The sequence below is a fragment of the Agrococcus sp. SGAir0287 genome, assembly GCF_005484985.1.
Classification (GTDB): Bacteria; Actinomycetota; Actinomycetes; order Actinomycetales; family Microbacteriaceae; genus Agrococcus.
In genome coordinates this window covers 57,672-170,156 of record NZ_CP027942.1, presented here as the reverse complement: position 1 = coordinate 170,156, position 112,485 = coordinate 57,672, and the positions used below count along the sequence as shown (strand labels likewise).

At 73.2% G+C, this 112,485-nt stretch carries 109 protein-coding genes (1 of these 109 cut by a window edge); 59 read left to right on the top strand and 50 right to left on the bottom strand.

The features are described from left to right. From C1N71_RS00800 to C1N71_RS00790, 3 genes are all read right to left on the bottom strand, one after another. Positions 1 to 533, bottom strand: partial view of an NAD-dependent succinate-semialdehyde dehydrogenase gene (locus C1N71_RS00800; protein ID WP_137754669.1) — the start only. It extends 952 nt beyond the left edge of the window; the window shows 533 of its 1,485 coding nt (coding positions 1–533); it begins with the start codon at positions 531 to 533; its stop codon lies beyond the left edge, outside the window. Next, on the bottom strand, positions 530 to 1,828 hold the full coding sequence (locus tag C1N71_RS00795) for an aminotransferase family protein (protein ID WP_137754668.1): 1,299 nt from the start codon (positions 1,826 to 1,828) through the stop codon (positions 530 to 532). The genes C1N71_RS00800 and C1N71_RS00795 overlap by 4 nt, the downstream gene beginning before the upstream one ends. Before the next feature lie 115 nt (positions 1,829 to 1,943). Further along, complete coding sequence (locus tag C1N71_RS00790; protein ID WP_175414037.1) at positions 1,944 to 2,834, bottom strand: LysR family transcriptional regulator; 891 nt, start codon at positions 2,832 to 2,834, stop codon at positions 1,944 to 1,946. A gap of 144 nt (positions 2,835 to 2,978) precedes the next feature. On the opposite strand from C1N71_RS00790, the gene C1N71_RS00785 reads away from it, so the two are divergent. Further along, positions 2,979 to 4,472, top strand: coding sequence for an amino acid permease (locus C1N71_RS00785; RefSeq protein WP_137754666.1), 1,494 nt, complete (start codon positions 2,979 to 2,981; stop codon positions 4,470 to 4,472). 66 nt (positions 4,473 to 4,538) lie between these two features. Here the strand turns inward: C1N71_RS00785 and C1N71_RS00780 are convergent, their stop codons facing one another. Then, positions 4,539 to 5,747 carry a cysteine desulfurase-like protein gene (locus tag C1N71_RS00780; RefSeq protein ID WP_137754665.1) on the bottom strand — a complete coding sequence of 403 codons (1,209 nt, stop codon included), beginning with the start codon at positions 5,745 to 5,747 and terminating at the stop codon, positions 4,539 to 4,541. A gap of 459 nt (positions 5,748 to 6,206) precedes the next feature. Between C1N71_RS00780 and C1N71_RS00775 the strand changes: the two genes are divergently transcribed. After that, complete coding sequence (locus C1N71_RS00775; protein WP_175414036.1) at positions 6,207 to 7,550, top strand: HNH endonuclease signature motif containing protein; 1,344 nt, start codon at positions 6,207 to 6,209, stop codon at positions 7,548 to 7,550. 526 nt (positions 7,551 to 8,076) lie between these two features. Here C1N71_RS00775 and C1N71_RS00770 read toward each other — a convergent pair. Then, on the bottom strand, positions 8,077 to 9,960 hold the full coding sequence (locus tag C1N71_RS00770) for a glycogen debranching N-terminal domain-containing protein (RefSeq protein ID WP_254678047.1): 1,884 nt from the start codon (positions 9,958 to 9,960) through the stop codon (positions 8,077 to 8,079). 153 nt (positions 9,961 to 10,113) lie between these two features. On the opposite strand from C1N71_RS00770, the gene C1N71_RS00765 reads away from it, so the two are divergent. The 4 genes from C1N71_RS00765 to C1N71_RS15190 are packed head-to-tail and all read left to right on the top strand — an operon-like array spanning position 10,114 to position 14,334. Beyond that, entirely contained in the window at positions 10,114 to 11,103 is a 990-nt protein-coding gene (locus C1N71_RS00765; RefSeq protein ID WP_175414035.1) for a LacI family DNA-binding transcriptional regulator, read from the top strand. Beyond that, complete coding sequence (locus tag C1N71_RS00760) at positions 11,100 to 12,335, top strand: sugar ABC transporter substrate-binding protein (RefSeq protein ID WP_137754662.1); 1,236 nt, start codon at positions 11,100 to 11,102, stop codon at positions 12,333 to 12,335. The genes C1N71_RS00765 and C1N71_RS00760 overlap by 4 nt, the downstream gene beginning before the upstream one ends. 2 nt (positions 12,336 to 12,337) lie before the next feature. Then, positions 12,338 to 13,504 carry a carbohydrate ABC transporter permease gene (locus tag C1N71_RS15195; RefSeq protein WP_137754661.1) on the top strand — a complete coding sequence of 389 codons (1,167 nt, stop codon included), beginning with the start codon at positions 12,338 to 12,340 and terminating at the stop codon, positions 13,502 to 13,504. Then, complete coding sequence (locus C1N71_RS15190; protein WP_137754660.1) at positions 13,501 to 14,334, top strand: carbohydrate ABC transporter permease; 834 nt, start codon at positions 13,501 to 13,503, stop codon at positions 14,332 to 14,334. Before C1N71_RS15195 ends, C1N71_RS15190 begins: the two co-directional genes overlap by 4 nt. Before the next feature lie 668 nt (positions 14,335 to 15,002). Here the strand turns inward: C1N71_RS15190 and C1N71_RS00745 are convergent. Further along, positions 15,003 to 15,314, bottom strand: coding sequence for a hypothetical protein (locus C1N71_RS00745; RefSeq protein WP_137754659.1), 312 nt, complete (start codon positions 15,312 to 15,314; stop codon positions 15,003 to 15,005). A gap of 111 nt (positions 15,315 to 15,425) precedes the next feature. Next, positions 15,426 to 17,378: a BCCT family transporter gene (locus tag C1N71_RS00740; protein ID WP_137754658.1), complete on the bottom strand. Its 1,953-nt coding sequence runs from the start codon at positions 17,376 to 17,378 to the stop codon at positions 15,426 to 15,428. Positions 17,379 to 17,591: 213 nt separating this feature from the next. On the opposite strand from C1N71_RS00740, the gene nhaA reads away from it, so the two are divergent. Continuing rightward, positions 17,592 to 18,845: a Na+/H+ antiporter NhaA gene (gene nhaA, locus C1N71_RS00735; RefSeq protein WP_137754657.1), complete on the top strand. Its 1,254-nt coding sequence runs from the start codon at positions 17,592 to 17,594 to the stop codon at positions 18,843 to 18,845. Between the two features lie 18 nt (positions 18,846 to 18,863). Here nhaA and C1N71_RS00730 read toward each other — a convergent pair whose 3' ends face one another. From C1N71_RS00730 to C1N71_RS00680, 11 genes are all read right to left on the bottom strand, one after another. Continuing rightward, a complete protein-coding gene (locus tag C1N71_RS00730) occupies positions 18,864 to 20,294 on the bottom strand; it encodes a xylulokinase (protein ID WP_137754656.1) in 1,431 nt (476 codons plus the stop codon). After that, entirely contained in the window at positions 20,291 to 20,983 is a 693-nt protein-coding gene (locus tag C1N71_RS00725) for a GntR family transcriptional regulator (protein ID WP_217496015.1), read from the bottom strand. Before C1N71_RS00725 ends, C1N71_RS00730 begins: the two co-directional genes overlap by 4 nt. 23 nt (positions 20,984 to 21,006) lie before the next feature. Beyond that, entirely contained in the window at positions 21,007 to 22,209 is a 1,203-nt protein-coding gene (locus tag C1N71_RS00720) for a CaiB/BaiF CoA transferase family protein (RefSeq protein ID WP_137754654.1), read from the bottom strand. A gap of 33 nt (positions 22,210 to 22,242) precedes the next feature. Next, on the bottom strand, positions 22,243 to 23,931 hold the full coding sequence (locus C1N71_RS00715) for a thiamine pyrophosphate-binding protein (RefSeq protein ID WP_137754653.1): 1,689 nt from the start codon (positions 23,929 to 23,931) through the stop codon (positions 22,243 to 22,245). Positions 23,932 to 23,945: 14 nt separating this feature from the next. Continuing rightward, a complete protein-coding gene (locus C1N71_RS00710) occupies positions 23,946 to 24,956 on the bottom strand; it encodes a MaoC family dehydratase (protein ID WP_137754652.1) in 1,011 nt (336 codons plus the stop codon). Next, positions 24,953 to 26,302, bottom strand: coding sequence for an MFS transporter (locus C1N71_RS00705; RefSeq protein WP_137754651.1), 1,350 nt, complete (start codon positions 26,300 to 26,302; stop codon positions 24,953 to 24,955). Before C1N71_RS00705 ends, C1N71_RS00710 begins: the two co-directional genes overlap by 4 nt. 121 nt (positions 26,303 to 26,423) lie before the next feature. Then, on the bottom strand, positions 26,424 to 27,392 hold the full coding sequence (locus C1N71_RS00700; RefSeq protein WP_217496014.1) for a MaoC family dehydratase: 969 nt from the start codon (positions 27,390 to 27,392) through the stop codon (positions 26,424 to 26,426). Between the two features lie 107 nt (positions 27,393 to 27,499). Next, positions 27,500 to 28,468, bottom strand: coding sequence for an agmatinase (speB, locus tag C1N71_RS00695; RefSeq protein WP_137754650.1), 969 nt, complete (start codon positions 28,466 to 28,468; stop codon positions 27,500 to 27,502). Then, positions 28,465 to 30,138: a thiamine pyrophosphate-binding protein gene (locus tag C1N71_RS00690; protein WP_137754649.1), complete on the bottom strand. Its 1,674-nt coding sequence runs from the start codon at positions 30,136 to 30,138 to the stop codon at positions 28,465 to 28,467. Before C1N71_RS00690 ends, speB begins: the two co-directional genes overlap by 4 nt. Continuing rightward, the gene (locus tag C1N71_RS00685; RefSeq protein WP_137754648.1) at positions 30,135 to 31,808 is read right to left on the bottom strand and encodes an amidohydrolase; all 1,674 of its coding nucleotides are present in this window, start codon (positions 31,806 to 31,808) and stop codon (positions 30,135 to 30,137) included. Before C1N71_RS00685 ends, C1N71_RS00690 begins: the two co-directional genes overlap by 4 nt. Then, positions 31,805 to 33,133, bottom strand: a complete 1,329-nt coding sequence (locus C1N71_RS00680; RefSeq protein WP_137754647.1) for an MFS transporter — start codon at positions 33,131 to 33,133, stop codon at positions 31,805 to 31,807. Before C1N71_RS00680 ends, C1N71_RS00685 begins: the two co-directional genes overlap by 4 nt. Before the next feature lie 212 nt (positions 33,134 to 33,345). On the opposite strand from C1N71_RS00680, the gene C1N71_RS00675 reads away from it, so the two are divergent. Both C1N71_RS00675 and C1N71_RS00670 read left to right on the top strand, forming a co-directional pair. After that, complete coding sequence (locus tag C1N71_RS00675; protein WP_137754646.1) at positions 33,346 to 34,239, top strand: Lrp/AsnC family transcriptional regulator; 894 nt, start codon at positions 33,346 to 33,348, stop codon at positions 34,237 to 34,239. Positions 34,240 to 34,581: 342 nt separating this feature from the next. Then, positions 34,582 to 35,967 (top strand): extracellular solute-binding protein, encoded by a 1,386-nt coding sequence (locus C1N71_RS00670; RefSeq protein ID WP_137754645.1) that lies wholly within the window; start codon positions 34,582 to 34,584, stop codon positions 35,965 to 35,967. Between the two features lie 59 nt (positions 35,968 to 36,026). Here C1N71_RS00670 and C1N71_RS00665 read toward each other — a convergent pair whose 3' ends face one another. The 3 genes from C1N71_RS00665 to C1N71_RS00655 form a co-directional block, all read right to left on the bottom strand. Then, on the bottom strand, positions 36,027 to 36,503 hold the full coding sequence (locus C1N71_RS00665) for a pyridoxamine 5'-phosphate oxidase family protein (RefSeq protein WP_137754644.1): 477 nt from the start codon (positions 36,501 to 36,503) through the stop codon (positions 36,027 to 36,029). Between the two features lie 151 nt (positions 36,504 to 36,654). Beyond that, a complete protein-coding gene (locus tag C1N71_RS00660; protein ID WP_137754643.1) occupies positions 36,655 to 37,200 on the bottom strand; it encodes a TetR/AcrR family transcriptional regulator in 546 nt (181 codons plus the stop codon). A gap of 149 nt (positions 37,201 to 37,349) precedes the next feature. Next, a complete protein-coding gene (locus C1N71_RS00655) occupies positions 37,350 to 41,153 on the bottom strand; it encodes a DUF7507 domain-containing protein (RefSeq protein WP_137754642.1) in 3,804 nt (1,267 codons plus the stop codon). A 240-nt stretch (positions 41,154 to 41,393) separates the two neighbouring features. Here C1N71_RS00655 and C1N71_RS00650 point away from each other — a divergent pair, with 240 nt between their 5' ends. From C1N71_RS00650 to C1N71_RS00635, 4 genes are all read left to right on the top strand, one after another. Continuing rightward, entirely contained in the window at positions 41,394 to 42,122 is a 729-nt protein-coding gene (locus tag C1N71_RS00650) for a hypothetical protein (protein ID WP_137754641.1), read from the top strand. Next, on the top strand, positions 42,119 to 42,334 hold the full coding sequence (locus tag C1N71_RS00645; protein WP_137754640.1) for a DUF2945 domain-containing protein: 216 nt from the start codon (positions 42,119 to 42,121) through the stop codon (positions 42,332 to 42,334). Before C1N71_RS00650 ends, C1N71_RS00645 begins: the two co-directional genes overlap by 4 nt. A gap of 149 nt (positions 42,335 to 42,483) precedes the next feature. Next, a complete protein-coding gene (locus C1N71_RS00640; RefSeq protein WP_137754639.1) occupies positions 42,484 to 43,284 on the top strand; it encodes an SDR family NAD(P)-dependent oxidoreductase in 801 nt (266 codons plus the stop codon). Between the two features lie 119 nt (positions 43,285 to 43,403). Next, positions 43,404 to 43,994, top strand: coding sequence for a helix-turn-helix transcriptional regulator (locus C1N71_RS00635; protein ID WP_137754638.1), 591 nt, complete (start codon positions 43,404 to 43,406; stop codon positions 43,992 to 43,994). A gap of 19 nt (positions 43,995 to 44,013) precedes the next feature. Here the strand turns inward: C1N71_RS00635 and C1N71_RS00630 are convergent, their stop codons facing one another. Genes C1N71_RS00630 through C1N71_RS00620 form a run of 3 tightly spaced genes read right to left on the bottom strand, consistent with a single transcriptional unit; the run spans position 44,014 to position 47,080 of the window. Beyond that, positions 44,014 to 44,691, bottom strand: coding sequence for a glycosyltransferase (locus C1N71_RS00630; RefSeq protein WP_175414033.1), 678 nt, complete (start codon positions 44,689 to 44,691; stop codon positions 44,014 to 44,016). Between the two features lie 11 nt (positions 44,692 to 44,702). Further along, positions 44,703 to 46,019, bottom strand: coding sequence for a bifunctional PIG-L family deacetylase/class I SAM-dependent methyltransferase (locus C1N71_RS00625; protein ID WP_137754636.1), 1,317 nt, complete (start codon positions 46,017 to 46,019; stop codon positions 44,703 to 44,705). After that, the gene (locus C1N71_RS00620) at positions 46,019 to 47,080 is read right to left on the bottom strand and encodes an acyl-CoA dehydrogenase family protein (protein WP_137754635.1); all 1,062 of its coding nucleotides are present in this window, start codon (positions 47,078 to 47,080) and stop codon (positions 46,019 to 46,021) included. The genes C1N71_RS00625 and C1N71_RS00620 overlap by 1 nt, the downstream gene beginning before the upstream one ends. 162 nt (positions 47,081 to 47,242) lie before the next feature. Between C1N71_RS00620 and C1N71_RS00615 the strand changes: the two genes are divergently transcribed. Genes C1N71_RS00615 through C1N71_RS00605 form a run of 3 tightly spaced genes read left to right on the top strand, consistent with a single transcriptional unit; the run spans position 47,243 to position 51,086 of the window. Continuing rightward, entirely contained in the window at positions 47,243 to 48,136 is an 894-nt protein-coding gene (locus C1N71_RS00615; protein ID WP_137754634.1) for an SDR family oxidoreductase, read from the top strand. Next, positions 48,133 to 50,001, top strand: coding sequence for a glycoside hydrolase family 15 protein (locus C1N71_RS00610; protein WP_441297104.1), 1,869 nt, complete (start codon positions 48,133 to 48,135; stop codon positions 49,999 to 50,001). The genes C1N71_RS00615 and C1N71_RS00610 overlap by 4 nt, the downstream gene beginning before the upstream one ends. Further along, entirely contained in the window at positions 50,001 to 51,086 is a 1,086-nt protein-coding gene (locus C1N71_RS00605; RefSeq protein ID WP_137754633.1) for a hypothetical protein, read from the top strand. Before C1N71_RS00610 ends, C1N71_RS00605 begins: the two co-directional genes overlap by 1 nt. Positions 51,087 to 51,242: 156 nt before the next feature. Here C1N71_RS00605 and C1N71_RS00600 read toward each other — a convergent pair whose 3' ends face one another. The 3 genes from C1N71_RS00600 to C1N71_RS00590 all read right to left on the bottom strand — a co-directional run bounded on the left by C1N71_RS00600 (position 51,243) and on the right by C1N71_RS00590 (position 54,510). Further along, a complete protein-coding gene (locus C1N71_RS00600) occupies positions 51,243 to 52,109 on the bottom strand; it encodes an SDR family oxidoreductase (protein ID WP_254678046.1) in 867 nt (288 codons plus the stop codon). 653 nt (positions 52,110 to 52,762) lie between these two features. Further along, on the bottom strand, positions 52,763 to 54,166 hold the full coding sequence (locus C1N71_RS00595) for a glutamyl-tRNA reductase (RefSeq protein ID WP_137754632.1): 1,404 nt from the start codon (positions 54,164 to 54,166) through the stop codon (positions 52,763 to 52,765). Between the two features lie 152 nt (positions 54,167 to 54,318). Next, on the bottom strand, positions 54,319 to 54,510 hold the full coding sequence (locus tag C1N71_RS00590) for a CsbD family protein (RefSeq protein ID WP_137754631.1): 192 nt from the start codon (positions 54,508 to 54,510) through the stop codon (positions 54,319 to 54,321). A 442-nt stretch (positions 54,511 to 54,952) separates the two neighbouring features. On the opposite strand from C1N71_RS00590, the gene C1N71_RS00585 reads away from it, so the two are divergent. From C1N71_RS00585 to hemG, 13 genes are all read left to right on the top strand, one after another. Beyond that, positions 54,953 to 55,372 (top strand): Asp23/Gls24 family envelope stress response protein, encoded by a 420-nt coding sequence (locus C1N71_RS00585; RefSeq protein ID WP_137754630.1) that lies wholly within the window; start codon positions 54,953 to 54,955, stop codon positions 55,370 to 55,372. Further along, positions 55,369 to 55,557 carry a hypothetical protein gene (locus tag C1N71_RS00580; protein WP_137754629.1) on the top strand — a complete coding sequence of 63 codons (189 nt, stop codon included), beginning with the start codon at positions 55,369 to 55,371 and terminating at the stop codon, positions 55,555 to 55,557. The genes C1N71_RS00585 and C1N71_RS00580 overlap by 4 nt, the downstream gene beginning before the upstream one ends. Then, positions 55,554 to 55,859 (top strand): hypothetical protein, encoded by a 306-nt coding sequence (locus C1N71_RS00575; RefSeq protein WP_137754628.1) that lies wholly within the window; start codon positions 55,554 to 55,556, stop codon positions 55,857 to 55,859. The genes C1N71_RS00580 and C1N71_RS00575 overlap by 4 nt, the downstream gene beginning before the upstream one ends. After that, entirely contained in the window at positions 55,856 to 56,398 is a 543-nt protein-coding gene (locus C1N71_RS00570) for a hypothetical protein (RefSeq protein ID WP_137754627.1), read from the top strand. Before C1N71_RS00575 ends, C1N71_RS00570 begins: the two co-directional genes overlap by 4 nt. Next, complete coding sequence (locus tag C1N71_RS00565) at positions 56,395 to 56,997, top strand: hypothetical protein (RefSeq protein ID WP_137754626.1); 603 nt, start codon at positions 56,395 to 56,397, stop codon at positions 56,995 to 56,997. The genes C1N71_RS00570 and C1N71_RS00565 overlap by 4 nt, the downstream gene beginning before the upstream one ends. A gap of 80 nt (positions 56,998 to 57,077) precedes the next feature. Further along, positions 57,078 to 57,269, top strand: a complete 192-nt coding sequence (locus tag C1N71_RS00560; protein WP_137754625.1) for a CsbD family protein — start codon at positions 57,078 to 57,080, stop codon at positions 57,267 to 57,269. A 130-nt stretch (positions 57,270 to 57,399) separates the two neighbouring features. Continuing rightward, positions 57,400 to 57,792 (top strand): hypothetical protein, encoded by a 393-nt coding sequence (locus C1N71_RS00555; RefSeq protein WP_137754624.1) that lies wholly within the window; start codon positions 57,400 to 57,402, stop codon positions 57,790 to 57,792. Positions 57,793 to 57,826: 34 nt separating this feature from the next. Next, positions 57,827 to 58,072, top strand: coding sequence for a hypothetical protein (locus C1N71_RS00550; RefSeq protein ID WP_137754623.1), 246 nt, complete (start codon positions 57,827 to 57,829; stop codon positions 58,070 to 58,072). A 79-nt stretch (positions 58,073 to 58,151) separates the two neighbouring features. Beyond that, positions 58,152 to 58,703 carry an RNA polymerase sigma factor gene (locus tag C1N71_RS00545; protein ID WP_137754622.1) on the top strand — a complete coding sequence of 184 codons (552 nt, stop codon included), beginning with the start codon at positions 58,152 to 58,154 and terminating at the stop codon, positions 58,701 to 58,703. Further along, positions 58,700 to 59,524 (top strand): Asp23/Gls24 family envelope stress response protein, encoded by an 825-nt coding sequence (locus C1N71_RS00540; protein ID WP_137754621.1) that lies wholly within the window; start codon positions 58,700 to 58,702, stop codon positions 59,522 to 59,524. Before C1N71_RS00545 ends, C1N71_RS00540 begins: the two co-directional genes overlap by 4 nt. After that, entirely contained in the window at positions 59,521 to 59,820 is a 300-nt protein-coding gene (locus C1N71_RS00535; RefSeq protein ID WP_137754620.1) for a hypothetical protein, read from the top strand. Before C1N71_RS00540 ends, C1N71_RS00535 begins: the two co-directional genes overlap by 4 nt. A gap of 130 nt (positions 59,821 to 59,950) precedes the next feature. Next, positions 59,951 to 61,048: a uroporphyrinogen decarboxylase gene (hemE, locus tag C1N71_RS00530; protein WP_137754619.1), complete on the top strand. Its 1,098-nt coding sequence runs from the start codon at positions 59,951 to 59,953 to the stop codon at positions 61,046 to 61,048. Beyond that, complete coding sequence (gene hemG, locus C1N71_RS00525) at positions 61,045 to 62,523, top strand: protoporphyrinogen oxidase (protein ID WP_137754618.1); 1,479 nt, start codon at positions 61,045 to 61,047, stop codon at positions 62,521 to 62,523. The genes hemE and hemG overlap by 4 nt, the downstream gene beginning before the upstream one ends. Positions 62,524 to 62,533: 10 nt before the next feature. Here the strand turns inward: hemG and C1N71_RS00520 are convergent, their stop codons facing one another. Beyond that, positions 62,534 to 63,001, bottom strand: a complete 468-nt coding sequence (locus C1N71_RS00520; RefSeq protein WP_137754617.1) for a MarR family winged helix-turn-helix transcriptional regulator — start codon at positions 62,999 to 63,001, stop codon at positions 62,534 to 62,536. A gap of 237 nt (positions 63,002 to 63,238) precedes the next feature. Between C1N71_RS00520 and C1N71_RS00515 the strand changes: the two genes are divergently transcribed. From C1N71_RS00515 to C1N71_RS00495, 5 genes are all read left to right on the top strand, one after another. After that, positions 63,239 to 63,802, top strand: coding sequence for a MarR family winged helix-turn-helix transcriptional regulator (locus C1N71_RS00515; RefSeq protein WP_254678045.1), 564 nt, complete (start codon positions 63,239 to 63,241; stop codon positions 63,800 to 63,802). A 73-nt stretch (positions 63,803 to 63,875) separates the two neighbouring features. After that, positions 63,876 to 64,607, top strand: a complete 732-nt coding sequence (gene hemQ, locus C1N71_RS00510) for a hydrogen peroxide-dependent heme synthase (protein ID WP_254678044.1) — start codon at positions 63,876 to 63,878, stop codon at positions 64,605 to 64,607. Positions 64,608 to 64,687: 80 nt separating this feature from the next. After that, positions 64,688 to 65,932 (top strand): ferrochelatase, encoded by a 1,245-nt coding sequence (locus C1N71_RS00505; RefSeq protein ID WP_137757120.1) that lies wholly within the window; start codon positions 64,688 to 64,690, stop codon positions 65,930 to 65,932. Next, positions 65,929 to 66,855 carry a hydroxymethylbilane synthase gene (hemC, locus tag C1N71_RS00500; protein ID WP_254678043.1) on the top strand — a complete coding sequence of 309 codons (927 nt, stop codon included), beginning with the start codon at positions 65,929 to 65,931 and terminating at the stop codon, positions 66,853 to 66,855. The genes C1N71_RS00505 and hemC overlap by 4 nt, the downstream gene beginning before the upstream one ends. Continuing rightward, on the top strand, positions 66,852 to 67,601 hold the full coding sequence (locus tag C1N71_RS00495) for a uroporphyrinogen-III synthase (protein ID WP_137754615.1): 750 nt from the start codon (positions 66,852 to 66,854) through the stop codon (positions 67,599 to 67,601). The genes hemC and C1N71_RS00495 overlap by 4 nt, the downstream gene beginning before the upstream one ends. Positions 67,602 to 67,728: 127 nt before the next feature. Here C1N71_RS00495 and C1N71_RS00490 read toward each other — a convergent pair whose 3' ends face one another. Beyond that, positions 67,729 to 68,769 (bottom strand): Lrp/AsnC family transcriptional regulator, encoded by a 1,041-nt coding sequence (locus tag C1N71_RS00490; RefSeq protein ID WP_137754614.1) that lies wholly within the window; start codon positions 68,767 to 68,769, stop codon positions 67,729 to 67,731. A 168-nt stretch (positions 68,770 to 68,937) separates the two neighbouring features. On the opposite strand from C1N71_RS00490, the gene C1N71_RS00485 reads away from it, so the two are divergent. The 6 genes from C1N71_RS00485 to C1N71_RS00465 are packed head-to-tail and all read left to right on the top strand — an operon-like array spanning position 68,938 to position 75,187. Continuing rightward, entirely contained in the window at positions 68,938 to 69,837 is a 900-nt protein-coding gene (locus tag C1N71_RS00485; RefSeq protein WP_137754613.1) for a polysaccharide deacetylase family protein, read from the top strand. Positions 69,838 to 69,866: 29 nt separating this feature from the next. Further along, a complete protein-coding gene (locus C1N71_RS00480; RefSeq protein ID WP_137754612.1) occupies positions 69,867 to 71,180 on the top strand; it encodes an MFS transporter in 1,314 nt (437 codons plus the stop codon). Further along, positions 71,180 to 71,965 (top strand): SDR family NAD(P)-dependent oxidoreductase, encoded by a 786-nt coding sequence (locus C1N71_RS00475; RefSeq protein ID WP_137754611.1) that lies wholly within the window; start codon positions 71,180 to 71,182, stop codon positions 71,963 to 71,965. The genes C1N71_RS00480 and C1N71_RS00475 overlap by 1 nt, the downstream gene beginning before the upstream one ends. After that, entirely contained in the window at positions 71,962 to 72,969 is a 1,008-nt protein-coding gene (locus C1N71_RS15110; protein WP_217496013.1) for a ketopantoate reductase family protein, read from the top strand. The genes C1N71_RS00475 and C1N71_RS15110 overlap by 4 nt, the downstream gene beginning before the upstream one ends. Further along, positions 72,966 to 74,123 carry a M20 family metallopeptidase gene (locus C1N71_RS15105; protein ID WP_217496012.1) on the top strand — a complete coding sequence of 386 codons (1,158 nt, stop codon included), beginning with the start codon at positions 72,966 to 72,968 and terminating at the stop codon, positions 74,121 to 74,123. Before C1N71_RS15110 ends, C1N71_RS15105 begins: the two co-directional genes overlap by 4 nt. Beyond that, complete coding sequence (locus C1N71_RS00465) at positions 74,120 to 75,187, top strand: oxidoreductase (protein WP_137754610.1); 1,068 nt, start codon at positions 74,120 to 74,122, stop codon at positions 75,185 to 75,187. Before C1N71_RS15105 ends, C1N71_RS00465 begins: the two co-directional genes overlap by 4 nt. 90 nt (positions 75,188 to 75,277) lie before the next feature. On the opposite strand, the gene C1N71_RS00460 is transcribed toward C1N71_RS00465, so the two are convergent. From C1N71_RS00460 to C1N71_RS00440, 5 genes are all read right to left on the bottom strand, one after another. Then, positions 75,278 to 76,045 (bottom strand): NAD(P)-dependent oxidoreductase, encoded by a 768-nt coding sequence (locus C1N71_RS00460; protein ID WP_137754609.1) that lies wholly within the window; start codon positions 76,043 to 76,045, stop codon positions 75,278 to 75,280. Between the two features lie 34 nt (positions 76,046 to 76,079). Continuing rightward, the gene (locus tag C1N71_RS00455) at positions 76,080 to 76,319 is read right to left on the bottom strand and encodes a hypothetical protein (protein WP_137754608.1); all 240 of its coding nucleotides are present in this window, start codon (positions 76,317 to 76,319) and stop codon (positions 76,080 to 76,082) included. Positions 76,320 to 76,330: 11 nt separating this feature from the next. Then, entirely contained in the window at positions 76,331 to 77,677 is a 1,347-nt protein-coding gene (locus tag C1N71_RS00450; protein WP_137754607.1) for a TRAP transporter large permease subunit, read from the bottom strand. Between the two features lie 198 nt (positions 77,678 to 77,875). Then, on the bottom strand, positions 77,876 to 78,631 hold the full coding sequence (locus C1N71_RS00445) for an IclR family transcriptional regulator (protein ID WP_137754606.1): 756 nt from the start codon (positions 78,629 to 78,631) through the stop codon (positions 77,876 to 77,878). Positions 78,632 to 78,687: 56 nt separating this feature from the next. After that, positions 78,688 to 79,269, bottom strand: coding sequence for a methyltransferase (locus C1N71_RS00440; RefSeq protein ID WP_137754605.1), 582 nt, complete (start codon positions 79,267 to 79,269; stop codon positions 78,688 to 78,690). Positions 79,270 to 79,662: 393 nt separating this feature from the next. Here C1N71_RS00440 and C1N71_RS00435 point away from each other — a divergent pair, with 393 nt between their 5' ends. From C1N71_RS00435 to C1N71_RS14825, 9 genes are all read left to right on the top strand, one after another. Continuing rightward, entirely contained in the window at positions 79,663 to 81,252 is a 1,590-nt protein-coding gene (locus tag C1N71_RS00435) for a peptide ABC transporter substrate-binding protein (protein WP_137754604.1), read from the top strand. A gap of 109 nt (positions 81,253 to 81,361) precedes the next feature. Then, entirely contained in the window at positions 81,362 to 82,807 is a 1,446-nt protein-coding gene (locus tag C1N71_RS00430) for a M14 family zinc carboxypeptidase (protein ID WP_137754603.1), read from the top strand. Next, positions 82,804 to 83,727 (top strand): ABC transporter permease, encoded by a 924-nt coding sequence (locus tag C1N71_RS00425; protein WP_137754602.1) that lies wholly within the window; start codon positions 82,804 to 82,806, stop codon positions 83,725 to 83,727. The genes C1N71_RS00430 and C1N71_RS00425 overlap by 4 nt, the downstream gene beginning before the upstream one ends. Next, a complete protein-coding gene (locus C1N71_RS00420; protein WP_137754601.1) occupies positions 83,724 to 84,617 on the top strand; it encodes an ABC transporter permease in 894 nt (297 codons plus the stop codon). The genes C1N71_RS00425 and C1N71_RS00420 overlap by 4 nt, the downstream gene beginning before the upstream one ends. Beyond that, on the top strand, positions 84,614 to 86,128 hold the full coding sequence (locus C1N71_RS00415; protein ID WP_137754600.1) for a serine hydrolase domain-containing protein: 1,515 nt from the start codon (positions 84,614 to 84,616) through the stop codon (positions 86,126 to 86,128). Before C1N71_RS00420 ends, C1N71_RS00415 begins: the two co-directional genes overlap by 4 nt. Then, positions 86,125 to 86,742, top strand: a complete 618-nt coding sequence (locus C1N71_RS00410; protein WP_137754599.1) for a GbsR/MarR family transcriptional regulator — start codon at positions 86,125 to 86,127, stop codon at positions 86,740 to 86,742. The genes C1N71_RS00415 and C1N71_RS00410 overlap by 4 nt, the downstream gene beginning before the upstream one ends. Next, positions 86,739 to 88,352 carry an ABC transporter ATP-binding protein gene (locus C1N71_RS00405; protein WP_175414032.1) on the top strand — a complete coding sequence of 538 codons (1,614 nt, stop codon included), beginning with the start codon at positions 86,739 to 86,741 and terminating at the stop codon, positions 88,350 to 88,352. The genes C1N71_RS00410 and C1N71_RS00405 overlap by 4 nt, the downstream gene beginning before the upstream one ends. Before the next feature lie 12 nt (positions 88,353 to 88,364). Further along, positions 88,365 to 89,216, top strand: coding sequence for a phosphotransferase family protein (locus C1N71_RS00400; RefSeq protein ID WP_137754598.1), 852 nt, complete (start codon positions 88,365 to 88,367; stop codon positions 89,214 to 89,216). After that, on the top strand, positions 89,119 to 89,877 hold the full coding sequence (locus C1N71_RS14825) for an FAD-dependent monooxygenase (protein ID WP_368074133.1): 759 nt from the start codon (positions 89,119 to 89,121) through the stop codon (positions 89,875 to 89,877). The genes C1N71_RS00400 and C1N71_RS14825 overlap by 98 nt, the downstream gene beginning before the upstream one ends. Positions 89,878 to 89,896: 19 nt before the next feature. On the opposite strand, the gene C1N71_RS00395 is transcribed toward C1N71_RS14825, so the two are convergent. The 3 genes from C1N71_RS00395 to C1N71_RS00390 all read right to left on the bottom strand — a co-directional run bounded on the left by C1N71_RS00395 (position 89,897) and on the right by C1N71_RS00390 (position 90,811). Beyond that, positions 89,897 to 90,217, bottom strand: a complete 321-nt coding sequence (locus tag C1N71_RS00395) for a hypothetical protein (protein WP_137754597.1) — start codon at positions 90,215 to 90,217, stop codon at positions 89,897 to 89,899. Between the two features lie 146 nt (positions 90,218 to 90,363). Further along, positions 90,364 to 90,591: a hypothetical protein gene (locus C1N71_RS14820; RefSeq protein ID WP_175414024.1), complete on the bottom strand. Its 228-nt coding sequence runs from the start codon at positions 90,589 to 90,591 to the stop codon at positions 90,364 to 90,366. After that, positions 90,485 to 90,811 (bottom strand): glutaredoxin domain-containing protein, encoded by a 327-nt coding sequence (locus C1N71_RS00390; RefSeq protein WP_137754596.1) that lies wholly within the window; start codon positions 90,809 to 90,811, stop codon positions 90,485 to 90,487. The genes C1N71_RS14820 and C1N71_RS00390 overlap by 107 nt, the downstream gene beginning before the upstream one ends. 255 nt (positions 90,812 to 91,066) lie before the next feature. Here C1N71_RS00390 and C1N71_RS00385 point away from each other — a divergent pair, with 255 nt between their 5' ends. From C1N71_RS00385 to C1N71_RS00375, 3 genes are read left to right on the top strand one after another with little or no spacing between them, the layout of a single operon-like run. Further along, complete coding sequence (locus C1N71_RS00385) at positions 91,067 to 92,053, top strand: LacI family DNA-binding transcriptional regulator (RefSeq protein WP_137754595.1); 987 nt, start codon at positions 91,067 to 91,069, stop codon at positions 92,051 to 92,053. A 25-nt stretch (positions 92,054 to 92,078) separates the two neighbouring features. Next, positions 92,079 to 92,540, top strand: coding sequence for an RpiB/LacA/LacB family sugar-phosphate isomerase (locus tag C1N71_RS00380; RefSeq protein WP_137754594.1), 462 nt, complete (start codon positions 92,079 to 92,081; stop codon positions 92,538 to 92,540). A 40-nt stretch (positions 92,541 to 92,580) separates the two neighbouring features. Then, a complete protein-coding gene (locus tag C1N71_RS00375; protein WP_137754593.1) occupies positions 92,581 to 93,906 on the top strand; it encodes an MFS transporter in 1,326 nt (441 codons plus the stop codon). Between the two features lie 67 nt (positions 93,907 to 93,973). Here the strand turns inward: C1N71_RS00375 and C1N71_RS00370 are convergent, their stop codons facing one another. Genes C1N71_RS00370 through C1N71_RS00360 form a run of 3 tightly spaced genes read right to left on the bottom strand, consistent with a single transcriptional unit; the run spans position 93,974 to position 96,005 of the window. Beyond that, complete coding sequence (locus tag C1N71_RS00370; RefSeq protein WP_137754592.1) at positions 93,974 to 94,891, bottom strand: SRPBCC family protein; 918 nt, start codon at positions 94,889 to 94,891, stop codon at positions 93,974 to 93,976. Then, the gene (locus tag C1N71_RS00365; RefSeq protein ID WP_137754591.1) at positions 94,888 to 95,262 is read right to left on the bottom strand and encodes an ArsR/SmtB family transcription factor; all 375 of its coding nucleotides are present in this window, start codon (positions 95,260 to 95,262) and stop codon (positions 94,888 to 94,890) included. Before C1N71_RS00365 ends, C1N71_RS00370 begins: the two co-directional genes overlap by 4 nt. 47 nt (positions 95,263 to 95,309) lie before the next feature. Next, the gene (locus C1N71_RS00360) at positions 95,310 to 96,005 is read right to left on the bottom strand and encodes a helix-turn-helix transcriptional regulator (protein ID WP_137754590.1); all 696 of its coding nucleotides are present in this window, start codon (positions 96,003 to 96,005) and stop codon (positions 95,310 to 95,312) included. Between the two features lie 220 nt (positions 96,006 to 96,225). On the opposite strand from C1N71_RS00360, the gene C1N71_RS00355 reads away from it, so the two are divergent. Further along, positions 96,226 to 98,136, top strand: a complete 1,911-nt coding sequence (locus tag C1N71_RS00355) for an RNA polymerase sigma factor (RefSeq protein WP_137754589.1) — start codon at positions 96,226 to 96,228, stop codon at positions 98,134 to 98,136. Positions 98,137 to 98,187: 51 nt separating this feature from the next. On the opposite strand, the gene C1N71_RS00350 is transcribed toward C1N71_RS00355, so the two are convergent. Further along, complete coding sequence (locus C1N71_RS00350) at positions 98,188 to 98,466, bottom strand: hypothetical protein (RefSeq protein ID WP_137754588.1); 279 nt, start codon at positions 98,464 to 98,466, stop codon at positions 98,188 to 98,190. Positions 98,467 to 98,660: 194 nt separating this feature from the next. On the opposite strand from C1N71_RS00350, the gene C1N71_RS00345 reads away from it, so the two are divergent. From C1N71_RS00345 to C1N71_RS00320, 6 genes are all read left to right on the top strand, one after another. After that, positions 98,661 to 99,482, top strand: a complete 822-nt coding sequence (locus C1N71_RS00345; protein ID WP_137754587.1) for a DUF4397 domain-containing protein — start codon at positions 98,661 to 98,663, stop codon at positions 99,480 to 99,482. 93 nt (positions 99,483 to 99,575) lie between these two features. After that, positions 99,576 to 100,271 carry a class F sortase gene (locus C1N71_RS00340; protein WP_137754586.1) on the top strand — a complete coding sequence of 232 codons (696 nt, stop codon included), beginning with the start codon at positions 99,576 to 99,578 and terminating at the stop codon, positions 100,269 to 100,271. A 19-nt stretch (positions 100,272 to 100,290) separates the two neighbouring features. Then, positions 100,291 to 100,866, top strand: a complete 576-nt coding sequence (locus C1N71_RS00335; protein WP_254678042.1) for an RNA polymerase sigma factor — start codon at positions 100,291 to 100,293, stop codon at positions 100,864 to 100,866. Then, the gene (locus C1N71_RS00330) at positions 100,847 to 101,605 is read left to right on the top strand and encodes an anti-sigma factor (protein WP_137754585.1); all 759 of its coding nucleotides are present in this window, start codon (positions 100,847 to 100,849) and stop codon (positions 101,603 to 101,605) included. The genes C1N71_RS00335 and C1N71_RS00330 overlap by 20 nt, the downstream gene beginning before the upstream one ends. A gap of 62 nt (positions 101,606 to 101,667) precedes the next feature. Further along, on the top strand, positions 101,668 to 102,153 hold the full coding sequence (locus tag C1N71_RS00325; RefSeq protein WP_137754584.1) for a hypothetical protein: 486 nt from the start codon (positions 101,668 to 101,670) through the stop codon (positions 102,151 to 102,153). Between the two features lie 46 nt (positions 102,154 to 102,199). Beyond that, the gene (locus tag C1N71_RS00320) at positions 102,200 to 103,021 is read left to right on the top strand and encodes a phosphatase PAP2 family protein (protein ID WP_254678041.1); all 822 of its coding nucleotides are present in this window, start codon (positions 102,200 to 102,202) and stop codon (positions 103,019 to 103,021) included. Here C1N71_RS00320 and C1N71_RS00315 read toward each other — a convergent pair whose 3' ends face one another. The 9 genes from C1N71_RS00315 to C1N71_RS00275 form a co-directional block, all read right to left on the bottom strand. Next, positions 103,022 to 104,116 carry a C45 family autoproteolytic acyltransferase/hydolase gene (locus C1N71_RS00315; protein ID WP_137754582.1) on the bottom strand — a complete coding sequence of 365 codons (1,095 nt, stop codon included), beginning with the start codon at positions 104,114 to 104,116 and terminating at the stop codon, positions 103,022 to 103,024. Between the two features lie 188 nt (positions 104,117 to 104,304). Continuing rightward, positions 104,305 to 105,396, bottom strand: coding sequence for a C45 family autoproteolytic acyltransferase/hydolase (locus C1N71_RS00310; RefSeq protein ID WP_175414030.1), 1,092 nt, complete (start codon positions 105,394 to 105,396; stop codon positions 104,305 to 104,307). Beyond that, the gene (locus tag C1N71_RS00305; protein ID WP_137754580.1) at positions 105,393 to 106,133 is read right to left on the bottom strand and encodes an FMN-binding negative transcriptional regulator; all 741 of its coding nucleotides are present in this window, start codon (positions 106,131 to 106,133) and stop codon (positions 105,393 to 105,395) included. The genes C1N71_RS00310 and C1N71_RS00305 overlap by 4 nt, the downstream gene beginning before the upstream one ends. 1 nt (position 106,134) lies before the next feature. Continuing rightward, positions 106,135 to 107,205 (bottom strand): P1 family peptidase, encoded by a 1,071-nt coding sequence (locus tag C1N71_RS00300; protein ID WP_137754579.1) that lies wholly within the window; start codon positions 107,203 to 107,205, stop codon positions 106,135 to 106,137. After that, a complete protein-coding gene (locus C1N71_RS00295; RefSeq protein ID WP_137754578.1) occupies positions 107,202 to 107,933 on the bottom strand; it encodes an ABC transporter ATP-binding protein in 732 nt (243 codons plus the stop codon). Before C1N71_RS00295 ends, C1N71_RS00300 begins: the two co-directional genes overlap by 4 nt. Further along, a complete protein-coding gene (locus C1N71_RS00290; protein WP_137754577.1) occupies positions 107,930 to 108,835 on the bottom strand; it encodes an ABC transporter ATP-binding protein in 906 nt (301 codons plus the stop codon). Before C1N71_RS00290 ends, C1N71_RS00295 begins: the two co-directional genes overlap by 4 nt. Further along, positions 108,832 to 109,704, bottom strand: a complete 873-nt coding sequence (locus C1N71_RS00285) for an ABC transporter permease (protein WP_254678040.1) — start codon at positions 109,702 to 109,704, stop codon at positions 108,832 to 108,834. The genes C1N71_RS00290 and C1N71_RS00285 overlap by 4 nt, the downstream gene beginning before the upstream one ends. Then, the gene (locus tag C1N71_RS00280) at positions 109,701 to 110,666 is read right to left on the bottom strand and encodes an ABC transporter permease (protein WP_137754576.1); all 966 of its coding nucleotides are present in this window, start codon (positions 110,664 to 110,666) and stop codon (positions 109,701 to 109,703) included. The genes C1N71_RS00285 and C1N71_RS00280 overlap by 4 nt, the downstream gene beginning before the upstream one ends. A gap of 1 nt (position 110,667) precedes the next feature. Continuing rightward, positions 110,668 to 112,275, bottom strand: coding sequence for an ABC transporter substrate-binding protein (locus C1N71_RS00275; protein ID WP_137754575.1), 1,608 nt, complete (start codon positions 112,273 to 112,275; stop codon positions 110,668 to 110,670). Positions 112,276 to 112,485 lie beyond the last annotated feature (210 nt).

Genomic DNA, 112,485 nt, shown 5'->3' with positions numbered 1-112,485 from the left:
GCGGGCGCGATCTTGCGGGTGGCCATGGCGAGGGGGAAGTTCCACGGCGTGATGAGCACCGAGAGGCCCACGGGGCTGCGGCGCGTGATGATCTGCGCCCCGCCGTTCGGCGACTCGCGGTAGTCGCCGCGGGGACGGACGGCCTCCTCGGCGTACCAGCGCACGAAGTCGGCGCCGTACTGCACCTCGCCGTAGGCCTCGGCGAGCGGCTTGCCCATCTCGCGCACGATGAGGTGCGCGAGGTCGTCGCGGTGCGCGATCAGCAGGTCGTACCAGGCGTGCAGCACGTCGGCGCGCTGCCGCGGCGTCGTGCGCGCCCACGAGCGGCCCGCGGCGTCGGCGGTGCCGACGGCGGCGAGCGCGGCCGACGCATCCTGGTCGGCGACGGTCGCGATCGTCTCGCCGGTCGCGGGATCGGCGACGGCGATGCCGGTGCTCGGCAGCCCGAGGCCGGCGATGACGCGGTCGGCGCGGGCGATGCGCTCGGGGTCGCCGGCGAGCAGCTCGCGGCGGGTGGTGTCTGCGATGGTCATCGGTTGCCTTCCTGGATGATCGCGTGCTCGATGGCGGCGACGAACGAGACGAGCTCCTCGTCGGCGATGATGAACGGCGGGCTCAGCTGCAGCGTGTTGCCGCGCAGCGGGCGCGAGATGAAGCCGAGGTCGACGAGCGCGTCGGTGACGCGCACCGCGTCGAGCTCGGGCGCGAGCTCGACGCCACCGAGGAGGCCGGCGACGCGCACGTCGACGACCCCCGCCTGCCGCGCGGCGAGGCCGTCGAGCTGCTGCCGCAGCACCGCCTCGAGCTCGCCGACGCGGGCGACGAGCCCGTCGCGCTCGAGCACGTCGAGGTGGGCGAGCGCGACGGCGGACGCCGTGGCGTGGCCCGCGTAGGTGACCCCGTGGCGGAAGATCGGCGTCTCGACCGAGTCGACGTAGAACGGCTCCCAGATCCTCGGGCTCACGAGCACGCCGCCGAGCGGGGCGTAGCCGGAGGTGACGCCCTTCGCGAAGGTCACGAGGTCGGGCTCGACGCCGTAGCGCTGGGCGGCGAACATCGTGCCGGTGCGGCCGAAGCCCGTGATGACCTCGTCGAGCACGAGCAGGATGTCGTGCTCGCGGCACAGTCGCTGCAGGCCCTCGAGGTAGCCGGGAGCGGGCGGGTGGACGCCTCCGGTGCCCTGGACGGGCTCGGTGACGATCGCGGCGATGCGCTCGGGGCCGAGCTCGAGGATCGTGCGCTCGACGTCGGCGAGATCGTGCTGCGCGACGCGCGCGGTCTCGGGCACGAGCGAGTCGGACCCGTAGCCCTCGCGGTTGAAGGGGAGGCCCGCGATGCTCGTGCCGAAGGCGTGGAGGCCGTGGTACGACAGGTCGCGGCTCAGCACGATCGTCTTCTCGGCGCGGCCCTCGCGCTGCCAGTGGCGGCGGGCGAGCTTCGCGGCGACGTCGATCGAGTCGGAGCCGCCGGAGTTGAGGATGACCTTCGCACGCTCCATGGGGGCGATGGCCGCGAGCCGCTCGCCGAGCGCGATGGCCTTGTCGTTCGCGTACCGCGCGAACACGTGGTACGTCTCGAGCCTGCGCATCTGGTCGTACGCCGCCTGCGCGAGCTCGGGATGCGCGTGCCCGACGTTGGCGTGCCAGAGGCCCGCGGTGCCGTCGAAGAGCCGCTGGCCCTCGGTCGTCACGACGTAGGCGCCCTCGCCGCGGTCGATGACGAGCTGCCTGCCGAGCACGGTGGGCATGTGGGCCTGGGCGGACCAGAGGGCGGGGCCGTCGAGCACGGCACCGGCGTCGCTGCTGGTCGTGGGATCGGTGAGGGTCATGGTCGGCCACCTCCGTCGGCTCGTCCGCGCTCGGGCGCGCGGCATGCCTTCACGGTAGGGGCGACGCATCGGTCACGCAAAGCGACCGATACCGACCAGCGACCGTCGGTTCTGCTTACGCTTCGAACTCGCCGATCGCCGCGCGCACCGCATCCCTGATCGCGACGAGCGCGGGATGCGCCTCCGCACCCGAGCGCACGAGGAAGAGGATGCCGCGATCGCCCGAGGGCAGCGCGTCGCTCCAGACCGCGTCGCTCGCCGCCTCCCGCACCACCAGGTCGGGCACGAACGCGGCCGCGAGCCCCGCCTCCGCCATGCGCAGGTGGAAGAGGATGTCGCTCGACACGTGCGCGATCCGCGGCTCGAAGCCCTGCTCGCGGCACACGCGCAGCGCCCACTGCCGCGACGCCGCGCCCACGGGCTCGAGCACCCACGGCACCTCGCGCAACGCCGCGAGGTCGGCGGCGTCGGTGCCGGCCGGGAGGTAGCCGCGCACGCGATCCGACGTCAGGGGCGTCGCGTGGATGCCGTCGGCCTCCGGCACCTCGGTGCCCGGGAAGGCGTCGGTGAGCACGGCGTCGACCTGCCTCGCGGCGAGCCGCACGGCCGCCTCCTCGGGCACGTGCAGCTCGACGTGCACCTCGAGGTGCGGGGCGTCGACCGCGAGCCGGCGCAGCGCGAGCGGCAGCACGCTGCGCGCGATCGACGCGAACGCGGCGATGGTGACGACGCCGCGCGGCTCGCGCTGCGACCTCGCGAGGTCGGCCTCCGCGCGCTCGACCGCCGCGAGGATGGCCTCGGTGCTGCGCACGAGCTCGATGCCGGCCGCCGTGAGGCCGACGGTGCGTCCGCGACGCTCGAGCAGCGGCACGCCCACCTCGCGCTCGAGCACCGACAGCTGCTGCGACACCGCCGAGTGGCTGTACTGCAGCTCGCGCGCGGCGGCGGTGATGCCACCGTGCAGCTGCACCGCGCGCAGGATGACGAGGCGCGGGAGGTCGAGCATGGTTGCAGCGTAGATCCGTCGGCGCAGCCGACGCATCCCGGTCGGGAATCCTGGGCCCTACGTCATCGAACCGACATGCGCCCATGCATACGATGAGCAATCGCTGAGAGCGATGTCGCTCGTTCCCGCGTCAGAAGGAGCACCGTGGCCACGGATCCAACCACCGACCGCCCGCTCGGATCACGCGGCGACGCCGCCGCCGTCGCCGGTGGCGAGCCGCTGCCCACGAAGCGGCTGCGCACGCGCCACGTCACGATGATCACGCTCGGCGGCATCATCGGCGCGAGCCTCTTCGTCGGCTCGGCGAACATCATCCGCGAGACCGGCCCCGCCGCGATGCTGTCCTACCTCATCGGCGGCCTCCTCGTCTTCCTCGCCATGCGCATGCTCGGCGAGATGGCGGCGGCGCGCCCCGCGGTCGGCTCGTTCATGGAGTACGCCCGCGTCGGTCTCGGCGACTGGGCTGCGTACGTCGTCGGCTGGCTCTACTGGTACTTCTGGGTCGGCGTCATCGCCTACGAGGCGGTCGTCGGCGGCGGCATGGTGCACGCGTGGTTCCCCGCGATCCCGGCATGGCTCGCATCCCTCGTGCTGCTGGCGATCTTCGTCACGACGAACCTCATCTCGCTGCGCTCGTTCGGCGAGACCGAGTTCTGGCTCGCGAGCATCAAGGTCGTCGCGATCGTCGTCTTCCTCGTCGCCGGCGTGCTCTTCGCGCTCGGCCTGTGGCCGGGCGCCACGATGTCGGTGGGCAATCTGTGGGAGCACGGCGGCTTCATGCCGAACGGCTTCGGCGTCGTGCTGACGTCGGTCGCGCTCGTGCTCTTCTCGTACTTCGGCACCGAGATCGCCGTCATGGCGGCGGCGGAGTCGGAGGATCCGGCGAAGGGCATCAAGCAGGCGGCCAAGACCGTGATCTGGCGCGTCATGCTCTTCTACGTCGGCGCGATCCTCGTGATCGTGACGGTCGTGCCGTGGGACGAGCTGCCCTCGCCCGACGTCATCGCCCCGTTCAGCTACGTCTTCGACCTGTTCGGCGTGCCGGGCGCGGAGACGATCATGCAGCTCGTCATCTTCACCGCCGTCATCTCGGTGCTGAACTCGGGCACGTACTCGGCCTCGCGCATGTTCGCGGCGCTCGCGGAGCAGGGCCTCGCGCCGCGCGCCGTCGCGAAGCGGTCGCGCCGCGGCGTGCCGGTGCTCGCGGTCGTCGCCTCGACGATCGGCGGCCTCGTCGCGACGCTCGTGAACTTCCTCGCGCCGTCGTCGGGCATCTACGAGTTCATCATGAACTCCACGGGCCTCGTCGCCCTGTTCGTGTACGTCTTCATCGCGGTGACGCAGTGGCGGCTGCGGTCGCGCATGACGGCCGAGGAGCGCGAGGGCCTGCAGCTGAAGGTGTGGCTGTTCCCGTGGCTCAACGTCGTGCTCATAGCGGCGGCGATCGGCATCGTCGGCATCATGCTGCTGTCCGACTCGGGTCGCGTGCAGGTGCTGACGAGCGTCATCGCCGCGGGTGCGCTCGTGCTGTTCTGGCCGCTCGTGCGCCGCGGGCTGCAGCGTCGCCGCGCGGCGGGCATCCCCGACGGCGAGCGGGTGCCGGTGGAGGCGGCGGAGTCGGCGGCCGAGCAGCGGTAGGGCCGGGTCGGTTCGCGCATCGGCGCGGCCGGCGCCGGCGCCGACGCTCGCGTCAGCGGGTGCCGCTCAACGACCGAGGAACTCCGCGAGGCCCTCGAGCAGACGGTCGACGTCGCGATCGTCGACGTAGGGCGCGAGCCCGGCGCGCAGCGCCTCGTCGCCGGGCAGCGCGAGGCGGCGGAACGGCTCGAGCGCGTAGAACGAGCCCGAGGGAGCGGCGACGTCGCGGTCCGCGAGGTGCTGCGCGGCCTCCGCCGTCGAGCGGCCGGGCAGGGTGACGAGGAGCGTCGGGGTGCGATCGCTCGCCCGCGAGTGCAGCACGACGTCGTCGCCGAACGCGGTGAGCTCGCGCTCGATGCGCTCGCGCAGCCGAGTCTCGTGCGCATCGATCGCGTGCAGGCCGTCGCTGATGCGGTCGCGGCGGTGCGCGTGCGGCGTCGGCGACAGGCTCGCGAGCACGTCGACCGCGGCCGTCGCGCCGGCGAGCACCTCGTAGGGCAGCGTGCCGAGCTCGAACCGCTCGGGCACGGCATCCGACGAGGGCGCGAGCTTGTCGGGATGGATGGTGTCGAGCAGCGCGGGATCCGCGGCGAGCACGCCGCAGTGCGGGCCGAGCAGCTTGTACGGCGAGCACACGAGCAGGTCGGCGCCGAGCTCGGCGACGTCGATCGGCGCGTGCGCCGCGAGATGGACGGCGTCGACGTGCACGAGCGCGCCCAGGGCGTGCGCCGCATCCGCGATCGCGCGTACCGGCGGCTTCGTGCCGAGCACGTTCGAGGCGCCCGTGATGGCGACGAGGCGGGTGCGCTCGGTGAGCTGCGCCCTGGCGGCGTCGACGTCGACCTCGGCGGTCGCGGGGTCGAAGTCGATCCAGCGCACCGTCGCGCCCACCGACTCCGCCGCGATGATCCAGGGCCGCACGTTCGCGTCGTGGTCGAGGCGCGACACGACGACCTCGTCGCCGGCTCGCCACGTCTTCGCGAGCGCCCGCGCGAGGTCGAAGGTGAGCTGCGTCGCGCTGCGTCCGTGGACGATGCCGGTCGGCGGCACGCCCAGCAGGTCTGCGTACGCCTGGCGGAACGCCGTCACGGCGTCGTCGGCGGCGCGGGCGGAGGCCACCTGGCGCCCGCGGTTCGACAGCGGCCCCGTGAGGGTGTCGGCGATCGCGGCGCCGACCTCGCGCGGCGTCTGCGTGCCGCCTGGCCCGTCGAAGTGCGCGATGCCGGATGCGAGGGACGGGAAGCGCTCGCGGAAGGCGGCGACGTCGAAGTCCATGGGGCGTCCTCTCGGGAGCGGGTGCCTCCATCATGCTGCGGGCGCACCCGCTGCACGTGGCGCGCCCCGGCACGCTCGCTGCCCCCGGATCCGCGCAGCGAGCCTCGAAAGGAGCACCCGACCCCGCGGGCGCGGCCGCCCCACCCCCGCGGCCGCTCTCCCCGAACCGCTCCGTGAGGTGCGCCCCTCGGGACGCTCGTTCCTCAGGACCCGCGCAGCGAGCCTCGAAAGGAGCAGCCGACCCTCCCCACGCGGCCGCCCGACCCACGCGGCCACCCTCCCCGAACCGCTCCCTGGGGTGCGCCCTTCAAGACGCTCGCTGCGCTCGCACCTCAGGACCCGCGAAGCGCGCCTCCCCAACCGCTCCCTGAGGTGCGAGCGCAGCGAGCCTCGAAGGGTGCACGACACCTGCCCCGCCATGTCGGTGGTCGCTGGCAAAGTCGGGTCATGGAGCAGGCGATGGAGCGAGAGCCGCAGGGCGTCGACCCCTCCGCGCTCGACGCCATCCAGGCCAACGCGCTGTCGCAGCTCGCCGCGGTCGACGCCGGCGTGCAGGCGCTCGAGGCGCATCGGATGCGGCTGCTCGCGGCTCTCGGGCACCTCGCGATCGAGCGCGCGGGAGGGCGCAGCGAGCGCACCGCGATGGAGGTCCGCGCCGTCGCAGCCGAGATCGGCGCGCTGTCCCGCGTCTCCGACGGCACCGTCGAACGGCAGATCGCCGATGCGATGGCGCTGGTCGACGGCTGGCCGCTCGTGCTCGACGCCTTCGCGACGGGCCGCATCGGCCGCGGCCACGTGCGCGCGATCGTCGAGGCGGGCGGCGTGCTGGCGTCGTCCGACGTCCCCGCCGAGGCCCGCACCGACTACGAGACGCAGATGGTCGCGCTCGCCGAGACGACGACGCCGACTCGGCTCGCGAAGGCCGCCCGGGTCGCGGCCGACGCGCACGTGCCCCAGCCGCTCGTCGAGCGGCACGCCCGCGCGCGCGACGACCGCCACGTGCGCGTCACGCCCGCCGACGACGGCATGGCGCACCTCTACGCCTACCTGCCCGCCGTGCTCGCGCAGGGCATCGATCACCGTCTCCGCCACGGCTCGCGGGCCAAGCCGAAGGACGACCCGCGCACCGTCGACCAGTGGCGCGCCGACGCGCTGTGCGAGCTGCTGCTGACCGGGCACGGTGCCGAGCGCGCGGCCGACGGCGCCGACCTCGACGCCACGGCAGGACTGCTCGCGGGCATCAGACCCGTCGTGCAGGTCACCGTGCCCGTCACGACGATCACCGGCGCCGCCGATGCGCCCGGCGTGCTCGACGGCGCCCAGCCCGTCGACCCCGAGACGGCACGCCTGCTCGCGGGCGTCGCCGCCACATGGGAGCGCCTGCTCACCGACCCGGTCGGCGGCACGGTCGTCGAGGTCGACACCTACGCACCCACGGCGGCGCAGCGGCGACTGCTGCGGGCGCGCGACGGTCGATGCCGCTTCCCGGGATGCGGCGCGGCTGCCCGCGACGACGACGTCGATCACACGATCGCGTGGGAGGAGGGCGGCACGACGTCGCTCGGCAACCTCGCCCACCTCTGCCGCCGCCACCACACGCTCAAGCACGCGACGGCCTGGACGGTGCGGCAGCCTGCAGCCGGCGAGCTGCGGTGGCGGTCGCCCCTCGGACACGTCTACGTCGATCGACCACCCCCGGCCGGCGCGTCGTTCGCCGAGCTGCGGCGAACCCTACGCGACGAGGCGCTGGCGCGCGACCCGTGGGGCGAGGAGACGGCGCCGCAGGACGGCATGCCGTTCTGACGGTCGTCGAGCGCTTCGGCGCCTGACCTCCGCGCGCCGCCCACGGGTCGGCTCCTTTCGAGGCTCGCTGCGCGAGTCCTGAGGAGCGAGCGCAGCGAGCGTCTCGAAGGGCGCACCTCAAGGAGCGGTCATGTGGATCGGCCGATCGGCGATCTCACCAACCTCTGGTCGGGCTCCTTTCGAGGCTCGCTGCGCGGGTCCTGAGGAGCGAGCGCAGCGAGCGTCTCGAAGGGCGCACCTCAAGGAGCGGTCATGTGGATCGGCCGATCGGCGGTCCCTCCGACCTCTGGTCGGGGCTCCTTTCGAGGCTCGCTGCGCTCGCACCTCAAGGAGCGGTCATGGGTGCGTCCCTCAGCGCGGCCTCGACCCTGACCGGGCGCCATGACTCCAGACGCTCCCCTCCCACCGCTCCCTGAGGTGCGAGCGGAGCGAGCCTCGAAGGGTGCACCCCCGTGCATCGCGGACGCGACGTCGACCCACGCTCATGCCCGCCGCAAGGTTGCCAGGTCGTCCGCCGACCGCACCCTCAGCCCGCGAGCGCCCTCGCCACCGGCACGACGGCCGCCGCGCTCCACGCCTGCGGGCGGCAGGATGCGGGGTAGGCGATCGGGGCGGCGAGGTCGTCGCCCGAGAAGAGCTCGGGCATGCGCCACGCGAACGCCTCGGCTGCGTCGAGCAGCCGGGTCGCGAGCGCCGCCGCCTCCGAGCGCAGCCCGGCGCGCAGCATCCCCTCGACCACGACGCCCGTGTCGTGCGGCCACACCGAGCCGCAGTGGTACGACAACGGCCAGTAGCCGCCCTCGTCGGTCGCCATCGTGCGCAGACCCCAGCGCGAGGCCATCTCGGGTGCCACGAGCTGCGCGGCGAGCAGCGCCTCCTCCTCGCGCGTGAGGATGCCGGTGCCGATGCACTGCCCCATGTTCGATGTGCGTGCGTCCACCGGTCGGCCCTCGCCATCGAGCGCGATCGCGAGGAAGCGCGTGCCGTCGCGCTCGACCCAGAAGCGGTCGCGGAAGCGCACGGCGAGGTCGGCGGCCCACACGCGCCACGCGTCGCCCGCACCCGTGCCGTCGAGCGCGTCGAGCAGGTCGGCGCCGAGCACGGCGGCCTCGTACGCCTGCGCCTGCACCTCGGCGAGCGCGATCGGGCCGTCGGCGATGGAGCCGTCGTGGAAGCGGATGGAGTCGCCCGAGTCCTTCCAGCCCTGGTTCGCGAGGCCCGTGCCGAGCTCGTCGCGGTAGTGCAGGAATCCCGTGCCCGCCGGGTCGCCGTGGTCGCGCATCCACGTCAGCGCCGCCTCGAGCTCGGCGCGCAGCGTGCGCACGTCGTCGAGCGACACGGCACCGGCCTCGAGCGCGCGCCCGAGCAGCACGACCCACAGCGGCGTCGCGTCGACGGTGCCGTAGTAGACGGGCGGCAGCACGATGCCCTCGCCGGGCATCGTGAACACGCCGTCGCGGATCTCGTGCAGGATCTTGCCCGGCTGCTCGGCCGACGCCGCATCGTCGCGCGCGCCCTGCAGGCGCGCGAGCGCTCGCAGGGTGCCGAGGGCGAGCCCGCGATCGACCGGCAGCAGCAGCCGGGCGGCGATGAGGGTGTCGCGGCCGAAGAGCGTCAGGAACCACGGCGCGCCGGCGGCGAGGAAGGGCTCGTCGCCGAGCCCCGGCCGCGTCATCGCGAGCGCGTCGAGGTCGGCGAGCGCGTGGGCCGCCCAGCGGTCGAGTCGAGCGTCGCCCGTCGTCGGCACGCGCTCGAGCACCGCCGCCCCGGCGTACGGCGCGACGACCTGGCCTTCGTCCGACACGCGCAGGCGCAGCGCGACCTCGGCGGATCCGCCCGCCGGCACGTGCACGGGCCAGGTCAGGGAGACCGTGCGACCCAGCACCGCGACATCGGCTCCGGATGCGTCGAGCTCGAGACGCCGGCCCTCGTGCGTCGCGACGACGAGTCCCGCGCGCTCCTCGATCGCGGGCGCCTCGGACCCGAGCACCCCCGACTTCACCGCCTGCAGGTCCTGCGCGTCGACGCGCACGACGAACGTCACGGTCGTGTCGAGCGCGGCGTCGAGCGCGTTCGCGATCGCGACGTGCTCGTCGAGCGCGCCAGCGCCGACGACGCGCCGCCGGTCGATCCGCACGCGGGGATCGGGCGTCGGGCCGTCATCGATGCCGCGCGCGACGCTCGTGAAGAGCGCCTCGGACGCCGTCGCCGTCGCGCCGATCGGCTCGGGCACCTCGCCGCCGACCTCGATGCGGAGCTCGTCGACGACGCGCGCGTCGGCGTGGAAGACGCCGTGGATGGGCATGGCGCCGAGGTCTCCGGTCGGCGACGACCAGACCTGCGTGGGGGCGCGGAGCACGACGAGCTCCTCGTGCAGCAACGGCTGCCTGCCGTGGGTGCTCGCGGTCACCGTCGACCTCCGTCATCCAAGTAGGGGTGGCGTGCCCCGCCACCGTACGCTACCGTCTTGGAACGATCAAATGGATCGATCGAATCCGCGCCGGGCGACGGCGCGGACCCGATGCACGAGGAGGTGCGCGAGGTGCGAGCGACGCTGAGCGACGTGGCCGCGAAGGCCGGCGTCTCGCGGCAGACCGTGTCGAACGCGCTCAACACCCCGCGCATCGTGCACCCCGCCACCCTCGAGCGCGTCATGGAGGCCGTCGCCGAGCTCGGCTACTCCCCCAACCTGCACGCGCGGCGCCTGCGCACCTCGTCCGCCCGCACGATCGGCGTGCGCCTCGAGCCCGTGCACGACGGCATCCACGGCGTGCTGCTCGACCGCTTCCTGCACGCCGTCACCGAGCAGGCCGCGGACCTCGACCGCCACGTGCTCGTCTTCACCGCCGACGGCCCCGACGACGAGGTCGCGCGCATCCGCTCGCTGTCGCAGCGCAGCCTCGCCGACGCGTTCATCCTCACCTCCACCGACCACCGCGACGCTCGCGTCGCCGCGCTCGTCGAGGCAGGCATCCCGTTCGTCGCCTTCGGGCGCTCGTGGGACGCCGACGGCCCCGACCACGCCTGGGTCGACGTCGACGGGCGCGCCGGCACGCGCGAGGCCACCGAGGCGTGCCTCGCCGTCGGCGAGCGCGTCGCCTTCCTCGGCTGGCCGACCGGCTCGGGCGCCGGCGACGAGCGTCGCGCCGGATGGCGCGAGGCGATGGACGTCGCGGGCCTCGCCACCGACCTCGACCGCGCCGTCACCGACGACCCCGGCGAGGCGCAGGAGGCCGCGAGCGAGCTGCTCGCCGCCGGCGCGACCGCGATCGTGTGCGCCTCCGACACCCTCGCCCTCGGTGCGATCGGCGCCCTCGCGCGCGCCGACGCATCCGTGCCGGTCGTCGGCTTCGACGACACCGGCGTCGCCGCCGGACTCGGCTTCTCGAGCGTCGACCAGAGTCTCGGCGACGTCGCGGCCGCGGTGCTGTCGCTGCTGCACGGCGACGCCGACCACCGACTCGTGACCCCGCGCCTGCATCGGCGCGCACATCCCCGCTGGGGGCTCCCAGCACAGCGAACGGCCTCGGCCGATGGGAAGGAAGCATCATGACGGATCGCAGGAGGCAGCGCCGAGCGCTGCAGGTCGCAGGCGTCGCGGGCGTCGCCGCGCTCGCCCTGGCGGGCTGCTCGGGTGGCGGCGGCGGAGGCGGCGACGACGCCGGCACGCTGCAGGTGCTCATCGGCTCGTCCGGCGACGCCGAGACGAACGCCGTGCAGGCGGCCGTCGACGCGTGGAGCGAGGAGTCGGGCGTCGACGTCGAGGTCGTCGCGGCCTCCGACCTCGGCCAGGAGCTCGCGCAGGGCTTCGCCGGCGACATCCCCCCGGACCTCTTCTACATGTCGTGGGACCAGTTCCAGACGTACGCGGCCGACGAGTACCTCGAGCCGTACGCCTCGAACCTCGACAACGCCGGCGACTTCTACCCGGCGCTCGTCGACACGTTCACCTACGACGGCGACTTCATCTGCGACCCGAAGGACTTCTCGACCCTCGGCCTCGTGATCAACACCGACCTGTGGGCGGCCGCCGGGCTCACCGACGCCGACATCCCCACCGACTGGGACCAGCTGGCCTCCGTCGCGCAGCGGCTCACGACCGGCGGCACCGTCGGCCTCTCGATGGGCGCGGAGTACGCGCGCGTCGGCGTCTTCATGGAGCAGGCCGGCGGCGGCCTCGTCACCGACGACGAGGTCACGGCCGACAGCCCCGAGAACGTCGAGGCGCTCACCTACCTGCAGGGCCTGCTGACCTCCGGCTCGCTCGCATGGCCCGCCGACCTCGGCGCCGGCTGGGGCGGCGAGGCCTTCGGCAACGGCCAGGCCGCGATGGTCATCGAGGGTCCGTGGATCGCGGGCGCGCTCGAGAACGACTTCCCCGACGTGAGCTACCAGGTCGCGGAGCTGCCGAGCGGCCCGGGCGGCCAGGGCACCTTCACGTTCTCGAACTGCTGGGGCATCCCCGAGGGCTCCGACACGGCCGACGACGCGACGAGCCTCGTCGAGTTCCTGACGAGCGACGAGCAGCAGCTCGCCTTCTCGGACGCGTTCGGCGTCATCCCCTCGACGGAGTCGGCCGCCGCGACGTACGCGGAGACCTACCCCGAGAACGCGGCGTTCGTCGCCGGTGCCGAGTACGCCGTGAGCCCGATCGCCTTCCCGGGCGCCTCGGAGGTCGTCGGCGAGTTCAACACCGTCGTGCCGACCCTCGCGACCGCCGACCCGCAGGCGATCCTCACGCAGCTGCAGGGGCAGCTCGAGGACGCCTACGCAGAGGCGCAGTAGCCATGGCCGAGCGTGCTCCCGCGACGACGCGGGTGCGTCGCCGCGGGAGCACGCGCGGCGGCGAGACCCGAGCGGGGTGGCTGTTCGTCTCCCCGGCGATCGTCGTCGTCGGCGTCTTCCTCGTCGCGCCCATCCTGCTCGCGCTGTGGGTGTCGTTCACCGACTGGAACGGCCGCAACTCGCCGCTGTTCAACGACCGCGTCGACGTCGTCGGGCTCGACAACTACGCGGCGATCACGACCGACGACCGCCTCACGCGCGACCTCTTCGGTCGCGCGCTGCGCAACAACCTCTTCTACGTCCTGCTCGTCGTGCCGTTGCAGACGGCGCTCGCGCTGTTCCTCGCGGTGCAGGTCAACCGGCGGCTGCTGAAGGCGAAGGGCTTCTTCCGCACCGCCTTCTACTTCCCGTCGGTCACGTCGTCGATCGCGATCACGGGCGTCTTCCTCTTCCTCTTCCAGGCGTCCGGCGCCGTCAACGCGGTGCTCGCCTGGCTGCAGATCGACGGACCGAACTGGATGGCCGACCCGAACGGCGTCGTGCACCTCGCGCTCGGCGCAGTCGGCATCGGACAGCCCGCCGGATGGGGCGATCCCGGCTTCCTCGGGGTGAGCGCGTGGGAGTGGATCGCGGGCCCGTCGGTGGCCCAGTGCGTGCTCATCGCCCTCGCGGTCTTCACGACCTCCGGCACGTTCATGCTGCTCTTCCTCGCCGGCCTGCAGTCGATCAGCGGCGAGGTCGGGGAGGCGGCGATCATGGACGGGGCGAACGCCCGCCAGTCGTTCTTCCAGGTCACGCTGCCGATGCTGCGACCCGTGCTCTTCACGGTGCTGACGCTCGGCCTCATCGGCACCTGGCAGGTCTTCGACCAGGTGTACCTGACGCGCGGCACGCCCGCGGCAGCCACGCTCACGAGCCCCGCGTACATGGCGTACGACCAGGCGTTCAGCGAGAACGAGCCGGGCATCGCCGCCGCGATCGCCTTCGTGCTCTTCCTCATCATCATCGTGTTCTCGCTGCTGCAGCGGCTCGTGCTCAGCGAGCGCGACGAGCCCTGGCGGCCGCTGCGGCGACGCGGCCGCCGCACGATCACCGACGCCGACGGCGGCGTCGCGCAGGGCACCGCCCGCCTCCAGGCGGGCTCGACCCAGAAGGGGACGGGCGCATGAGGCAGCGATTCACCGCAGGGCTCGTCGCTGGCTACGTCGTGCTCATCCTGCTGGCCGTCGCCTACCTCTATCCCTTCCTGATCTCGGTCGCGTCGTCGTTCAAGACCGATCAGGAGGCGGTGGCGGAGCCGCTGTCGCTCATCCCGCAGACGCCGACGTTCACTGCGTACGAACGGCTCTTCACGGGCACCGACATCGGCCTGTGGGGCGTGAACTCCGTCATCGTCACGCTGTGCGTCACCCTCGGGCGAGTCTTCTTCTGCTCGCTCGCCGGCTACGCGCTCTCGCGACTGCGATTCCGGGGGCGCAGCGTCGTCTTCGCGGGCTTCATCGCCGTCATGGCCGTGCCGTCGGTCGTGCTCATGGTGCCGCGCTTCCTCGTGCTGAAGGAGCTCGGCCTCTACGACACCTACGGCGGCATGATCATCCCGCTCATCGTCGACGCCGCCGGCATCTTCATCATGAAGCAGTTCTTCGACTCGATCCCGGCCTCGATCGAGGAGGCGGCGCGCATCGACGGCGCCGGCGTGTTCCGCACCTTCTGGTCGGTGACGCTGCCGATGGCGGCGCCGGCGCTCATCACGCTCACGATCCTGTCGTTCCAGGGATCGTGGAACGAGTTCGCGCACTTCGTCATCTCGAGGCAGAGCCCCGAGCTGAACACGCTGACGACGGGCGTCGCGTCGCTCGTGTCCGGACAGCTCGGCTCCGGCAGCCAGTTCCCCCTGAAGCTCGCCGCCGCCGTGCTCATGACGATCCCCGTCGCGATCGTGTTCTTCATCTTCCAGCGGCGCATCATGTCGACGACGGAGGGTGCGGAGAAGGGCTGAGCGCTCGCCGACGCGCGACCCCTTCGAGGCTCGCTGCGAGCGCGCCCCCGCAACCGCCCGGTGAGGTGCGAGCGCAGCGAGCCTCGAAGCGAGCCCACCCGACGCGCGCCCCCACAACCGCTCGGTGAGGTGCGAGCGCAGCGAGCCTCGAAGCGAGCCCACCCGACGCGCGCCCCCCGCAACCGCTCGGTGAGGTGCGAGCGCAACGAGCCTCGAAGCGAGCCCACCCGACGAGCGCGCCCCCGCAACCACGCGGTGAGGTGCGAGCGCAGCGAGCCCCGAAGCGAGCCCACCCGACGAGCGCGCCCCCACAACCGCTCGGCGAGGAGCGAGCGCAACGAGCCCCGAAGCGAGCCCACCCGACGAGCGCGCCCCCGCAACCACGCGGTGAGGTGCGAGCGCAGCGAGCCCCGAAGCGAGCCCACCCGACGAGCGCGCCCCCACAACCGCTCGGCGAGGTGCGAGCGCAGCGAGCCCCGAAGCGAGCCCACCCGACGAGCGCGCCCCCGCAACCGCTCGGTGAGGTGCGAGCGCAGCGAGCCTCGAAGCGAGCCCGCCCGACGAGCGCGCCCCCGCAACCGCTCGGTGAGGTGCGAGCGCAGCGAGCCTCGAAGCGAGCCCGCCCACGACCCCTCACCGCAGCGACCGGGACTCCGGCGCGCGACGCGTCAGGCGCGACGCGTCAGCACCACGAACGCGACGATCGCGAGCGCCGCGGCCGCGGCGATGCTCGGCAGCAGCCATGGCCGGTCGGCGTGCGCGTCGGCGAACCGCTCGCCCATCGCGGGGTGCACGGGATCGTCGGTCGTCACCGGCGCGTCGTCGCCGCGCCCGTCGTCGTCGAGGTCGCCTTCGGGCCAGTCATCGTCGGAGTGCGGCGACGGCGGCTCCGAGGGCACCTCGGCCTCGAAGTCGTCGCGCTCGGTGCTCGAAGCCTGCTCGGTGCTCGAAGCCTGCTCGTGGATCCCGTCCTGCGGCATGACGACCCTCCTCCCGGCGCGCCTCGCGCCGGGTCCGACCTTCTCCCATCGAGTCCGAGCGCTCACAGGGCATCGACAGCGCGGAGTCGATCCGCTAGTGGCTCAGGAGCGCTACGCCCCCGGCCGGGTCGCCGACGAGCCGTCGTCCGACGCCGCCTCCGACGCCTCGTGGTCGACCGCGGCCTGCGAGGCCTGGAACTCCGGGGTGTCGAAGACCTCGTCGGCGATCGGATCCTGCGCGAGACGCTCCTCGACCAGCTGCGCGACGCCGTCGGCGTCGACGTCGACGGCCGCCGACGGGACGGGGTGCAGCGCGACGAGCACGCCCTCCCCGTCGCCGGCGCCCGCGATCGGCGCGCTCGGCGCCGTGAGCCCCGCGAACGTCGACGACACCTCGCGCCGACGGCGGAAGAGGCCGCGCCGCTCGGTGCCCGCGGCGGCCGCGGCCTCGGCGAGCGCCTCCGGCGACAGCTCGGAGGCCGACGCGACGCGAGCGCGGACGTACCGCGGCGTCGCGGCGACCTCGAAGTGGAACGCCTTCAGCAGCGCGACGCATGCGAGCACCATGATGATCGAGAACGGCACCGCCGTCGCGATCGAGGCCGTCTGCAGCGCAGTGAGCGCCTCCGACCCGCCGACGACGAGCAGCACGCCGGCCGTCGTCGCCATGATCGCGACCCACAGCAGGCGCGTGAGGCGGGGCGTCGTGGTGGCGCCGCCCGTGGCGAGGATGTCGACGACGAGCGCGCCCGAGTCGGCCGAGGTCACGAAGAAGAACACGATGATGAGGATCGCGAGCACGCTCGTCGCCTCGGCGAAGGGGAGCGTCGCGAGCAGGTGGAAGAGCGACGTGTTCGTGTCGACCGCGCCGTCGACGAGCAGGTCGCCGACCTCGAGCTGCCGCAGGATCGCGGAGTCGCCGAAGATCGAGAACCAGAGGATGCCGATGATCGTGGGCGCGAGGAGCACGCCGAACACGAACTGACGGATGGTGCGGCCGCGCGAGATGCGCGCGATGAACATGCCCACGAACGGAGCCCAGCTCATCCACCAGCCCCAGTAGAAGATCGTCCATCCGCCGGCCCAGCCGTCGTTCGCGAGGGGCCACGTCTCGAGCGAGAGGCTCGGCAACGCCGCGATGTACGAGCCGGTGTTCGCGACCATCGACTGCAGGATGACGAGCGTCGGACCCAGCAGCAGCACGAAGACCGCGAGCAGCGCCGCGAGCGACATGTTGATGTTCGACAGCCACTTGAGGCCCCTGTCGAGGCCCGAGACCACCGAGAACGCGGCGAGGGCGGAGACGCCGGCGATGAGGGCGATCGAGAGCTGCGCATTCGCCTGGAACCATCCGAGGAACTCGAACCCGGCCATGATCTGCTGCACGCCGAGTCCGAGCGACGTCGCGACGCCGAACATCGTGCCGACGATCGCCACGACGTCGATCGTGTGACCCATCCAGCCCTCGACGCGCTGGCGACCGAGCATCGGCTCGAGCAGCCAGCGGATCGACAGCGGCCGACCGCGCCGGAACGTCATGTACGCGAGGCCGAGGCCGACCACGACGTAGATCGCCCAGGCGTGGAGTCCCCAGTGGTAGAGCGTGAGGTCCATCGCGAGGCGACCGGCGGCATCCGTGCCCGGCTCGACGCCCGCGTTCTCGGGCGGCGTCGTCATGTGCGACAGCGGCTCGGCGACCGAGTAGAAGACGAGCCCGATGCCCATGCCGGCCGAGAAGAGCATCGTGAACCACGAGACGGTCGAGAACTCGGGCTCCTCGTCGTCGCGGCCGAGCCGGATGCTGCCGATGCGCGACAGGCCGACGTAGAGCGCGAACAGCACGAAGCCCGTCGCGGCGAGGATGTACCACCAGCCCACGCCGTTCGTGATGGCCGTGTTGAGCACCGTGAAGGCGTCGCCGCCCGTGCCCGCGTAGACGATCGCGAAGATCGTGAGGCCCGCGATGAGGATGACGGCCGGGATGAAGACCGGCTTCTTCAGCTGCGCCCACACCTCCTTCGGCGACCAGTCGCGAGCGAGCTGCGAGACCTGATGCTCGGCCATGCGGCGAGTTCCTCCTGCGGTGTCGAGGGCGACGCGACGCGACCATCGTCGCGGGCGTGCGTCGGGGACCCTCCACGGTATCCATGGCAGGCGCATCGCCGCCTGGTCGGAGGGGATCGAGGACGCTCCGGTAGGATTCGTCGCGGTGCGCCGGGAAGCCTGGTCGGCTCGCCGCGACGCGTGTCGTGGCGGACGTCGACCGAAGGACACCACATGCGCACGCGCCTGCACGCCGTGACCTCCTCCCTCCGCCAGGAGACGACGAGCGGCATCCTCCTCCTCATCGCTGCGGCCGCCGCGCTCGTCTGGGCGAACTCGCCGTGGCGCGACGGCTACCAGGGGCTCTCCGAGACCGTCGCGGGGCCGACCGCGCTGCATCTCGACCTGTCCCTCTCGACCTGGGCGGCCGACGGACTGCTCGCGATCTTCTTCTTCGTCGTCGGCGTCGAGCTGAAGCACGAGATCGTCGCCGGCAGCCTGCGGCGCCTGCGCGAGGCGGCCGTGCCCGTCCTCGCCGCGATCGGCGGCATGGCCGTGCCCGCCGTCATCTTCACCGTCGTCGTGCTCGTGGCCGGCGACGAGGCCGCGCTGCCCGGCTGGGCGATCCCGACCGCGACCGACATCGCGTTCGCCCTCGCGATCCTCGCCGTGTTCGGGCGCGGGCTGCCCGTGCCGCTGCGCACCTTCCTGCTCACGCTCGCCGTCGTCGACGACCTGCTGGCCATCACGGTCATCGCCGTGTTCTACACCGCGGCGATCGACGTCGTCACGCTCGTCCTCGCGCTGCTGGCCGTCGCGGCGTTCGGCGTGCTCGTGCGCATGGCCTGGGCGCACTGGTGGCTGCTGCTGCCCGTCGCCGCGGTGGCGTGGTGGCTCACGCACGAGTCCGGCGTGCACGCCACGGTGGCGGGCGTCGCGCTCGGCGCGATGGTGCCGGCCTCGCGCATCCACGGCGAGCGCGAGCCGCGAACCCTGCGCTACGAGCACCTCGTGCGACCGGTGTCGACGGCGATCGCGCTGCCGATCTTCGCCTTCTTCGCCGCAGGCGTCTCGATCGAGGGCGACGTCTTCGCCGTGCTCGGCCAGCCCGTCGCCGTGGCGATCGTCGCCGGCCTCATCCTCGGCAAGCTCGTCGGCGTGCTCGGGGTCACCACGATCGTCACGACGGTGACGCCGCTGCGTCTGCCCGACGGCATCGGCATCCGCGACCTGCGTCCGATCGCGCTGCTGACGGCGATCGGCTTCACGGTCTCGCTGCTCATCTCCGAGCTGTCGTTCGCCGACGACGGGCGCACGGACGCCGCGAAGCTCGCGATCCTCGTCGCCTCGGGCGTGAGCGCCGTGCTCGCCGCCGCCGAGCTGCGGTGGGATGCGGCGAAGGCACGGAAGCGCGACATGAACGAGGACGGCGTGCCCGACCGGCCGTGGCCGCTCATCGGCTCGAAGGAGGCCGGCGACGCGCACTGACCGCGCGGCCGCCCGTCGCTACCGGGCGGCCTGCGCGATCGCGTCTCGCACGTCGATCCACGACCGATGGATGCGGTCGTAGGCATCCACCTCGCCGGAGTCGGGCTCGACGACGCGCAGTGCGATGCCGAGACGCTCGCGGGCCTCGTCCAGGTCGGCCACGAGGCCCGCTCCGACCAGCGCCAACCCTGCGGCGCCCGCGAGGGTGACGTCAGGATCGGCGGCCACGAGCACTCGTCTGCCGAGGAGCGCTGCACGCATCCGCACGACGTGCTCCGAACGCGTGGAGCCGCCAGCGAGGATCACCGGCAGCGACCTCTGAGGGTCGAGCAGGTCGACGCCTTCCCGCACGACGTGCGCCGCGCCCTCCTGCGCGGCGCGCAGCACCTCGGCCGCGCCGTGCTCCGGGCGCTGACCGACGACCGCGCCCGCGTCGTCCGACCGCCACCGCGGAAATCGCGTACCGGACATGCCGGGCACCACATGGAGCCCTCCGGCCCCCGGAGGCACTGCACGGAGCGCCGCCTCGTCCACGGCGCCGACCAGCGCGCGCCAGCGCGCGACCGCGCCGCCGGTCATCCCCGTCGCGCCTCCTGCGACCCAGCGATCGGCGACCAGCGCGGGGTTCAGCACCGCTCCAGGCGGCGCCTCGGGGATGGCTCCGATGACGCGTCCGAGCACGTCGGTCGTGCCCGCGACGTCGACGATCGCATCCGAGCGCGCGCCCAGCAGGATCCCGATGCCGGCAGAGCCGTCGGGGCTGCCCGACACGATGGGCGTGCCCTCGGCGAGCCTGCATCGCACCGCGGCGTGCGCAGAGAGGGATGCGACGACCGCATGGGGCGGCGCGAGCGCTGGCATCCAGGCCCGCGGCACGCGTGCGGCCTCGAGCGAGGCGGGGGACCAGGCACGATGTGCGACGTCGAGGGCGAGCGTGTAGGCCGCGTCGACGAGGTCCATGCCGACGTGCCCCGAGAGCCTCGCGACGAGGAGGTCCTTCGGACCGAGCACGGTCGCGACCGCACCGTCGCAACCGTCGTCGACGAGGCTCGCGGCCAGGGCCAGCCCGCCGCCGACGACGGTGGGGCGGCCCGCGCGCGAGAGGAGCTCCCCGCGCGCGACATCGTCGAGTCGCAGCAACGCCTCGACGCCGCGCGCGTCCGACCAGGAGCCGGCGGGCACGACGGGGCGCAGCGCCTCGTCGACGGCGACCGCGCCGATGTGCGCTGCGATCGCCAACGCCGCGGGGCGCGCGTCGACCTCGAGTGCCGCGATGGCGCGCTCGACGTCGGATTGCAGCGCATCGGGGTCGTAGGTGGCGCCGCCGACGTCGTCGGCGCGAGCGACCCGCACCGAGCGCAGCACTCCTTCCCCCGAGGAGACGAGCGCGGCGCGGACCGCCGAGGTGCCGACGTCGACGGCGACGACGGCGCGATCGAGTCCGCTCACTCCGCGTCGATCCGCAGCAGCAGCGGGAAGCTCGGCAGCGTCCACCCGTGCGTGAACTCCACGGGCTCGTCGGCGTCGGAGTAGGTCGTGCGCATGCCGCGCAGCACCGCACCCCCGGGCTCGACGCGAAGCAGCGCGGCCTCCGCCTCGCCGAGCAGCTCGGCCGTCATCGACTGATCCGCCCATCGCAGGCGCACGCCGTGCCGCTCGGCGAGCGTGCGGTAGAGCGAACCGTCCACCAACGGCTCGCGGGAGAGACTCGGTGCCACGTACGACGGGACCCACGCGTCCTGCAGCGCCGCGGGAATGCCGTCGACGCGACGCACCCGTGTCAGCCGGTGCACGGGGTCGCCGGGCTCGAGCGCGAGCGCCTCGGCGACGTCGTCCGGCGCCTCGACGAGCTCGAACCGGACGATCTCGGCGTCGACCACCACGTCGGCGTCCGCGAGCTCAGCGGCGAACGACCGCAGGCGATCGAGGTGCCGACCTTGGCGCGAGTGCTCGCGGACGAAGGTGCCGGAGCCGTGCTTGCGCACGATGACCTCCTCCGATGCGAGCAGATCGAGCGCCTGCCGCACGGTCATGCGGCTGACCCCGTATCGCTTCGCAAGGTCCTGCTCGCTCGGCAGCCGCGTGCCGGGCCCGAGCGCACCCGAGCTGATCTGCTCGACGATGTCCGCGTGGATCACCGAGTACCTCGGCGCTCGGTGCATCAGATCGCGCCCTCCGCTCGCAGCCGCTCGACGTCGTCGGCCGACATCCCGAGGATGCCACGGTAGACGTGGTCGTTGTCCTCGCCCACGCGCGGCGGCGCCTTGCGGATGGTCGGCGGCGACTTCTCCATGTGAATGGGATTCGCCGGCATCCTGATCGTGCCGAGCTCGGGATGCTCGGCCTCGACGATCATGCCGCGCGCCGCGATCTGCGGCGATGCGGCGACCTCGGCGATCGACGCGACCTTCGCGTAGGGCACGCCGGCGTGGTCGAGCGCCGTCGCGATCTCGGCGCACGTGCGCGTACCGGCCCACGACTGGATGACGCTCTCGAGGTGCTCCTGCTGGGCCAGCCGGCCCTCGACGGTGCGGAACCGCTCGTCGTCCGCGAGATCCTGCCGTCCCATGACCGCGCACAGTCGCGGGAACAGCGACGCCGTCCCGGCCTGGATGTAGATCGGCCCGTCGGCCGCCTCGTACACGTTGACGGGCGCGGTCAGCAGGTCCCGCGAGCCGGATCTCGGCAGCTCGAGACCGAGCATGAGCTCGGCGATCAGCCGCGTCCCGAGCGCGGAGAACATGGTGTCGTACGAGGCGACGTCCACCAGCTGCCCCTCGCCCGTGCGCTCGCGATGCGCGAGAGCCGCCATCGCGCCGATGGCGCCCTGGTAGCCCGTCGTGTAGTCCGCGATGTACGTCCCCGACAGCGTCGGCTTGCCGTCAGGCTCGCCGGTGACGCTCATGAGTCCGGACGACGCCTGCGAGATGGCGTCGAACAGCGCGCGACGCGAGTCGGGCCCCGTCTGCCCGAATCCCGAGATCGACACGAGGATGACGTCCTCGTTCAGGGCTCGCATCCGCTCGTAGCCCAGCCCCATCGCCTCCATCGTGCCGGGGCGATAGTTCTCGATGACGACGTCCGCCCAGCGCACGAGGTCCTCGAGGATGCCGAGCGCCTCCGGGTGCCTCGTGTCGAGGGATGCCGCGTGCTTGTTGCGGTGGTACAGGAACATGTAGATGCTCTCGCCCTGCCAGTAGGGCCCGTGGTGGCGCGAGTCCTCGCCGGTCGGGCGCTCGACCTTGACGACCTCGGCCCCGAAGTCCCCCAGGATCTGCGCGCACAGCGGCCCCGCGATGAACCTCGACAGATCGAGCACCTTGACACCCTCGAGCGGGCCCGTAGCCTCTCCTGCGGTCTCCATCGAACGCACTCCTTCGTCTCTCGCCTGGTCCGGTCAGCTGTCGTGCGGCATGAAGGCCGGATAGGTCCACGCGTCGGCTGCACGGTCGAGCACGACGTCGACGAGCGTCGGCCGGCCGGACGCGAAGCCGTCTCGCACGGCGACGACGAGCGCCTCGACGTCCGTGACCCGCACGGCATCCAATCCCATCCCACGCGCGACCTGCGCGAAGTCCACGTCGAGGAAGTCGACCCCGATCGTGCGGCCGTCGAAGTGCAGCACCTGCTCCTGGCGGATGTTCCCGTACGACGAGTCGTTGAGCACGACGACGACGACGGGACCGCCGGCGCGCGCGAGCGTCTCGAGCTCGCCGAGGCTCATGCCGAGGGAACCGTCGCCGATGAGCGCCAGCACCGGACGCGATGCGTCGTCGACGACGGACGCGATGGCGGCGGGCAAGGCGAAGCCCATGTTGCCGAAGCCGACGGGCTTGATGTAGCGGTATGGCTTCGACATCTCCCACAGGTACGACCACACGCCTGGGTTGCCCGCATCCGGGATGAGGACGGCGTCGGTCGGCGTCACCTCGCGCAGCGCGCGGACGACGACGGCAGGCGACACCGCGCCCGGGTTCGCGGGCGCGAGGTCCTCGGACATGGCCCACCAGTCGCGCTCGGCCTGCTGCAGCTCGTCGATCCACGACTCGCGCGCCGCGCGAGCCGATGCCGCCTCGTCCGCGGTCGCGGCGACGAGATCCCGAGCGAAGGCGGCGAGGTCGCCGACGACGCCGGTGGTGACCTCGGCGTAGTAGCGCCCGATCATGGCCGGGTCCACGTCGACCTGCACCACCTCCGGCAGCTGCCGCCGCCACCGCGTCGTGGACACGGCGTTCAGGCTGTTGCCGAGTGCGAGCACGAGATCAGCGTCGCCGATGACGCGGGTCGAGAGGTTCGTGCCCATCCGGCTCAGGGCGCCGAACACGAGCGGGTGCGTCGTCGGCACGGCGCCCATGCCGTTGAACGTCGTGATGACGGGGATCGCGAGCGCCTCCGCGAGCGCGAGCACATCCTGAGACGCCTGCGCGCGGTTGGCGCCGTTGCCGACCCAGATGACGGGCCGCTGGGCGGCGAGGACCCGTGCGGCGACCTCCGCGATGCGATCCGGAGCGGCGACGGGTCGCGAGGCGACCCACGAACGCAGCGGATGCGTCGTCGGCACCTCCGGAGCATCGAACGTCTGCTCGATCGTGTCGCGTGCGAAGTCGAGATGGACGGGACCGGGGTTGCCCGTCATCGCGTTCACGTACGCCTCGGCCATCGCCTGGGTGATGCTCGTCTGATGCGCCACGAGCCGCGACCACTTCGTGAACGGCTTGAAGATCTCGACGTGGTCGGCGTTCTGCGCGTCGTCCTTGTGGATGTTCTCGCCATTGTTGTTGCAGGTGATGATGAACGCGGGGCTGGAGTCGCGGAAAGCGCCACCGACGCCCGTCAGCAGGTTCGTCGCACCGGGTCCCGTGGTCGCGATCGCGACCGCAGGTCGACCGGTCAGGCGGCCGTAGGCGTCCGCCATCACCGCCGCCGCGTTCTCGTGGCGCGTGTGCACCATCTCGATGCTCGGGCTGTCGATGATGGCGTCGGTGATCGCGAGCGTCTGCCCGCCGACCACGCCGAACACCTTCTCGATGCCCAGCGACTCGAGCATCTGCACGACGAGCTTCCCGCCCGTGATCTGATTCGTCATCTCCGTCTTCCTGTTCACTGCTCGGTCTCGGTCGAGACGCTGCTCTCAGATGGTGCGGCGGCGCTCGCCCATCCAGCGGCGCTCAGGGCACCATCGGCCCTGCGCACCCACACCTGCATCTGCACGCGGCCGTCCTCGACGGACGTCACGACGCCGCGCACCCGGATGGGCTCGTGCACGTCGACGGTCTTGAGGAACTTCACGCGCAGCCATCCGCCCGCGAGGAATCCCGTGCCGAACTCGCGCGTGAGCAGCTCGGCGATCGCGGCGAACTGCTGCTGGCCCTGCACGATCGGCACGCGCATCCCGGCCGCCCTCGCCAGATCGAGGTCGTTGTGGATGTTCCGCACGTACTCGCCGATGCGCGAGAACACGGCGGCCTGCTCGGTCGTGAACGTCTTCTCCAGCGCGGGCAGCACCTGGCCGGGTGCTGGACAGGATGCGTCGAGACCAGGAGCGTCGTCCGCCACCTCGCCCGTCACCCGCTCGTCCACCGCGGTCGGCGTCGCGCTGCCGCGCCCGGCGACGTCGCCTGGCCGAGTTCGCAGGATCTCGACGCCGCGGTGGCGCAGGATGCTGCGACCGTCTGCGCCGGTCGCGCTCGCCTCCATGACGACGTAGCCCTGACCCCGTCGCTCGTACGCCTCGGTGTAGGTGCCGGACAGCGTCACCTCCTCGTCGAGGTAGGCGGGCGAGTCGAACCACAGCTGCTCCTCCGTGTGCAGCCCGACGACGCGGCTCGCCGCGTAGACCGTGGTGAAGAGCTGCACGAGGTCGTTCCCGAGCAGCGACGCGTGAGCGATGCGACGCCCACCGAAGGGGCTCGCTCGCAGGTGCCAGTCGTGATGGTCGTCCTGCGTGAACGCGAAGCGCTTGATCTTGTGATCGTCGACGACGACCGTCACGGGCCCGAGCGCCTCCGGGATCTCGAGGCGATCGAACTCCGGCTCCTTCAGGCCGGCCTCGAGGTCGTCGACCTCGAGGGCGCGTCGCGGGTCGGTGAGGTCTCGGGTGGCCGGGATCATCGGTCCTCCTCGCCGATCGCGTTCATGTCGGTCGCGTTGGTCTCGGGTGCGAGATAGGCGCAGAGACCCCCGAGTGCGAGCGCTGCGACGGTGATGAGCGCGATGGGCCAGGGGTCGCCGCCGGTCGCCGCGAAGATCGCGGTGGAGGCGAGCGGCCACAGGCCGATGAGCACCGACGGCAGCTGCGCGGCGAGCGAGACGCCCGTGTAGCGGACCTTCGTGCCGAACAGCTCGGAGAAGAACGAGGGCTCGACGCCATAGACCGCGCCGACGCCGATGGCGTAGGCGACCGCGTAGATGACGTACATCATCGGGATGTTCCCGGCGTCGAGGATCCAGAAGAACGGGAACGAGACGACCGCGCCGACGACGGCACCCAGGATGAAGACCTTCCGTCGACCGATGCGGTCGCTGAGCCTGCCGAAGAAGTAGTACGTGTAGATGGCGATCGCGGCCGCGATCGTCGACGCCCACAGGATGTCGGTGCGGCCGATGTCCGTGTAGTTGGTCGCGAACGTCAGGCCGATCGTCAGGATGATGTAGCCGAAGACCGCCTCTCCGAAGCGCATGCCCATCGCCAGCAGGAGAGGGCGCTTGAAGCGTCGGAGGAGCTCCGCGATCGGCAGCCGCTCCTTGGGTCGATCGGCCTCCGCCTTCGCCTCGAGCGCCTCCTGCGCAGCCTGGAACGTCGGCGTCTCGGTGAGCTTGAAGCGGATGAAGAGTCCGACGCCGATGAGCACGGCGCTGAGCAGGAAGGGCAGTCGCCAGCCCCAGCTGAGGAGTTGCTCGTCCGGCAGGGTGGAGACGATCGCGAAGATGCTCGTCGACATGACGAGGCCGACGGCGTTGCCGATCTGCGGGAAGCTGCCGTAGGCGCCGCGCTTGCCGTCCGGCGCGTACTCGACCGCGACGAGGGACGCGCCGCCCCATTCGCCGCCGACGCCGAAGCCCTGCACGAGGCGCAGCAGGACGAGCAGGATGGGCGCGGCGATGCCGATCTGCTCGGTGGTCGGCAGCAGGCCGATGAGGAACGTCGCGATGCCCATCATCATCAGCGTCGTGACGAGCGCGGCCTTCCGACCGAACCGGTCTCCGAAGTGCCCGAAGACGACGCCACCCAGCGGACGCGCGAAGAAGCCGACGCCGAAGACCGCGAAGGCAGCGAGCGTGCCGTAGATCGGGTCGCCGTCGCTCGGGAAGAACAGCCGTCCGAACACGAGCGCCGAGGCGGTGCCGAAGATGAAGTAGTCGTACCACTCGACGGCGGTGCCGACGAGGCTGGCGACCGCTGCGCGGCGGGCGAGCCTCGTGCGCTCGACCTGACTGGTGGGGATGGTGGCGGCCATGATGACTCCTTCGTCGAGTGGAGCGCCTGATGGATGGACGCGCGTGCATGCGCGCGGGTGATCTCGGGGCATGGAGCACGCGCCGAGGCCGTGGGGTCGCGCTCGTCGAGAGCGCGACCGGTCAGAGGAGCGACGCGGGTCGCCGAGGGTCGTCGTCGATCGCCGCCGAGGCCCAGCCGACGGCTGTGCGAGTGCCATCCGCCTTCTCGACCCAGACCTCGACCTCGAGTCGACCGCCGATCTCGCCGAGGACCGCACCGGAGGTCGTGAGCGTCTCGTCGACGAACGCGGGCGACACGAAGCGAAGATCGAGGTCCCCGGTCGTGAACCAGGATGCGCCAAAGACGTCGACGAGGTTGGCGATGACGTGGCCGGTCTGCTGCTGCGCCTGCACGATGGTGCGGTCGAGGCCGGAGGCGGCGGCCTTCTCGACGCTCGTGTGGACGTTCGCGAATCCTCGGCCTGCCCAGGAGAAGACGGACATCTGGTCCTGGGAGAAGGTCGTGGTGCGACTCGGCAGCGCTGCGCGCTCGGGAAGGCCGTACGCGGCGACCTCGATGGGCGGGACGTCGGCATCGACGGTGCCCTGCACGGTCCGCGGGCGCTGCTCGCCCTCGGAGCGCCGCCCTCCGACGACGTCGCCGGCGACCGTGCGCATGATCTCGCGGCCGACATGCTCGACCAGGATCCGACCGTCCTCCCCCGTGGCGGTCGCTTCGAGCGTCACGTATCCCTGGCCGCGGCGCTCGTACTTCTCGGTGTAGCCGCCGGTGATCGTCACGGTCTCGCCGCGTCGCACGGGCGAGCGGAAGCGCAGCGTCTCGTGCGTGTGCAGACCCTGCGCCGTGTTGCCGTCGTAACCCTGGTAGAAGAGGAAGAGCAGCTCGTTCGCGAGCGCGAGCGGATGCGCGATCGGTCCGCCGAACGGCGACTCCTCGAAGTACCAGTCGCCGAAGTCGTCCTGCGCGAAGGCGTAGTCGAGCACGAAGCGACGATCGACGCGGACCTCGACGGGTCCGAATCGCTCGGGTACCTCGACCAGCTCGTAGCGAGCCTCCTTCAACGACGCCATCGTCGCTCCCTTCGTCACCCCATCGGACTAGTCGTCTAGACGACTAGATGACAACGTAGGCGCGACGATGGGGTGGCGTCAAGCGTCGTGACTCGATCGGGCGAGCGATGTGCCGCGGTCCCAGGTCAACGGTCGGCGGCGGCCTGCGCCGCGAGCAGCGTCACGAGCTCGTAGACGACGTGGCTCGCCGCGATGCCCGTGACCTGCGCGTGGTCGTACGCGGGCGCGACCTCGACGACGTCGGCGCCGACGACGTGCAGGTCGGACAGCGCGCGCAGCATGCGCAGCAGCTCGCGGCTCGTGAGACCGCCCGCCTCGGGCGTGCCCGTGCCGGGCGCGTGCGCGGGATCGAGCACGTCGATGTCGATCGACACGTAGACGGGGCGCTCGCCCAGCCGCGCCCGCATCCGCTCGATCACCGCCGCGACGCCCTCCTCCTCGACGCGCTCGCTCGTGAGCACCTGGAAGCCCAGCCGCTCGTCGTCGACGAGGTCCTGCTTCGAGTACAGCGGTCCGCGCGTGCCGACGTGGCAGCTCGCAGTCAGGTCGATGAGCCCCTCCTCGCTCGCACGGCGGAAGGGCGTGCCGTGCGTGATAGGCGCGCCGAAGTAGGTGTCCCACGTGTCGAGGTGCGCGTCGAAGTGCAGCACCGCGACCGGACCGTGGCGCTTCGCGACCGACCGCAGCAGCGGCAGCGCGATGGTGTGGTCGCCGCCGATCGTCACGATGCGCGGCGCACGTGCCGCGAGCGCGTCGACGGCGCGCTCGACCTCGCCGACCGCCTCGTCGATCGCGAACGGGTTCACGGGGATGTCGCCCGCATCCACCACCTGCGCGACCGCGAACGGCGAGACGTCCTGCGCGGGGTTGTACGGCCGCAGCAGCCGCGACGCCTCCCGCACGTGGCTCGGTCCGAAGCGCGCGCCGGGGCGGAAGCTCACGCCGGTGTCGAACGGGATGCCGACGACGGCGACGTCGGCGCGCGGCACGTCCTCGATGCGCGGCAGCCGCGCGAACGTCGCGATGCCCGCGTAGCGCGGCACGATCGATGCGTCGACGGGTCCGACGGGCTCGTGGGTGCGGTCGTCGGTCATGCGGGCTCCTCGGATGATGCGGATGCGGACGCGGGAGCGGACGGACGCGAGGCGTGGGCCGCGGCGAGCGCCGCCTGCGGCACGTGCACGAGCTGCACGCCGCCCGCGGCGATCGCGTCGCGGATGGCGCGCGCGACGGCCTCGTGCGTCTCGGCGCGACGCGCGTCCGCGCCGAACGCGCGGGCGAGCGCGACCCAGTCGGGCTGCACGAGCTCGACGCCGATGGGTGCGATGCCGCGGTCGACCTCGTTCTGGCGGATCTCGGCGTAGCCGCCGTTGTCGACGCAGACGACCGTGAGGTCGAGCCGCTGCTCGACGGCCGTGACGAGCTCGGCGACGCTGAACATGAGGGCGCCGTCGCCGAGCACGGCGACGACCGGCCGGTCGGGCGACGCGACGCGCGCGCCGATCGCCGCCGGCAGGCCGTAGCCGAGCGTCGCGTAGGTGGGCGTGTAGAGCAGCGAGTGCGGCCGCGACAGCCGCAGCGCGTTCGCGAGCGCCATGTAGACGATCTGCGAGGAGTCGCCGGCGACGATCGCGTCTTCCGGCAGCGCTGCGGCGATGGTCTCGCCGAGCGCGACCGTCTCGGGCAGCGCGCCTCGGCGCTCGACGTCGATCGCCGCGCGGACGTCGCCGAGGTCGGGCGCGGGCCGCAGCATGCGGTCGGCGGGCGTGCCGTCGAGCAGGTGGTCGAGCACGGCTGCGGCGTCGCCGACGATCCCGACGGTCGCGCCGAGGTTGCGATGCAGCTGCGCCGCCGACACGTCGATGCGCACGACGCGGCCGCGGGCCTCGAGGCGCGGCGCCCACAGCTCCGCCTCTCCGAGCTTCGAGCCGACGACGACGAGCACGTCCGCATCCTCGGCGACGGCGCGGGCGGCGGCGAGCCGGAGGTTCGCGCCGAGCGACAGCGGGTGGTGCTCGTCGAGCGCGCCCTTGCCGTTCAGCGTCGTGAGCACGGGTGCGCCGAGGCGCTCGGCGAGCCGCTGCAGCTGCGCGCTCGCACGCGTCGCGCCGCCGCCCGCGACGACGACCGGCCGCCGCGCCAGACGCAGGAGGTCGGATGCGGCGCGCACCGCAGCCGGGTCGCCGCGCTCGGGTGCGGGGGCGGGACGCGGGGCGCGCGCCGCGGCGCTCACGCCCGCGGGCGCCTCCAGCACGTCGAGCGGGATCTCGACGTGCACGGGCCGCGGACGGCCGGTGCGGAAGAGCGCGAAGGCGTCGTGCACGGCGTCGACGGCCTCCGCGGCGCTCGTCACCCGCCTGGACCACGCGGCGACGGCACCCGCCATCGCCGAGACGTCCTTCGTCTCGTGCAGCGTGCCGACGTCGGCGAACTCCGCGCCGAGCGCGACGCCCGGCGAGAGCACGAGCATCGGCCGCGACTCCGCGAACGCGGTGCCGACGGCGCTCATCGCGTTCTGCAGGCCCGGGCCCGAGGTCGTGATGACGACGCCCGGCAGCCCCGTCTGCTGCGCCCATCCGTCGGCGCCGTAGCCCGAGCCCTGCTCGTGCCGATTCGTGATCGCGCGCATGCCGAGGTCGGCGAGCGGCCGGTAGAGCTCGAGGTTGTGGGTGCCGGGGATGCCGAACACGGCATCGACCCCGTAGCCGCGGATGGTCTCGAGCACCGCGCGGCCGGCGGTGTCGGCGAAGCGGTCGTCGCTCACGGCGCCTCCCAGCGCCGCACGCCGCCGACCCACGTCTGCTGCACGGCGATCTGCGCGATCGTCTCGGGGTCGACGGCGAGCGGGTCGCCCGTGAGCACGGCGAAGTCGGCGCACTTGCCGACCTCGAGCGAGCCGAGGTCGTCCTCGCGGCCGAGCGTGGTGGCGCCCTCGATGGTGTGCGCGCGCAGCGCCGCGAGCGCCGAGATGCGCAGGTCGTCGGACCCGAGGCGGTGCCCGCGCAGCGTGCGCCGCGTCACGGCCGTCTCGATCGCCTCGAGCGGGATGGGCTCGGCGACCGGCGCATCCGACGAGATCGTCACGGGCACGCCCGCCGCGAGCATCTCGCCGAGCGGGTTGAAGCGCTCGCCGGGCGTGCCGATGGCCTCCTCGACCCCCTCGCCCCAATTGCGATAGTGCTGCGGCTGGTTCACGGGCCGGATGCCGGCCGCCGCCATGCGCGCGATCTGCTCGGGCGTCGGCAGGCCGCAGTGCTCGATGCGGTGCCGCGCGTCGGGGTCGGGACGCTCGGCGAGCGCCGCCTCCAGCGCATCCACGACCATGCCGATCGCGGTCGGCGACTGCGCGTGCGTCGCCGTCTGCAGCCCGGCGGCGTGCGCGCGGCGGATGAGCTCCGCGTACTCGGCCGGCTCGTGGTACAGCTGCCCCGTGCGGCACGGATCGCCGACGTAGCCGTCGGGGAAGTACGCGGTCCAGCCGCCGAGGGTGCCGTCGGCGTAGAGCTTGATGCCGGCGAACGACAGGTGCGCGTTGCCGAACGCGCCGACGAGCCCCATCTCGAGCGCCTCGTCGAGCAGGTGCGAGAGCAGGTACATCGACACGCGCACGGGCAGGCCGCCGTCGGTGCCCGCGAGCCGCAGGTACATGTCGAGCTCGCGCCGCGACACCTGGCAGTCGCCGATCGCCGTCACGCCGCTCGCCAGGAAGCGCTCGGTGGCGGCGGCGAGCTGCCGCAGATGCTCCTCGGGCTCGTCGGCGAGGTGGAAGTTCGGGCCGTGATGGCCGACCTTCACGCCGCCGACGCCCGTGAGCACGTTGCACGCCGCATCCGACAGCTCGCCCGTGAGCTCGCCGTCCGCGTCGCGGAAGAACGTGCCGCCGGGCGGGTTCGGGGTGTCGCGGTCGACGCCGCCGAGCTCGAGCGTGCGCGAGTTCACGACGCCGCCGTGGCCCGACGCGTTCATGAGGTAGACCTCGCGGTCCGTCGCGACCTCGTCGAGCTCGAACCGCGTGGGGTGCCGCTGCTCGACGAGGTTGCGGTGCTCGTAGCCGTAGCCGCGCACGGGGCGACCGGCGGGCGCCCGTTCGGCCGCCTCGCGCAGCAGCGCGACGATCTCGGGGATGCTGCCTGCGCGCTCGGGCCCGCAGTCGACCCACGTCATCATCTGCCCGAACATGAGCGGATGCGCGTGCGCGTCGACGAAGCCCGGCACGACGGTCGCGTCGCCGAGGTCGACGCGGTCGGGCGCGATGCCCGCCTCCCGGGCGGCCGCCTGGCAGGCGTCCACGCTGCCGACGGCGAGCACGCGGCCGGCGTCGAGCAGCATCGCCTGCGCCGTGCGGTCCGCAGCGTCGGCCGTGTGGATCGCGGCTGCGACGACGAGCAGCGGCGCTGCCTGCTCGGATCGGTCGAAGGGTGCGAGCTTCCTCATCGGATCGGGTGCTCCGTCGTGTCGGTGCGCGGGGTGAGGGACTCGGTGACGGGCGCCTCGTCCGAGTGCTGGGGCGCGAGCAGCGTGCAGACGCCGGCGAGGGCGGCCATGGCGGTGAACATGCCGAGCACCGACCAGACGCTGCCCGTCCAGCCCACGAGCAGGGTCGCGAACCACGGCGAGAATCCGGCCCACACGGCGGCGCCGACGCCGTAGCTGAGCGCGATCGACGTGTAGCGGGCCTGGGGGCGGAACATCTGGGCGAGGATCGCCGCGACGGGCGCGTACGTGCCGCTGAGGGCGATGCGCACGAGCGACGCGAGCAGGAACACGAGCGGCTCGAGCCTGCCGGGCATGACGAGCAGGAACGGCACGAAGGTGAGCACGCTCGTGACGAGGCCGATGTACATGACGTTCTTGCGACCCCAGCGGTCGCCGAGCCATGCGATCGGCAGCGTGACGAGGAACTCGACGAACGATGCGACGGTCATGGCGTCGAGGATGAGGGTCTCGCTGATGCCGACGCTCGGGCTCGTCGCGTACGAGGTCGCGAACGTCGTGGCGAGGTAGTAGCCGCCGGTCGAGATCGGCAGCAGGCCGATGCCGAGCAGGATGGGCAGCCAGTTGGCGCGCAGCGCGAACGCGAGCGGCATCGACTGCTTGCGGCCCGAGACCTTCTGCTCGAAGACGGGCGACTCCTCCACCTTCCAGCGCACCCAGAGGCCGACGCCGACGAGCACGATCGACAGGAGGAAGGGGATGCGCCATCCGCCGTCGATGATGAAGTCGTCGCCGATGCGCGACATGATCGCGAAGACGCCGGAGGCGAGCAGCGCTCCGGCGGGGTTGCCGAGCTGCGTGAAGCCGCCGTAGAAGGTCTTCCTGTCGGCCGGCGCGTGCTCGACGCTCATGAGCACGGCGCCGCCCCACTCGCCGCCGACGGCGAGGCCCTGCAGCGCGCGCAGCGCGATGAGCAGGATGGGCGCGGCGAGGCCGATGTCCGAGTACGTCGGCAGCAGGCCGACGAGCACGGTCGCGATGCCCATGAGCATGAGCGTGAGCACGAGCGACCTGCGACGACCGAGCCGGTCGCCGATGTGGCCGAACAGGATGCCGCCGAGCGGGCGGACGAGGAAGGCGACCGCGAACGTGGCGAAGGCGGCGGCGGTCTCGGCGACGGGATCCTCGCTGGGGAAGAACAGCGGGCCGAACACGAGCGCGGCGGCGGTCGCGTAGACGTAGAAGTCGTACCACTCGATCGTGGTGCCGACGAAGGCGGCGAAGCCGGCGCGGCGCGCCTTCGTCGTCTGTGCTGTCGTGGTCATGGGTCCGCTCCTTCGCGGCTCTGGGCGGGATGCGCAGGAGCGTACGCCGACGCGCGGCTCGTGCAAAGCACAGAACTCCTGCCGCCCTCCGCATCGACCGGGATTCTGCTCGCCCACCCGTTCGAATGCGAGGTGATCGCGGGTCGATCGGCTCCTATGCTGGAGCGATGCACGCGCGGTGGCGCGTTCTCCGGTTTCTCGTGGAGGTGGCGATGGACGTCGACGTCGAGCTCGTGCGGGCGCTGCAGGAGGACGGGCGCGCGAGCGTCGCCGTCCTCGCGGAGCGGCTGGGCCGGCCTCGGGCGAGCGTCGCCGCGCGCCTGGCGCGCATGCTCGACTCGGGCGCCGTGCGCGTGGTCGCCGCCGTCGATCCCGCCTTCCTGGGTCAGCACGTGCTCGCCCACGTCTCGGTCCGCGTCGACGGCCCCGTCGACCCCGTGGCGCAGCATCTGCGCGGCCTCGGCGAGACGGTCCTCGTCTCGGCGGTCGGCGGCGCGCACGACCTCGTCACCGAGGTGCGCGTCGGCTCGATGCCGCAGCTGCACGACCTGCTCGCCGACCTCCGCGCCGCGCCCGGCGTCGCCGACATCTCCACGCTCGTCTACACCGACGTCGTGAAGGGCTTCTTCGTCTCCGGCTACCGCGGCGACCTCGAGATCGACGACGTCGACACCGCGCTCATCGAGCTGCTGCAGCGCGACGGGCGGATGCGCTACCGGACGCTCGCGGAGGCGGTGCGCCTGTCGCCGTCCGCGGTGACGACCCGCGTGCAGCGGCTCGTCACGGCGGGCGTCATCACGATCAGCGCCGTCGAGGCGCGCGGCCTCACGCACCGGCAGCTGTCGATGGGCGTCGGCCTCCACCTCACGGGCGAGGACGACGCGGTGCTCGACGCGCTGCGCTCATGGCGCGGCGTCGACTTCGCGGCGCGCACCATCGGCCGCTTCGACGCCGTCGCGACGCTCGTCGAGCCGTCGGCCGGCGCGCTCTTCGCGAGCCTCGACCGCCTCCGCGGGCTGCCGGGCGTCGCACGCCTCGAGGCCTGGCTGCATCTCGCGGTCGTGAAGGAGGACTACGCGCGCACGCTTCGCCCGGCGATGGGCTGAGCGCACGGTCGGGACGCCCGCCCCGCACCCCCAGCCGGTCGAGGAGGCCCCGAGCGCAGCGAGGAGCCGTCACGAGACCCGCGCCATCGCCAGGACGCCGAGCACCGACCGCCTCGCGGGCGCGACGGGTCTCGTGACGCGAAGGCGCTGCGCGCCTGCGCTCCTCGACCAGCTGGATGGGCCCACCCCCAGCTGGTCGAGGACGCCCCGAGCGCAGCGAGGAGCCGTCACGAGACCCGCGCCATCGCCAGGACGCCGAGCACCGACCGCCTCACGGGCGCGACGGGTCTCGTGACGCGCGCGAAGTTGCCCCGCACGGCGTCGCCGCGGGAGGGTGGAGGCGTGCCCCGCACCCGCATCCTGGCCGTCGGCATCGCCGCCGTCGCAGCCCTCGCGCTCTCCGCGTGCCAGGGCGGTGCGGACCAGCCCGAGCCGACGGCGTCGCAGCCGTCCGCGGGGCCGTCGCTGCGCATGCTCGTCGGCGGCTCGGCCGCAGCGGCGGATGCGCTGCAGGAGCAGGTGGACGCGTGGAGCGAGGAGTCCGGGGCGAGCGTGCGCATCGTGCTCGCGACCGACCTCGACCAGCAGCTCGCGGAGTCGTTCGCGAACGCGAACCCGCCCGACGTCTTCGCCCTGCCGACCACGAGCCTCGAGCGCTACGACGGCTACCTCGAGCCGTACGGCCGCTTCGCAGCCGCCGACGACCTCGTGCCGTGGATCCTCGACGTCGTGGCCGACGGCGGCGCCCTGCAGTGCGTGCCGCGGTCGGCGGATGCGACGACCCTCGCGATCTCCGAGGAGGCGTGGGCGGCGGCGGGCCTGACGGATGCCGACGTGCCGACGACGTGGGAGCAGCTCGAGGCCGTCGCCGCGGCGCTGACGACGGACGACGTCGCCGGGCTCTCCATCGACCCCGACGCCGAGCACCTCGGCGTGCTGCTCGCGCAGGCGGGCGGCGCGCTCGTCGACGAGTCCGGCGTCGTCGCCGACTCCGATGCGAACGCCGCGGCGCTCGAGACCGTGGTGCGGATGCACGACGCCGGCGTGCTCGCGTGGCCGGACGCGCTCGGCGCATCCTCCGCCGCGACCGCCTTCGCGTCGGGCGACACCGCGATGGCGTACGTCGACCTCGCCGACCTGCTCGCGGCCGAGGCCCAGGCCCCCGCGCCCTCCGAGACGCCGGCGCCGTCGGACGACGAGGATGCGGGCGCGCCATCGGCGAGCGGCACGCCCGGGGCCACGGGCGACGCGAGCACGTCGCCGTCGCCCTCCGAGGAGGGCGACGCGGAGGACGCGACGCCAGACGCCGCGACCCTGCTCGACGGCGTGCGGCTCGTGCCCCTGCCTGCCGGCCCGGCGAGCGCCGCGCCGTTCGCGACGACGTCGTGCTGGGCGATGCCCGCCGACACGCGCACGGGCGACGCGGCGCGCGACCTCATCGCCTTCCTCACGCAGACGGATCCGCAGGTCGCGCTCGCCGACGCCACGGGTTCCGTGCCGGTGACGACGAGCGGTGGCGCGGCCTTCGCCGAGCAGCACCCCGAGCGCGCCCCGGTCGTCGCCGCGGTCGCCGACGGCGTCGACATGGCCGCGGCGCTCGGCCCTGCCGAAGCGACGGATGCGCTCGACGAGACGCTCGCGGAGCTCGCCGCCGCCGAGCCCGGCGACGTCGACGTCGCCGCCCTGCTCGCGGCGCTGCAGGAGCGGCTCGAGCAGCAGCTCGACTAGGCATCCGCCGGTCGGTCCAGCCCAGCTGCGCCGCGCAGGCGCCGAGCACGCCGCACGGCTCAGTCGAGCTGCACCGTGCCGCTCTCCCCACCCTTCGGCTCGCCCGTGACCTTCGACGTGACGAGGCTCACGAGGGTCGCGAGCCTGCCGGGGCTGTCCCAGAACTGCGCGCTCGAGGCGTTCACCTTCAGCAGCGTCGCCTTCGAGTCCTGCGGACCCTCGGGAAACCACGCGTCGACGGCCGGGTTCCACAGCTCCTCGAGCCGGGCGGGGTCGTCGACGATCGCGGCCGTGCCCGAGATCGACAGCCACGCCGAGTCGCCGCTGAACGCGACGCCGACCGCGGGATCGACGTCGACGTGCCGCACGAGCGGCGCGTCGCCGCCGACGATGAACCAGAGGTCGCCGTCGAACTCGCGCTCCTGCACCGTGAGCGGATGCGCCTGCAGCATTCCCTGCTCGTCGCGCGTCGTGAGCATCGCGAACCGGAAGCCCTCCAGCATCGCCTGCACCTGCTCGAGCTCGGTCCTCGCCATCGTCGGCTCCTCTCGTCGTGGAGCCTCCAGGCTGTCGTCGCCACCGATGCGGCGCACCCGGTTGCGGATCGCGCCGAAGCGTGCCCCGCTCAGCGGTCCGCGCCGCCGACGCAGCCCATCCGGTCGCAGATCGCGCCGAGGCGTGCGCAGCTCACCGGCCGTCGTCCTCGATGTCGCCGTCGAGCAGCCGTCGCTCGATGACGGCGATGATCGCCTGCAGCTGCTCCTCGTCGAACCGCGGCTGGCGCAGCCGCTGGTGCACCCAGAGTCCGTGCGCGGCGAGCCTCGCGACGAAGCGCCGCATGCTGGCGGGGTCGTCGAGGTCCGGCAGCGGCGCCCACGTCGCCTCGACGCCCGACCACAGCCGCTCGACGGGCTCCTGCTCGAGCAGTCGCAGCAGCTCGATCTCGCCCGGCGAGTCGTCGGCGTGCTGCCGCACGAACGCCCGCACGCGGTCGTCCAGGGTCGCGTCGCGCTCGGGGACGTCGAGGTGCGTCGCCACCCGTTCGGAGAACACCCGGGCGTAGTGCTCGTGCGCGGCCATCACGAGATCCTGCTTCGTCGGGAAGTGGTAGACGACGCCGCTGCGCGTGAAGCCCGAGCGCTCGCAGACCGATGCGAACGTCAGCGCGCCGAGCCCGCGCTCGTGCACGATCTCGGCCGCCATGCGCGCGATGAGCGCTCGCCCGTCCTCCATGGCCGATCGTCCCGTCCTCGTCCGCACGCCCGGTGACGTGCGATGACGGGCCAGTCTGACCGGTCGCTCCACCCAGCGCAAACGGCGGAGCCGGGGGTTGCACCTCGCGGTGCACCCCCGGCTCCGTCAGCGTCGTCCGACGCGCTCGATCAGCCCACTCGGCGGCGGATCACCAGCAGCGCGCCACCGGCCGCGAGCAGCAGGCCGAGCACCAGGAAGGCCACGGTGGCCATCTCGGTCGCGGTCTGCGGCAGGCTCGGCGCGGGCGCCGGGGCCGGCACCGCGACGGCCGTCGGCGTGCGCGTCGTGTTCGTCGTGGTGCTGACCTCGGTGCCGCCGGGCGTGCTCGCCGTGGCGGTCGCCGTGTTGACGACCTCCCCGGCGCGCACGTCCGCCGCCGTCACCGTGTAGGGCTGCGAGACGCAGTCCATGGAGGCGCCGGGCGCCAGCACGGTCTGGGGGCAGCTCACCGCGATGAGCGGGTCGGCCACCGCGACGTCCGTCAGCGACACGTTGCCGGTGTTGGTGACGGTCACCGTGAAGACGATCGTCTCGCCGGCGTCCGCGCGGCCGTTGCCGTTGCGGTCGTCGAGCGCAGCCGACTTCGTCGAGCCGATGCCCGGGGTCACGTCTCCCGGCGTCGTCGTGGCGTCGGTCGCGGACACGATGGGCTCGTCGGAGCCGTAGGGCGTGCCCGTGGCGGCCGCCACGTTCACGACCTGGCCGGCGTCGACGTCGGCCTGCCCGATGACGTAGTCCTCGTCGGCGACGCAGAGCGTGACCGCACCCGGCGCCAGCGTCGTCGCCTCGCAGGTGACCGTGATGCCGGCCTCGGCGAGCATCGGGTCGTCGACGCTCACGCCGTCGACCGTGAGGTTGCCCGTGTTCGTCACGACGAAGGAGTAGAGGATCGTCTCGCCGACGTCGATCGCGCCGTTGCCGTTGGCGTCGTCGTGCTCGGCCGACTTGTCGATCGTCAGCTCGGGCGTGGCCGCGACGGCGGCCACGGAGACCTCGTCGGGCTCGGACTCCACGGGCGCCTCGGTCGGGTCGATGCCCGTCGCGGTCGCCGTGTTGTCGACGGAGCCGGCCAGCAGGTCGTCCTCGGTCACGACGTACGCGTCGTCGGCCACGCAGTCGGTGTCCTCACCCGGGGCGAGCGACGTCGCCTCGCACGTGACGCCGATGCCGGCCGCCGCCAGGCGGTCGTCCGCGACCTGCACGTCACCGATCGTCACGTTGCCGGTGTTCGTCACGACGAAGGCGTACACGATCTCCTGGCCGAGCGTCGCCGGACCCTCGGTGTCGGCCGACTTCTCGATGGAGAGGGACGCGACGACGGGCTCGGTGTCCGCGATGACGGAGTCGGGCTCGGACGCGACCGGCGCGCCGGTCGCGTCGGTGCCCTCGGCGGAGGCCGTGTTCTCGACCTCGCCGGCGAGCAGATCCGCCTCGGTCACGACGTAGGCCGCGTCCGCGACGCAGTCCGTGTCCTCGCCCGGGGCGAGCGACGTCGCCTCGCACGTGACGCCGATGCCGGCCGCCGTCAGGCGGTCGTCGATCACCACGACGTCGTCGATCGTCACGTTGCCCGTGTTCGTCAAGACGAACGAGTAGGTGATCTCGTCGCCGAGGCTCACGACCTCGCCCGCGTCCGACGACTTCTCGATCGCCAGGGCCGCGACGACGGGTGCCGTCGGCACGATCGCGTCGGAGGGGTCCGACTCGACGGCGCTGCCCTCGGGGTCGGTGCCGGTCGCGGTGGCGACGTTGTCGACGCTGCCCGAGAGGAGGTCGCTCTCGGTCACGGTGTACGGCCCGTCGGCGACGCACTCGGTGGAGGTGACGGGAGCCAGCTCGGCCGCGTCGCACGTGACGGTGATGCCCGCCGCCGTCAGCATGTCGTCGTCGACCGCGATGGTCGAGACGGTGACGTTGCCGGCGTTCGAGACGACGAACGAGTACGTGATCTCATCGCCGAGGCCCACGGGGCCCTCGGTGTCCGCCGACTTCACGATCGTCAGCACGGCCGACGCCTCGACGGTCGGCACGGAGACCTCGTCGACGGGCGACTGGACGGGCTCGCCGTCCGGGTCGGTGCCATTCGCCGTCGCGGCGTTGTCGACGCTGCCCGAGACCAGGTCGTCCTCGGTCACGACGTACGCGGCGTCCGCGACGCAGTCGGTGTCCTCGCCCGGTGCGAGCGCGGTCACCTCGCACGACACGGTGATGTCGGCGTCGGCGAGCAGCGCATCGTCGACGACGAGATTCGTGATCGTGACGTTGCCCGAGTTCGTCACGACGAACGAGTACGTGATCTCGTCGCCTGCCGACACCGGTCCCTCGGTGTCCGCGGACTTCACGATCGTGAGCGCCGGCGCGGGCGCGGAGGGCGCGGTCGTGCTCGACTCGTTCGACGTGACCGGGTCGCCGCCGAGCGCGACGCCGTCGGCGGTCGCCGTGTTGTCGATCTCGCCTGCGTCGACGTCGGTCTGCGTCACGGTGTAGTCCACCGAGCACGTGACCGAGGCGCCGACCGCGAGGCTGGGGGCGCCGCCGGGGCACGTGATGGCACCGAGTCCGCCGGAGCCCGAGAACTCCTCGTCGACGATCGCGACGTCGTCGATCTGGATGTTGCCCGTGTTCGTCACGAGGAACGAGTAGGTGATGACCTGACCCACCTCGATGGCGTCGGTGCCGGCGTTCGACGACTTCACGAGCGTCAGCGCAGGCGCCTGCTCCTCGACGATCAGCGTGGCGACGCCAGGGGGGTTGAGACCAGTGCTCGTGACGTCGTCCGGGCCGTTCACGAACGTGCCCGCGGCGTCCGTCGTGACGTCGACGGTGACGGTGCAGGAGACCTGGCCGGCGTTCAGGTCGCCGGTGACCGAGATCTCCGTGTCGCCCGGCACCGCGTCGACCACGCCAGCGGGGCACGTGGTCGAGGCGGAGCCCGCGATGGTCATGCCCGCGGGCAGCACGTCGGTGAACGACCAGCCGGACTTGGCGGCGAGCTCGCTCGTGTTCGTGACGGTGAAGGTGAGGGTCGTGGTCTCGCCGCGGACGATCGACGCGTCGCCGAACGACTTGTCGAGCTGCGGGGTCACGTCGAGCACGCGGATGTTGTCGAACGCGTGGTCGTTGCCGCTGCCCGAGCCGTTGGCGTTGCGCATGACGATGCCGAAGCTCGCACCGTCGAGCAGGAAGGAGCCGTTCGACGTGTACGTGCCGACGCGGACGGCGGTCTGCGGGCTCACGCCGAGGGCCGGCATCGTGAGCGTCTGCCCCGACGCGCACGGGTTGATGGTGCCGCCGACCGGCGTAGCGACGGCTGCCTCGTCGAGCACGGAGAAGTTGAGCTGCGGGGCCCCCGCGACCGGCGGGCAGTTCATCGCGGCCACGTCGACGCTGAAGGTCAGGAATCGACCGCTCGCGGCCGGGAGCGTGATGTTGGAAGCCGTGGCGAACTCGACCAGGTTCGCGCCGGGATTGTTCGACGTGTACGCCGCGACGGCGAAGTTCGTGTTCGGGGGGTTGTAGCCGTTGTAGACGCCGAGAGCGCGAGCCAGCTGCTGCACGCCGTTCCACGGCTGCTGGCCACCGCAGTCGGTCACCTGCGGACCGGCGTTCACCGCCTGACCGGCGGACACGATCCAGCCGTTGCAGCGCTCGAGCCACGTCGGCGCCGCCGTGTACGTCTGGCCGGTGTCGCCGGTGTACCCGGTGAGTCGCTGGATGGGACTCTGGCCCGGCGTGTTGTCGAAGTCCTCGAAGAACACCACCGTCGGATCCTGGGCGACGCCGGGCGTGCCGGGCACGGCCTGCGCAGCGGGCACGGACGCCGGCGTGGGGCCGACGACGGAGGCGAAGCCGGACAGCGCGAGCGCGCCGACCGCGACGATCGCGGTGGCCTTCCTGCGCCAACCGATGGACGGGCGGGACGGTCGAGGCATGGGGGTCCGATCGCTCGAGGCCTGCACCCGCGATGATCGACGCGGGACCGCACAACACCTGCACGGATGTACAGCACACTGCAGAACCTATGGACAACCTGTCAATGAAGAACCTTCAGTCTCGTCGCAGCGTTACCGAATCGTGACCGGTGTCGGTCGAATCCTCGACGTCGCTGTCGCGTCGTTCGCCTCGGCGCAAGGGCCTGCGGACGATCAGCCGTCACGGGCATCGTGGACGCCATGGCCGACCTGCACGTGACGCTCCCCTCCGGCACCGAGCTCGCGCTGTCGAACGCGGGCACCCCGTTCGCCAAGCACCTCGTGATCCTCTGCAACCCGCGCGAGGTCGCGGGGCTCGTGGATCCCGACCCGGCCGTCACGGCGAGGCACCCCGTCCACCTGCTCGTCGCGGATCCCGTGGTGCAGGATGGCGAGGTCGCCGTCGCGCCACGCGAGCACGCTGCGGCGATCGCCGAGTACGTGCGACAGGCACGGCAGACCGGTGCGCGGACCGGGGCGGAGGACTTCCGTCGCATCGGCATCGTGGGCTGGGGCAGCGGTGCGCTGCTGGCTGCGACGCTCATGGTCGAGCACGCCGACCTCTTCCTCCGGGTCGCGCTCGTCGCGCCGGACCTCGGCGAGGAGGCGACGCACGACGAGCCCCTGCCCGACGTCGGCGCCGGGCCCTCGACCGGCACGCTCGAAGATCGACTCGCACGCGGGCTCGAGACGCCCGAGGACACGGCGGAGCTCACGAGCGACGATGCCGACTCGATCGCCGACCGCTGGGCGTCGATCGCGCGCGACGAGTCCGTCGTGCTCGTGGTCGATCCCGAGCGGCTGCTCGCGGACTCGGGCACGACGAAGCTGGAGTGGGCGACCGACGCGCTCGCGGGATCGTGGGATCGGGTGCTGACGTTCGTGCAGCGCACGGGCGAGGACGACGACGAGGAGGAGGAGCGAGCATGAGCAAGGACCTGAGCAAGGGCGACCGCGTGAGCTGGGCGACGTCGCAGGGACGCACCCGGGGGAAGGTCGTCGAGCGCCGCGTCGAGGACTTCCAGCACGACGGCCAGCAGTTCACGGCGTCGGAGGACGAGCCGGCGTACATCGTCGAGTCCGAGAAGACCGGCGCGACGGCGGCGCACAAGGGCTCGGCGCTGCGGCGCCTGCAGGACTGAGCACTTCTGGGACGCGGCTCGCGCGTCCCAGGCGGCGACGGAGGGCGCGTCCCCGCGCACGCGGCGCCTCGCCGTGCCCAGCGCGCCTACGCGCGTCAGCCACCCGTACGACACGACATGACATGACAGCACGACACGGAGGGCACGACATGGATCTGGGCATCGAGGGCAAGGTGGCGCTCGTCACGGGCGGCGACTCGGGCATCGGCTGGCACACGGCCCGCATGCTGCTCGACGAGGGCGCGACGGTCGTGATCACCGACCAGGACGCCGATCGGCTGCGCGAGGCTGCGGATCGGCTCGAGGCCGACCCCGATCGGCTCTTCGCCTTCCCCGCCGACGTCACGAGCGTCGAGTCGCTCGCGGCGCTGCACGCCCGCGTGGCGGAGTCGGCCGGCGAGATCGACATCCTGGTGCAGTCGGCGGGCATCACGGGCGCGCAGGGGCTGTTCCACGAGATCGACGACGCCGGATGGGTCGACACGATCGAGGTCGACCTGCTCGGCCCCGTGCGCCTCATCCGCGAGTTCCTGCCCGACCTTCGCGCCGGCGGATGGGGTCGCATCGTGCTGCTGGCGTCAGAGGACGCCGTGCAGCCCTACGACGACGAGCTGCCCTACTGCGCGGCGAAGGCCGGCATCCTCGCCCTGTCGAAGGGCCTCTCGCGCAGCTACGCCGCAGAGGGGCTGCTGGTGAACGCCGTGTCGCCCGCCTTCATCCACACGCCGATGACGGACGCGATGATGGAGAAGCGCGCCGAGGAGCGCGGCACCGACCGCGACGAGGCGATCGCGTCGTTCCTCGAGGAGGAGCGCCCGCACATGGAGCTCGGTCGCCGTGGCGAGCCCGAGGAGGTCGCGGCCGTCGTCGCCTTCCTCTGCTCGGATCTCGCGTCCTTCGTGAACGGCGCGAACTACCGGGTCGACGCGGGATCGGTCGCGACGATCTGAGCCGTGCCGCTCCCGAGCGCGTGTCAAGCGCGACGGATGAAGTGTCCTCACCGCTTATGCTGCTGACAGGCATCCGCGATGGTCGGCCGGCGACGGATCGGGATGCGAGCGGAGGCACCGTGGACGCGCGCACGACCGACGGAGAGCCGGAGCGCCCCCTCGTCGCCGTGTTCGCGGCGACCGCCGCGCCACTGCCTCGCGTCGTGGGCATCATGGCGCTCACCTACGCCACCGCAGACGTGCTCGTGACGCGCTCGGCGGCGGCGCTCGACGCCGCGCAGCCGGACGTGCTCGTCGTCGTCGATCACGCGGAGGCCACCGACGCGGTCGTCGAGCGCTGCCGGTCGCGCGGCGTGCCGATCGTGCGCGTCGTGCCGTCCCGTGCCGCGGTCGCGCTCGAGCCGGGCGTCGTGCCGCTCGACGGCGACGCCCGCCTCACGGCCGTCGCCGCGAAGCTGGATGCGGCCATCCGCGCCCCGGGGCCCCGCATCCGGCTGAGCGATCGCGAGCGCGCCGCCGTGTACGCCGTCGTCGACGGTCGCAGCCGTGCGCAGATCGCTCGTGACCTCGAGGTCGAGCCCGAGTCGGTGACGATCCTGCTGCGCGGCGCACGCGCCGCCGTGCGAGCCCAGGGGCATCCGACCGGTCGCGACGAGCTCGCGGCGCTCGCGCGCCGCGGCGTCTTCCGGCGGGAGCCCCAGTCGACGTAGCCGCGCCGTCGTCGTCGCCTCAGTCGGACTCGGCGAGCACGATCGTGCGCAGATGCGACGCGAAGCCGCTCGGCGCCCGTCCCTCGTGCCTGCTCGACGTGCGCACGGAGGCGCGCGTCGTCGCGACGACGCTGCGACCCGCCCCGCGGAGCGCCGCGACGAGCGACACGTCCTCGTGGGCTGCGAGCGGCGGGAAGCCGCCGACGGCGCGATAGGCGTCGAGCCGCACCCCGAGGTTCGCGCCGTGGATGCGGTCGCCCACCTGCGAGCACGCATGCCACCTCGCGAGCGCGGGGGCGCTCGCGTCGCCGGGCGGCAGGTGCACGAGGCCGAGGACGGCATCGGCGCCGCGGTCGGCGAGGCCGAGATGCACCAGCAGCCAGTCGGCCGGCACCACGCTGTCGGCGTCGGTCGACGCGATCCACACCGCATGCGGGTCGATGCCGTGACCGTCGTCGCCCGCGGCGTCGACGCCGACGCGGCGGGCGACGCCGACCCGCGCCGCGCGCGTCTCGACGACCTCGACGCCGGGCGTCGCGCGGGCGAGGGTCGCGGTCGCATCCCGGCACGCGTCGGCCACCACGATGCACCGGGTGCGCACGCCCAGCGCCTCGACGGCGGTGCGCGCCGCCGCGATGCCGTCGAGGCACCGCTCGATGCGCAGCGCCTCGTCGCGCGCCGGCACGACGATGCGCACCTCCCGGATCCTCATCGGTCCGCCCGCGGCATGGCCGAGCGGGGCGCGCGCAGCTCGATCCGCACGTCGCCGTCGGCGTACGAGGCGGCTCGGGGCGGGATGGGCGCGCGATCGAAGGCGGCGTGCACGGCGTCGGCGTCGAGGGGCCAGCCGCGCACGGCATGTCGCCAGTGGCACAGCAGCACCGCGCCGACGGGCGCGAGCGTCGCCGCGACGCGATCGACGAGCGCCTCGAGCGCCGACGGTGCGAGGAAGTAGCCGACCTCCGAGACCACCACGAGGTCGAACGTCCCGTCGGGCCAGGTCTCGGGCACGGGTCCGTGCAGCAGTCGCACGGGCAGCCCGGCCGTCCGCTCGCCGGCGCGAGCGAGCGCCGCCCCCGACGCGTCGATCGCCACGACCTCGTCGGCGCGCTCGGCGAGGGCTGCCGTCATGACGCCCGTCGAGCAGCCGACCTCGAGCACGCGGCCGAGTCGCTCGGTCGGCAGGGTCGCGAGCACGAGGGCACGCTTGCGCCGCTCGTACCAGCGGGCGTCGGCGCCCCACGGCTCCGCCTGCTGCGCGTGCAGCCGGTCGAGCCGGTCGTCGACGATCCCGCCTGCGACGACGTAGCGCTCGTGCTCGCCGCGGAACCGTGCGAGCACGTGCTCGCCGAGCAGCACCTCGTCGCCCGGCTGCTGCGACAGCGGATGCACCTGGCTCGCATGCGCCTCGATCGCGTGGGCCTTCGCCGCCTGCTCGGCATCGTCGAGCGCGAGGTGCACGAGTCGGACATCGCCGAGCGCCGCGGGCTCGGCGGCGTGCAGCAGCCAGATCGGGTACTCGAGCAGCCGCGCGTCCGTGCGCTGCGCCGCGATCGCGGCGGCGCGGCCCGCAGCCTCGTGATCGGGATGCCCGTCGCCGCGGTACGGGGCCACGAGCACCGCGTCGCGGCCGTCCCCGACGACCTCGACGATCGCCGCGACGACGTCGTCCTCCACGTCGGCGACGCCCCCGTCGGGCAGCCCGAGGTGCACGAGCCGGTCGCCGCCGACGCCCAGCGCGGCGGCCGCCACGACGGCCTCGCGTCGTCGCCGCTGCGCCATCGCCTCCCGCGAGTGCGTCGGCGACGCGGGATGCGAACCCTCGCCGTCGGTGAGCAGCAGCACGGTCGCCGGCACGCCGGCCTCGGCGCACCGCGCGAGGAGCCCGCCTGCGCCCAGCGACTCGTCATCGGGGTGCGCGGCGACCACGACGACGCGCGTCGCGTCGCGCACGTCGATCGGCGTGCCGACGACGCCCTGCCACCGCTCGGGCCCGGTGCCCGCGTCCGCGTGGTGGAAGGGCATCAGGCATCCCTGTCGAGCACGGCGCGACCCAGCGCGGCGTCGTCGCGCTCCGCGTGGTGCTGACGCACGTACACGCGGAGGTCGTCGACGCGCTGCGCGTGCTCGACGTCGAGCGCGAGCGGCGCCGGCCCCATGGCGTGGTCGGCGCAGCGTACGACGTCGTCGACGATGGCCGCGATCGTGCCGCGCAAGCGCAGCGCGACGACGGCGGGATCCTCGGCCGCGTCGTGCGCGTCGGCGATCGCCGCCGCGCGGCCGAGCAGCGCGCCCCCGGCCGCGAGCTGCCGATCCACGCGTCCGAGCATCGCGAGCGCGAGCTGGTCGGGCTCGCGGCGGCGGCTCTGGGCGAGCATCGTGCGCGCGATGCCGGCGGCGCCGCCGAGCCATATGGCCGCGACGCCGATGCCGCCCCACGCGAACCCGGGTCGCTCGAGGTACCAGCCGGGTGCGCCGACGGCGGTGCCAGGCACGCGTTCGAGCCGGATGGGCACGCTCGGCACGTCGTGGAGGCCGCGGGACGCCCATGCGTCCGCCCGGTCCACGGTCACGCCGCCGTGGTCGAGGGGGATGGCGAAGAGCGCGCGCTCGTGGCCGACGCGTGCGGTGACGAGCGCGCGATCCAGTCGACCCGCGAGCGAGCACCACGGCTTGGATCCCGTGAGCGCCCACTGCGGTCCGGAGCGCACGGCGGCGAGCCGATGCCCGGCGCCCTCGGCGGCGTACACGCCCCAGCGCGCGCCGGCCGGCGCATCCACGCCCGCCTGCCGGAGGATCGCGAGCGCGTCGAGGTGCGGCTCGATCGTTCGCGCGACGCCGAGGTCGATCGCGGCGATCGACGCGAGGGATGCCCACAGGGTGGCGGTGTCGCCGTCACCGGGATGCGGGAGGGCGTCGGCGACGCCTGCGGCGATCCGCAGCGCTCCGGCGATCCGGTCGTCGTCGGCGGCGGCCGAACGGGCGAGCGCCGCGACCTGCGCGACGGTCGCGGCGTCCGCGCCGGGCAGCGCGGCGAGCGGCTCCTCGTCCGTCGGCACGGTGGCGATGCTCGTGCCGGAGGTCATGGTCGGACGCTAGCCACGAGCGCAGGGCGATCGTCCCCCCTTGCGGAGCGGGGCCGACGGGTGCGACGCGCCAGATGTCCACGTGTCGCGCACGCTCGCACCATCCGCCCGCCATCCGCAAGGCCCCGCGCCGCACCCACCGAGGTACCTAGCGTCGGAGGCATGGCTGACCAGTACACGTTCGCGGACCCCACGACCCTCTACGCCGACATCGAGACCTCGGCGATCTCGCAGGACGGCCCCGGGCTCGACGCGAACATGCGCGACAGGGGGGACCTCGGCGAGGAGACCTATCGCGGCACCGGTCGCCTCGAGGGTCGCAAGGCGCTCGTGACCGGCGGCGACTCCGGCATCGGCGCCGCCACCGCCATCGCGTTCGCACGCGAGGGCGCCGACGTCGCCATCGCCTACCTGCCCGAGGAGGAGGAGGATGCGCAGCGCATCGTCGGCCTCATCGAGGCGGCGGGCCGGACGGCCATCGCGCTGCCGGGCGACATCACCGACCGCGAGACGAGCCGCCGCGCCGTCGAGGCCACCGTCGAGGCCCTGGGCGGCATCGACATCCTCGTCGCGAACGCGGGCAGGCAGCAGTACGTGGACGACATCGAGGACCTCACCGACGAGTCGTTCGACCTCACCTTCAAGACCAACGTCTACCCGCTGCTCTGGATGGTGAAGGACGCCGTGCCGCACATGCCGCCCGGCTCGACGATCATCGCGACGTCGTCGATCCAGGCGTACTCGCCGTCGGAGCACCTCGTCGACTACGCCTCGACGAAGGCGACGCAGAACGCGATGTGCAAGGCGCTCGCGCAGCAGCTCGCGCCCAAGGGCATCCGCGTGAACGTCGTCGCGCCCGGTCCGATCTGGACGCCGCTCCAGACGGCGGGCGGCCAGCCCACCGACGCGCTGCCGGAGTTCGGCCAGCAGACCCCGCTCGGTCGCCCGGGCCAGCCTGCGGAGCTCGCGCCCGCCTACGTCTTCCTCGCCTCGCCCGAGTCGAGCTACGTCGTCGGCGAGACCCTCAACGTCAACGGCGGGATGCCCACGCCGTGACCTTCGCGTGGCAGGTGGGCTCCGGCCCGCGCTGGCAGGGCGGCGAGCCCGTCGACGCCCCGGTGGACGGCCGGGACGCCGACGGCTACGCCGACCTGCGCACCTACGCGACGATCGGCGACGGGCGCACGATCGCGCTCGTGTCGCGCGGCGGCAGCATCGACTGGCTGCCGCTGCCCGCCGTCGACTCGCCACCGCCGTTCGCGGCGCTGCTCGACGCACCCGCCGGCGGTGCGATCCGCCTCGCCCCCGTCGAGGAGCACACGTCCAGCCGACGGTACGTCGAGGGCGGGAACGTGCTCGAGACGACGTTCACGACGGCGAGCGGGGTCGTGACGGTGACGGACTCGCTGAACACGGGGCAGGCAGGACGGCTGCCGTGGTGCGAGCTCGCCCGGCGCATCGACGGGGTGTCCGGGCAGGTGCGGATGCGCGGCGAGATCGCGCCGGGCACGCTGCTCGGCGCTGCATCCCCATGGGCGAGCGACACCGTGCACGGCACCGTGCTGCGCGTCGACGGTCTCACGCTCGCGCCGCGCACGCTGCACGACGCGGGCGTCGACGTCGAGGAGCGCCGGGTCGTCGCATGGTTCGAGACGACGCCGGGCTCGCGCCACCTGCTGGGCCTCGTGGCGACCGACGAGGAGCCTCTGCCGCTGCCGTCGCCCGAGGCGATGGATGCGGGGGTGGACCGCACGATCGACACCTGGCGGCGCTGGAGCCGGTCGTGCCGCTACGACGGGCCGTGGAGCACGGTTGTCGCTCGCAGCGCGCTCGTGCTCAAGCAGCTCATCCACGCTCCCTCCGGCGGCATCGCCGCGGCCGCGACGACGTCGCTGCCCGAGTCGCGCACCGAGCCGAAGGGATGGGACTACCGGTTCTCGTGGGTGCGCGACACCGCGTACTCGCTGACCGTGCTCCTGCAGCTCGGGGTGCTCGAGGAGGTGCACGCCGCGATGTCGCACATGCTGCGCATCCTGCGCGCCCAGCCCGACGCGACCTCGGTGCTGCACGCGCTCGACGGCAGCGATCCCGGCGCCGAGGTGACCTCGCACGACGTGCCCGGATGGCGCGGTGCGCAGCCGGTCGTGACGGGCAACCGTGCCACCGATCAGCTTCAGCTGGGCGTCTACGGCGACCTGTTCAGCATCGTGCAGCTGTACGTCGACGCCGGCAACGTGCTCGACGCACCCACCGGGCGGCTCATGACCCGGATCGCCGACCTCGCCGCCGACCGCTGGCGGTCCAAGGACGCCGGCATGTGGGAGCTCACCGACGAGCAGCACTACACGACGTCGAAGCTCGGGTGCTGGCAGGCGCTGCGGCACGCCGCGCACCTTGCCGACGTCGGGCAGATCCCGGGCGACGCCGACCGCTGGCGCTACGAGGCCGACGCGATCCGCGCCTGGGTCGACGAGCACTGCTGGTCCGAGTCGCTCGGCGCCTACGAGTGGTACCCGGGCGCGGGGCGGCTCGACGCGTCGATCCTCCTGCACGCGATCAGCGGCTTCGACCGCGGCGACCGCATGCGCTCGACGCTCGACGCGATCGAGCGCGAGCTGACGTTCGACGGGCACGTCGTGCGCTGGAGCGGCGCCGAGCACGAGGAGGAGGCGTTCGTCGCATGCTCGTTCTGGATGGTCGCAGCCCGCGCCTGGTGCGGGCAGGTCGACCTCGCGCGCGAGCGCATGGAGCATCTCGTCGCGACGGTGCCGAACGACGTCGGCATCATGGCGGAGATGATCGAGCCGGCGACGGGCGCCTTCGCCGGCAACCTGCCGCAGGCGCTCAGCCACCTCGCGCTCGTGAACGCGGCCCTCACCATCCAGACCGTCGAGCGCGACGGGCTGCCGGACGAGGCCTGATGGCTTCGCTGCGCACGAGGCTCGCCTCGACGTCCGCGAGCGCCGCACGGCAGGGCGTCGCGACGCTCGTCGCCCCCGACCGCCTGCTGCTCGCGGCGAAGGGCGCCCTCGCGGCCGTGCTCGCATGGCTCACGGCGCGGGCGCTGCCGGGGTTCCTCGACGAGTACGCGTACTACGCGCCGTTCGGCGCCGTCGTCGCGATGATGCCGTCGGTCGTCGACTCCGTGCGCACGGGCCTGCACACGCTGCTGGGCCTCGGCATCGGAGGCGGGATCGCGATCGCCGCCTACCTCGTGGGGATGCCGGTCCTCGTCACCGTGCCGCTCGTCGTCGTCGTCGCGATCCTCGTCGCCGGCCTGCTGCCTCCTGGCCCCGGCCGCGACTACGTGCCCGTCGCGGCCATCTTCGTGCTCATGTCGAGCGGCGGCGATCCGGAGATGTTCGGCACCGCGTACGTCGCGCTCACGGGCATGGGCCTCGTGATCGGCACCGTCGTGCACCTGGCGATCCTGCCGCCGCTGCGGACGCTGCCGGTGGACCGGCGGCTCGAGGCGCTGCGCGCGTCGGCTGCAGCGCTGCTCGACGACCTGGCGAGCCAGCTGGACGACGCGGAGCAGCCCGTCGTCTCCCTCGAGGATCGCGGCGCGGAGCTGCAGCGCGCGGTCGACGACGCCCAGGCGGCCCTCACGGATGCGCAGCGCACGCGCCGTGCGAACGTGCGCGCGATGCGCGGCCGGTACACGCTCTCGACGAGCACCGTGCGCCTCGGCGAGCTGCGCGCGGCGGTGCGCGAGCTCGTCGCCCTCGCATCCGTCGTCTCCGACGAGCGGACGACGCTCGCCGTGCCCGACGACATGCCGCACGCGCTCCGGGCGCAGGTCGCCGACGTGCTGCGCAGGCTCGGGCGCGCGGTGGAGCAGCGGGACGGCGACCACGACCTGCGCGAGGCGTGCGACGCGGCGTCCGAGGCGCTGCGGGCGTGGGATGCGCCGTCGACGGCGGCTGCCGCCGCGGCGGGCGCCCTCGGCCACCACATCGTCGCGCTCGAGCAGCGGGTGCGCGGACGCCCGCCTCAGGACGGCTGAGGCGGGCGTCCGGCAGCGCCGCGTCTCGCGACGGTCGAGGCGGGCGGACGGCATCCGTCGATCACGGCACCGAGCGACCGCCCGTCACGCGGTGCCGCTCGATCAGCGCGTGCGCGGACGCCCCGAGCCGGTCGAGGCGAGCCGCATGTCCGTCCGTCACGGCACCGAGCGACCGCCCGTGACGCCGATGACGGCCGCCGAGGTGTACGACGCCTCGTCGGAGGCGAGGTACACGTAGGCGCCCGCGAGCTCGGAGGGCTGGCCGGCGCGGCCGAAGGGCGTGTCCTGCCCGAACTGCTGCACCTTCTCGTCCGGGAAGCCGGTCGCGGGGATGAGCGGCGTCCAGATGGGACCGGGTGCGACGGCGTTGACGCGGATGCCGCGCGGGCCGAGCTCCGCGGCCATCGCCTCGACGAAGGCCCGCTGCGCGGACTTCGTCATCGCGTAGTCGACGAGGCCGGGCGAGGGATCGGCCGACTGCACCGACGACGTGACGATGATGGAGCCGCCCTCGGGCAGATGCGTCACCGCCTCGCGCGCGAGCACGAGCAGCGCGTAGAGGTTGGTCTTGAAGACGCGGTCGATGCCGTCCCACGTGATGTCCTCGATGCCGTCGCGCTGCCGCTGATGCGCAGCGTTCGACACGAGCACGTCGAGCCCGCCGAGCTCGGCGACCGCGCGCCGCACGGCCTCGACGCATCCCTCCTCGTATCGCAGGTCGAGTGCGAGCGCCACGCCGCGGCGACCGGCCGCCTCGACGGCGGCGAGCGTGTCGGCGGCGTCGTCGGCCTCCTCCGGCAGGTGCACGATCGCGACGTCGGCGCCCTCGCGCGCGTAGGCGATGGCGACGGCGCGGCCGATGCCGGAGTCGCCGCCCGTGATGAGCGCGCGCCGCCCCTCGAGCCTGCCGCGGCCGACCCAGCTCGTCTCGCCGTGGTCGGGCACGGGCTCCATGGCCTCCGTGAGTCCCGGCTGCTCGGGCTGCTGCTGGGCGGGGAACTCGGTCGGATGCTGGTCGGTCACGATGGATCGCCTCCTGTCGGGTCGGAGGTCCCACCCGACCAGCGTGCGCGCCGTGGCACGACCCCCTTGCGAGACGAGGTGTCGACACGGCACGCGTCGTGCGGTGCCGCTGCGACACCCTTCGAGGCTCGCTGCGCTCGCACCTCAGGGAGCGGTGGGGAGCCATCACGGACATGGAAGGTCGCACCGTGGCGACACCCTTCGAGGCTCGCTGCGCTCGCACCTCAGGGAGCGGTAGGGAGCCATCACGGACGTGGAAGGTCGCACCGTGGCGACACCCCTTCGAGGCTCGCTGCGCTCGCACCTCAGGGAGCGGTGGGGAGCCATCACGGACATGGAAGGTCGCACCGTGGCGACACCCCTCGGGGCCCGCTGCGCTCGCACCTCAGGGAGCGGTGGGGAGCCATCAGGGACGTGGAAGGTCGCATCGTGGCGGCACCCTTCGAGGCTCGCTGCGCTCGCACCTCAGGGAGCGGTGGGGAGGACCACCGGCGCAGTGCCAGGACCGCCCCGAGGGCGACGGGAGCCCCAGCACCGCCCCCTCAGGGCGAGCGCAGCCCCAGCACAGCCCCCTCAGGGCGAGCGCAGCCCCAGGACCGCTCCTTGAGGTGCGAGCGCAGCGAGCCTCGAAAGGGGCTCGCCCGCGAGGACCGTCAGGCGACGTCGTCGATGCCGAAGAGCGCCTCGAGCGCGTCGAGGTAGTCGGCGTGACGACCGTCGGCGGCGAGCTGGCGGGCCCGCACGCTCGGCTGGTGCAGCAGCACACCGGCGAAGTGGCGCAGCGCCTGCTCCGCGGCGAGCTGCTCGGCCTGGGTGCCGCGGCGACGCACCCGCACGAGCTCGGCCTCGAGCGCCTCGGAGACGTGCTGGCGCAGTGCCGCCACCGCCGGCCCGAGCCGCTGCTCCTCGCCGACGCGCTGGTAGGTGCGGGCGGCCTTCTGCACGAGCGCGCGAGCGTCGTCCGTCGCGGTGAGGTGCTCGAGCGGCGCGTGGATGCGGATGGTCTCGAGGTCGAGCAGCTCGACGCCGTGCACCGTCGACACGTCGGGTGCGACGTTGCGCGGCAGCCCCATGTCGATGACGAGCTGGCTCGATCGGCCGTGCTCGACGGGGCACGAGGCGCCGGTCACCTGGAGGGCGACGGGGCAGACGGCGGGCTCGACGCGGGCGGGTGCATCGCTCGGTCCGTGGAAGGGTCCGGCGCCGACGGCCGCGAGGTGGGGGTGGCCGCTTGGCTGCCCTGCGTAGGCGTGCGTGGCGGCCAGCGCGCGGCGCCCCGCCGAGATCATCGCGGCGTCGATGACGTGCTCGCTCGAGGTCGTGCACGTCACGACGACGTCGGCGCTCGCGAGCGCGATCGGCGCATCCCTGCCGTCGACGGCGCCGATGCCGTGGCTGCGCGCGAAGCGCTCGCCGCGACCGGACGGGCTCCAGACCTCGACCTGGCGCACGCCGCGGTCGCGCAGCGCCGCGAGCGACGCGGCGGCGAACCGGCCGGTGCCGACGAGCAGCACGCGCGCCTGCGACCAGTCGTGGATGCGATCGCTCGCGAGGTCGAGCGCGAGGCGCACGATCGAACGGCCCTGCTCGCCGAGCCCCGTGCGGCGCTTCACGCCGCGCTGCGTCTCGATGGATCGCTGGAACAGGCGCTCGAGGTCGCTCGTCGTGGTGCCCGCGTCCTGCGCGCCCGCGAGCGCGCGACGCACCTGGCCGGCGATCTCGCCCTCGCCGACGACGACGGACTCGAGGCCGGCTGCGACGGCGAAGAGGTGCTCGGCGGCGTGGGCGTCGTAGAGCGCCTCGACGTGCTCGACCTCGCCGGGAGCGCCCGCGCGGGTCAGCGCCCGGTCGAGCGCGGCGCGCGCCGCGGCATCCGCCTGCTCGGCCGACACGTCGAGGTAGGCCTCGAACCGGTTGCAGGTCGACACGACGACGGCGCCGTCGACGCCGTCCGAGGAGGCGAGGAGGGTAGGCAGCATCGTCGCGTCGGCAGCGGCGAGGCGCTCGAGGACGTCGAAGTCGGCGTTCCGGTGGCTCGCCGTGAGGCAGATGAGCACGATCCCATGGTACTCCCCGGTCGGGGCCCGGTTCGCCGTGCGCGGAGCGCTGCCGCACGACGATCGTCTCGACCCGGGTCGTGCGCTCGGTCGACGCCGACACGACGAGACCCCCGACCGCAAGGAGTCGGGGGCCTCGTGCGAGTGCGCGGCTAGCGCTTGTCGCCGAAGACGTCCTTGGCGGCGTCCTTGACGTGCTCGCCCGCCTGCTTGGCGTTGGCGGAGGCCTGGTCGGCCTGGCCCTCGCGCTCGAGGCGCTCGTTGTCGGTGGCGTCGCCGAAGGCCTCCTTGGCCTTGCCCTTCAGCTCCTCGGCCTGGTTCGAGATCTTGTCTCCGAGTCCCATGTGCCCCTCCTTCTCCTCGTGCGAACGAGGATCGCTCGCGCTGGTGAATCCAGCCTGCGCCGCGCTGAAGGCTCGCGCGCGGCCTTGCGTTCGAGCCGCGACGGTGCAAGCCAGGACGCGGGCGCCCGCGCACGATGCAGTCGGAGGACGAGGTCCTACGACGATCGAACGATCTCGTCCGACGCACCTCGCGACCGCTCAGACGCCTGGGACGTCGCCCGAGGTGGAAGCGACGCTTCCGTCCCCCCTGCGCGCGCATGCGGGCGGTCCGCTCGGGCGTCGTGTCGCGATGGCGCCATCCGGCGGCATTACCGCCCCGAATGCGCATTGGCAAGCGTGCCGAGATCCACAGCGACGAATCTCACGATTCCTCGTGACGAATCACGATCACGTGACGTCTCCATCACGAAGGACTTCTCCACCGAGACAGAAGGGAGCCATCATGGCCACCAACCCCACCCCCAACACGGTCGCCGCATCGGGCGTCACGGGCACCACGACGGTCGTCGACCCGGTCGTCGCGAAGATCGCCGGCATCGCCGCGCGCGAGGTCCCCGGCGTGCACGACCTCGGTGGCGGCGCCGCCCGCCTCGTCGGCACGGTGCGCGACGCCATCGGCCAGCGCGACCAGGGCCAGGGCATCAAGGTCGAGGTCGGCGAGAAGCAGGTCGCGGCCGACGTGACCATCGTCGTCGAGTACCCCGAGCAGCTGCAGGTCGTCGCGGACGGCGTGCGTCACGCCGTCGCCCGTGCCATCACGGAGCTCGTGGGCATGGAGGTCGCGGAGATCAACGTCACGGTGACCGATGTGCACATCCCGGGTGCCGAGGATGACGAGGTCGAGGAGTCGCGCGTCGCATGAACGGCTACACGATCGGCGCACTCGCCGGACTGATCCTGGCCTTCTTCGGCCTCATGTTCGGGATCGGCGGCTTCTTCCTCGCACTGCTCCTCGGAGCGATCGGCGCGGTCATCGGCGGCGTCGCCACCGGGCGACTCGACCTCCGTGCCGCCGTCGACGCAGCCCAGGGGCGGAGCCGAGGGTGACCATCCCCGGTCGCGTCTCGATCGAGCCGCGGGCGATCCGATCCATCGTCGAGGCCGCGACGGCCGAGACGTTCCGCACCCCCGCCAAGGGCGTGCGGGCGAAGGTCCACGACGACCACGGTCGTCTGGAGCTCGAGATCGCGACGCCCTACGGCGGCGCCGAGCCCCTGCTCGGCGCCGCCGCCCGCGGCCGCGACGCCGTCTCAGCTCGCGCGAGCGAGCTGACCGGCGCCCGCTTCGACCGAGTGCGACTGCGCATCACGTCCCTGACCGACATCGACGACCGAAGGAGGGTCGAATGAGCTGGATGCGACGCTACGAGCGCCGCGAGCTGCACCGCTCGCGCTCGCTCTCGTCCTCCCTCGCCCTGATCGTCACGGCTGCCGTGCTCGTGTGCGGCGCCCTCGTGGCGATCCTGGGCCCGCTCGGCATGCTGCCCACCGGCATCACGACCGAGGGCGTGCAGGCATTCCTCGTGTCGTCCGGGGCCGCGAGCATCGCCACCGGTGCGGGCGTCATGGTCATCGGCCTCGTCTGGCTGATCCTGGGCCTGTCGCACGGCCGCCGCAGCCGCCGCGCCCTCGAGCGCGACGGGGTCGTGGTGATCGTCGACGACTCGACGCTCGCCAGCGCCATCTCCGGCACGGCCGCCCGCGCGGCTCGGGTCGGCTCGGGCGCCGCGAGCACCGTGCTGGGACGCCGCAAGGCATCCACCACCCTGCGTCCCGACGCCGGCTTCGACGCCGACGTGGATGCAGCCCAGGCGGCGGCCGCGCAGACGGTCGACGCCCTCCGCCCCCGCAGGAGCCTGCGGGCCGACGTGAAGGCAGGTGCGGCATGACCACCACCAACCGCGGCTGGAACCGCATCGTGCTCGTGCTGCTCGGCATCGTCTGGCTCGCAGGCGGCGCGGTCCTCGTGGCCCGGCAGATCTGGGCCGACCAGACCGTCGCCGCCTGGGAGGCGGCCCCGCAGGCCGTCGCCGACGGCTGGGACGCGCTCGCTGCCCAGTTCGGCCTCTCGGTCGGCTCCCTCGACCCCGCCGCCCTCTGGGGCGTCGTGCTCATCGCCGCCGCCGCCATCGTGCTCGTGTGGGCGATCGTCCACGCGGCGACGCGCGGCAAGGGCCGCACGAGCGACGCCGTCGACCAGGACGACGTCGTCGTCGAGGCCGGTGCCGTCGAGGACATGTACCGCCGCGCCCTCGGCACCCACCCCGACGTGCTGGGGGTCAAGGTGACCGCCTGGCGGCACCGCGGCGCGAACGCGTGGCGCGCGAGCGTCGACGTGCGCGACCACGCCCGCCTCGACGAGGTCGCGGACCGTGCGACGCAGGCGGCCCACGAGACGCGCGAGCGCATCGGCATCGACGCGCCCGTCGTCGTCCACCTCGCCAGCAGCATCCGCGCATCCGTCTCGAAGACGGCACGAGCCGTCTAGCCCGACGGCGCGCGGTGAAGACCACCCCACCGACGCCGGCACCCGCCGGCGCCGACCACCACATCGCAGAAGGAGGAGTCATGGGACTCGGAGACAAGATCTCGAACAAGGCCGAGGAGCTCGGCGGCAAGGCCAAGGAGGCCATCGGCAACGCGACCGACAACGAGCGCCTCGCGGCGGAGGGTCAGAAGGAGCAGGCCGCCGCCAAGGCCAAGCAGGCCGGCGAGCACGTCAAGGACGCCGCGAAGGACGTCTTCGGCGACAAGAAGTAGCACCGACCTCGCGGTCGGCAGGGACGGCCGCGGCACGACGCCAGCGTGGCGCCGGGCCGCGGCCGTTCGCATCCCCGCACCACCCCCAGCGCTCGCACGCCGTGCATCGACAGACGAGGAGATCACCGTCATGACCAGGACGACCAGCACCCGACGCCGCCGCGTCCCGATCCGGCTCATCGCCGCCGCCGTCGGCGCCGTGCTCGTCGCCGGCAACGCCCTGCTGGTGCTCGGGCCCGTCATGGGCCTCGTCGGCGCCGCAGCCTCGGTCGGCCCCGTCTTCCAGGTGCCGGTCGGCGCGATCGGCGTCTCGATCGCGGTCGGCTTCCTCGTCGCCATCGCGTGCGTCGTGCTCGCGGGCATCGCGCGTCGCCCGGCGCTCTCGTGGGCGCTCGTCGTCGCGGCGTGGATCTCGTCGCTCGTCGGGTCGGTCTGGCCCATCGTCGTGACCGCGAACGCCGCGGTCGACCGGGTCGGCGACGTCGTCCCGTACATCGTCCAGCTCATCGGCCAGCTCGGCTGATCGCAGCGATCCCAGGAGGAGAGGCAGGATCACCATGCGCACGAAGGCGCTCTTCATCGCAGGCGTGGCCGTCGCCGGCTACGTGCTCGGCACCCGCGCCACCCGACCGGTCCAGCAGCCGCGCGAGTCGCTGCGGCATCAGCTCGAGCGGCTGTGGACCGATCCGAAGGCCCGCAAGCGTCGCGCCAAGCGCGTCGCGCAGCTGCAGCGGGATGCGAAGCGGACCGCGAAGCGGCTCGCGAAGCAGGCTCGCTCGACCGCGAAGGAGGTCCGACGCTGAGCATGGATGAGGCGGCGCCGCGAGGCGTCGCAGCCCGGCCCGATCCGGGGCCGCTACCGTTCGACGAGAGGAGGTGACGATGCGACTCGAGGATGCGACCGACGCGCTGCTCGCACAGCGTTCGGCCGACGGCGACGACCGCGCCTTCGCGGTGCTCGTGCGTCGACACGCACCGTTCCTGCGCGGCTTCGCGGCCCGCTACCTGGGCTCGACGCTCGAGGCCGACGACGTGGTGCAGGAGGCGCTCGTGACCGCCTGGCGCCGGATCGGCGAGCTGCGCGACCCGTCGCAGGTGCGCTCGTGGTTGACGACCGCCGTCGCACGGCGCGCGACGGACGTCATCCGCACGCGCGCCAGGCGCCGGACCGAGGGCATCGCCGAGGACCAGGACTTCGAGGACCGTCGCGACGGTCCCGATCGGACGGTCGAGCAGCGGGAGGCGACGCGAGCACTCGGCCGCGCCGTCGACGCTCTGCCGCAGGACCAGCGCGACGCGTGGATCCTGCGCGAGATCGCCGGGCTGTCGTACGAGGAGATCGCCGAGCGCGTGGGGTCGACACCCGCGACCGTGCGCGGGAGGCTGACGCGAGCACGACGCACCGTGCTCGCGACGATAGAGGAGTGGAGGTGAGCATGCACGAGGAGCCCGACGCGAGGGACGCCGCTCGCGCAGCACCCGAAGGACCGAAGGTCGCCTCGCCGTCGCCGGAGCACCCGGTCGGCACCGAGGCGCCCGACATGGCGCTCGCACCCGAGGGTGCCGCGACCGACGAGGCGACGACGACCGCGCAGGCCGCCGACGCATCGACCCCCGAGGCCGAGGGGCCCGCCGAGATCGATGCCGACACGGTTTCCGGCGAGGACGCGGCTGCCGACGCGGACGAGATCGCCGAGGAGGAGACGATCGGCGCGACCGGCTGGACGCTCGACCAGCTCTCGGCGTACCACGACCGCGGCCGCACGCCGCGCGTCGCGCGCGTCGAGGACGACGCGGAGGCCAGCGCGCTGCTCGACTCGATGGACCGGCTGGGGCGCCTGGCGCGCTCGATGTCCGAGGAGGACGAGCGCGCTGCGGGCGACGCCGACGAGCAGTGGCTCGAGGGTCTGCTGGGCGTGATCCGCTCGGAGGTGCGCGCTGGACGCGACCTGCCGATCGAGGACCCCGACGAGCGCACGTCGACGACGATCACCGAGGGCGCGCTGCGCGAGATCGCACGCACCGCGGGGGATGCCGTCGACGGCGCGCTCGTGGGACGCGTGCAGCTGACCGAGCAGCCGGAGGCGCTCGACGTGCGCCTCACGATCGGGGTGCGCTACGGCGCGAACGTGCGCACCGTCGCCGACGCCGTGCGCGTCGGCGTGCACGAGGCGCTCGTCACGCACGCGCCCATGACGGTCGGCGCGATCGACGTCGTCGTCGACGACGTGCTGCTGGGAGGGGGTGGACGATGACCGATCCGACCGACGTCGCGAGGCTCGTCGACGCATCCCTGCTGCACGTGCGCGGCGTCGCGCACCGCTACGTGGCCGCACCAGCGGTCGCGCAGATCGCCGAGGCCGGCCGACGGCAGGTGCTCGCGCACGTCACGCCGATGCCGAAGGCGGTGCGCGTCGCGATCGGCGTGCACCAGTCGGAGGACGTGCGCGCCGTGACGCGCGCCGCCGCTGCCGCGGTGCGCGAGGCGCTGCCGGAGGACTGGGCCGAGGCTCGGCTCACGGTGCAGGTGCGCCGCATCGAGCGCGACTGATCCGCTGCGGCGGGCCACCCGACGAGGGAGGTCCGCCGCGGCGATCGCCGCATCCCTCGGTGGGCGCCCCATCCCTCGGCGATCGTCACCCACTGCCGCGCGCACGGCCGGGTGGGAGGATGGACGCACGATGACGACGCTGCCGCAGGACCATCCGCTCCACTCGACGACCGCCGAGTCGCGGCTCGTCCGCGCATACCGCGGCGACCGACCCGAGGTGACGCCCGTGTGGTTCATGCGGCAGGCGGGCCGCTCGCTGCCCGAGTACCGCGAGCTGCGCACCGGCACCGACATGCTCGACTCGTGCCTCGACCCGGCGCTGTCGAGCGAGATCACGCTGCAGCCCGTGCGCCGCCACGGCGTCGACGCCGCGATCTTCTTCTCGGACATCATGGTGCCGCTGCTGCTCGCCGGCGTCGACGTGCGGATCGAGCCCGGCGTCGGCCCAGTCATCGGCACGCCGGTCGCGACGCCCGAGGCGGTCGACCGCCTCGTCGCCACCGACCCCGCCGTGCTCGACGCGGCGCTCGAGCCCATCCGCGAGGGCGTGCGCCGCACCGTCGCGGGCCTCGCCGGCATCGGCGACGGCACGACGCCGCTCATCGGGTTCGCCGGCGCCCCCTTCACGCTCGCCGCGTACCTCGTGGCCGGTCGCCCGTCGAAGGACCACCTCGCCGCCCGCACGCTCATGCGCGCGCACCCCGTCGCGTGGGCGCGCCTCACCGACTGGTGCGCCGACGTCACGGGGCGCTTCGTGCGCGCGCAGGTGGATGCGGGCGCATCCGCCGCGCAGCTCTTCGACTCGTGGGCCGGCTCGCTGCCGCTCGACGCGTACGTGCAGCACGTCGCCCCGGCGTCCTCGCGCGCCCTCGACCACGTGCGCGGCCTCACGGCGTCCGACGGTCGCGCGCTGCCGCTCGTGCACTTCGGCGTCGGCGCCATGGAGCTCTACGGCGCCATGCAGCTGGGCGTGGACGCGATGGGCGTCGACTGGCGCACGCCCCTCGACGTCGCGCACGCGCGCATGGGCGGCGACGTCACGGTGCAGGGCAACCTCGACCCCGCGCTGCTCGGAGCACCGTGGGAGACGATCGCCGCCGCCGCCGACGAGGTGCTGCGCCAGGGCGCCTCCGCGCGGGCGCACGTCTTCAACCTCGGCCACGGCGTGCCGCCCGAGACCGACCCCACGGTGCTCACCCGCATCGTCGAGCACGTGCACGCCGCATGACCGACGACGTCGCGGGCGACGCCGTCGAGGTGGAGCAGGCCCAGCCCGCCGATCAGCCGCAGCACGAGGTGGTCGTCATCGGCGCCGGCGTCGCGGGGCTCGTGGCGGCCCACGACCTGTCGCGCCGCGGCTACGACGTCGTCGTGCTCGAGGCGCGCGACCGCGTCGGCGGCATCGTCGCGCGGCACGACCTCGCCGGGCTCGCGCTCGACGCGGGTGCCGAGTCGTTCGCGATGCGCGGCGGCGCCGTCGCCGAGCTCGCCGAGCAGCTCGGCCTCGGCGACGACCTCGTCGATCCCGAGCCCGGCGGCGCATGGCTGCGGCTGCAGGGTCGCTCGGTGCCGCTGCCGCGGCGCACCATGCTCGGCATCCCCTCCGTGCCGCTCGCCGAGGACGTCATCGCCGTGCTCGGCTGGCGCGGGGCGCTGCGCGCATACCTCGACCGCCTCATGCCCGTGCTCAAGGTCGGCAAGGACGAGCGGCTCGGTCCGCTCGTCGAGCGCCGGATGGGCAAGGCCGTGCTCGAGCGTCTCGTCGCACCCATCTCGGGCGGGGTCTACTCGTCGAACGCGCGCGACCTCGACGTCGCCGTCGTAGCGCCGGGCCTCAACGAGGCGATGACGCGGGCCGGCTCGCTCTCCGGCGGCGTCGCGCTGCGCATCGGCGACGGCGCCCGTCCCGGCAGCGCCGTGCGCGGCATCCGCGGCGGCATGCACCGTCTGCCGGAGGCGCTGCGCGGCGAGGTCGAGCGACGCGCCACGATCGTCACCGGCGTCGCGGTCGACCGCGTCGAGCGCACGGCGACCGGGTGGGCGGCGCAGGCTGGCGAGCGGCGGTGGACGGCGTCGGCCCTCGTCGTCGCGACTCCGGGCGAGCCGGCGGCGCTGCTGCTGGCCGGCGCCGGCATCGCGGTGGAGGCGGCGCCCGCCACGACCGTCGAGCTCGTCACGCTCGTGCTGCCCGCGCTCGAGGGCGCGCCCGAGGGATCGGGAGCGCTCGTCGCCGAGGACGCCGGGATCGCCGCGAAGGCGCTGACGCACGCGACGGCGAAGTGGGCATGGCTCGCCGAGCAGGCGGACGGCCGATCCGTGCTGCGCGTCTCCTACGGCCGGGCCGGCGAGGCCCCCGCGACCGCCGCGCTGTCGGACGACGAGGCGATCGCGCTCGCGCGGCGCGACGCGTCCGCGATCCTCGGCGTCGACGTCCCCGAGCCCATCGCAGCGGATCGCGTGCGCTGGGAGCAGGCCCAGCCGTCGTCGAGCGTCGGCGCTCGCGCGATGCAGCAGCGCGTGCGCGCCGCGATCGAGGACGACCCGACGCTCGAGGTCGTCGGCGCGTGGATCGCCGGCACGGGGCTCGCCCAGGTCGTGCCCGACGCTCGCGCCGCGGCGCTGCGCATCCGGCGCGAGCGGTTCGCGTCGCAGGAGCCGGACGGCGAGGAAGCGGACGGCGAGGAGGCGGACCCCGAGGCGTGAGCCGACGCGCTCAGCGCGCCTCGCGCTCCATCGCCTCGGCGATGCGGTCCAGGAAGCCGACGATGAGGATGCGCGAGCGCACCGACAGCTCGTCGACGATCTCCTGCACGCGATCCTCGAGCGCATCGCCGGCGAGCGCGGCCTCGGTGGGCACGACGATCTTGCGGCGCCGGTCGGTGGCGTGCGGACGCGTCTCGATCAGCCCCGCCTTGACGAGTCGGTCGACGAGCGAGGTGACGGCCGAGGTCGTCAGCTCGAGATGCGCGGCGATCTCGGTGGGCGTGACCGGATCCTCGTCGGCGCGCTCGACGATGAGCCGCAGCGCGACGCCGTCCGACTCCCCGAGCCCCTGGTGCGCCTGCCGTCGCCGCATCATCTGCGACTCGACGGCGCGCAGCCTCGCGAGCGCCTGCACCACGTCCGTCTCGGGCCGCACGGTCTCGTCGAGGACCGTGGGCACCTCGCGCACGGACGTCATGCGACCGCTCCCTGCGCAGTCGTGCCACGACCGAACCACGTCCCCCGATGGCGTTCACGATCGGCCGCGGGCGTCGCCGCGGCGGATGCGAGGGGTCCGATCGATGGCATGATGACTAGACAGTCTAGCAACATGTCCTGCGATCTGCGTGGATGATTGTCGACGCACCTCGTGCTGCATAGCCTGCGACGAGCGGCCGACGAACCCGTCGACGCCGCGACGAGGATCGGAGGGCCCGTGCCGCACACGAGCACGCATGCCGCGAGGCCCGCGACCACCGGCGCCACCGCCACCGTCGAGCCCGCCGCCTACTGGTATCCCGAGGGGCACCAGGCCTCGGCCGTCGACGTGCTGCAGCTGCTGCGCCGCTACCGCGCCGCGGAGACCGAGATGCGCGCGCGCACCCGCTCGTCGATGCAGATGAACGAGACGGACATGGTCGCCCTGCGGCACCTGCTGCGCGCGCAGCAGCGCGGCGAGGTCGTGCGCCAGCGCGACCTGTCGCACATGCTCGACATCTCCTCCGCCTCCGTGACCGCGCTCGTCGACCGCCTCGAGCGCTCCGGCCACGTCGCCAGGCAGCCGCATCCCACCGACCGCCGCGCCACCGTCGTCGTCGCGACCGCCGAGTCCGACCGCGAGGTGCGGGAGACGATGGCCGAGCTGCATCGCCGCATGATCGCCGTCGTCGACGGCATGAGCGGCGAGCAGCTCGGCGCCGTCGCGCACTTCCTCTCCGGCATGGTCGACGCCGTGCAGCACGCGAGCGTCGAGCGAGCACCCGCGAGCGCGGCGGCCTGAGCGCGACGGACCGAGCGCGCAAGCGGCTCGCCGCGATGTGACCTCGGGCCGTGCGACGCGAGAGGATGGATGGGTGAGCGACGACAAGATGGCACCCGTCGTGCCCATCGGCACGGCACCCGTCGAGATCATCCGGCACCCCAGCGGACGCGACCTCGAGGAGCCGCAGGGCTTCGCGACCTGGATCGTCCTGCGGCGCACGGCATCCACGGGCACCGCTGGCAAGGAGTCGATCGTCGACGCCGCCGCCGACCTCGGCGAGGTCGTGCTGCGCGGCGTCTACGACCTGACGGGATTCCGCGGCGACGCCGACCTCATGCTGTGGCTGCACGGCCCGGACGCCGGCGAGATCCAGCACGCCGTGCGGCGACTGCGGCGCACCGCCGAGCTCGCGGGCACGGAGCAGACGTGGGCCGCGATGGGCGTGCACCGCGACGCGGAGTTCAACAAGCGCCACGTGCCCGGATTCCTGCGCGGCGTCGACCCGCGCGCCTGGGTCACCGTGTACCCGTTCAACCGCTCGTACGAGTGGTACCTGCTGCCCGCCGAGGATCGCGCGCGCATGCTCGCAGAGCACGGACGCCGCGGCGCCGCGTACACGGGTGTCATCGCGAACACCGTGAGCGCGTTCGCGCTGGGCGACTGGGAGTGGATCCTGCCGCTCGAGTCCGACGACCTCGTCGAGCTCGTCGACATGATGCGCGACCTGCGCGCCGTCGAGGCGCGCATGCACGTGCGCGACGAGATCCCGTTCTACACGGGCCGCAGGATCGAGACGACCGACGTGATGGAGGTGCTGGCATGAGCTGCTGCGGTGGAGGATGCTGCGGAGGCGGCGAGGCGACGCAGGACGTCGCCGTGGACGGCGCGATGCAGGAGCAGGCGATGCAGCAGCAGGCGCAGGCGACGGCCGCGTCGTCCCAGCGTCGCGAGCTGAAGCCCGCCGCGGCGACGACCGTGCACCTCGAGCCGGGCGCTCGCGTCGCGAGCGCGACGCCGGCGGCGCAGGCCGGCCCCGAGCACGTCGAGCAGCCGACGGCGTACGACGCCGTGCTGCTGTCCGGCTTCGGCGGCCCCGAGGGGCAGGACGACGTCATCCCGTTCCTGCGCAACGTGACGCGCGGTCGGGGCATCCCCGACGAGCGGCTCGAGGAGGTCAGCCACCACTACCGCCACTTCGGCGGCGTGAGCCCCATCAACGACCAGAACCGCGCGCTGCTGCAGGCGCTGCGCGAGGCGTTCGACGCCGCGGGCCTCGACCTGCCGATCTATTGGGGCAACCGCAACTGGGCGCCGTACCTCGACGAGGCGCTGCAGCAGGCGGCGGCCGACGGCGTGCGCACGATGCTCGCGATCCCGACGAGCGCCTACTCGTCGTACTCGTCGTGCCGGCAGTACCGCGAGGACTGGGCGGATGCGCTCGAGGCCGCGGGGCTGCAGGAGACGCTGCAGATCGACAAGGTGCGGCAGTTCTTCAACCACCCGGGCTTCCTGGCGACGTTCGTCGACGGCGTGCGCGCCGCGGTCGCCGAGGCGCGCGAGGCGGGCCTCGCCGACGACGAGGTGGAGGTGCTCTTCGCGACGCACTCCATCCCCACCGCCGACGCCGAGCGCTCCGGCGCGCCCGACCTGCATGAGTGGGGACCCGGGGGCGGCTACGAGGGCCAGCACCTCGCCGCCGCCGAGTGGGTCATGGCCGAGGCGGCGCCCGACGTGCCGTGGCGCCTCGTCTACCAGTCGCGCTCGGGTCCGCCGTCGCAGCCCTGGCTCGAGCCGGACGTGAACGACGCGATCGAGGAGATCGGCGGCGCAGGCGGCCGCAAGGGCGTCGTCATCGTGCCGCTCGGATTCGTGAGCGACCACATGGAGGTCATGTGGGACCTCGACGAGGAGGCGATCGAGACGGCCGAGGAGCAGGGACTCTGGGTGCGGCGCACGCCGACGCCCGGCGTCGACCCGCAGTACGTCGGCGCGCTCGTCGACCTCGTGCAGGAGCGTCTCGAGGGGCGCCCCGTCGCCGACCGCGAGGCGGTGACGAGCATCCACGCCTGGTACGACGTATGCCGCCCGGGCTGCTGCGAGAACCCCCGCCTGGGCTTCAAGCCCGCCATCGCCGGTCTGCAGCCGTGAGCGCCGTGCGCGTCGGCACGCGCGGCTCGGCGCTCGCGCTCGCGCAGACGACGGCGCTCGCCGAGCGCTTCGCCGGCGAGGTCGAGATCGTGGGCATCACGACGCAGGGCGACGTCGACCGCGGTTCGCTCGCGCAGATCGGCGGCACGGGCGTGTTCACGTCCGCCCTGCGCGACGCGCTGCTGCGCGACGAGGTCGACGTCATCGTGCACTCGATGAAGGACCTGCCGACGGCACCGCACGAGGGCATCGCCCTCGCCGCCGTCGCACGGCGCGAGGATGCGCGCGACGCGCTGTGCGCGCGCGACGGGCTCGGCTTCGACGACCTGCCCGAGGGCGCGAAGGTGGGCACGGGCTCGCCACGGCGGGCCGCGCAGCTGCGCCGCGTGCGTCCCGACCTCGAGGTCGTCGACATCCGCGGCAACATCGAGACGCGCCTCGCGCGCGCGCAGGGTGCCGACGCCGACCTCGACGCCGTCGTGCTCGCGCTCGCAGGGCTCACGCGCCTGGGCATGCAGGACGCCGCGACCGAGGTGCTCGGCCTCGGCCGCTTCCCCACGGCGCCCGCGCAGGGTGCCCTCGCCGTCGAGGCGCGCGAGGGCGATGCCGCGGCGATGCGCGCCGTCGCGCGGACCGACCACGTCGTGACCCGTGCGTGCGTCGACGCCGAGCGACTCGTGCTCGCCGGGCTCGAGGCGGGATGCTCGGCGCCGATCGCCGCGACCGCGATCGTCGACGACGGCATGCTCTTCCTCTCCGCCACCGTCTACGCCCTCGACGGCTCGCGCCACCTCACCGCGAGCCACGCGTACACGCTCGACGGCCAGAGCTCGGCCGAGCTGTCGCAGGCGGCGATGGACGTCGCCGGCCGCGCCGTGCGCGAGCTCGTCGACGCGGGCGCGATGGAGCTGGACGCGTCGTGACCCGCGTCCTCATCCCGCGCGACGGATCCTGGGGCGAGCGCGTCTCGGAGCTCGTGGTCGACGCAGGGTTCGAGCCGCTCGTGCTGCCGCTCATCCGCGTCGCCCCGGCCGACGACCAGGATGCGCTCCGCGAGCGGCTCGACGAGCTGGGCGCCGGCCGCTACGACTGGCTCGTCGTGACGTCGCAGTCGACCGTCCGCTACCTGCCGCGCGTGCCCGCGGCGGTCTCCGTCGCCGCCGTCGGCAACGTGACGGCCGCAGCGCTGCGCGAGCGCGGCATCCCCGTCGCCTTCGTGCCGCGCACGCAGTCGGCGGCCGGCCTCGTCGACGAGTGGCCCATCCCGACCGGTCGCGTGCTGTGGCCGAGGTCGCTCGACGCGAAGCCGACCATCAAGGACGGCCTGACGGCGAAGGGCATGGAGGTCGTCGACGTCGTCGCGTACCGCACGGTGTCGGTGCTCGACGCGGAGGAGCACGAGCTCGACGACCTCGGCGTCCTCGCCGGCGACGACCAGGCGCTCACGGCGTTCGAGCCGCGAGAGACGCCGGTGGATGCGGTGCTCGTCACGAGCGGCTCGGTGGCCAAGCAGGTGCTGCGGCTCGGCCTGCCCGCGGGCACCACCATCGTCGCGATCGGCGAGCAGACGGCGGAGGACTGCCGTCGCGCGGGCCTGCACGTCTCGGCGATCGCCTCGCGGCCGACGCCCGAGGGCCTCGTCGAGGCGCTCGTGGCCGCGCGCCGCTAGCCCTTCCCGACGGCGACGCGCACGGGGTGAGCCTCAGCGGCTCGGCGAGGGCGCATCCCACGGCAGCGCCCGCTCATGCGCATCTCGCGCGTCGGACAGGCACTCCCTGCGCCGCGCGCTCGACCCCTCAGCGCCGGAGCACGTCGGGCACCTGCGCGCCGAGGCGCAGACCGTCGCGATCGATCCAGTAGCGGCGCTCGAGCCTGAGGCCCGCGATCGACTGCACCGAGCGCACGCCCGGAAGCGCGCCGAGGTCGTCGCGCACGAATGTCGCGAGCGCGGCCGGACCCTCGAAGACGCCGGCGAGGCTCACGGGCGCCGAGCCCGTGACCGTCGACAGCAGGCGCACGCTCGGGTGCGTCGCGAGGACGTCGAGCGCACCGCGGATGTCGCGCGGGCGCACGTCGATCGTGACGATGGCGTTGAGCGGGTAGCCCATGAGATCCGGCTGCGCCTCGACGCGCGGCGACACGGCGCCGGACTGCAGGAGCATGCGGATCGCGCGGGCGGCCGTCGAGGCCGAGACGCCGAGCGTCCGCCCGACCTCCGCGGCCGTGACGCGTCCGTTCGCGCCGAGCATCCGCATCGTCTCGAACTCGAGGTCGGAGAGCTGCCCCAGGTCGTGCAAGGGCTCCCCGGCTACGACCGACGCGTGCGCCTCGAGCGCCGTCGTGCGCGCCGCATCGAGCCTCCGGTAGCGCCACGACTGCCCGACCTTGGCCGGCTCGAGGATCATCCGGCTGTCGACCGCCCGGATCCCCGGGATGGAGGGGATCGTGACGGCGAGGAGCTCCTCGTGGTCGGAGCCGAGCAGCGGGAAGAGGTTCACGTAGAGGTCGGCGGCACCGGATGCGTGGAGCACGAACTGGACGTCTGGGATGCGCAGGAGCTCGGCGAGCACGGCCCTCGACTGCCCGGGCGCCGACGTGATCCACAGCTCGAACGGATTGCTCGAGGTGATGAGCTCCCACGCGAACCGCCCGACGACCTGCAGCAGGCGCTCGTCCTGCATCCGGGCGAGCCGGCGCGACGCCGTGCTCGTGGGGATGCCGAGGATCTCCGCGAGCGCCGCGGTGGGGACGCGCGGCGCGATGTGCAGGGCCGCCACGATGTCGAGGTCGGCCTCGTCGAGGAGCGGCCGACCCGTGCGCGGGGAGGGGCGATGCACGGCTTCAATCTATCGATGGTGCGAGGGAGGATCGACCGTGACGGATTCACCCGTTACACGACTGCAACATGACGGATATGCCCGCTTCGCTTGATTCTGATTGCATCTCTTCCTACAGTGGCCTGCATCGGTGACGCAGGTGCCGCCGATCACGCCGAGAGGGAGCGCATGGACGACCAGCAGCCGTGGCAGTGGAGCGAGGACGTCTGGCGCGGCCACGTCGAGCAGGTTCGCGCCGGGCGCAGCCTCGTGCACGACGACCCCGCCCTGCGGTGGCCCACCGGCGCTCGCGTCGCCGTGCTGCTCTCGTTCGACTCCGACCACGAGACGCCGGCGCTCCGCGACGGCGAGACGTCGCCCGGTCGCATGGCGCAGGGCGAGTTCGGCGCGCGCTTCGCCGTGCCGCGCATCCTCGACCTGCTCGCCCGCCACGAGGCGCCGTCGTCGTTCTACATGCCCGCCGTCTGCGCGCTGCTGCGCCCCGACGAGGCGCCCGGCTACGTCGCCGCAGGCCACGAGGTCGCCGTGCACGGATGGATCCACGAGCGCAACACGGCGCTGAGCCACGCGCAGGAGCTCGACCTCGTCGGCCGCAGCCTCGATGTGCTCGAGCAGCAGACGGGGCGCCGACCCGTCGGCATCCGCACGCCGTCGTGGGACTTCTCAGGATCGACGATGGCCGTGATCCGCGAGCTGGGCTTCGCGTACGACTCCTCGCTCATGGCGGACGCCGAGCCCTACGAGCTCCTCGAGCGCGGCGAGCGCACCGGCGTGGTCGAGATCCCCGTCGAGTGGATCCGGGACGACGCCCCGTACCTGATGATGGACCGCTTCGGCGGGCTCCGCCCCCACATGCCGCCGCGCGACCTGCTGCAGATCTGGATCGACGAGTTCGACGGGGCCCGCGCCGACGGCGGCCTCTTCCAGCTCACGATGCATCCGCACATCATCGGCCACCGCTCGCGGCTGCGGATCCTCGACGACCTCCTCGCCCACATCCGCTCCCACGACGACGTCTGGATCGGCACGCACGCCGACCTGGCCGCTCACGTCCGCCCATTCCTCTGATCCCGCACCGCCTCGAGAGAGAGACGACCATGACCACCACAGCACCCGAGACCGTCCACAGGACGAAGCTCAGCAGGAAGGGCAGGAAGGCGATCGTCGCCGGCTCGATCGGCAACGCCGTCGAGTTCGTCGACTGGGCCGTCTACTCGACGTTCTCGTCGATCTTCGCCCACCACTTCTTCCCGGCGGGCAACGACATCGCCGCCCTGCTGTCGACGCTCGCGATCTTCGCCGTCGGCTTCATCATGCGTCCCATCGGCGCCGCGGTGATGGGCTCGTACGCCGATCGCTTCGGCCGCAAGAAGGGCCTGCTCTTCACCATCACGCTCATGGCGGTCGCGACGCTCGTCATCGGCCTCGCTCCCACCTACGAGCAGGTGGGCCTCGTCGCGCCGCTGCTGCTCGTGCTCGCCCGCCTCGCGCAGGGCTTCGCGGCCGGCGGCGAGTTCGGCTCGGCCTCCGCCTTCCTCGTCGAGTCGGCAGCGCCCGAACGCCGCGGCTTCGCAGGCTCGTGGCAGCAGGTGTCGGTCGCGGCGGGCGTGCTCATCGCCTCGGCGCTCGGCTTCACCATCACGACGGCGCTGCCGCCCGAGGCCGTCGACAGCTGGGGCTGGCGCGCCGCGTTCGTCTTCGCCGCATCGCTCGGCTTCGTCGGCCTGTGGCTGCGTCGCGGCATCGAGGAGACCGAGTCGTTCGCTACCGGCAAGCAGCGCATCGCCGCCGAGGCGCAGCCGAAGCAGCGCAACGCCTTCGTGCGCATGCTGCGCGAGCACCCGAAGTCCTCGCTGCGGGTCTTCGGCATCACGATCGCCGGCACGCTGCTCTACTACATGTGGGTCAACTTCATGCCCACGTACGCGGCCGTCACGACGGGCATCCCGCTGAACCAGGCGCTGCTCGCCAACGTCATCGCGATGATCATCTTCATCTGCCTGCTGCCGTTCGGGGGCCTGCTCTCCGACAGGATCGGTCGCAAGCCGACGATGGCGGCCTTCGCCGGCGGCTTCCTCATCTTCGCGTGGCCCGCGTTCCAGCTCATCGGCGGCGGCTTCTGGGCGCTGCTCGCGGTCGAGATCATCGGCATCGTGCTGCTCGTCGGCTACTCGGCCAACTGCGCCGTCATCATGGCCGAGCAGTTCCCGCCCGAGGTGCGCGCGACGGGCATCGGCCTGCCGTACGCGCTCGCCGTCGCGTGCTTCGGCGGCACCGCCCCGTACATCACGACCTGGATGAACACCGAGGGCTTCGGCGACTGGGTGTGGCTGTACGCCTCCATCGCCGCCGCGATCGGGCTCGTCGTCTACCTCACGATGCCCGAGACGAAGGGCAAGGAGCTCGACTGATGCGGCACGTGCTCGTGACCGGCGCCGGCTCGGGCATCGGCAGGGAGGTCGCCCTCGCGTTCGCGCGCGGGGGCGACGCCCTGACGATCGCCGACCTGCACGCCGACGCCCTGGCCGAGACGGCCGAGCTCGCCCTCGAGGCGGGTGCGGCGTCGTGCGCGACGACGACCGTCGACCTGCGCGGAGCCGACGCGCACGACACGCTCATGGAGGCGGCGTGGGCGACCGCGCCGGTCGACGTGCTCGTGTCGAGCGCCGGCGTGTACCCGGCGACGCCGTTCCTCGAGCTCGACGCCGCCACGTGGGACCTCGTGCTCGACGTCAACACCCGTGCGCCCGTGCTGCTCACCGTCGCGCTCGCTCGCCGCGCCATCGCGGCCGGCCGCGGCGCGAGCGTCGTGAGCATCTCGTCCGGCGCCGCCCTGCGCGCCCGGCCCGGCGCCGCCCCGTACTCGACGTCGAAGGCGGCGCTCGAGGCGGCCACGCGCGCATCCGCCCTCGAGCTCGGCAGGCACGGCATCCGCGTCAACGCCGTCGCGCCCGGCTTCGTCACGGTCGACTCGACCGTGAACCCCGTGACCGAGGAGTACGCGAACGCCGTCGGCGACACGCCCCTCGGCCGCCGCGGCACCCCCGCGGACATCGCCCGCGCCGTCGTCTGGATCGCAGGCGACGAGGCGGAGTGGATCACCGGGGAGGTGCTGCGCGTCGACGGCGGATCGTCGACCGGCGCCTGGCACCTCCCGCAGCACTGGACGGCCATCGGCCAGGAAGAGCAGGCATGACCTCGCAGTACACGATCGTCGGCGCAGGAGCGATCGGCGGCACCCTCGCCGTGCACCTGCACCACGCGGGCGCCGACGTGCACCTCGTCGACGCCGACCCGGATCACGTCGCCGCCATCCGCGAGCACGGCCTCCGCATCGAGCACCCGACGGGCGCGCTCACCGCGCGCCTGCCGATCTCGACGCCCGACGAGGCGCCCGCCGAGCTCGGCGCCGTGCTGCTCGCGGTGAAGGCGCAGGCCACCGACGGCGTCGCCGCGTGGATCGCGCCGCGCCTCGCCGTCGACGGCTGGGTCGCGTCGATGCAGAACGGCCTCAACGAGGCGACGATCGCGCGCCACGTCGGCGCCGACCGCACGGTGGCCGCGTTCGTCGACCTGTTCGCCGACGTCGTGGCGCCCGGCGTCGTGAAGGACGGCGGCATCGGCGACATCGCGCTCGGCGAGCACGCCGGCGGCACGAGCGACCGGGTGCGCACGCTCGCGCACGACCTGCGGCACTGGGGGGAGCCGATCGTCTCCGACAACGTGCCCGGCTTCCTCTGGTCGAAGCTCGGCTTCGGCGCGATGCTCGTCGCATCCGCGCTCGCCGACGACGACATGGGCGACCTCATCGACCGGCACCGCGTCGGCATGCATGCGCTCGTGCGCGAGGTGCTCACGGTGGCGACCGCCGAGGGCGTCGCCCTCGAGGGCTTCGACGCCTTCGCGCCGAACGACTACCTCGGCTCGCCCGAGGCCGCCGACGCCGCGACCGACGGACTCGTCGCGTGGCTCGGCAGGCAGACGAAGAAGCGCTCGGGCATCTGGCGGGACATCGCCGTGCGCGGCCGCCGCACGGAGGTGCCGACGCAGTACGGCCCCGTGCTCGAAGCCGCCCAACGCCACGGGATCGCCGTGCCGCTCACCCGGTGGCTCGTCGACGCGATCGTCGCGCTCGAGACGCACGAGATCGCGATGGACGAGGCGCACCTCGCCGACCTCGACCGGCTGGCGACCGCATGAGCGCGCTCGTGCAGGGGGCCGAGGCCGCGAGGGATGCGCTCGTCGCCGACGTGACGGCCTACGCCGAGCAGGAGACGCCATCCGACGACCGCGCCGCCCTCGCGGCCGGGCTCGCATGGGTGCGGTCGTACGTCGAGGGGCACCTCGGCGCACCCGCTGCCGAGCGCACCGTGGACGGTGGCGAGCAGGGCGACGTCGCCGTGCTCGACTGGGATGCCACGCACGGCGGCACCGGGTCGATCGCGATCCTCTGCCACTACGACACCGTCTGGCCGCTCGGCACCCTCGCCGACTGGCCCGTGACGATCGATGGCGACCGCCTGACGGGTCCGGGCGTCTTCGACATGAAGGCTGGGCTCGTGCAGGCGACGCACGCGATCGCGATCGCGCGCGCCCACTCGCTGCCGCTGCCCGCCATCCGCCTCGTGCTGAACGGCGACGAGGAGATCGGCTCGCCGGCATCCCGACCCGTGATCGAGGAGTCGGTGGCCGGTCGCGACGCCGTGCTCGTGTTCGAGGCGAGCGCCGAGGGTGCGCTGAAGACGGCCCGCAAGGGGGTCGGCATCTTCTCGGTCACGACGCGCGGCATCGAGGGGCACGCGGGGCTCGACCCCGAGCGCGGCGTCAGCGCCATCGACGAGATGGCGCGCGCGGTGCTCGCGCTGCACGGCTCCGCCGACCTCGCGGCAGGCACGAGCGTCAACGTCGGCACGCTCGTGGGCGGCTCGCGCTCGAACGTGACCGCAGGTCGCGCGCAGGCGCTCGTCGACGTGCGCGTCGCCGACGTGGCCGAGATGGATCGCATCGACGCCGCCCTCGCAGCCATGCGCCCGCATCGCGACGGTGCGAGCCTCGAGGTCGACGGCGGCTGGAACCGGCCGGTCATGCCGCGCAGCGCAGCGACCGCCGGGCTCTTCCGCATCGCGCAGGAGGTGTCCGCCGAGCAGGGGTGGCACGTCGAGGAGATCGCGGTCGGCGGCGCGAGCGACGGCAACTTCGCTGCGGCGCTCGGCCTGCCGGTGCTCGACGGCCTCGGCGCCGTCGGCGACGGCGCGCACGCGAGGCACGAGTGGATCTCGATCGACGGGATGGTGCAGCGCACGGCGCTCGCCGCAGGGATCCTGACCCGGCTCGGCGCCGGAACGGCACGATGACGTCCATCGTCGATCCCATCCGGCTGCGGGACCTCGAGGTGCGCAACCGGATCTGGATCGCACCCATGTGCCAGTACTCCGTGGACGCGTACGACGGTCGGCCCGCCGAGTGGCACCGCGTGCACTACGGCGCGCTCGCCGCGGGCGGCACGGGGCTGCTCGTCGTCGAGTCGACGGCGGTCGTGCCCGAGGGGCGCATCACGCGACAGGACACCGGGCTGTGGGACGACGACCACGTCGAGGCGTGGCGGCCGATCGTCGACTTCGCGCACGCCCAGGGCGCCGCGATCGGCGTGCAGCTGAACCACGCCGGTGCGAAGTCGAGCACGTACGCGGGCTTCGGCCGCGACGGGTCGGCCCGCGGCTCGGTGCCGGTGGATGCGGGTGGCTGGCAGACCGCGTCGGCCTCCGACGTGCAGATCCTCGGGCTCGCGCAGCCGCGCGCGGCGACGACGGCCGAGCTCGACGCCATCGCCCACGCGTTCGTCGCCGCGGCGCATCGCGCGACGGAGGCCGGGTTCGACGTCGTCGAGGTGCACGCGGCGCACGGCTACCTGCTGCATCAGCTGCTCTCGCCGCTCACGAACCGGCGCGACGACCGCTACGGCGGCGACCTCGCCGGTCGCGCGACCCTGCTGCTCGACGTCGTGCGACGCATCCGGGCGGAGCTGCCGAGCCTGCCGATCATCGTGCGCCTCTCGGCGACCGACTGGACCGAGGGCGGCGTGACGCCCGACGACGCCGCACGGGTCGCGAGGTGGTCGATCGAGGCGGGCGCGGACCTCGTGGATGCGTCGTCGGGCGGGCTCGTGCTCGCCGACATCCCGGTCGGCCCCGGCTACCAGGTGCATCTCGCCGAGCGCATCGCAGCCGAGGGAGTCGCGACGTCCGCCGTCGGCCTCGTGACCTCGGCCGCGCACGCCGACGAGATCGTCGCGTCGGGGATCGCGGCGGTGCGGATCGGCCGGGAGGCGCTGCGCGACCCGAGCACCCCCATCCGATGGGCGCGCGAGCTCGGCGGCGACGTCGACTGGGTGCCGCCGCAGCGCCTCCGGGCGTACTGACGACCTCTTCGAATCCGCACGTGAGCGGGTCGTCGCGCGCTCCTCGCACGCGATGCCGCGCTCACGCGCGGGTTCGACGAGGCGGTCTGGTCAGCCCGCCTCGGTCATGCGCTCGAGCGCGCGACGCGTCGCGTCCGACATCTCGGCGGGCACGCCCAGCCCGTCGAGATGCCGCACGACCGACGCCATCTCGTGCGCGCGGCGCGCGGCGTGCTTGGGGGTGCCGACCTCGAAGCGTCGGATCGTCGCCTCGCCGTCGCCCGCGAGCTGCCGTGCGATCTGCGCGCGGATCCACTCCTCGGCACCCGCGGCCCTGCCGGCCGCGACCGCCTCGAGCACGACCGAGGCGAGACCCTTCATGAGGATGCTGCGCAGCAGCTTGTGCGACGTGGCGGCACCCGCCTCGTCGTCGAGCAGCTCGACGCTCGCTCCGAGCTCCTCGAGCAGCGTGCGCGCCGACTCGGCGCCCGTGCCGCTGACGATGACGTCGGTCGCCGCGCCCTTGACCGGCACCGGCCCGAGGATCGCGACGTCCGCGAAGGCGACGTCGTGCTGCACGGCACGCGCCGCGACGGCGCGCATGATCGCGGGATCCGCCGTCGTGAAGTCGGCGTATGTCGCGCCCGCGCGCATCGCCTGCAGCGACTCGTCCGCGACCTGCTCGCTCAGCGATGCGGCCGTGAGCGCGACGACGAGGTCGGCCTCCGCGACGGCCTCGCCGGTCGACGCGGCACGCTCGACGCCGTCGGGCGTGGTCTGGGCGAACGGGTCGAAGCCCGTCACCGTGTGACCGGCCGCGACGGCGGCGCTCGCGTACAGGGCTCCGGCCTCGCCGAGGCCGAGGATGGCGATCCGCATGGATGCTCCTTCGTGTGGATGGGGTCGGGGTCGATCAGCCGTCGGAGGGCTGCTCGCCGCGGACGTTGAACAGCACGTAGCCGAGGATGGCGACGGCGACGGCGGCGAGGATGCTCGGGCTCTTCAGCCATGTCTCGGCGGCCACGACGAGCGCGGGCTGCACCGTGACGACGCCGACGAGCTGCAGGAGCACGAGCGCGATCGCGAGCAGGAGGAAGATGCCCATCGCCGCTGCGAACAGGCCCGTGACGATGCGGTCGAGGGTGGTGCGCATGGCGGAGCCTCCTAGGTGATCGGGACGGGGACGATGCCCAGCGCGATGAGCACGCCGAGGATGAAGAACGGCAGCACGTAGTACACGACGAGCGGGATGAAGGTCTGCTCGGGCTTCGCACCCGTGATGCCGCTCGCGACGAAGATCGCGCCCGACGCGGGCGGCGACGCTCCCTCGGTCGAGGCGAAGACGAGGATCGCGATGACGGCGAGCAGCGGGTCGATGCCGGCCGCGACGAGCGTCACGAGCGAGACCTGGCCGACGGCGCTGAGGGTCGCCGAGGACGACAGCGGGCCCGCCACGAGCACCACGAAGAAGCCGACGATGACGACGAGCAGCCACGCGGGGATGTCGAGCGGACCGAGCAGCCGGTCGACGTCGTCGGCGAGGCCGAGCGACGTGAGGACCTCGCTCGCGGCGATGGCGAAGAACAGCAGCGCACCGATCGCGTAGTACTTCGACGCAGCGCCGCCGAGGAACTCCCACCACTGACGCGGCGTGCGCGGCAGCTCGCGCCAGCCGACGATCGCGCTGATGAGGATGATGAGCACCGGGATCCACGTGATGAGCGAGACCGATCCCATCGCGTCGGCGAGCGGCGACGTCGCGAGGAGGTCTGCAAGCGGGCCGATCGTGATCGAGACGGGCACCACGGCGCCGAGGAAGATGAGCATCGTCGGCCAGTTGCGGCGCACGGCCTCGCGCACGGGCGTCTGCGCCTCGTCGTCGACGCGCTGGATGCCGTCCCGACGGACGAACCACGCGATGAGCACCATGCGGATGAGGAACTGGTAGACGCCGGCGACGAAGAGGGCGATGTACACCGAGCTCGTCGTGACGAGGCTCCCGGCGAAGCCGATCATGATGACCATCGAGGCACTGGGCGGGAGCGCGGCACCGAGACCGGCGTTGCCGGCGATGACGGTGGCGGCCCGCGCCTTGCTCCAGCCCGTCCGAGTCATCCACGGTCCTGTGATGACGCCGCTCGTCGCGGCGTTGCCGGTGTTCGACCCGCCGGCGACGGCGCCCATCGCGCCGGACGCGACGGTGTCGACGATCGCGGGTCCGCCGCGGAGTCGCCCGAGCGCCGCGGTGAGGATCTCGATGAGTCGCGTGATCGTGCCCGTGCGCTCCACGAGGTACGTCATGAAGATGAACGCGATCGCGGCGTACATGATCTCGTTGTCGCTCGCGGCGACGATCGCCTCGGCGGCGACCTGCGGCGCCTGGAGGCCGGCGAAGATCGTCGTCGCGACGAAGCCGATCACCATGGCCTCGGCCATGCTGCGCTTGATCACGACGTTCCAGACGACGATCACGACGAGGAAGACGAAGAGGGCGATGAGCGCTACCGGCATGCGCCCAGCCCCTCGGATCGCAGATGCACGTCGTCGTGGATCACTCGCAGCCCCTTCGCTGAAGATTTCGGTCGTCGGGTCGAAACCCGAGTTTCATGCAGTGCAATGGTCTTGCGCTGAATGAAGCCTCATCATGACACGGCGACGCCAGCCGCTGTCAAGCGGGCAGCCCGGCGAACGAACGAGCGAGCGGTCGGATCAGGCCGCGATGGCCGCCGCCGCGCGGCGCAGCTCGGGCGCCCACCGCTCGAGGCTCGCCGGCGAGTGCGACTCGTCGGGGCCGAGGGCCGAGAGCGCCCCGAGCACGCGACGCTCGGCGTCGAGCACGGGCACGCTGATCGTCACGACGCCTACGGCGCGCTCGCCGACCGAGACGTGGAATCCGCGCTCGCGCGCGGCATCGACGGATGCGCGAAGGTCGGCGCGCGACACTGCCGCGCCGTCGGCCGTCGTGAAGTCGTCCTGCACCTCGAGCAGCGCCTCCCGTTCCTCGTCGGGCAGGAAGGCGAGGATCGCGCGGCCGGCGCCGACGTGCAGCGGAAGGCGTCGACCGAGTGGCAGCTGGTAGCGCACCGGATCGACGCCGTCGACGCGCGCGACGAGGATCCGCTCCGCGGAGAGCCGCCGGTAGAGCGAGCTCGTCAGCCCCGTCGTGGTGCTGAGCTCCTGCAGGTGCGGGCGCGCGCGCAGCACGAGGGGGTCGGACTGCAGGTAGCGGTGCGCCGCACCCAGCGCGGCAGCGCCGAGCCGGAACTCCCCGGCCTCGTGCTCGACGAGCCCGCGTCGCTGCAGCACGCCCGCGAGCCGCAGCACGGTCGCGGCATGCAGGCCCGTGCCCTTCGCGAGGTCGACGAGGCGCAGCGGAGCCGTCGAGCGCTCGAGCACCTCGAGGATGTCGAGCGCCCGCTCGACGCTGCGCACGGTCGGCTGGGAGGCGTCGGATGCGTCGGGCATGTCCCCATCATCCCGGGCGCGACGCAGAAGCGCCGCGCCCGGCGCGCGCGCCGTCGTCAGCCGGCGACGATCGACCTGCGGATCGCACTCTCGTCGGCGTGCTTCGCCTCGGCGCGCTCGACCACGGCCAAGAGCTCGTCGCGCGGCACGACGACGACGCCGTCGCCGTCGGCGACGATCACGTCGCCCGGGGCGACGACGACGCCGCCGATCGCGACGGGCACGCCGATGCGATGCGGGCCGTGCTTGAAGGGGCCGGCGGGCGACGAGCCGCGCGCGAAGGTCGGGAAGCCGAGCTCCTCGAGGTCGTCGACGTCGCGCACGACGCCGTCGACGACGATGCCGGCGCAGCCGCGCACCCGCAGCCGCTCGGCGATCAGCTCGCCGATGAGCGCACGGTCGCCGCCGTGGCCGTTCACCACGAGGACGTCACCCTCGCCCACGGTCGCGAGCGCCTCGTGGATGCCCAGGTTGTCGCCTGCTGCCACCTCGACGGTGACGGCGGGCCCGACGAGATGCGCGCCGCGCCAGACGGGCTGCACTCCGGCGTCGACGACGCCGAGGCGCCCCATGGCGTCGCCGACGTTGGCCGCCGGCAGGGCTCGCAGTCGCTCGATGGATGCGCGGGCGTCGGACATGGTGCGGACCTCCTCGTCGCGTGCATGCTTCACATCACGAAAGCATGCTTCATGATGCGCAACAGCATAGCGAGTGCTTCGTATCGGCACGACTGCGCGAGTCGAGGCGGACCGCGCTGCGTCGTTGGGCATCCTGCGCGACGGGACGGCTCCCGCGACGCATCCTGCACGCTCGATCGCCGATAGACGACACGCGTGACCGACGGCGCCACCGGAGAGCACCTGTCCGACACGACGCGTGTTTCGGCGACGTAAAACTTTCAGTCATTCGTGAAACTTCTGAACCGATTGCTTGACGTGCGCGCGGCGACGGGCGTTCACTGACCTGCAACGGCTCTCGACGCCAGCACCCGTCGCGACGTCGTTCGCATCCCTCAGCACCAGGAGACCACCATGCAGCGCACCCGTCTCGCGCTCGTCGGGGCCATCGCGGCCTCGGCGATCGCCATCACCGCATGCTCGGGAGGTGGCGGCGGCACCGACGCCTCCTCCTCCGAGAACGCCATCAGCTACGGCACGACCGACCCGCAGCTGCTCGTACCCGGTCGCCAGTCGGTCGCGTTCGACTTCAACATGGCCGTCTGGTCGCCGCTGACGTTCCTGAACAACGATGGCTCGCTCGACTACGTGCAGGCCGAGTCGGTGGAGTCTGACGACGCCATCACGTGGACGATCACGCTGCGCGACGGCTGGACCTTCCACGACGGCACGCCCGTCACGGCGCAGTCGTACGTCGACTCGTGGAACGCCGTCGCATACGGCCCCAACGCGATGGAGAACTCGGGCCAGCTCGCGAACATCGTCGGCTACGCCGACCTCAACCCCGCCGAGGGCGAGCCAACGACCGACGAGATGTCGGGCCTCGCGGTCGTCGACGACACCACCTTCACCGTCGAGCTCGCCGGCCCCGACGGCCAGTTCCCGCTGCAGGTCTCGCAGGCGATGACGGCGTTCTACCCCATGCCCGAGTCGGCGATGGAGGACCTCGACGCGTACAACACGCACCCGATCGGCAACGGACCGTTCGAGATGGTCGACGACTACGTCGAGAACGAGACGATCGTCGTCACCGCATACGAGGACTTCGCCGGCGACGAGCCGACGATCGACCAGATCTCGTTCGTGCCCTACACCGACGACGCGACGGCCTACACCGACGTGCTCGCCGGCAACCTCGACGTCAACGGCGTCCCCGCGAGCCGCCTGACGCAGGCGGAGGGCGACTTCGGCGACCGCCTCTACTCGTTCGAGGCGCCCGGGATCTCGTTCCTCGGCCTGCCGCTGTGGGACGAGCGCTATCAGGACGTGCGGGTGCGTCAGGCGATCTCGATGGCCATCGACCGCGAGACGATCATCGACGTCGTGTACGGCGGCACCTACGAGCCCGCCACGGCGTGGACGCCCGCGATCGAGCCCGGCACGCCCGAGGGCATCTGCGGCGAGTACTGCGAGTACGACCCCGAGGCGGCCGCGGCGCTGCTCGCGGAGGCCGGCGGCTTCGAGGGCTCGATGGAGATCTACTTCCCCGGTGGCGGCGGGCTCGACCCGCTGTACGAGGCGATCGCGAACCAGCTGCGCCAGAACCTCGGCATCGACGCGTCGATCCGTCCCTCGGCCGACTGGGCGGAGTTCCTCGCCACCCGCACCGCCGGCGACATCGACGCACCGTACTTCAGCCGCTGGGGCGCGCTGTACCCGAGCCAGCAGGCGACCCTGCGCGTCTTCTTCATCGAGGGCGGCGGGTGCGACAACTGCATCCCGTTCTACTCCGACGAGGTCGCCCAGGCGATGTCCGTGGCCGACGCCGACCCGTCGGGCGACGGCACCGCGTACGCCGACGTGCAGGAGATCATCCAGGCGGAGTTCCCGGCCGTGCCGCTCTTCTTCGAGACGTACTCGTACGTCACGTCGGAGCGCATCGCCGACCTCGTGACCTCGCCCGTCGGCAACCCGACCCTGCGGGAGATCGTGCTCGCCGACTGATCGACGAGCCCATCGCACCGGCGGGGCGGCCTCGACGAGGTCGCCCCGCCGGCACCCCGCCCGGCACGCGCGAGCGCGCCGAGCACCCGCAGCATCGAAAGAGACCCTCGTGACCGACACCGTCACCCCGCAGCCCGCCCCGGGCACCCTCGCCGACGCGATCGCGCGGGCGCAGCGCGTGCCCGAGACGCACGACTTCCCCACGGTCGACGCCCTGCTCGCCGACTTCGCCGGGCTCGCCGCTGCGCATCCGGACCTCGTGCGCGCGCAGCGCATCGGCACCTCCCGGCTCGGCGAGCCCATCCACGCCTACGCGATCGGCTCGGGCTCGCGGGACGTGATCATGGTCGGCGGCGTGCACCCCAACGAGCCCATCGGCTTCCGTACCCTGCAGCACCTGGCCCGCGAGCTCGTCGCCGACGACGCGCTGCGCGCCGCCCACGACGCCACCTGGCACCTCGTGCCGTGCATCGACCCCGACGGCACGCGCCTCAACGAGGGCTGGTTCGCCGCCCCCGGCGATCGCATCGCCTATGCGCGCCGCTTCTACCGCCCCGCTCCCGACGAGCAGGTGGAGTGGTCGTTCCCGTTCGCGCACAAGGACGCCTGGTTCGACCGCGTGATGCCCGAGACGCAGGCGCTCATGCGGCTCATCGACGCGACGACGCCCGACCTGCTCGTCGGCCTGCACAACGCCGAGCTCGGCGGCGTCTACTACTACGTCACCCGCCCGCTCGAGGGCATCGTGGATGCGCTGCACGCCATCCCCGCGGCGCTCGACCTGCCGCTCGACGCGGGCGAGCCCGAGTCGCCCGACCTCGAGGCGCTCGCGCAGGCCGTCTACCGCGCGCCGCTGTCCAGCGAGCACTACGACTACCTCGAGTCCCTCGGCCTCGACCCCTCGACCGAGGTCGGCGGCGGCGGATCCGCCGACTACATCGCCAGGCACGGCACCTTCGGCCTCATCGCCGAGCTGCCGTACTGGTCGCACCCCGACGCGGTCGACGCCTCCGGCTCCGGCCGTCGCTACCGCGACGTCATCGCCGAGAAGTCGCAGGCGCTCGCCGACCTCGGCGCCGTGCTGCAGTCGGCGCTCGACGAGGCCGAGCCCGACCTGCCGGTCGCGACGCCCTTCCTGCGCGCATCCCGTGCGTTCGTGCCCGCGATGGCGCACATCGCGGCCTCGGAGGCCGCGCGCCTGCCGCTCCTCGACCCCGAGCGGGAGGCGACGGTCGCGGAGGTCTTCTCGAACGCCGACGTCGTGCGGATGTTCCAGCTGCGGTTCGGCGGCATCCTGCTGCGCGCGATCGACGCGGAGGTGCAGGCGGGCACGGCGCCCGTGCGGCTGCGCCGCGTGCGCGAGCGGCTCGCCGCCCGCTACGCCGCGTGGTGCGCCGCGGCCGACGCCGTCGAGGGCCTGCAGCCGCTGCCGATCGCGAGCCTCGTGGGCGTGCAGGTCGCGTCGACGCTCGCTGCGTCGTCGCTGCTGCGCGACGCGGCCGCCAGCACGCGCGCCGGCGCGACCGAGGCGCTCGCCGCAGGGGTCACGGCATGACCCGCGCGATCGGCGCGAGGCTGCTCGAGCTCGCCATCGTGTTCGTCGGCGTGACGTTCATCATCTACGCGATGGTCTTCTCGCTGCCCGGCGACCCGATCGCGGCGCTCGGCGGCGACCGGCCGCTGCCCGAGAACGTCGTCGCGAACATCCGCGCGCAGTACCACCTCGACGACCCGCTGTGGCTGCAGTACCTGCGCTACCTCGGCAATCTGCTCACGGGTGACCTCGGCACGACCTTCCAAGGCGCGTCGGTGGCGGAGCGCATGGGGGCGCGCTGGCCCGTCACGATCACCCTCGCGCTCACCGCGTGGGCCATCGAGGTGGTCGTCGGCGTCGTGCTCGGCCTCGTCGCCGGCCTGCGCAAGGGTTCGATGCTCGACCGGACCGTGCTCGTCGGCACGATCCTCGCCACCTCCATCCCCGTCTTCGTCGTCGGCTCGGCGTCGCAGCTCATCTTCGGCCTGCGCCTGGGATGGTTCCCCATCGCCGGCACGGGCGCGGGCTGGCCGACGTCGTACCTGCTGCCAGCCATCGTCATCGCGCTCTTCGGGCTCGCCGCGACCGCACGGCTCACACGCGGCTCCGTCATCGACACCATGCAGTCGGACTTCGTGCGCACGCTCGTCGCGAAGGGCCTGCGCCGACGCGACATCGTCGGCGTGCACGTGCTGCGCAACTCCGTCGCACCCGTGCTGACGTTCCTCGCGATCGACCTCGGCTTCCTGCTCGGCGGCACCGTCGTCATCGAGGCCATCTTCAACCTGCCCGGCATCGGCCAGATGCTCTTCGAGGGCATCCGCACGCACGAGGGGCCGACGGTCGTCGGCGTCTCGACCGCGCTCATCCTGATCTTCCTCGCGACGAGCCTCGTCGTCGACCTCATCAACTCCGCCCTCGACCCGAGGATCCGCGCATGACCGGCGCCGTCATCCCCGTCGACCTGCCCGTCGCGACCGCGGGCCAGCGCGGCGTCTGGGCCACGCTGCGCCGCCGCGTGGTGTTCTGGATCTGCTCGGCCGTGCTCGCGATCCTCGTCGTCGTCGCCCTGGTGCCGCAGGCCTTCGCGGGCCTCTTCGGCCAGCCCGACCCGCGCGCCTGCCAGCTCGGCGACTCCTCGCAGCCGCCGTCGGCCGCGCACGTGTTCGGCACCGACCTGCAGGGCTGCGACATCTACGCCAACGTGATCTACGGCACGAGCACCTCGATCTTCATCGGCGTCCTCACGACGGCGCTCTGCCTCGCCGTCGCCATCGTGCTCGGCACGCTCGCCGGCTACGTCGGCGGCATCGCCGACCGGCTCATCTCGCGACTCACCGACGTCTTCCTCGGCTTCCCCTTCCTGCTCGGCGCCATCGTCGTGCTGAACTCCGTCGGCGGACGCTCGCCCGTCGTCGTCGCCCTCGTGCTCGCCTTCTTCTCCTGGCCGACGATGGCGCGCCTCGTGCGCGGCGCCGTCCGCGGCGTCAAGGGCACCGAGTACGTGCAGGCGGCGCAGGCCATGGGCATCCGCGACTCGCGCATCCTCGTGCGGCACGTCGTACCGAACTCGATCGGCCCCGTCATGGCGATCGCCGCGACGATGGTCGGCAGCGTCATCGTCGCCGAGTCGACCCTGACCTTCCTCGGCGTCGGCCTGCAGTCGCCGTCGATCTCCTGGGGGCTGCAGCTGTCGAACGCGCAGGCGTACTTCTCGTCCGCGCCGCACATGCTGCTCTTCCCCAGCCTCTTCCTCTCCGTCACGGTGCTCGCCCTCATCACGCTCGGCGACATCCTCCGCGACGCCCTCGACCCGAAGGGACGACGATGACCTCCACCGAGGACATGACCACCTCCACCCCCGACATCACCGCCGAGGCGACCGTCGACCACGCGCCGACGGGCGCCGCGAAGGCCGCGGCGATCCGGGATGCACTCGCCTACGCCGAGCGCTGGGTCGCCTTCCAGGGCGAGCTGCTCGGCACGCCGGGCATCCAGCTCGCCGTGCGGCACAAGGGCGAGCTGCTGCTCGACATGGCCTGGGGCGTCGCCGACGTCGTGACCCAGGAGCCGCTCACGACGAGCCACCTCTTCCGCATCGCGTCGCACTCGAAGACGTTCACGGCCACGGCGGCCATGCAGCTCGTCGAGTCGGGCGAGCTGCGCCTCGACGACACGATCGAGCGGTGGGTGCCCGCGCTCGCCGGGTCGGGCGTCGCGGCCGTGACGGTCCGCGAGCTGCTCGGACACCAGGGCGGCATCATCCGCGACGGGTCCGACGCGAACTACTGGCAGCGCGGCGGCGGCGTCTTCCCCGACCGCGACGCGATCATCGCGATGGCACGGGCCGAGGGCGTCGTGTACGAGGTCAACGAGCACTTCAAGTACTCGAACATCGGCTACTCGCTGCTGGGGCTGGTGCTCGAGGGCGCCTCCGGCATGTCCTACGCCGAGCTCGTCGCAGCACGCATCACGGGCCCGCTGGGCACGACGAGCATGGGCCCGGAGTGGGTCGCCGAGCGCGACGGCGAGTTCGCCGCCGGCCACACCGGCCGCACGCGCATCGACGAGCCGCGTCACCGCATCCGCCACGTCGACACCGCGGCGATGGCGCCCGCGACCGGCTGGTTCGCGACCGCCGCCGAGCTCACGGCGTACGGATCCGCGCACGCGTTCGGGAACGCGACGCTCGTGACGGATGCCTCCAAGCGCCTGCTGCAGCGGCCCGAGTCGGCGATCACCCACGCGGGCGTCACGCGCCACTACGGCCTGGGCTTCGACGTCGAGTCGATCGGGTCGCGCGCCGTCGTCGGCCACTCGGGCGGCTACCCCGGCCACATCACGCGCACGTGGATCGACCCGAAGGACGACCTCGTCGTCTCCGCCCTCACGAACGCGATCGACGGCCCCGCAGGCACGATCGCGACGGGCGTCGTCGCGATCGTCGACCTCGCCCTCGCGCTCGCGGAGGAGGTCGAGGCGGATCCGTCGCTCGCGGTGCCCCAGGCGATCGCCGCCGAGCTCGAGGGCCGCTTCGCGAACCTGTGGAGCGTCGAGGACGTCGTGCCGCTCGGCGGCCGCCTCGTGACGCTGTACCCGAAGGCGCCCGAGCCCACCGGCTTCGTCGTGCGCCTGCGCACGACCGACGTGGCCGACGCGCTCGCGACCGACGACGTCGCGGGATTCTGGGCGACGGGCGAGCCCGCGGTGTTCGGCCGCGACGCCGACGGCGCCGTCGAGACGCTCACGACGAGCGGCATGACGAGCTGGCGCATCGACGTCTGGCGCGACGCGCTCGCGTCGGGCGACCTCGCGAGTGCGCTGCCTAGGGTGTCGCTGTGACCGACGCCGCCGCATCCGCCCCCACCGCATCCGACGCTCCCGGATCCGACGCTCCCGCATCCGAATCGGCAGCGCAGGCGCCCGAGGTCGTCGATCCGCGTGAGCGGATGCCCCTGGAGATCGACGAGCGCATGCGCGCGTTCATCGAGGACTTCGCGTACGCGTGGGGCACCGCGGGCAATCCGCGCATGGACGGCCGCGTGCTCGCGCTGTTCATGGTCGTCGACGCGCCGCTGCTGTCGTCGGCCCGCATCGCGCACCTGCTCCACGCCTCCGCCGGCGCGGTGTCGATGGCGACGCGGTCGCTGCTCAGCATCGGCTTCATCAAGCCCGTGTCGCTGCCGGGCGACCGCAGCCACTACTTCCGCGTCGAGGACGACGTGTGGGGCTCGTTCCTCGCCGGCGAGCGCGAGTCGCTGCGCCGCATCGAGTCGACCCTCGCCGAGGGGCTCGAGACGCTCGCGCCGCAGGGCGAGGGACCGCGGCGGCGGCTCGAGTACGCGCGCCGCTACTTCGGCTGGCTGCCCGGCAGGCACCGCGAGATCCTGGCCGACTGGCAGCGCTACCGCGACGAGGTCGACCGCGAGCAGGCATCGACGGAGGACGAGGGATGAGCGAGCCGCTGCTGCAGGTGGAGGACCTGCGGGTCGACTTCCGCGTCGGATCGGAGGTCGTGCCCGCCGTGCGCGGCGCATCCTTCGCGCTCCACCGCGGCGAGGTGCTCGCGCTCGTCGGCGAGTCGGGCTCGGGCAAGAGCGTCTCGGCGCTGTCGCTCGTGGGCCTCCTGCCCGACACGGCGACCGTCTCGGGATCCGCGCGACTCGACGGCGCCGAGCTCATCGGGATGCCGGAAGGCCGCATGCGACAGGTGCGCGGCGACCGCATCGCCGTCGTCTTCCAGGATCCGACCAACGCGCTCGACCCCGTCTTCACGATCGGCTTCCAGATCGGCGAGATGCTGCGCAGGCACCGGCCGTCGATGACGCGCGCCGAGCGCCGCGAGCGCACGCTCGAGCTGCTGCGCATGGTCGAGCTGCCCGATCCCGAGCGGCGCATCCGCTCGTACCCGCATCAGCTCTCCGGCGGCCAGGCGCAGCGGGTCATGATCGCGATGGCGCTCTCGTGCGACCCCGAGCTGCTCATCGCCGACGAGCCGACGACGGCGCTCGACGTCACGGTGCAGCGCGAGGTGCTCGACGTCATGCGTCGTCTGCAGCAGCGCACCGGCACGTCGATCCTGCTCATCACGCACGACATGGGCGTCGTCGCCGACATGGCCGACCGCGTCGTCGTGCTGCGCCGTGGCCTCGTCGAGGAGACCGCCGAGGTCCAGGCGCTCTTCGACGCGCCGCAGGCGGCGTACACGCGCGAGCTGCTCGCGGCGGTGCCGCAGCTCGGCTCGCCCGAGCGGCAGGCGCCGGAGCCCACCGAGCCCGTGCTGCGCGTGCGCGACCTCGTCGTGGAGTACCCGGTGCGACGCGGCGTCGTGCGCGCCGTCGATGGCGTCTCGCTCGAGATCGGCGAGGGCGAGATGCTCGCGCTCGTCGGCGAGTCCGGCTCGGGCAAGTCGACGATCGGCAAGAGCATCCTCGGACTCGCCCCGCTCACGGAGGGATCGGTGACGATCGCGGGCCTCGACCTCGCGTCGGCGTCGCGACGGCAGGTGCGCGAGGCGAAGCGCTCGATCGGCGTCGTCTTCCAGAACCCGACGGCGGCGCTCGACCCGCGCGCCACCATCGGCGAGTCGATCGGCGAGCCGCTGCACGCGCACGATCGGATGCGCGGCGCGGGCCTCGCCGCCCGCGTGGGCGAGCTGCTCGAGCGCGTCGAGCTGCCCGCCTCGTGGGCGGCCCGCTACCCGCACGAGCTCTCGGGCGGGCAGCGGCAGCGCGTCGCCATCGCCCGCGCCCTCGCGCTGCGGCCGAGCCTGCTCATCGCCGACGAGCCGACGAGCGCCCTCGACGTGTCCGTGCAGGCGACGGTCCTCGAGCTGCTGCGCGAGCTGCAGCGCTCCTTGCGCTTCGCGTGCCTCTTCGTCAGCCACGACCTCGCGGTCGTGGACGCGCTGTGCGATCGCGTGGCCGTGCTGCACCGCGGCAGGATCGTGGAGCTCGGCGCGCGCCGCGCCGTGCTCATGGCGCCGGAGCACGAGTACACGCAGCGCCTGCTCGAGGCGGCGCCGCTGCCCGATCCGCGGGCGCAGCGGGCGCGGCGCGCGGCGTAGGGCTCGGTCGCGATGGTCCAGACCGACTTCCTCGCACCGCACGCGAGGCTCGTCGAGGACGCGGCCGGCGCCGCGATGCGCGCCGCCGGTGCCAGCGACGACCCGACCCGGTGGGAGCGCGTCGAGCACGGCTCTGCGAACCTGGTGCTGCTGCAGGACGGGGTCGCGGTGCGGGTGGCCAGGACGCCGGCGGTCGCCGAGGCATCCCTGCGTGCGCAGCGGCTCGTCGACGCTCTGCCGTCGCTGCCCTTCGCCGTGCCGCGCTCGCTCGCGGCGCCGGTGCACGTCGACGGCGTCGTCGCCATCGCGCAACGGCGCCTCGCGGGGCATCCCCATCCGCACGGCAGCGGCGATCCGCGCGCCGTCCGCGAGGTGCTCGACGCGCTGCGCGACGCGCCGCTCGACGGCCTCGAGGAGCACCTCGCACCGGCCCGCTCCTTCATGGGTGCCGAGCGATGGCCCGAGATCATGACCGAGCGGGCCGTGCCGATGCTCGACGTCGGCGTGCGGCGTACCGCACTGCGTCTGGCGGAGGATGCCGCTGCCGTCGCGGCCGACGCCCGATCGCTCGTGCACGGCGACCTCGCCGGCGGCAACGTGCTCTGGCAGGACGGTCGCGTCGTGGGCGTGCTGGACTGGGATCTCGCGAGCCTCGACGATCCGGCGGTCGACGTCGCCGCCCTCGGCGGCTGGCACGGCTGGGACGCGGTCGCGTTGGGCGCCGACTCCGCGACGATCGAGCGCGCACGGCTGCTCGCAGCCACCCATGTGCTGCAGGCGCTGTGCTGGACGATCGTGCAGGAGCGTCCGCAGGCCGAGGTCGCGCGAGCCGTGGCACGCGCGAACGCTCGGCTCGCGGCCTGACGCTGCGCCGCCGGGTCCACCCCTGGTGCCCGCGGCCACGGCCTGGCGATCGTCGAGCATGACCCGCCGCGCGCTCGTGTCCGGAGGCGGCATCGCCGGCCTCGCATCCGCCTTCTGGCTTCAGAGGACGGGGTGGGAGGTGCGGGTGCTCGAGCGCGCCGACGCCTTCCGTGACGGCGGGCAGAACGTCGACGTCCGCGGGCTCGCACGCGAGGTCGTGGATCGCATGGGCATCCTGGAGACGATCCGCGAGCGGACGACGATCGAGGAGGGCACGCGGTTCGTCGGCCGCGCTGCGCGGCTGCGCCTGGAGCGATCACCTGGATTCTGCTTGCGCTTGAGCCCGGCGCAGAGCTCCCGCAGCTCGGCGCCTTCACCATCACCCCGGAGTTCGTTCGGAACAGGCGACCGGCGTCCTGTCTGCTGGCCAGAGCGACAGCGGAGGCCCAAGCGTGGTGCCCGTTCTGGTCGACGGGCAGGCTCGAATCATGGCTGGCTCGATCATCTCGGCAGGAGCGCCGAGCGGTCAGCCGTGCCTGGGAGACGTTCCAAACCGCATCTGCGGATCATCGGTTCTCACGACTCCGGTCGGCACGATTCTGTCCAACACTGGTTGGTCGATCTCCACACCCTGACGAGGCTGGCTCGCGCGTCGCCCTAGCGACGCGCGAGCCACACGTTCAACTCATCGCGCCAACGCAAGCGGCGGTGCCCGCGGCGATCGCCAATATCACTGCCCCGAAAGCCGCTCGGAACGGCGCCGGACGACGTCCGGCGATCAACGAAGCCAGGGCGAGCAGAGCAACCGCAACGAGAATCGAGATCGTCGCAATCCCAGCCAGCTTTGCGCGGTAAGGCCGGAAGCACAACGGTGGCCCACCCCAGCCGCATATCTCCGGCCCACTTATCGCAACGATCCAGAGAATCGCGATCGCGATCCCGCCGACCGCGACGGCGCCGGCGAGCCAAAAGCGGCGACGCGACGGCGCAGTCTCGATCATGGAGACCATTGAATCGCAGCCCAAGTCGAACGCACTATGGCCCGGCCCGTCAGCTCTTCGACGCCGCTGACGCTCACGCTTACCTCCTCGCGCAAGGTGGCCCGGAGGGGTCGACAGCATCGTCGTCCACTCCCCTGCCTCACGGTCTAGGACGGCTGCTCGTTCTCGACGACCTGGCGGCTGCCGACGCGGGTGATGCTGAGCGTCTGGCCGACGCCGGCGTAGCCGAACAGGTCGACGGAGACGCTGCGGGTGATCCCGCCCTTCTCAGCGTTGCCCCATGGGGTCTCGCGGAGCCGGCCGGTGAACACGACCTTGACGTGGCCGGATGACTGGGCGATCGCGACGAGGTTCTCGGCCTTCTTGCCGCGCACGGGCACGTCGTAGCCGGTGGCGGGTCCGTCCTGCCACTGCTCGTTGGCGTCCTGGTAGCGGTCGGCGACGATGACGCGGGCGCGCGTTCACGTGCTCGAACGCGACGTCGTCGGTGCTGACGTCGACCTCGCTGCACGCGACCCCTGCGGTGCCGAGCGCTCGCTTGGTGGCAGTGCACTGGACGCATCCGGGCTTGCCGTAGACGGTGATGGTTCCCATGTCGGCCCCTCCCCGACGGGATGCACGCGGACCTCGAGCGGGTCTCGTGGGTGCCGGAGGATCGCTGACGCCCGCGCGCCGCGCGCGTCAGGGCCAGAAGCCGTCCCCGACGTCCTGGCCCGACTCCGTCGTCGGTCGGTCTCCGCTCGGCGGCCAGAGCGCGGGTGCCTCTCGGTTGCGCTCGAGGCACCGCTCGTGTGACGATGGAATCGTTTCCGTCATGGAAACGATTCCACGCACCGAGGCAGGAGCAGCATGGCGACCATCAAGGACGTCGCGGCACGAGCCGGGGTCGGGCTCGGCACCGCCTCGCGCGTGCTGACCGGCAGCACGCAGACCTCCCCCTCCTCCCGCGAGCGCGTGCTGGCTGCCGCCGCCGAGCTCGGCTACGTCGCCAACGGTCCCGCCCGATCGCTGCGGCGCGCGCGCACGGACGCGCTCGGCCTCCTGGTCTCCGACATCCGCAACCCGTTCTTCTCCGAACTCGCGCACGCCGCCGAGCAGGAGGCCCGCGCGCACGGCTACGCCGTGCTGCTCGCGAACGCCAACGAGGACGAGCGGCAGGCCGACGACGTGCTGCGCACCTTCGCGTCGCAGCGCATCGACGGGCTCATGCTCTCGCCCCAGGGCCCCGCCACGCCGCAGCTCGAGGCCCTCGTCGCGCGGAACGTGCCGATCGTGCTGCTCAACCGGCGCATCGACGGCCTCGACCTGCCCTTCTACGGCACCGACAACGAGCAGGGCGTCGGCCTCGTGCTCGACCACCTGCAGCGACGCGGCCACCACGAGGTCGCCTACGTCGGCGGCACGCCCACGATGTCGACGGGCGTCGAGCGCGCCCGCGCCTACCTCGGCGGTCGCGCGGCGCATGGCATCTCGACCGACGACGCACTCGTGGAGGCCGGCGACTTCCAGACCGAGGGTGCCGCGGCCGCGATGCTGCGCATCCTCGACCGCGGCGTGCAGCCCACCGCGGTGTTCGGCGCCAACGGCGCGACGACCGTCGGCGTGCTGCGCGCCCTGCGCGATCGCCTCGGGGCGGATGCCGCAGCCGCGATCGAGGTCGTGTCGTTCGACGACTTCGACTGGTTCGCGTACGCCTCCCCTCCCATCACCGCCGTGCGCAACGACGCCTCCGCCATCGGTCGCGCCGCCGTGCAGGGCGTGCTCGCGCTGCTGCGCGGCGAGCAGGCCGAGTCGGTGCGCGTCGCGACGACGCTCGTCGACCGCTCCGGCAGCTGACCACGACCACCTCGCAAGGAGACCCATGCGCATCGCACTCGGCGCCGACCACGCCGGCTTCCCGCTCAAGGACGCCGTCCGCAGCGCCATCGAGGCCCTGGGGCACGAGGTCGTCGACTGCGGCACGCACTCGACCGACCCCGTCGACTTCCCCGACGTGACGCAGGCGACGTGCGCGCCGGTGACGGCCGGCGACGCCGACCGCGCCATCCTCGTGTGCGGCACCGGACAGGGCGCCATCATGGCCGCGAACAAGCTGCCCGGCATCCGCTGCGGACTCGCGCACGAGCCCTACTCGGCGCACCAGGCCGTCGAGCACGACGATGCCAACGTCATCGCGATGGGCGCGTGGCTCGTGCCGCACGCGCTCGTGCCCTCGATCGTGCGCGAGTTCCTCGACGCGACGTTCGACGACGACGCGGACACGCGTCGCCGCGTCGCGAAGCTCAACGACCTCGACCGCCTCGTCCCCACCCCCACCGACTGACACCACGGCCGCACGCGCGACCGGATCGAAGGAGATCCGCATGTCCAGCACCACCACGCAGACCGATCGCAGGAGCCCGCTCGGCTCGAGGGATCGCGTCAAGACCGCCATCGCCGCCGGCGTCGGCACGAGCGTCGAGAACTACGACTTCATCTCCTACGGCACGGCGGCGGCGCTGTACTTCGGCGTCGTGTTCTTCCCCGCCGAGGATCCGCTCGTGCGCAACCTGCTCGCGTTCTCGACCCTCGCCGTCGGCTTCCTCATGCGCCCGCTCGGCGGCGCGATCGGCGGCTACCTCGGCGATCGGTTCGGCAGGAAACCCGTCCTCGTCGGCGCGATGATCGTCATGGGCGCCGCGACGTTCGTCATCGGGCTGCTGCCGACCTACGACCAGATCGGGCTCGCCGCACCGATCATCCTCACCGTCATCCGGATGGTGCAGGGACTCGCGTTCGGCGCGGAGTGGGGCGGCGCCATCACGATGGCGTACGAGCACGCGCCCTGGCATCGACGCGGCATGTTCGCCGCGATCCCGCAGTCCGGGAACCCCCTGGGCATCGCCCTCGCGAGCGCGATGTTCGCGTGGTCGTCGACGCTCGAGGGCGACTGGCAGTGGCGCACGCCCTTCCTCTTCTCCTCGGTCCTCGTGATCGTCGCGCTCGTCGTGCGGTCGCGCCTGTCGGAGTCGCCGGAGTTCCAGGAGGCGCAGGCACAGGGGCGGACGGCGAAGAACCCGCTGCTGAAGACGCTGCGCGAGGACTGGCGCTCGATCCTGCGCGTCATCGCGCTGCGCGTCGTCGAGTCGTTCGCCTACTACTCGACCGCGACGTACCTCTTGAACTACCTCTCGGAGCGCGACCCGTCGCTCCGCCCCGTCGCGCTCGGCGCGATCACGGCCGCGAGCATCGTCGCGATCGGCATGACCTTCCTCATGGGATCGCTCACGGACCGGATCGGACGCAAGCCCATCTACGTCGGCGCGTGCATCGCGGCGATCGCGTTCGCCTTCCCGATGTACCTGCTGACGAACGATGGCGTGCCTGCGCTCGTCGTGGCGGTCTTCATCGTCGGCATCGGCGTCATCCACGCGTCGCTCACGGGCGTGCAGGGCTCGCTGCTCACGGAGCAGTTCCAGACCGCCACGCGGACGTCGGGCGCCTCGCTCGGCTACCAGCTCGCGGCGGCGATCGGCGGCTTCGCGCCGCTGCTCGCGACAGCGCTCGTCGGCGTCTTCGGCTGGCCGGGCGCGTCGATCCTGTACATGGTCGCCGGCGTGATCGGCCTCGTCGGCATCCTCGCCACGCGCGAGACGTTCGGCCGCGCCGAGCGGGAGCGCGTGCGCGCGCTCGTCGACGCCGCGCGCTGACGACCCAGGACGCGGTGCGCTCGCCCGCGAGGACGAGCGCACCGCGTGACGACGGACGGGGCTCGACTCAGCCGCCGACGACCTCGGCGAGCTCGCCGAGGACGAAGGTCCAGCCCTGCCGGTACGCGGCGGCGGGGGCGTCGTCCGCCCACGGCCCGGAGTGCCGCACCGTGACGAGCGTGCCGTCCCCGTCCGGCGCGAGCGCGACGTCGAAGGCCTCGTCGGCGCTCGTGCCGTCCGCGTCGCTCCAGACCCACGTGGCAGCGAGGTGGTGCGCGTCGGCGTCGACGACGAGCACCTCGCCCGTCAGCGAGATGCCGGCGTCCGGGGCTGCGATGCGCAGCGCGCCGCCCGGACGCACGTCGGCGTCGATGGTCGTGTCCCGCCAGTGGCGCCACCACCAGGTGCGGAGCCCTTGCTCCGTCGCCACCGCCCGCCACACCGTCTCGACGGGTGCCGCGACGCGCTGCTCGACCTGCAGCACGCCGTCGGCCATCCGCGTCCACGCGTCGTGGCTCGGCATCGCGAACGCACGGGGCGCGAGGCCGGCGAGCACGTCGCCGAGGCCGTCGAGGTGCGCCTCCCAGCCGGCGCCGTAGTCGGGCACCGGCTGCGGCGCGACGAGCTCATGGCGCAGCCGGAGCGTCGAGCCGCCCTCGGATGCCTGGACCGAGAGATGGACGACCGAGCCCGGCTCGCCCGTCCATCGCCAGGCGATGGCGATGCTGCGACTCGGCTCGCACGCGAGCAGTCGGCAGTCGGCGCGATCGCCGGGCTCGTCGCCAAGCCGCAGGCCGAAGGCGTCGCCGACGCTCGGCCGCTCGCCGGACTCGATGGCGCCGAGCCAGCGCGCGAGCCGCTCGGGCTGCACGAGCGCATCCCACACCTCGCCCGGATCCATGGGCAGGCGTCGCTCGACCTCGACGATCGGGCGGTCGCCCGAGCCGACGAGCGCGCGGACGAGGGATGCGGGCACGGTGCTCATGCGGACGCCTCCTCGGCGTGCGGCCGGCTGCCGCCGGCCGCATCCGCGCGCGCGGCGCGTCGTCCGCGGCGCAGCTCGGTCTCCAGCGCGTCGAGCCGCTGCGGCCAGAGCGCCGCATAGCGCTCGACCCAGGCCGTCACCTCGGCGAGTCCGCCGGGAGCGAGCCGGTAGATGCGCTGCGCGCCCTGGGGCTCGACGTCGACGACCCCCGCCTCGCGCAGGGCGCGCAGCTGGTTGGAGACCGCGGGCTGCGTGATGCCGAACTCGGCGTGCGCGACGGCGCCGAGCGCGCCCGCCGGCTGCGGACCGTCGGCGAGCGCCTCGACGAGACGCCGCCGGACGGGATCGGCGAGGATCGCGAACGCGTTCATGCTTCATGAATATCACGCGAGCGTGATCCTCGTCCACTGCCGTGCGATCAGGCCTCTCGGGACCGCACGGATCCAGCATCCGACGAGAGGTAGCCGTCTCGCCAGGCGACGCGCGCGAGGTCGATCTTCGTGCTCGCCGTCTGCCCGACTGCCCGATACTTCGCCCGCACCCGGCGCAGGTAGACGCGCGCGGTGTCCTCGCGCACGCCGATCGCCTCTGCGACGGCGCCGATCGTCATCCCCGATGCGTAGAGCGAGAGGACGCGCTCCTCCTGCACGCTGAGCCGCGGCGCCGCGGCATGGCGCTCGAGGGTTCGGCGGGCCCGCTCGGTGACGGCGTCGCGTCCCGCCGCGACGGCGCGCACCGTCTCGACGAACGCGGTCTCGGCGTCGTCGACGGCGGCCGCGCCGTCGAAGAGCTCGGCAGGCGGTCGCGGCGCATCGCGACGATCGGGCGCGCCGACCACGGCCATGATCCGCACGTCCTGCGCGCGCAAGGGTACGAGGACGGCACGCAGGCGCACGGGGTCGACGCCGTCGTGGATGCCGACCACGACGAGCTCCGGCCAGGCATCCCGACGCGTCGAGCGCAGCCAGCGCACGATCTCCTGGAGGCTCGCAGCCGCGAGGAGGACGTCGACGTCGAGCTCGGTCGCGAGGAGCTGCCGCATGCGCGACCGCTGCATCGTGTACGTCTCGACGATCGCGGCGGTCCTCGCCCTCGCAGCGCTGCGTGCGTGCACGTGCACCTCTCCTTTCTGCATGTGGAGTGCTCGCTGACACATCCACCTGCATCGAGGAGTCGGAAGGAGGTCGAAAGTGACGCGACGGACGCGATGTGTACCCCTCCCGGGTGTCATGGAACTGCATCCAACGACCCCCGAACGCATGGCACGCGCATAGGCTCGAGACGAACCACCCGCGTCGTCCCAGGAGCACGCCATCGCATCCCGCCTCGCTCCCGTGCTCGACGCACCGTCCCCCGACGAGGACCTCGGCGCGCTCGCGACGGCCGACGACGCGACGCTCGTCGCGCTGCTGCGGCAGGGCAGCCTCGCCGCATACGAGACGCTGTGGACCCGGCACGTCGACGTCGCGCTGCGCGTCGCGCGCAGGGTGGACGCCGAGCACGCGGAGGACCTCGTGTCCGAGGCGTTCCTGCAGCTCCACGACCAGGTCGCCGTGCGCGGCGGCGGGCCGACGAGCGACGTCCGCGGCTACCTCCTGGCGACCGTCCGCCATGCCGCGCAGCGATCGTGGCGGCGACGCCTGCAGGTCGTGCCGACCGACGAGGCCGAGCCCGCCGCGGAGGACGAGCGGCTCGGCGACGTCGAGCGGCAGGAGGAGGCGGCCCGCCTGCTGCGCGCGTTCCGCAGCCTGCCGCCGCGTTGGCAGCGCGTGCTCTGGAGCCTCGACGTCGAGGGATCGGGGCGCACGGCCGCCGCCCTCGAGCTGGGCCTGCAGGGCAACGCGGTCTCGGCGCTCCACGGCCGCGCCAAGCGAGGCCTTCGCGTCGCGTGGCTCCGCGAGCACGTCGCGGCGGACCTCCGCGACGACGCGCGCCACGTCGCGCATCTCCTGCCGGAGTTGCTCGCGACGGGTCGGGGCATCGACGGCCGCGTCGAGGCGCACCTGGCCACATGCGCTCGATGCGTCGATGCCGTGGCGACGCTGCGCGAGGTGTCGGTGGGGCGCGCGGGCCGCATGCTGCCGCTCGGCTGCCTCGCCGCGCTCGCCGTCGCGCTGCCCTCCGCGAGCTCCTGGGTCGCGCCGGCCGCGGTCGCGGCGACGGTGCTGCTCGGCGTGCTCGGGTCGGCGGCCGCGATCGTCGGCACGGTCGTGCTGGGCGGCGCGGCGCCCGTCGAGCCGGTGCCAGCACCGCAGGCCGCGACGAGCGAGGCCGATGACGCCCCCGCCGCGACGACCGCCCCGACGACGCTGCCGAGCGACGAGCCCGCGGCCGAGGACGACGTCCCGCCGGCTCCGTCCCCGACGGCCCCGACGGCCCCGACGGCCCCGACGACGAGCGCCGACGACGAGGTCGCCCTCGAGGTGTTCCTGCCCGAGGACGGTCCGCAGGGGATGCCGCAGCGTCCGGCGCCGCCCGCGCCCGCCGAGCCGGGCACCGTCGCGCCGCCCGCGGAGGACTCCCCGATGCCGGCGCCCGTCGTCGCGACGGCGGCGCCGTCCTCCGCGTACCTCGCCCCCGTCCTCTCGGGCACGGCGACGCCGGGCTCGCGCATGGCGATCGCGATCGCGCCCGGCGGCGACGGCTCCGCTGCACCCGCATCCGCCCCGGCCGCCGCCGCCATGTCGTCCGAGCCGACCGACGGCGTCGACGGCCAGGACGTCTACACGGTGGCCGTCGGGCGCGATGGCGCCTGGTCGTTCGACGTGCGGACGCTCGGGCTCCGCGCCGGGCAGCACGTCGCGACGGTGTGGACGGTGATCGGCGACGAGGCGTCCGCCGCGACGACCGTGCCCTTCGAGATCGTGGCGCTCGGCATCGAGGGCTTCCCCGAGTACGACGTCGTGACGCTCGGCGGGGCGATGGACGGCGCCACGCGCTTCACGCTCACCGGACCGCCGTCGGGATCCGTCTGCATCGACTCCGACACCGGGCAGTCGGCGATCGTCCCGCTCGACGCGGCCGGCTCCGCGACCCGCTCCATCCGCTTCCTCAACTACGGCATCTACGTGCTGCGGCTCACCGCCTGCGACGGCACCGCGTTCGGCCCGGACGTGCCGCGGACCGTGTCGGTCGTCGAGGGATTCTTCGACCCGTACGTGCTCGACGACGTGCGGTGGTGGGAGCTCGACGAGCCCGGGATCGACGAGTCCTGGATCGAGGAGCCGACGCCCGCGGAGCCCTGAGCCGAGCCGCGCTCGTCCGGGCGGCGCTCGAGGACCGGCTCGCGTCGCGCGTCAGCCTCGGAAGACGCCGACGAGCAGCAGCGCCGGCACGCCGCCGGGCTCCTCGACCGTCGACAACGAGACGCCCGTCGCCGATGGCGCCGTCCATCGCGCCTGCGCCCGGCTCCACGCGCCGTGGTCGAGGTCGTAGTGCCCGCGTTCCGCATCGGGCCAGCGCTCGGCGACCATCGCCGCCCACGTCTCGGCCGCCAGCAGGGCGTCGTGCGTGCCGATGACGCAGACCCCGGACTCCGTCCACGCAGCCCTCAGCCGGATGTCGTCGTCGCTCACCCTGCGATCGTACGTCCCCCGACCGGAGGGATGCGGGGCACGAACCGCGAGCGTGGGGGCGTGCGGCGTCCGGATGCGCGACACGCCCGGGATGCACGATCCTGCGATCGCTGCAACCGATCCGCATCCCCCTCCCGATACGAGGGCAGGGACGCACCCCGCGTCCGACCCAGACACAAGAGTCAGGAGAAGCGATGAAGCGCAAGATCGCGATCGGCGGCGCCGCGGTGCTCGCCATGTCGGCACTCAGTGCCGCCCCCGCCCTCGCCGCAGAGGGCGACGCCACCGTCTCCGTGCTGCACGCCGTGCCGGACCTCGTCGTGGACGTCTACGTGAACGGCACCGAGACCGTGCCCGACTTCCAGCCGGGCACGCTCACCGACCCGCTCATGCTCGCGCCGGGCGCGTACGACATCCAGGTCTACGCGGATGGCGCCGGACCCGCCGAGGGCGGCTCGCCCGCCATCGAGGCGAACGACGTGCAGGTGCCCGCGAACGCGAACGTGACGCTCGTGGCCCACCTCGACGCGAACGGCAACCCGACGCTCGGCGCCTTCGTGAACGACACGGAGCCCGTCCCGGCCGGCCAGGCCCGTCTCACCGTCCGCCACCTCGCCGCGGCGCCCGCCGTCGACGTGCGTGCCGGTGGCACGCCGGTGGTCGAGGACCTCACGAACCCGAACGAGGCCTCGCTCGTCACGGCCGCCGGCACGGTCTCGGCCGACGTGACGCTCGCCGGCACCGAGGACGTCGTGATCGGCCCGGCCGACCTGACGCTCGCCGAGGGCACGAACACGATCGTCGTCGCATGGGGCAGCGCCGAGGCGGACAACCTCGCTCTCGCGGTGCAGACGGTCGAGGCGCACAGCGCGCCGACCGGCGTGCCCTCGGGCCTCGGTGGCGCATCCGACGACGCCGCCGCGCCGGCCATCGTGCTCGCGCTCGCGGGCATGCTCGGCCTCGCGGCGGCCGTCCTGTGGCGTCGCTCGCGGCTCGTCGAGGCGCGCGAGCGCTGATCGCCCAGCGGCGGTGACCGCCGCCGCGCCCACCACCCGGGCCTCCGCCGCCCCCGGCGGGGGTCCGGGTGCTCGACCGGACAGGAGCAGAGGATGCCGAAGCCGCGCACCGCTCGTCGCGCCGCGATCGTCGCGGGCGTGACCGCCGTGGCGCTCGCCGTCGTCGGCGGCGTCTGGCTTGCGACGGGCGACCGGTTCGAGGTGCAGGACTCCACGGCGAGCCCGGCGCCGTCGCCGACCGCATCCCCGAGCCCGACCCCGACCCCGACGCCGTCGCCCTCGGCACCGCCGAGCATCGATCGCACCGACGCCGGCATCGGCGCCCAGCAGCCGCCGGCGCAGGACGTGCCGGTGGAGGTGCGCGTCGAGGACGTCGGGCTCGACCTGCCGATCATCCCGGTCGGCGTCCGCGCCGACGGGCAGATGGACGTGCCGCTGTACGTCAGCGAGGTCGGCTGGTACGAGTACGGCCCCGCACCCGGCGCGACCGAGGGGTCGGCGGTGCTCTCGGCGCACGTCGACTCCGAGCTGGGGGCTGCGCCCATGGCCGCTCTCTTCGACGTCCAGCCGGGCGCCCTCGTCGAGGTGACGACGGCCAGCGGCGCGGTGCTGCAGTTCCGCGTCGAGCAGGTCGAGCAGCTGGGCAAGGCGCAGCTGCCGCTCGACGAGCTGTTCGCGCGCGACGGGCCGCCGGTGCTGCGGCTCGTGACGTGCGCGGGCGAGTTCGACCCCGTGGCGGGAGCCTACGAGGACAACCTCATCGTCACGGCGACTCCGGTCGGGGCGTGAGCGTCGATACGGTGGGCGGGTGACCGCATCGCAGGGGCCCGACGACGAGGCGATCGCGGTCGCCTTCTCGCAGGGGCCGAGCGACGCGGGCCTGCGACTCGCCTACGAACGCTGGGGCGGTCTCGTGCTGGCGCTCGCGCTGCGGGTCATGGACAGAGCGGATGCGGAGGACGTCGTGCAGCAGACCTTCGTCTCGGCGTGGCGGTCGCGCGACCGCTACGACGCCGACGCCGGTCCGCTCGGCGCGTGGATCGTGCAGATCGCGCGCAGACGCATCGCCGACCACTTCCGCGTCGCCGCCGTGACGCGCGAGCGGGCCGTGGACCCCACCGACGTGCTCGATCGCGCCGAGCGGGCCCATCCGATCGACGTGCCCGACGCCGTCGCGGGGAGCATCCTCGTCGAGCAGACCCTCGCCGAGGTCGACGAGCCGCAGCGGACGATCGTGCGACTCGCCGTCCTGGAGGATCTGCCGGCATCCGCGATCGCCGCCCGCCTCGAACTCCCGGTGGGCACCGTCAAGAGCCACCTGTCGCGCACCCTGCGCCGACTCCGAGACCGATGGGAGGGGACTCGTGCAGCACATCCCGCATGACGACCTCGCCTGGCGCGCCGCCGCGCGCGGCCCCGTCGACGACGAGGTCGAGGAGCACCTGCGCACGTGCGCGCTCTGCGCCGCCGAGCTGGAGGCGCTCGAGCAGACCGTGGAGCGCATCCGCGACGGCGCGCTCGAGCCGGCCCCGCTGCCCGAAGGGCTGTGGGATCGGATCGCCGCGGAGGTCGCGGGGGATGCGACGTCGCACGACGAGCGGCCCGCCGAGGTCGTGCCGCTGCCGGTCGCGACCGAGGATGCGCCACCGCGAGCGCGCGATCGCCGCATCCGCCGACCGCTCGCGCGCCGCTTCTCGGGCCGGGCGCTCGTCGTCGCCTGCGTCGCGACCGCGATCGTCGTCGGCGGCGGCGTCGGGCTCGGCGCCTGGATCGCGCAACGACCGCCCGCCGAGCAGGTGCTCGCGTCGATCGACCTCGCACCGCTCGAGGACGGGCTGGCCGACGCATCCGCGAGCATCGTCGAGCGCGACGGCCATCGCGTGCTCGTCATCGACGCCGCGAGCCTGCCGTCGGCGGAGGGCGCCACGCTCGACGTGTGGCTCATCGACGCCGACGTCGTCGGCATGGTGAACGTCGGCATCCTCGACGAGGACCACGCCGAGTACGTGCTTCCCGACGACCTCGACCTGGGCGAGTTCCCCATCGTCGACGTCTCGATCGAGCCGCTCGACGGCGATCCGACGCACAGCGGCGCCAGCATCTGGCGCGGCTCGCTCGCCTGACGCCGCCCACGGCCCGGCGCAAGCCCCGTGCGCGCAGACGCGCGGCACGATGGGGTGGACGGATGCGCACCTCACGACCGATCGCCGTCTACCTCCGCGACCACGAGACCGGTGCCGAAGCGGGCCTGCGCGCCTTCCGACGCGCCGCCGGCAGCCACCGCTCGCGCCCGTGGGGGTCGGACCTCGCGCACCTCGCGGGGCAGGTCCGCGACGACCTGCGCACCGAGCAGCGCATGCTCCGATTCCGCAGCGTGCGCCGTCGTCGGCTCGGCGCCGTCGTGGTGGCGCTCGGCGAGCGTGCGGGTCGACTGAAGGGCAACGGCAGGGTGCTCCGTCGCTCCCCAACCACCGACGTCATCGAGCTCGAGGGACTCCTGGCCCTCGTGCAGGCGAAGCGCGCCCACTGGCGCACGCTCGAGCTCGCCGGGCTCCTCGAGGGATCGGGCATCGACGTCGGCGCGCTCGTCTCGCGCGCCGACGCGCAGCTGCGCAGGCTCGATGCGGCGCACGACCAGGCGGCCGCGGCGCTGCGGGCGCGTGCGCGCTGACCACGAGCGCCGGCTGGGCCCGGGCGACTCGGCCCCGGCGCGAACCGTGCGCGCGGCGCTCGTCCCGGATCCCGACGAGGTCGGCGCGACGGGCGAGCGCATCCACGACACCCGCGTCGGCGAGGTCGACCTCACCCGCTGGCGCGGCCGGGCCGGCGAGGCGGCGGCCGAGCGCGCCACCGAGGTCGCCCGGCGCCGCGGGCCGTACGCGGCGCTCGCCCTCGCGCTCCTCGTCGCCGTCGCGATCCTCGCCGTCGCGACGGCGCTCGTGCTGTGGATCTACGCGTCGATCACGACCGACCGCGGCGTCGCCGGCCTCGACCAGCCGATCCTGACGGGCCTCATCGCGCTGCGCTCGCCCACCCTCGACGTCGCGCTCACCGCCGTCACCACCACGGCCGGGACGATCGGCATGCCGATCATCGCGCTCGTCGCGATGACGACCCTGGCGCTGCGTCGCCGTTCGTGGACGCCCGTCGTGCTCATCGCGACGACCGGGGTCGTGTCGGTGCTGCTGACGATCGTCGGCAAGCGCTTCATCGACCGCGTGCGGCCGCCGCGCACCGATGCGGTGCCGCCGTTCGAGCTGTCCGAGTCGTTCCCGAGCGGCCACACGCTCAACGCGGTGGCGATCGTGGGCGTCATCGCCTACCTGCTCATCCTGCGCCGCTCGAGCGCTCGGGCTCGCGTCGCGATCGCGCTCGTCGCCGCGGCGTACGTCGTGGTGATCGGCTTCACGCGCGTGTTCCTCGGGCACCACTGGTTCACGGACGTGCTCGCGGGCCTCGTCCTCGGCGTCGCATGGCTCGCCCTCGTCATCACGGCCCACCGGCTCTACCTGACGGTGCGAGCGCGCGCCTCGACGTGATCAGCGCAGCGGCACGTGCAGGCTGGCGGACGGCGCGTCGAGCGGGGATCCCTCCACGATCGTGAGACCCGCGGCGTCGATCGCGACCGTCGCGAGCGTCTGCCAGGCGCGGCCGAGCGGCTGCTCGGGTCGTGCGACGCAGCAGATGTCGCCGCGCTCCTCCCCGGGCGCGGTCCGCAGCATCGGCACGAGGTCGCCTGCGCCCGCGACACGGGCGTCGCGCGCCGCGATGCGCGCACGCAGGAGCGCGAGCCGATCCGGCGAGTCCGGATCGCCGCGGAACGTGCGCGAGCCGACGGCCAGTCGCTCGGCGAGGAAGTGGTTCGAGCGCGGCAGCCAGCCCTGTCCGCGGGCGTCGACCTCCGGCGCCACGACCGCTGCGCCGACCGGGCTCAGCTCCATCGCCGTCGCCGTGCGGGCGCCGTCCGCACACGGGCCGACGAGGGTGAGCACGCTCGAGGAGGTGACCGCCGCCGAGCGTGCGATCGCGAGCGCCGCATCCACCGTCGTCGCCTCGGCGAGGATGCGGTGCAGCACCGCATGGATCGGCACGCCGCCGGGCCGATCCTCGACGTGGGAGAGGATCGCCAGGAGCACGCCGACGCCCGCCTCGTTCATGCCGACCTTGGCGCAGATGCCGTGCTCGGTGACGCCCGCGAAGGCGAGCGGAGCGCCGCGCACGTGCTGCGCGTGCCAGGCGCCGGCGAGCTCGCGGTGCCAATCCCAGACCTGCGCTGCCGCGGCGGGCTCGGTCGTGGCGAGGATCGTGCACTCGCGGCCGGATGAGGCGGACGCATCGGGTCCCCCGCGGGCGACAAGCACCTCGGTGCGGCCGGCGAGCGCCGCGGCGATCCACGCCGGCAGCTCGGCGCCGTCCGCGACGCCGAGCACCTCGTCGCGCCCGTCCGGCCACCAGTCGCCGAGCGCGTCGAGCGAGGCAAGCGCGTGCTCGCGCACCTCCATCTCGGACCAGCCCGCGATCGCGAAGAGGTCGAGGTAGACGGGCCAGTGCACGCGCACGACGCCGGCGACCTGCCTGCCACGGTCGAGACCGCGGTCGCGGGGGGTCGCGCCGCCGATCTCGAGCACCCGCATCAGCGGTGCGCCCCAGCACGGTCACCGGTACGGCCTGCCGCGAGCACGTCGCCCCCATCCGCTCCCTGAGGTGCGAGCCCGAAGGGCGAGCCTCGAAGGGTTCGCTGCGACGCGTCCGAGTAGGGCTCGCTTCGAGCCTCGCCGCGCTCGCACCTTGCCGAACGGGTCATGGGCGAGATCGACACGCGCTACCCGAACCGGCGCACCGTCGCCGCGTCGAGGGCGCTCGGCGGACCGGCGAGCCAGTCGATCGCGCCCGCCTCGACGTCGAGCGAGGCCGTCAGCAGCGTCTCCCACCGGTCCGCGAGGTCGGCGGCCGGCTGCGCGCGCACGCACACCGGGGCGTCGGCGCCTGCGTCGCCGCACATCGCGGCGGCGAGCGACACGGCATCCGTCGCGGCGAGCGCACCGTCGCGCTGCGCGAGCGCATGCTCGAGCCTCGGACCGGTCGTCGACGTGTCGCTCGTCGCCTCGCCCTCCGCGAGCCCCGCGTCGAGGAAGTGGTTCGTGTGCGCGAGGTAGCCGTCGGCCGGCTCGACGGTGGCGACGCGCGCGGGCGACAGCTCGACGCATGCCGCACGAGCCGGTCCGCCGTCGACCGCGGCCTCCACGATCGTCAGCACGGTCGACGCTCCGACGACGGCATCCCGCGCGATCGCGATCGCCTCGTCGAGCGTCGCGGCCTCGTCGAGGATGCGGCGGGCGACGACGTGCACGGGCACGCCGACGGCCGAGCGGTCGGAGACGTGATGGAGGATGTTGAAGTGCACCCCGAGGCCGCGGCCGTCGGCGGTGCGAGCGACGCCGATCTTGCCGACCATGCCCGTCTCCGTGAACGTGCGCACGACGCGGTCGGCGAGCGGCACCTCGAGCAGCACGCCCGTCGGCGCGAGCTCGCCGTGCCAGTCCCACGTCTGCATCGTCATCGGTCGACGACCCTCGGGCAGCGCGACGATCGTCGAGCATTCGAGCGCGTTCGCCGAGGGGGCGTGGGCGAGGATCTCGGTGCGCGCCGTGAGCAGCATGACGTCGTCGATCGGCACGTCGGCACCGCGGGCGACGCCCTCGAGCTCGTCGGCGATCGCGGGCGCCCATGCGCGCACGGCGGCGATGGAGCCCGCGGCGACGGTCTCGGCGACGCCGTCCGGCACCCCCATGACCTCGTACGCGTCGCGGTAGCGCGCGATCGTCTCGCGGATGGGCGCGGCGAGCGCAGACCCGTAGGCGACGCCGCGCGAGACGGCGTCGGTGGAGGGCAGGCGCAGCTCGGCGACCTTCATCGGGCGTCCTCTCCGTCGACGCGTGTCGACAGCGGTGGCAGGTGACCGCGGCGCTCGTGCTCGGCGGGGAGCGCATCCATGAGCGCCGCGAGGTCGGCGTGCGGGCATCCGGCGAGCGCACCGGCGCCCGCGAAGGATCCGCGACCGGCGAACTCGTCCCGCACCCGTGCGCGCACGTCGGCGGGCTTGTCCTGGCTGAGCTTGAAGACGGCCTGTTCGCCCGTGACCTCGATCGCGAAGGCCGTCACGCCCGTGACGATGTCGCGGAAGACGTCCATCGAGCCGGCCATGTCCCACGTGGGACCGCCCGCGGCGCCGCGCTGCCCCTCGAGCTGCGCGACGGTGGCCACGACGACGTCGAGCGCCTCGTCGTCGTCGAGCAGCCGCACGGTGCCGGTCAGGTGCACGGCGGCGTAGTCGACCGTGGGCACCGCGGTGGGCGCGCCGTACAGGGAGGGCGACACGTAGCCGTGGGTCGAGGCGTGCACGAGCAGCACCTCCGGATGCCTCCGCATCGCACGCCAGTGGCGGTTCGCACGCCCCATGTGGCTCCACAGCGTCTGCCCGACGAGCGTGTCGACGCTCGCGGCATCCAGCGCCGGTGGCAGCACGACGGGCACGTGGGTCGCGATCGGCGCACCCGTCTGCGACGTGACCGCGAGCGCGAACGGCGTCGCGGCCACGAGGTCGACGATCGCTCGGCCGTCGGGCGCGTGGTAGTCGGGGAAGGTGTGCACCTCAGCGCACGCTCTCGATCACGGCATCCCACATGACCTCGGAGGCGATGGCCCCGAACGACGCGACGGAGGGGCCGAGCCCCTGCCGCGGGTCGTAGGAGGGCAGGTCGACCTCGTCGGTGGTGAGGAGGAAGAGCGTGTCGCCGTCGAGCGCGGTGTGGAAGGGCTGGATGCCGCGGTGCATCGACGAGTGGATCTGCGTGGCGAGCTGCCGCAGGTCGATCTCCTCGAGCCTGGCGTTCGTGACGACGACCGACAGCGTCGTGTTGCCGCGCTGGATGCCGTCTGCCGCCTGCTCGCCGGCCTCGGAGAAGGCGAGCGCGCCGTCGATCGAGGGATGGCGGCGCGTGCCGTCCTCCTGCACGTTGCCGCGCAGCACGGTGCCGTCGCGGTCGATGACGGCGCCGACGGCGTTCACGACCGTCAGCGCGAGGATCTTGAGCTCGCCGACCTGCCGGAACGCGGCGCCCTGCCCGGCCCACTCCGTCGAGGCAGGTCGCATCTTGCCGCACGAGCCGCCGACGCCCGCCCCGACGCGTCCGATCTCGACGACGCCCTCGCGCGACCGCTCGAAGGCGGCGCGGCCGAGAGCGGCGTCGGGCGTGATGGCGTTGTCGCGCACCGCGAAGTCGTAGATGACGGCGCCCGAGACCGCGGCGAGGTCGGCGAAGCCGGTGCGGCGTCCGCCCCGCTCGAGCAGCGCGTCGGTGACGCCGGATGCCGCCGCGGTGCCGTGCACGGAGCCGCCCGCGAGGCAGATGGCGTGGTTGAAGGGGTAGCGGCCGGTGATGCCGACGGCGCCGCCGCGGTCGTCGATCGCCGTGCGGGCACCGCCGTCGATCGACACGACGGTGACGCCGGTCGGGCCCTCGTCGTACTGCGCGGTGCCGATGCGCACGCCGGGAAAGTCGAAGACGACCTCGGCGCGCCCGCCGCCCGGCACGGCCGCGAGGGCGACGTCGTCGTTCGTCGTGAGGCCGGCGAACGTCGACCGCGGCGTGCGGCGGGGCTCGGCGTCCCACGTCGGCTGCGGCGCGAACGCGGGGACGGGGGCGGGCTCGATGGTGGTCATCGCTCCTCCAGGAGGGCTCGGGAGTACGGGTGCGTGAAGCCGGCCGCGACGTCGGCGGCGCCGGCGTCCTCGACGACCTCGCCGCCGCGCATGACGACGACGCGATCGGCGAGGTAGCGGACGACGGCCATGTCGTGGGAGATGAAGAGGGCACCGAAGCCGTGCTCGGCCTGCAGGCGCTGCACGAGCTGCAGGATCTGCGCCTGCACCGACACGTCGAGGGCGCTGACGGCCTCGTCGAACACGATGAAGCGCGGGCTCGTGATGAGGGCGCGGGCGATCGCGACGCGCTGCCGCTGCCCGCCGGAGAGCTCGTGGGGATGGCGTGCGCCGAGCTCGGGCGCGAGCGCGACCTGCTCGAGCAGCTCGCCGACGCGCTCGCGCACCAGGTGCCGGTCGCGCGTGCGCACCTGCAGCGGCTCGGCGATGGACGCGGCGACGGTCATGCGGGGGTTCAGCGCCCACATCGGGTGCTGCAGCACCGCCTGCATCTCGCCGGCGACGCGGCGGCGGCGCAGCGGCTGCCCGTCGAAGCGCACGACGCCCGCCGTCGGCGCACGCAGGCCGAGGGCGACGGATGCGGCGGTCGACTTGCCCGAGCCGGACTCGCCGACGAGCCCGACGGTCTGCCCCTCCTCGATCGCGAACGAGACGTCGCGCATCGCGTGCACGGCGCGAGCGCCCGAGCCGAAGCGCACGCTCACGGCGTCGAGCTCGACGAGGCTCATGCGCGCGCCTCCTCGTCGATGGGCGCCGGATCCGACGGTGCGGATGGTGTGGACGCGGTCGGGGGCGCCGGATCCGCACCGTGCGCCGCGAGCAGCTCCGTGTACGTGCGCACCGGCACGTCGCGGCGCAGCCTCGACGGCATCGCGGCGATGAGCGAGCGCGTGTACGGATGCTCGGGCTCCTGCAGCACGACGTCCGGTCGGCCGACCTCGACGACCCGGCCGCGGTACATCACCGCGACGCGGCGGCACCAGCGGGCGACGGCCTCGAGGTCGTGGCTCAGCCACACGACCGTGGCGCTGGTCTGCTCGGCGGCCTCGAAGATCAGCCGCAGCACCTCGCGCCGCACGTTGGCGTCGAGGGCGGCCGTCGGCTCGTCGGCGACGAGGATGCGGGGCCTGCGCGCCATGGCGATCGCGATGGCGACGCGCTGCGCCATGCCGCCCGAGAGCTCGTGCGGGTAGCGTCGCAGCACGTCGGCGGGGTCGGCGATGCGCACCTCGTCGAGCATCTGCGCGAGCGCCGCACGCGACGCGTCGCCGCCGAGCGCCCGCACGACGAGCGCGAGCTGCCGACCGACGCGCTGCGTGGGATCGAGGGTCGCGATGGGATCCTGCGGGATGAAGCCGAGCGTGTCGCGTCGCAGCGCGCGCAGCGCGGGCCGGTCCAGGGTCCCGACGTCGACGCCGCCCACCCGGACCGAGCCGCTCGCGACGCGGCCGTTGGCGGGCAGCAGCGCGCCGATCGCGGTGCCGAGCGTCGACTTGCCCGAGCCCGACTCGCCGACGATCGCGAGCGTCTCGCCCGCGTCCGCCGTCAGGGTCGCGCCGTCGAGCGCGCGCACGACGCCCCGCGGGGTGCGGAACTCGACGACGAGGTCGTCGATCTCGATGAGGCTCACGTGAGGTCCACCACCTGTCGGGGCTCGAGGCGGTCGCGCAGGCTGTCGCCCACGAGCGTCACGGCGAGGATCGCGAGCACCATCGCGCCCCCGGAGGAGACGAGGATCCACGGTGCGGTGAGCAGGTACAGGTTGCCCTCGCTCGCGAGCAGGCCGAGCGACGATGCGGGCAGCTGCACGCCGTAGCCGAGGAAGGAGAGGCCGCCCTCGACGAGGATCGCGACCGAGAGCGCGTACGTCGCCTGGATGACGACGGTGCCCGAGACGTTCGTGAGCAGGTGGCGCACCATGATGACGGGCGCGGAGACGCCCGAGATGCGCGCGGAGGTCACGAAGTCGCGTCGCGCGACCTGCGCGGCGGCAGCGGCCACCTGGCGGGTCATGAGCGGCACGGTGATGAGCACGATCGCCGCGAGCGACGCCGTGACCCCGGGGCCGAACGCGGCCGCGACGAGCAGCGCGAGCAGGATCGAGGGGAAGGCGTAGAGCACGTCGCCGATGCGCATGACGACCTCGCGCACCCAGCCGCCGAGGTACGCGGCGAGGATGCCGAGCGCCGAGGCGATGACCGCGGTGCAGAGCACGGCGACCGCCGAGAGCAGGAAGGTCGTGCCGATGCCCTCGAGCAGCCTCGCGAGCAGCGATCGACCGAGGGAGTCGGTGCCGAGCGGATGCGCGAGGCTCGGCGGCTCGAAGCGCGCGCCGACCGTCGTCGTGCCATCGTCGAGCCCCGGGACGACGCGTCCGGCGAGCGAGAGGAGCACGAGCAGCGCGAGCACGGCGAGCGCCGCCGTGAGCACGCCGTCCGTCGTGCGCAGGGCGCGCAGGCGGCCGGGCGCGGCGGCGAGGCCCGCGGCGACGCCGGTCACGAGCGCGCCCCGATCGTCGAGACCCGCGGGTCGACGAGGCTCGACGCGAGCTCGACGAGGACGCTCGTGACGACGAACACGACGGCGGCGAGCATGACGCCCGCCTGCACGACGGCGTAGTCGCGCCGATCCATGGCGAGCAGCAGGTACGACCCGACGCCCGGCACGTTGAAGAGGCCCTCGACGATGACGGCACCGCCGAGGAGGTACGCGAGCAGCGTCGCGGCGAGCGTGAGGATGGGGATGGTCGCGTTGCGCAGCACGTGGTGCCGCACGATCGACCACGGCGTCTCGCCGCGCGCGACGGCCGCCTGCACGTAGGGCTCGACGAGCACGCCGAGCACGGCGTCCCTCGTCGTCCGCGCCGTCGCGGCGGCGCAGAAGACGGAGAGGACGAGCGCGGGCAGCAGCGACGAGAGCAGCCCTCGCCCGACGTCCTCCGCCACGGGCGTGAACGCGCCGATCGTGATGCCGAGCGGCACGGATGAGAACAGCAGCACGACGAGCGCCCCGAGCACGAACTCGGGCACCGAGATGCCGAGCCCGCCGAGGACGCGGCTGACCACGGCGCCGCCGCGTCGGCGTGCGCGCAGGGCCTGCAGCACGCCGACGGGGATGCCGACCGCGAGCGCGATCGCGAGCGCCATGAGCGCGATCGTCGCCGTCACCGGCAGGCGCAGCGCGAGCTCGTCGAGCACGGGCTGCCTCGACACGATCGACGTGCCGAGGTCGCCCGTGACGACCTTCGAGATCCAGATGCCGAACTGGCTCGCGAGGTCGCGGTCCAGCCCGAGCTCGGCGACGAGCGCGTCGCGCTGCTCCTGCGTGGCGAGCGGACCGAGCAGCACGCGCTCGGCCTGGCCGGGCACCACCCGCACCGCCATGAACACGAGCAGCGCGATGCCGAGCAGCGTCACGAGCCCCGTGAGGACTCGCCCGCCGACCCATCGCACCGTCTGCATCTCAGCCCTCGAGCATCCGGAAGTCGGCGACGAGGCGCAGGAAGTCGCCGTAGCCCTCGTCGGCGAGGATCGTCGGCGCCAGCTGGTCGTTCGCGTAGCCGATGACCTGCGGGCGCGTGGCGAGCGGCAGCATCTCGGCGTACTCGTCGGCGAGGTCGCAGACCGTCTGCAGCGCCTCGGCGCGCTCCGCGCCCGGCTCGAGCCCCTGGGCCGCGACGATCGCCTCCGACAGGTCGTCGTGCGCCTGCGTGAAGCCGACGTTGAAGAACGCCGTCTCGGGGTTCCACCAGCTCGTCACGATGGATGCGTCGCCGTAGCCGGCGAACCAGCTGAGCGCGATGTCGAAGTCGCCCGGCTGCGAGACGTAGACGCGCTCGCCGAACGTGCCGTCGTCGACCGACTCGAGCTCGATCTGCGCGCCGGCGGCCTGGAGCTGCTGCTGGATGAGCTGGGCGATGGCGCCGAGGGCGGGGTCGGAGTTGTAGACGAGGATCGTCGCCTCGACGCCCTCGAGCGCGTCGGCGTCGACCTCGGCGGATGCGGACGGCACCGAGTCGGGGGCGCACGCGTCGGGGAGGTTCGCCGGCGTCACGGCCGTCGCCTCCGCTGCCCCCGCGAGGGCGACGTCGACGAGCGCCTGCCGGTCGATGAGTGCGTTGACCGTCTGCCGGACCTCGGGGTCGACGAACGGCGAGTCGGGGTTCACCGAGTTGAGCATGGCGTAGAAGAAGTCGCTCTGCGTCTGGCTCACGGCCGTGACGTTCGGCGCGGACTGCAGCAGCTGCAGCGCGTCGGCGTTCGAGAAGTTCGCGAGCTGCGTCGACCCGTCGCGCAGGCCGGCGAGGCGCGTCTGCTCGTCGCCGGCGATGACGAGCTCGAGCTCGTCGACGCCGAGCGCGTCCGCATCCCACCACTCGGGGTTGGCGGCGAAGGTCCACGACTCGTCCTGCCGATGCTCGGCGACGGTGAAGGCACCGGATCCGAGCATCTCGGTCACGGGGTCGAAGGTGCCCGCGGTCAGCTCCTCCATCGGCAGGATCGCGGCGGGCGTGTTCGCGAGCGCTGCGAGGAACGGCGTGTACGGGCGCTCGAGCGTCACGGTCACCTGCTGCGCGCCGTCGCTCGTGTCCTCGATCGAGGCGACGGGACCGAGCTGGCCGGACCAGACGGAGCCGGAGTCGAGGAGGCGCTGGAGCGAGCCGACGACGTCGGCGGCCGTGACGGCGCGGCCGTTCGAGAAGACGGCATCGGGCTGCAGGGTGAAGACGTAGGTCGTGTCGTCCGGCTGCTCCCACTCGGCGGCGAGCTCGGGCTGGATCTCGAAGCCCGGTCCGACGGTGACGAGCGACTCGTACACGAGGCCCATGATCGACCACGAGCGGGCGACCTCGGCGAAGGCGGGGTCGAGCCCCTGGGCCTCTGCCGTGTCGTAGTCGATCTGCACCTGCAGGGTGCCGCCGGCGCTCGTCACCGAGTCGTCGGCGTAGGCGACGTAGCCGTCGGGCACGTCGGCGTCCGGCTCGGCGGGGGCGGAGCCGCCCGAGCATCCTGCGAGCGCGAGCGCCGCGACTGCGGCGGCCGCGAGGGCTGCGGTGGAGGTGGTGCGCACGGGAGCCTCCCGATCGGTCCGATGCCGGATCGAGCGCGGGTGCTGCCTGCCTCGAGCCGGATGCCGGATCGTTCCGGCATTGTCCGGAATCTACGCGCGGCCTGCGCGCAGGTCAAGCACGGGATGCCCGCGGCGGCCACTTCGTCATGCGCTCGTAGCACCGCATGACGGAACGATCCGGCGTTCGCGGTCGCCGGGGCACGCCGACGT

What these genes read in the sequence shown, in the direction of transcription:
- C1N71_RS00370 (WP_137754592.1), bottom strand. Translation starts at nt 94,891, where the DNA reads ATGAGCACCGTGCCCGCATCCCTCGTCCGCGCGCTCGTCGGCTCGGGC.
- C1N71_RS00585 (WP_137754630.1), top strand. Translation starts at nt 54,953, where the DNA reads ATGGCCACCAACCCCACCCCCAACACGGTCGCCGCATCGGGCGTCACG.
- C1N71_RS00710 (WP_137754652.1), bottom strand. Translation starts at nt 24,956, where the DNA reads ATGATCCCGGCCACCCGAGACCTCACCGACCCGCGACGCGCCCTCGAG.
- C1N71_RS00475 (WP_137754611.1), top strand. Translation starts at nt 71,180, where the DNA reads ATGCGGCACGTGCTCGTGACCGGCGCCGGCTCGGGCATCGGCAGGGAG.
- C1N71_RS15110 (WP_217496013.1), top strand. Translation starts at nt 71,962, where the DNA reads ATGACCTCGCAGTACACGATCGTCGGCGCAGGAGCGATCGGCGGCACC.
- C1N71_RS00520 (WP_137754617.1), bottom strand. Translation starts at nt 63,001, where the DNA reads ATGACGTCCGTGCGCGAGGTGCCCACGGTCCTCGACGAGACCGTGCGG.
- C1N71_RS15105 (WP_217496012.1), top strand. Translation starts at nt 72,966, where the DNA reads ATGAGCGCGCTCGTGCAGGGGGCCGAGGCCGCGAGGGATGCGCTCGTC.
- C1N71_RS00615 (WP_137754634.1), top strand. Translation starts at nt 47,243, where the DNA reads ATGGCTGACCAGTACACGTTCGCGGACCCCACGACCCTCTACGCCGAC.
- C1N71_RS00390 (WP_137754596.1), bottom strand. Translation starts at nt 90,811, where the DNA reads ATGGGAACCATCACCGTCTACGGCAAGCCCGGATGCGTCCAGTGCACT.
- C1N71_RS00400 (WP_137754598.1), top strand. Translation starts at nt 88,365, where the DNA reads ATGGTCCAGACCGACTTCCTCGCACCGCACGCGAGGCTCGTCGAGGAC.
- C1N71_RS00480 (WP_137754612.1), top strand. Translation starts at nt 69,867, where the DNA reads ATGACCACCACAGCACCCGAGACCGTCCACAGGACGAAGCTCAGCAGG.
- C1N71_RS00620 (WP_137754635.1), bottom strand. Translation starts at nt 47,080, where the DNA reads ATGACCTCCGGCACGAGCATCGCCACCGTGCCGACGGACGAGGAGCCG.
- C1N71_RS00775 (WP_175414036.1), top strand. Translation starts at nt 6,207, where the DNA reads ATGGAGCGAGAGCCGCAGGGCGTCGACCCCTCCGCGCTCGACGCCATC.
- C1N71_RS00740 (WP_137754658.1), bottom strand. Translation starts at nt 17,378, where the DNA reads ATGGCCGAGCATCAGGTCTCGCAGCTCGCTCGCGACTGGTCGCCGAAG.
- C1N71_RS00605 (WP_137754633.1), top strand. Translation starts at nt 50,001, where the DNA reads ATGGCTTCGCTGCGCACGAGGCTCGCCTCGACGTCCGCGAGCGCCGCA.
- C1N71_RS00315 (WP_137754582.1), bottom strand. Translation starts at nt 104,116, where the DNA reads ATGCGGGTGCTCGAGATCGGCGGCGCGACCCCCCGCGACCGCGGTCTC.
- C1N71_RS00760 (WP_137754662.1), top strand. Translation starts at nt 11,100, where the DNA reads ATGACGGATCGCAGGAGGCAGCGCCGAGCGCTGCAGGTCGCAGGCGTC.
- C1N71_RS00650 (WP_137754641.1), top strand. Translation starts at nt 41,394, where the DNA reads ATGGCCGACCTGCACGTGACGCTCCCCTCCGGCACCGAGCTCGCGCTG.
- C1N71_RS00405 (WP_175414032.1), top strand. Translation starts at nt 86,739, where the DNA reads ATGAGCGAGCCGCTGCTGCAGGTGGAGGACCTGCGGGTCGACTTCCGC.
- C1N71_RS00535 (WP_137754620.1), top strand. Translation starts at nt 59,521, where the DNA reads ATGACCGATCCGACCGACGTCGCGAGGCTCGTCGACGCATCCCTGCTG.
- C1N71_RS00460 (WP_137754609.1), bottom strand. Translation starts at nt 76,045, where the DNA reads ATGCGGATCGCCATCCTCGGCCTCGGCGAGGCCGGAGCCCTGTACGCG.
- C1N71_RS00665 (WP_137754644.1), bottom strand. Translation starts at nt 36,503, where the DNA reads ATGGCGAGGACCGAGCTCGAGCAGGTGCAGGCGATGCTGGAGGGCTTC.
- C1N71_RS00440 (WP_137754605.1), bottom strand. Translation starts at nt 79,269, where the DNA reads ATGTCCGACGCCCGCGCATCCATCGAGCGACTGCGAGCCCTGCCGGCG.
- C1N71_RS00465 (WP_137754610.1), top strand. Translation starts at nt 74,120, where the DNA reads ATGACGTCCATCGTCGATCCCATCCGGCTGCGGGACCTCGAGGTGCGC.
- C1N71_RS00485 (WP_137754613.1), top strand. Translation starts at nt 68,938, where the DNA reads ATGGACGACCAGCAGCCGTGGCAGTGGAGCGAGGACGTCTGGCGCGGC.
- C1N71_RS00625 (WP_137754636.1), bottom strand. Translation starts at nt 46,019, where the DNA reads ATGCCCTTCCACCACGCGGACGCGGGCACCGGGCCCGAGCGGTGGCAG.
- C1N71_RS00280 (WP_137754576.1), bottom strand. Translation starts at nt 110,666, where the DNA reads ATGCAGACGGTGCGATGGGTCGGCGGGCGAGTCCTCACGGGGCTCGTG.
- speB (WP_137754650.1), bottom strand. Translation starts at nt 28,468, where the DNA reads ATGACCGACGACCGCACCCACGAGCCCGTCGGACCCGTCGACGCATCG.
- C1N71_RS00790 (WP_175414037.1), bottom strand. Translation starts at nt 2,834, where the DNA reads ATGCTCGACCTCCCGCGCCTCGTCATCCTGCGCGCGGTGCAGCTGCAC.
- C1N71_RS00300 (WP_137754579.1), bottom strand. Translation starts at nt 107,205, where the DNA reads ATGACCACCATCGAGCCCGCCCCCGTCCCCGCGTTCGCGCCGCAGCCG.
- C1N71_RS00645 (WP_137754640.1), top strand. Translation starts at nt 42,119, where the DNA reads ATGAGCAAGGACCTGAGCAAGGGCGACCGCGTGAGCTGGGCGACGTCG.
- C1N71_RS00560 (WP_137754625.1), top strand. Translation starts at nt 57,078, where the DNA reads ATGGGACTCGGAGACAAGATCTCGAACAAGGCCGAGGAGCTCGGCGGC.
- C1N71_RS00380 (WP_137754594.1), top strand. Translation starts at nt 92,079, where the DNA reads ATGCGCATCGCACTCGGCGCCGACCACGCCGGCTTCCCGCTCAAGGAC.
- C1N71_RS00445 (WP_137754606.1), bottom strand. Translation starts at nt 78,631, where the DNA reads ATGCCCGACGCATCCGACGCCTCCCAGCCGACCGTGCGCAGCGTCGAG.
- C1N71_RS00505 (WP_137757120.1), top strand. Translation starts at nt 64,688, where the DNA reads ATGCAGCAGCAGGCGCAGGCGACGGCCGCGTCGTCCCAGCGTCGCGAG.
- C1N71_RS00375 (WP_137754593.1), top strand. Translation starts at nt 92,581, where the DNA reads ATGTCCAGCACCACCACGCAGACCGATCGCAGGAGCCCGCTCGGCTCG.
- C1N71_RS00395 (WP_137754597.1), bottom strand. Translation starts at nt 90,217, where the DNA reads ATGATCGAGACTGCGCCGTCGCGTCGCCGCTTTTGGCTCGCCGGCGCC.
- C1N71_RS00340 (WP_137754586.1), top strand. Translation starts at nt 99,576, where the DNA reads ATGCCGAAGCCGCGCACCGCTCGTCGCGCCGCGATCGTCGCGGGCGTG.
- C1N71_RS00685 (WP_137754648.1), bottom strand. Translation starts at nt 31,808, where the DNA reads ATGAGGAAGCTCGCACCCTTCGACCGATCCGAGCAGGCAGCGCCGCTG.
- C1N71_RS00715 (WP_137754653.1), bottom strand. Translation starts at nt 23,931, where the DNA reads ATGACGAATCAGATCACGGGCGGGAAGCTCGTCGTGCAGATGCTCGAG.
- C1N71_RS00435 (WP_137754604.1), top strand. Translation starts at nt 79,663, where the DNA reads ATGCAGCGCACCCGTCTCGCGCTCGTCGGGGCCATCGCGGCCTCGGCG.
- C1N71_RS00455 (WP_137754608.1), bottom strand. Translation starts at nt 76,319, where the DNA reads ATGCGCACCACCCTCGACCGCATCGTCACGGGCCTGTTCGCAGCGGCG.
- nhaA (WP_137754657.1), top strand. Translation starts at nt 17,592, where the DNA reads ATGCGCACGCGCCTGCACGCCGTGACCTCCTCCCTCCGCCAGGAGACG.
- C1N71_RS15195 (WP_137754661.1), top strand. Translation starts at nt 12,338, where the DNA reads ATGGCCGAGCGTGCTCCCGCGACGACGCGGGTGCGTCGCCGCGGGAGC.
- C1N71_RS00580 (WP_137754629.1), top strand. Translation starts at nt 55,369, where the DNA reads ATGAACGGCTACACGATCGGCGCACTCGCCGGACTGATCCTGGCCTTC.
- C1N71_RS00570 (WP_137754627.1), top strand. Translation starts at nt 55,856, where the DNA reads ATGAGCTGGATGCGACGCTACGAGCGCCGCGAGCTGCACCGCTCGCGC.
- C1N71_RS00310 (WP_175414030.1), bottom strand. Translation starts at nt 105,396, where the DNA reads ATGAAGGTCGCCGAGCTGCGCCTGCCCTCCACCGACGCCGTCTCGCGC.
- C1N71_RS00745 (WP_137754659.1), bottom strand. Translation starts at nt 15,314, where the DNA reads ATGCCGCAGGACGGGATCCACGAGCAGGCTTCGAGCACCGAGCAGGCT.
- C1N71_RS00415 (WP_137754600.1), top strand. Translation starts at nt 84,614, where the DNA reads ATGACCTCCACCGAGGACATGACCACCTCCACCCCCGACATCACCGCC.
- C1N71_RS00660 (WP_137754643.1), bottom strand. Translation starts at nt 37,200, where the DNA reads ATGGAGGACGGGCGAGCGCTCATCGCGCGCATGGCGGCCGAGATCGTG.
- C1N71_RS00680 (WP_137754647.1), bottom strand. Translation starts at nt 33,133, where the DNA reads ATGACCACGACAGCACAGACGACGAAGGCGCGCCGCGCCGGCTTCGCC.
- C1N71_RS00295 (WP_137754578.1), bottom strand. Translation starts at nt 107,933, where the DNA reads ATGAGCCTCGTCGAGCTCGACGCCGTGAGCGTGCGCTTCGGCTCGGGC.
- C1N71_RS00385 (WP_137754595.1), top strand. Translation starts at nt 91,067, where the DNA reads ATGGCGACCATCAAGGACGTCGCGGCACGAGCCGGGGTCGGGCTCGGC.
- C1N71_RS00555 (WP_137754624.1), top strand. Translation starts at nt 57,400, where the DNA reads ATGACCAGGACGACCAGCACCCGACGCCGCCGCGTCCCGATCCGGCTC.
- C1N71_RS00780 (WP_137754665.1), bottom strand. Translation starts at nt 5,747, where the DNA reads ATGGACTTCGACGTCGCCGCCTTCCGCGAGCGCTTCCCGTCCCTCGCA.
- C1N71_RS00640 (WP_137754639.1), top strand. Translation starts at nt 42,484, where the DNA reads ATGGATCTGGGCATCGAGGGCAAGGTGGCGCTCGTCACGGGCGGCGAC.
- C1N71_RS00345 (WP_137754587.1), top strand. Translation starts at nt 98,661, where the DNA reads ATGAAGCGCAAGATCGCGATCGGCGGCGCCGCGGTGCTCGCCATGTCG.
- C1N71_RS00450 (WP_137754607.1), bottom strand. Translation starts at nt 77,677, where the DNA reads ATGCCGGTAGCGCTCATCGCCCTCTTCGTCTTCCTCGTCGTGATCGTC.
- C1N71_RS00425 (WP_137754602.1), top strand. Translation starts at nt 82,804, where the DNA reads ATGACCCGCGCGATCGGCGCGAGGCTGCTCGAGCTCGCCATCGTGTTC.
- C1N71_RS00655 (WP_137754642.1), bottom strand. Translation starts at nt 41,153, where the DNA reads ATGCCTCGACCGTCCCGCCCGTCCATCGGTTGGCGCAGGAAGGCCACC.
- C1N71_RS00550 (WP_137754623.1), top strand. Translation starts at nt 57,827, where the DNA reads ATGCGCACGAAGGCGCTCTTCATCGCAGGCGTGGCCGTCGCCGGCTAC.
- C1N71_RS00565 (WP_137754626.1), top strand. Translation starts at nt 56,395, where the DNA reads ATGACCACCACCAACCGCGGCTGGAACCGCATCGTGCTCGTGCTGCTC.
- C1N71_RS00705 (WP_137754651.1), bottom strand. Translation starts at nt 26,302, where the DNA reads ATGGCCGCCACCATCCCCACCAGTCAGGTCGAGCGCACGAGGCTCGCC.
- C1N71_RS00420 (WP_137754601.1), top strand. Translation starts at nt 83,724, where the DNA reads ATGACCGGCGCCGTCATCCCCGTCGACCTGCCCGTCGCGACCGCGGGC.
- C1N71_RS14825 (WP_368074133.1), top strand. Translation starts at nt 89,119, where the DNA reads ATGTGCTGCAGGCGCTGTGCTGGACGATCGTGCAGGAGCGTCCGCAGG.
- C1N71_RS00325 (WP_137754584.1), top strand. Translation starts at nt 101,668, where the DNA reads ATGCGCACCTCACGACCGATCGCCGTCTACCTCCGCGACCACGAGACC.
- C1N71_RS00720 (WP_137754654.1), bottom strand. Translation starts at nt 22,209, where the DNA reads ATGGAGACCGCAGGAGAGGCTACGGGCCCGCTCGAGGGTGTCAAGGTG.
- C1N71_RS15190 (WP_137754660.1), top strand. Translation starts at nt 13,501, where the DNA reads ATGAGGCAGCGATTCACCGCAGGGCTCGTCGCTGGCTACGTCGTGCTC.
- C1N71_RS00365 (WP_137754591.1), bottom strand. Translation starts at nt 95,262, where the DNA reads ATGAACGCGTTCGCGATCCTCGCCGATCCCGTCCGGCGGCGTCTCGTC.
- C1N71_RS00675 (WP_137754646.1), top strand. Translation starts at nt 33,346, where the DNA reads ATGGACGTCGACGTCGAGCTCGTGCGGGCGCTGCAGGAGGACGGGCGC.
- hemG (WP_137754618.1), top strand. Translation starts at nt 61,045, where the DNA reads ATGACCGACGACGTCGCGGGCGACGCCGTCGAGGTGGAGCAGGCCCAG.
- C1N71_RS00590 (WP_137754631.1), bottom strand. Translation starts at nt 54,510, where the DNA reads ATGGGACTCGGAGACAAGATCTCGAACCAGGCCGAGGAGCTGAAGGGC.
- hemE (WP_137754619.1), top strand. Translation starts at nt 59,951, where the DNA reads ATGACGACGCTGCCGCAGGACCATCCGCTCCACTCGACGACCGCCGAG.
- C1N71_RS00545 (WP_137754622.1), top strand. Translation starts at nt 58,152, where the DNA reads ATGCGACTCGAGGATGCGACCGACGCGCTGCTCGCACAGCGTTCGGCC.
- C1N71_RS00795 (WP_137754668.1), bottom strand. Translation starts at nt 1,828, where the DNA reads ATGACCCTCACCGATCCCACGACCAGCAGCGACGCCGGTGCCGTGCTC.